We start from the raw sequence: 113,717 nt of genomic DNA, 5'->3' as shown, positions 1-113,717 counted from the left end.
GTTTGATGAAGCGCCGCGTGAAAGCCACGGCGAAACGCTGATTGCGGAACACCTGAACCTGCGCCTGAACAACGCCCCGGCAGACAGCTGGCGTAAAGCGGTCGTGAGCTGGACATGGCGCATCAAAGTGATGCTGCATCTGGAAACCGAGCTGATGGGCACGGTGCGCGAACGCGCAGAAGATGAAGCGATCAACGTGTTTGCCCGTAACCTGCACGATCTGCTGATGGCCGCGCCCGCGGGCATGCGGGCCACCATGGGACTGGACCCGGGCCTGCGCACCGGCGTTAAGGTCGCTGTCGTTGATGCCACCGGCAAGGTTGTCGCGACCGACACCGTCTATCCGCACACCGGTCAGGCCGCGAAAGCCGCCGCCGCCGTTGCGGCCCTCTGCGTTAAGCATCAGGTGGAGCTGGTGGCGATTGGTAACGGCACCGCATCCCGCGAAACCGAGCGCTTTTTCCTCGATCTGCAGAAGCAGTTCCCGCAGGTCACGGCGCAGAAAGTGATTGTCAGTGAGGCGGGCGCGTCCGTCTACTCCGCCTCTGAACTGGCGGCGCAGGAGTTCCCGGATCTGGATGTCTCTCTGCGCGGCGCGGTGTCGATTGCCCGACGTCTGCAGGACCCGCTGGCTGAGCTGGTGAAAATCGATCCGAAATCGATCGGTGTCGGTCAGTATCAGCATGATGTCAGCCAGAGCCAGCTGGCGAAGAAACTCGACGCGGTGGTGGAAGACTGTGTGAACGCCGTGGGCGTGGATCTGAATACCGCCTCGGTGCCGCTGCTGACCCGCGTCGCGGGCCTGACGCGCATGATGGCGCAGAACATTGTCGGCTGGCGGGATGAAAATGGCCGCTTCCGCAACCGCCAGCAGCTGCTGAAAGTGAGTCGCCTGGGACCAAAAGCCTTTGAACAGTGCGCGGGCTTCCTGCGTATCAATCACGGCGATAACCCGCTCGACGCCTCCACGGTCCACCCGGAAGCCTATCCGGTGGTCGAGCGCATTCTGGCCGCTACCGAGCAGGCGCTGAGCGACCTGATGGGTAATGCGGGCAGCCTGCGCAATCTCAGCCCGCGCGATTTCATCGATGACCGTTTTGGTCTGCCGACCGTAACCGACATCATGAAAGAGCTGGAGAAGCCGGGCCGCGATCCGCGTCCTGAGTTTAAGACGGCGCAGTTTGCAGAAGGCGTCGAGACGCTGAGCGACCTGACGCCGGGCCTGATTCTGGAAGGCAGCGTTACCAACGTCACCAACTTCGGGGCGTTTGTGGACATCGGCGTGCATCAGGATGGCCTGGTGCATATCTCCTCGCTCTCTGACCGCTTTGTGGAAGATCCTCATCAGGTGGTAAAAGCGGGCGATATCGTCAAAGTCAAAGTGATGGAAGTCGATCTGCAGCGCAAACGTATTGCCCTGACCATGCGTCTCGATGAGCAGCCAGGCGAAGGCAATGCGCGTGGCGGCGCGAAAAATGGCGCGCCGCGTGACGAGAAACGTCCGGCTGCCGCGAAAGGCCGTCCGCGTCCGGTCAGCGCCTCTGCGGGTAACAGCGCGATGGGTGATGCCCTGGCCGCCGCGTTCGGTAAAAAACGCTAAGCTTATCAGGGGGCCGCACGCTGGCCCCCTGTTCCCGCCACTTTCCCCGGTTGAAAATCCCCGTCATAACGCTACGCTAAAAAGACGCCTGTCATAAAAACAACATCTGCTGTGGCATCCAAATCACGATGGAAACGATCACCGATCTGATTGATAAGATTTATGCCGGCACCTTTCCCCAGGCTACCCTGACGCGCCTGCTGAGTGAGATCGCCACCGCCCGCGACGCCATCAAGCTGCCGCGCAAGGCGCACTGGGACGAGCAGGATGTGGTGCTCATCACCTATGCCGATCAGTTTCGGGAAACCGGCAAGCCCACGCTCACGACCTTTTCCCGCTTCTATCAGCAGCATCTGCAATCCCTCTTTCCGCTGGTTCACCTGCTGCCTTTCTTTCCCTGGTCGTCTGACGACGGCTTTTCTGTCATTGATTACCATCAGGTTGATCCGCTGTGCGGTGACTGGCAGGATGTTGCCCGCCTGCATCAGGAAACCCGCCTGATGTTCGATTTTGTCTGCAACCATATGTCGTCGCGGAGCGCCTGGTTCCGTCACTTTCTGGCGCAGGACCCCGGCTGGGACGATTTCTTTATCAGCATGCCGCCCGCCACTGACCTCAGCGCCGTCACCCGTCCGCGAACCTCGCCGCTGCTGACCCCTTTTCAGATGGCCGATGGCGACACCCGCTTTATCTGGACCACCTTCAGCGCCGATCAGATCGACCTGAACTTTGCCAATCCTGAGGTGCTGCTGCGCATGGTCGGGGTGCTGCTCGACTACCTGATACGCGGCGCGGACTACGTGCGGCTTGATGCGGTCGGCTACATGTGGAAAACGCCCGGCACGCGCTGTATTCACCTGGAAAAAACCCATCAGCTGGTGAAACTGTTTCGCGCGATTGCCGACCAGGTCGCCCCTGGCACGGTGATTATCACGGAGACCAACGTGCCACATCGGGACAACATCAGTTACCTGGGCAACGGCCACGATGAGGCGCAGATGGTTTATCAGTTTTCGCTGCCGCCGCTGGTGCTGCATGCGATTCATACCGGCTCGGCGCGCGCGCTGCGGCAGTGGGCCAGCTCGCTGGATCTCAGCAGCAATGACACCACCTTTTTTAACTTTCTGGCGTCCCACGATGGTATTGGCCTGAATCCGGCGCGCGGAATTTTGTCGGAGGTGGAGATTGTGGCGCTGGTGCGCGACCTGGCGCTGGAGGGTGCGCTGGTCTCCTACAAAAATAATCCGGACGGCACCACCAGCCCGTATGAAATCAACGTCACCTATCTGGATGCGTTAAACCGTGAGGCGGACGACGACGCCACGCGGCTGAAACGTTTTTTACTGGCCCATGCCATTCTGCTGGTGTTCCCTGGCGTGCCGGCCATCTATATCCAGAGCATTGTGGGCGGGCGAAATGATTACGATGGGGTGCGTGCCGCCGGACACAACCGGGCGATTAATCGCCAGAAGTATGATCTGCAGGCGATTGAAGCGGCGCTGGCGGGGGAAGAGTGGCTGCGTCAGCAGATCTATACCCGGCTCGGTCAGCTGATCCAGCTACGCCGTCGCCAGCCTGCTTTTCATCCCGATAATCCGATGACGATCTCAGAGAGCGAAAATGCCCTGCTGGTGCTCAGACGTCATTCGCCGGACAGCGATGAAGGATTGCTCTGCGTGTTTAATCTCAGTGGACGGCCGGTGGAGACACCGCTACCGGAGGCACGTATGTGGCAGGATCTGATAAGCGGAGAGAAGATGGATGGCACCCAGCCGGTTAAGCTGGATGCCTGGCAGTTCATGTGGCTACGCTGATTACTTGTAGACTTCAGCGGTGGCGCTGAATTTACCGTGTTCGCGACCCGCGATCACCAGGTAGTATTTACCGCCTTTCTCGTCAGCAAGCTGAGACAGCACTTTTTTAGCATCCATTGGCGAGGTGGTTTCCGCTGTGGTGTTAACAGTGCCAATCTTCTGCAGGTTCATTGATTTAACTTCTTCTTTGGTGACTTCCTTCGCTGCCATCGCAGAAAATGAAATCGCGCCCATCATCATTGAAGCCACAACCCATTTAAAAACCTTCATTATGTTTACCCTCATTCATGATCCATTGTGAGATGTAAGCAGCCGCTAAACGCGTAAGGCAGTATGGAACGGCATAGTCATTTCCGTGACTAATCACATAAATTTGCAGCGGCCTTGCTCACAGAGAGAAGTATTGCTGCTGCCAGCGATTTTGCCAACTTAAAGCCTCATTATCCCGGCAAATCACTGATAAAGTTAATAATATGCTGACAAAAGATGTCTGGATGGGAAATAAAAGGTGCATGTGCTGCCTTATCGATAACGACTGAAGGCGAGGCTGGCAACATTTCATCAATCTCTGCAGCAATCCGGCGCGGCACCAGCCCATCGAGTGCGCCATAGAGACGCAGGAACGGCAGCCCGATCTGCGGTAACGCGCTGCGCAGATCGACCTGACGCAGAATCTCCAGTCCGCCATCCAGCACCGCCACTTCCGGCATCGGTTGCGACAGCACCACCTCTTTCAGCTGCCGTGCATCGGCGCGCGCCGTTTCGGTGCCCAGCGTCTGCAGCGCCAGAAAGCGCTCCACCGTGCGCTGAAAATCGTTGCTGAGCATCTGCTGAAAGTTCTGCAGCGTCTCGGGTTTAATGCCGGGCCAGTGCTCTGTGGCGGTGAAACAGGGTGACGATGCAACGGTAATCAGTGCAGCCAGCTTTTCTGGCGCGGTCAGCGCCAGCTGTGTCGCCACCAGTCCGCCCAGAGACCACCCCATGACGATCGCCTGTGCGGGCAGCGCAGGCAGCAGCGCCTCTGCCATCTGTGTCAGCGTCAGCGTTCCCGCATCCTGACTGCGGCCATAGCCCGGCAGATCGACCAGATGCAGGCGGTAATGCGGGCTGAGTCGCGGAATAATGCTTTGCCAGACTTCGGCATTCAGCCCCCATCCGTGCAGCAGCACAAGATCGCGTTTTCCTTCTCCGCAGGTGTGCCAGTAGAGCGACGTCATCAGTTACTATCCCGAAAATGATAAGGAGGTCGCTATGCTAGCAATGCCTGCCCTGTGTTGGCTATGCCAGATGCCGTTACAGATCGCCCGTCACGGTCTGTGCAGCTTATGTCTGCGTGAATTACCGCCGCTGCCCCTGCTCTGTCCACGCTGCGGATTGCCCGCCGGGACGACGCGGGTTGCCTGTGGCCGCTGCCAGCGCAAACCGCCCGCCTGGCAGGCGCTGGTCTGCGTCAATGACTATCGCCCGCCGTTCAGTGAGTGGGTTAATCAGCTTAAGTTTTCTCACATAACCGCACTCAGGGTGATGCTGGCGCGGCTGCTTTTGCTAAGCTGGCTGGATGTCTGGCGGCACGGTCGTGTAGTGCGTCCCGACCTGCTGCTGCCGGTGCCGCTGCACTGGCGGCGACGCTGGCGGCGCGGCTACAACCAGAGTGCCCTGCTGGCTGCCCCGCTGGCGCACTGGCTGCAGTGCGAATGGCGTGACGGCCTCTCCCGCCAGCGAAGGGGAGCATTGCAGCATCAGCTCACTGCCCGCCAGCGCCGCACTAACTTACGGGATGCCTTCCGCCTTGAAATGGCGGTGCAGGGTCGCCATATCGCCCTGCTGGATGACGTCATCACCACCGGCAGTACGGTCGACGAAATCAGTCGTCTGTTACTGGCGCAGGGCGCGGCCAGCGTGCAGGTCTGGTGCCTGTGCCGTACCTTGTAGAGCGTCATTGATGGGCGTATTATAACCAACTAAATTAGTCAACTATTGAGCAATCGACATGATCCGAATTACTGACTCTGCCCAGGAACATTTTTCTAAACTGCTATCCAAACAAGAAGATGGCACCCAGATTCGCGTATTCGTGATTAACCCGGGTACGCCAACAGCGGAGTGCGGCGTCTCTTACTGTCCGCCTGATGCCGTTGAAGCGACTGACACCAAGCTGAAGTTCGAAAAGCTCTCTGCGTATGTTGATGAACTGAGCAAACCTTATCTGGAAGATGCGGAAATCGACTTCGTGACCGACAATCTCGGTTCACAGCTGACGCTGAAAGCGCCGAACGCCAAAATGCGGAAGGTGTCTGACGATGCGCCGATGGTGGAGCGCGTGGAGTATCTGCTGCAGGCGCAGATCAACCCACAGCTGGCCGGTCACGGCGGACGCGTGTCACTGATGGAGATCACCGATGACGGTTACGCCATTCTGCAGTTTGGCGGCGGCTGTAACGGCTGTTCGATGATCGACGTCACCCTGAAAGATGGCATCGAGAAAGAGCTGCTGGCTGCCTTCCCGGAACTGAAAGGCGTGCGGGATATTACCGAGCATCAGCGCGGCGAACACTCCTTCTACTGATGTTAACGCGGGGATGAGCAGTAATACGCTGCTCTCTTCGCTGTGAGATTGAGGCGGCTCAGGAAACACGGGCAGATCGGAAAGACGCAAAAGCCGCCATCCATGGCATGCTCTGCCCGCGCCATCCATGGCGCGAGACGCTTTCCTCCTCTGCCCATGTTCCCTTCGTGTTGAGTAGAGACGTTGCTGCCAGCTTTCCTTTGAGTCAGTTTTTAATCAGTCAGAAACGCGGCAGTCAGACTGCCGCGCTCTTGTTACTTCTCTTTCCTGCCTGACTGACGCTGCTGGCTGACCACCTTCAGCAGTGCATTCACTTCCCTGTCGGCAAAGATCGCCTCCAGCGTTTTGCTCAGCTTACGCCGCCAGTTGGGATATTGATCTACCGTGCCCGGCACGTTGACCGGCGTGGTCATGCCGAGCCAGTCCTCCGGTTGCAGCCCCAGCAGCGCACTGTCGGTGTCGGCCAGAAAACGGTGGATTGCCCGGTTCAGTGCAGGCGTCATCGCCAGCTTCTCCGCCTTTTTCTGACTGCGAGCCGGCAAAGCCCCCGCCTGATGCAGGGCATCCAGTAGCGCCTGCTTCTGCGTCGCCCGCTGCTCATGCAGTGCCTTCACCGCGTCGCCCGGATAGAGGCCCAGTTTCTCGCCCAGCGCCAGGTCGCCCTGCTCCCAGAAACCGGTGAGGGTGGGCAGATCGTGCGTGCTGGCGCTGGCAATCGACTGACGCGGATAGTCCTGCGGCGCGCGATAGCGCTGATCTTTCTCCTGCTCGAACCAGAGCACCTTCCATGAAAAGACGCCGCTTTTGCGCAGCAGGCTGACTATCGCCTCCGGCACGGTGCCCAGATCTTCGCCAATCACCATGCAGCGCAGCCGGTGGCTCTCCAGCGCCAGAATCCCCAGCAGATCGTCGACCGGATAGGCGACATAAGCGCCTTTATCCGCCGTCTCTCCGGCGGGCACCCACCACAGACGCAGCAGCGACATCACATGATCGATGCGCAATGCACCGCAGTCACGCATGTTGGCTCGCAGCATGTCGATAAAGGGCTGATAGCCGCGCGCCTGCATCACATGCGGGTCCATTGGCGGCAGGCCCCAGTTCTGCCCCAGCGGACCGAGGCGGTCGGGTGGTGCGCCGACAGAGGCTTTAAGGCGGTAGAGCTCTGGGTCGTGCCAGGTTTCGGCGCTGCCTTCCGCCACGCCAACCGCCAGGTCACGATAGAGACCCACGCTCATGCCCAGCGCCTGGCTGTGCGCCCAGCAGCCTGAGAACTGCTGCTGCGCCAGCCATTGCAGCCACTGCCAGAAGGCGATCTCCTCTTCGTGCTCCTTACACCACTGCTGCACCTCCGGCTGCTGACTGTTGCGCCACCCTTCCGGCCACGCGGGCCAGCCCCACTGTTTTGCATTCTCAGCCCGTCGGGCCTGCTGTATGCCGTCGTAGGCCGCCTGATAACGCAGGCTGTCACCGCCTTCACGCACAAACTCAGCCCAGGATTGCTGCTCGTCGCTGGCGCGGTCACGGGCCTGAAAGTGTGCCCAGGCGTGGCGCAGTGCGGCGAGCTTCAGCGCCATCACCGCTGCGTAATCGACATGCTCCGCCTCGCGGGCTTTAGCCAGCGCCTTCTGCGTTCTGGCACTTTTCCACCACTTCTGTGCCGCCGCGCTTTGCTGAAAATCGGCCACCTGGCTGACATCGATATAGATGATGTTCAGCCAGCGGCGTGATGACGGACTGTAAGGACTGGCGAAATCGGCGCTGGCGGGATAGAGCGCATGCAGCGGATTCAGCCCGACGAAATCGCCTCCGCGTGCGGCCAGCTGCACCAGCAGCTGGTCGAGATCGCCGAAGTCACCGATGCCCCAGTTCTGTTCAGACCGTACGGTATAGAGCTGCACCAGTGCGCCCCAGCGTTTCTCTCCCGCCTCCAGCGCCGGCGGCAGATAGCAGCGGCGTGGGGCAACAATGACCCGCGTCTGCCAGCTTTTCTTCCCTTTGCTGAGCGTCAGCTGGTGATACCCCTGAGCCAGCGGCGTGGGCAACGTAAAGGGTTCGCCCGCGGTTAACTCGCCGCTGAGCAGTCTGCCCTTCTCTGTCTGCAGCTGCCAGCGATAGACGCCACGGCCCTGCGGCGTCAGCTGACGCCTGCCTCTGCCGCTGAAGACGGCGACCGGCGGCAGCGGCGATTTACCCGCCTCCTGCGGATCGCCCATCACCGCCAGCAGCGCACGTTTGGTTTCGTCGCTGATCGCCTCTTTCTCGCCGTTGACGTTGATGTAATCCAGTGAAATACCCGCAGCACGGGCGGCCTGATCAAGTGAATCCTGTTTCATTGCTGCTCCTTAGCGGGGTGCCTGCCAGATACGTTGCTGATAGTCACGAATGGACCGGTCCGAACTGAACATGCCGGTCCGGGCCGTGTTGAGGATGGCGGCGCGGGTCCAGCCTTCCGGGTCGCGCCACAGGGCTTCCACCCGTTGCTGCGCCTCGATGTAAGGCTGGAAATCGGCCAGCACCAGCCAGGGATCGCCGTGTTTCGTCAGGCTCTCCAGCATCAGGTCAAACGCGTGCTTGTCCCCGTCGCTGAATTTGCCCTTCTCCAGCGCTTTCAGTAAATCATCCAGCGCCTTGTTCTGCCTGCGCACCTTTTTCGGGTTGTAGCCTTTGGCCTTCAGCGTTTTCACCTCCTCCACGGTGTGACCGAAGATAAAGATATTCTCCTCGCCCACCTGCTCAGCGATTTCGACATTGGCCCCGTCCAGCGTGCCGATGGTCAGCGCGCCGTTCAGCGCCAGCTTCATGTTGCCGGTGCCCGAGGCTTCATAACCGGCGGTAGAGATCTGCTCAGAGAGGTCGGCCGCCGGGATCATCATTTCGGCGACGGTGATGCGGTAGTCGGGGAGAAAAACCACTTTCAGCCGGTCGCCGATGCGGGGATCGTTGTTCACCACCTCCGCCACCCGGTTTATCGCGTAGATAATGTTTTTCGCCAGGTAGTAACCCGGTGCGGCTTTTGCCCCGAACAGGAAGACCCGCGGCGTGAAGGTGACATCCTCCGGGTTATTACAGAGCTGCTGATAGCAGTAGAGGATATGCAGCAGGCTGAGGTGCTGGCGCTTGTACTCATGCAGTCGCTTGATCTGCACATCGAACAGAGCCGCCGGGTTGACGATAATCCCGGTGTGCCGGGCGATATAGTCGGTCAGCTGCGCTTTGTTCTGCTGCTTGATGCTGCGATAGCGCTGACGAAACGCCGGGTTATCGGCGTAAGGTTCCAGGCCGATCAGCGCGTCGAGATTGCTGGCCCATTCGGTTTTCAGCGTCTCATCAATCAGCCCGGCCAGCGCCGGATTGCACTGCTTCAGCCAGCGGCGCGGGGTAATGCCGTTGGTGACGTTATGGAATTTTTGCGGCCACAGCTGGTGATATTCCGGGAAGAGATCGCTGACCACCAGCCGGGAGTGCAGCGCCGCGACGCCGTTGACCGCAAACCCGCTGACGACGCAGAGATTCGCCATCCGCACCTGACCGTCCGCAATCACCGCCAGCTTATGCCACAGCGCTTTGTCATCCGGCCAGTGCTGCTTCACCACCTTTTTCAGCCGCTGATTGATCGTTTTGATGATCAGCAGATGACGCGGCAGCAGCGCGCGCATCAGCTTTTCATCCCAGCGCTCCAGCGCCTCCGGCATCAGGGTGTGGTTGGTGTAAGCAAACAGCCGGCTGGTGATCTGCCACGCCTCATCCCAGCCGAGCTGGTGCTCATCCAGCAGCACGCGCAGCATCTCCGGGATGGCGATGGTGGGATGGGTATCGTTGAGCTGAATCACTTCGAAGTCGGGCAGGCTGTGAATGCTGCGTCCCGCCTGATGGTGGCGGCGCAGGATATCGGCCACCGCACAGGCGCACTGAAAATATTGCTGCATCAGGCGCAGCCGCTTGCCCGCCTGGTGATTGTCGTTGGGATAGAGCACTTTGGTCAGTTTTGCCGCCTCGATGCCGGGCTGCTCCGCCTGCAGGAAGTGACCGTCGTTAAACGCCGTCAGGTCAAAAGGGTGCGCGCTCACCGCCTGCCACAGACGCAGCGGCAGCGTGACGCCATTGCGGTAGCCGGTGACCGGCAAATCCCAGGCTTCACCGCGCAGCGTAAACCCGGGCTGCCAGCGCACCTCGCCGTTCTCCTGCTTTTCGACCCGACCGCCCATCGCCACCTCCACATCCAGCGCCGCATTGTGGCGGAACCAGGGATAGTGCTCGCGCTGCCAGTCGTCGGGCGCCTCCTTCTGCTGGCCCGCCTGAAAAGACTGGCGGAACAGGCCGTACTGGTAGTTAAGTCCGTGCCCGGTTGCAGACTGACCGACCGTGGCCATCGAATCCATGTAGCAGGCAGCCAGTCGCCCCAGCCCGCCGTTGCCGAGTGCCGGATCGACCTCCTGCTCCAGCAGCGCCGTCAAATCGAACTGCTGCTCTGCCAGCGCCGCCTGCACCTCGTCATACCAGCCGAGATTAAGCAGATTGTTGCCGGTCAGCCGGCCAATCAGAAACTCCATCGAGAGATAGTTAACGTGACGCTGCTGCTGCGCCGGACGCGGGGCCGGTTGCGCGGCCAGCAGTTCCGCCAGGGCCGCACTGACCGCCTGCCACGCCTGGTGCGGGGTCATCTGCTGAGCGGAAGAGAGGCCGAGGTGTTGCCACTGGCGGGTAAAGGCGGCGTTAAAACGGGCTTTATTGAATTTCTGCTGCGGCATATCACTCCCTTCTGTTACGCAATGAGGTGAAGCAAAAATGGCAAGCGCACGGGCTGGCAGGCGGCGCCAGCAATCGTTAAGTAAAGACGGGAGTGGGGAAAAAAGCGACAGCAATCAAATAAAAACGCCAGCCCGGAGGCTGGCGTGGCAGGAATCAGCAGAGTTCGAGGTGCACCTCATGCTGCTCAATCACCTTCATGACGCTGGCGGGCGGCATCTTGTCGGTGTAGATGTAATCCAGCAGACTCATATTGCCGAGGTTAACCATGGCGTTGCGGCCAAACTTCGAGTGGTCCACGACCAGCAGCGCACAGCGGGAGTTTTCAATAATCGCGCGCTTGGTCCGCACTTCGTGATAGTCAAACTCCAGCAGCGAGCCATCCATATCGATGCCGCTGATGCCGAGAATGCCGTAATCCAGCCGGAACTGCGAAATGAAGTCGAGCGTCGCCTCTCCCATTACCGCCCCATCGCGGGTGCGCACTTCGCCCCCGGCAATAATCACCCGAAAATCGGGCTTGCCCATCAGCAGCATCGCCACGTTGAGGTTGTTCGTTACCACACGCAGATCGCTGTGGTTGAGCAGCGCATGCGCCACCGCTTCCGGCGTGGTGCCGATGTCGATAAACAGCGTGGCCCCATCCGGGATCTGGCTGGCGACCCGCTGAGCAATGCGCGCTTTTTCCGCCGACCACATCATTTTACGATCGTGCCAGGCGGTGTTCTCAGAGCTGGAGGGGAGCGCCGCGCCGCCGTGGTGGCGCTGAATTTTGTTCTGATCGGCCAGATCGTTGAGATCGCGACGGATGGTCTGCGGGCTGACCTCAAAATGATCCACCAGCTCCTCAGTACTGACATATCCCTGACGACGGACCAAATCGATAATCGCGTCATGACGTTGCGTCTGCTTCACATTCCTCTCCTGTTAACCCGCAAAATCTCTTTACCGACGCGTAACGTTACGCGTATCCACCAGCGCCATCGCCAGCCCGACCAGCAGACCGGCGACGTGCGCTGCGTTGGCAATGGCCAGGCCAAAGACGCCGAACCAGCCAATCACCAGCCAGACCAGCGCAAAACCGATCAGGCCACGTTCAAGATAGACGCCGCTGTCGGGATCGCGCTCGCCGCGCAGCCAGCAGTAGCCCATCAGGGCATACACTACGCCCGACAGGCCGCCAAACCAGATGCCGCTGAATTTCGCCTGCAGCCAGCCGCTGAGCAGCGCGGAAATCAGCATAATGACAAAGAGTTTGCCGCTGCCGAGCCGCTTCTCAACCGCCCCACCCAGATACCACCACCACATCAGGTTAAACAGAATGTGCAGCAGCGAGAAGTGCAGCAGCGCATGGCTGAACCAGCGCCAGACCTGAAAATGCTGGTCATCGTCCGGCCAGGCGAGCCAGGCCATCACGGTCTGATCGCCCATTACCTGCATCAGGATAAAGACGGCGATACAGAGCACCATCACCGTCATCGTCAGCGGCCCGGCGCGCTCACGAATGTTTGCCCAGATGTTACTGCGCTCATAGCGCAGCCCGCTGTCGGTTTTGCCGCTGTGCCAGCTGGCCGCCTGATAGCGTGGGTGATTAGGGTCATGCAGAAACTGCTGAAGTTCGTTTTCGACCACGGAAAACTGGCTCTCATCATCCAGCATGATGACATAGTGCTGGTCATGCTCAATACGCAGCGTCACGCCGCGCGTTGCCATGTAGTCCACAAACGCCTGCGCCATGCGCGGCTGATTAAATTGGGTAATGCGCATCAGTAACTCTCCGTGTGACAGGCGGCCACTTACTCACTGCCCAAGGCAACCTGCTGCGGAAAGGCCGCGCGCCAGGCATCGAAACCGCCATCAATACTGTAGGCCGCACTGAAGCCCTGCCCCAGCAGATATTGTGCTGCACTTTTACTGCTGTTGCCGTGATAGCACATTACCAGCACCGGCAGGCTGTGGTCTGCACGACTGATAAAGTCGCTGAGGTTGGTGTTGGTCAGATGCAGCGCACCCGCCGCATGGCCCATCGCAAAGCTTTGCGGATCGCGGATATCGACCAGCAGTGCCCCCTGCGCCAGACGCGCCTGCGCCTGCTGCACATCAATACATTCGAACGTTTCCATGGGATCTCTCAAAGTCGTCACAATAGCGCGTAGTGTAACCCGAGAAGCCACGCCGATAACCTGACAATCGTTACGGGTATCTGTTTTTTTGGTGGACATAATGTTAGCTATATCACGCAAAAATGTTTTTAGCGGGTTAAAAGCTGGCGCTAATGTTGGTTTGCGACTATGATAATGCTCGAAAACGAACATTAGTGAACTATTCCGAACATCGGAGGAGATGACGTGGAAACCAAAGACCTGATCGTGATCGGCGGCGGCATCAACGGTGCCGGCATTGCAGCAGACGCTGCAGGACGCGGACTGTCGGTGTTAATGCTGGAGGCGCGGGATCTGGCTTGCGCGACCTCCTCTGCCAGCTCGAAACTGATTCACGGCGGCCTGCGCTACCTTGAACATTATGAATTCCGTCTGGTCAGCGAAGCGCTGGCTGAGCGTGAAGTCCTGCTGAAGATGGCACCGCACCTGGCCTTCCCGATGCGCTTCCGTCTGCCGCACCGTCCACACCTGCGTCCGGCGTGGATGATCCGCACCGGCCTGTTTATGTATGACCATCTGGGCAAACGCACCAGCCTGCCAGGCAGTAAAAGCCTGCGCTTTGGCGCGGATTCGGCCCTGAAGCCGGAGATCACGCGCGGATTCGAATATTCTGACTGCTGGGTTGATGACGCCCGTATGGTCGTGCTCAACGCGCAGGAAGTGGTGAAGCGTGGCGGCGAAGTGCGGACCCGCACCCGCGTGACCCGTGCCTGGCGTGAAGGCGGTCTGTGGAAGGTGGAAGCGGAAGATGTCGACAGCGGCAAAACCTACACCTGGCAGGCGAAAGGCCTGGTCAACGCTGCAGGCCCGTGGGTCAAGCAGCTGTTTGACGACAGCCTGAAGCTCAAATCCCCTTACGGTATCCGCCTGATCAAAGGCAGCCACATCGTGGTGCCGCGCGTGCATACCGAAAAGCAGGCTTATATCCTGCAGAACGAAGATAATCGCATCGTGTTTGTGATTCCGTGGATGGATGAGTTCTCCATCATCGGCACCACCGACGTGGAGTACAAAGGCGATCCGAAAAACGTCAACATTGATGACAGCGAAACCGACTACCTGCTGAAAGTGTTCAACGCCCACTTCAAAAAGCAGCTGACCGCTGACGACATCGTCTGGTCTTACTCCGGTGTGCGTCCTCTGTGTGATGATGAATCGGACTCACCGCAAGCGATCACCCGCGATTACACGCTGGATGTCCGTGATGACAACGGCCAGGCGCCGCTGCTGTCGGTGTTTGGCGGCAAGCTGACAACCTATCGCAAGCTGGCCGAGCACGCGCTGGAAAAACTGGCGAAGTACTATCCGAACGCCGGTCCGGCCTGGACGAAGAACTGCGTGTTACCGGGCGGGAACATCTCCGGCACCCGTGAAGATTATGCGGCCAGCCTGCGTCGTCGCTATCCGTTCATCAGTGAAAACATGGCGCGTCACTTCTCACGCACCTACGGCAGCAGCACCGAAACCCTGTTAGCCGGGGCGAAAAGCCTGAACGATCTGGGTGAGAACTTCGGTCACGAGTTTTACGAGGCGGAGCTGCGCTACCTGGTGCAGCATGAGTGGGTTCGCGAGCTGGATGATGCTATCTGGCGTCGTACCAAACAGGGTATGTGGCTGACGAAAGAGCAGCAGGCCCGCGTGGCAGAGTGGCTGGCCGCGAAAGCAAAACCGGCACTCTCGCTGGCCTCTTAAGCAGGCCGCAGAAAGCAGAAAGCAGGCTCCGGCCTGCTTTTTTTATGGGTGGCTGACCACGAACTGAACCGGTTAAACCGTGCCGCAGCCCTTTCCCCTCGCACGCTCTTCCCCTGTCACCCTGCCGTTTCCCCCTCCCCGCCTGCCTGCAGCGCCTCGGGTTTCGCCTGCCGCCAGGCCGCTCACCATCGTTACCTTAAATCTAACGTTTCACTTTTTTGCTTAATTGAACGCCGTATGCAGAACGCGCAGACTTTCTTCAGCAAAAACGTCAGTACCGCGATTCTAATCAGGAGGTTGAAATGAACACAGGCCAAACGCCTGCCCGGGAGTGGAACACACGCCGCAGTGAAAAAGCGCGTCGTATGGCCGCCTTCCCCCTCGATGGCAAAGTCATTCCTGTTGAACGAGCCACAGAAGCCCTCGAACACTTAATTGCCCCAGGCGATCGCGTGGTGCTGGAGGGGAATAACCAGAAACAGGCTGACTTCTTATCCCGCACCCTGGCGCAGGTGAATCCGGCAAAGATTCACGACCTGCACATGATTATGCCCAGCGTCGGCCGCAGTGAGCATCTCGATATTTTTGAAAAAGGCATTGCCCGCAAACTCGACTTCTCTTTTTCCGGTCCGCAGAGTCTGCGCATGTCGCAACTGCTGCAGGATGGCCAGCTGGAAATCGGCGCTATCCACACCTATATCGAACTCTACTCCCGCCTCTATGTTGACCTCTGCCCGAATGTGGCGCTGATTGCCGGTTACAAAGCTGACCGCAAAGGTAACCTCTACACCGGCCCGAGCACCGAAGATACCCCGGCGCTGGTGGAAGCCGCCGCGTTCCGTGACGGTATCGTGATAGCCCAGGTCAATGAACTGGTCGATGACGAAACCGACCTGCCGCGCGTCGATATTCCCGGCTCCTGGATCGACTACATTGTCGTTGCTGACAAACCGTTCTTTATCGAACCGCTGTTTACCCGCGATCCGCGCCTGATTAAGCAGGAACATATCCTGATGGCGATGATGGCGATTAAAGGCATCTACGCCGAACACCAGGTGCAGTCACTCAACCACGGCATCGGATTTAACACCGCCGCGATTGAGCTGCTGCTGCCCACCTACGGCGAACAGCTCGGCCTGAAAGGCAAAATCTGTAAACACTGGGCGCTGAACCCGCATCCGACGCTGATCCCGGCAATTGAGAGTGGCTGGGTGGAGAGCGTGCACTGCTTCGGCGGCGAGCTGGGGATGGAAGAGTATATCCGCGCCCGTCCCGACATCTTCTTTACCGGCAGCGACGGCTCGATGCGCTCTAACCGCGCCTTCTGTCAGCTGGCCGGCCAGTACGCAGTCGACATGTTTATCGGGGCCACCCTGCAGGTTGACGGGCTGGCCAACTCCTCGACCGTGACCCGTGGCCGCCTCTCCGGCTTTGGTGGCGCCCCGAATATGGGCCACGATCCGCACGGCCGCCGCCACGCAACCCCCGCCTGGCTGAACATGATCACCGAGCCAGACCCGATGCAGCGCGGGAAAAAACTGGTGGTGCAGATGGTCGAGACCTTCCAGGCCGGCGCAAAACCCACCTTCGTTGAAACCCTTGATGCGGTTGACGTCGCTAAATCCGCCGGGATGCCGCTGGCTCCGGTGATGATCTACGGCGATGACGTCACCCACGTGCTGACCGAGGAGGGCATCGCCTATCTCTATCGCGCAGAGAGCCTGGAAGAGCGTCGCGCCATGGTCGCCGCCGTGGCGGGCATTACCGACATCGGTCTGGGTGTGGATGCGGCGCGCGTCGCGGCCCTGCGTAAAAGCGGCAAAGTGGTCTACCCGGAAGATATGGGCATCCGCCGTTCCGACGCCACCCGTTCACTGCTGGCTGCGGGCAGCGTGGCTGAACTGGTCGAATGGTCCGGTGGTCTGTACAACCCGCCTGCTAAATTCCGGAGCTGGTAAATGAAACTCCTGTCCCAGACTCAAGCCGAGGCGCAGTCCAGCCTGCTGGCGACGATGGCGCGCGATTGCCTGATCGATGAAGCACGTCTGAGCCCCAAGCCGGGTCTGGTCGACAGTCGCGGAAACGGCGCGCATCACGATTTAACCCTGGCGCTGATGGAGCGCTCCGCTCACAGCCTGGCACCGACCTTTCTGGCGCTGGCCCGTCACAGCTGGCTGCGTCCCGCTGATATCGCCCTGCGCGAGACGGTCGGGCGTCTGGGCCGTGACGGCGAGCAGCAGATGATGGCGGCCACCGGTGGCGTGAATACCCATCGGGGAGCGATCTGGGCGCTGGGCTTACTGGTGAGTGCCGCCGCCATGCATGGCGGTGCTGCCAGTGCCGATCAGCTGACCCGCACCGCCGCCACCCTGGCCAGCCTGCCCGACCGGGCAGCACCGAAACTGTTCAGCAAAGGGTTAAAAGCGACGCACCGCTATCGGGTGCCCGGCGCACGCGAAGAGGCGCAACAGGCGTTTCCTCACGTGATGAAGCTGGCGCTGCCGCAGCTGCTGATCAGCCGGGCGGTGGGAGCCAGTGAAAGCGAAGCCCGCCTGGATGCGCTGATGGCGATCATGACTTCACTCAGCGATACCTGCGTGCTGTCACGGGCAGGGATGGCGGGGCTGACGGCGATGCAGCACGGGGCACAGGCCGTACTGCTGGCGGGCGGCTGCCGCACCGCAGGCGGAAAGCTGGCGCTGGCGCAGCTTGATCGCCGGATGCTGGCGCTCAACGCCTCGCCGGGCGGGGCCGCCGATTTGCTCGCGGCGACGCTGTTTATCGATCGGGTCTGTTCGCCTGAACACACATATTTTTAGAGGCCATTATGGAACACATCACATTATCTTTACCCGCTAACCGCCTGCTCAGTGGCAGAGCGCTGGCCGGAGTCGTGGGTTCCGGTGATATGGAAGTACTGTACACCGCAACCCAGGGCGACACGCTGAACGTTGATATCACCACCTCACTCGATAACAGCGACGCCCGCTGGAAGGCGCTGTTTGACCGCCTGAATTTGATCAACGGCCTGCCGGCCGGCGAACTGATTATCCACGATTTCGGTGCCACACCCGGTGTGGCACGTATCCGTCTTGAACAGGTTTTTGAAGAGGTGAGCCATGCGTAACGACGCCAGTTTTATTGAATTACGGGCGCGTGAACGCGCCCGTACGCTGCTGGATGCCGGTAGCTATCGCGAACTGCTGGATCCCTTTGAGGGCATTATGTCGCCGTGGCTGGCCCCGCAGGGCGTGGTGCCGCAGTCCGATGACGGCATGGTCGTGGCACGCGGCACGCTGAACGGTCAGCCTGCGGTGGTTATCGCCATCGAAGGCACCTTCCAGGGCGGCAGCATGGGCGAAGTCTCCGGGGCGAAAATGGCGGCGGCGCTGGAGCTGGCGGCGGAAGACAACCGCAACGGCATTCCGACGCAGGCGGTGCTCTGCCTGGAAACCGGTGGCGTGCGCTTACAGGAAGCGAATCTTGGCCTGGCAGCGATTGCCGATATTCATGCGGCGATTGTCGATCTGCGTCGCTACACCCCGGTGATCGGCATCATCAGCGGCACCGTTGGCTGCTTCGGCGGAATGTCGATTGCCGCCGCGCTCTGCAGCTACCTGATCGTGACACGGGAAGCGCGCCTGGGCCTGAACGGCCCGCAGGTCATTGAGCAGGAGGCGGGCATTGAAGAGTATGACTCGCGCGATCGGCCCTTTATCTGGAGCATGACCGGAGGCGAAATCCGCTACGCCAGTGGACTGGTGGATGCGCTGGTGGATGACGGCATCAACGCGGTAAAAACCGCGATGCATGACTTCATTGCCAGAGGCGTACCGGCGCAGCACCGCAGCGACAATTATGCCGACTTCCTGTCACGTCTGACGCAGTTCGACACCCGCCAGCAGGCGGACACCGCCCACATCAAACAGCTTTTCGCCCGGGAGGAGAAATAATGACCCAGACAAGCAGCCGCGGTGCAACCTGGCTGGAAAAACTCGCACCTCATGCACAGCGTCTCAGTGGCCTGTGCGCCTCTGTTCAGGTGGCTGACGGCCAGCTGAATGGCGAAAACGTCCGCTTCATCGCCGTGGTGCCCGATGCTCAGAACCACTATCCGCGCGCCGCGCAGGGGGAAGTGGGTCTGCTGGAGGGCTGGACGCTGGCGAAAGTGGTGAATGAAACGCGGGAAGAGGATAAAAACAGCGCCGTGAAACGCCCGATTGTGGCGGTCATCGACGTGCCGAGTCAGGCCTATGGTCGTCGTGAAGAGGCATTTGGTATTCATCAGGCGCTGGCGGGCGCAGCGGGTGCTTATGCTAACGCGCGCCTGGCCGGCCATCCGGTCATCGGGCTGATTGTCGGCAAGGCGATGTCCGGTGCGTTCCTGGCACACGGCTATCAGGCTAACCGCCTGATTGCGCTTAACGATCAGGGCGTGCTGGTTCACGCCATGGGCAAAGCGTCGGCGGCACGTATCACGCTGCGTTCGGTGGAGTCGCTGGAGAAACTGGCCGCCACCATCCCCCCCATGGCCTATGACGTGAGCAACTTCGCCACGCTGGGTCTGCTCTCCGATCTGCTGAACGTGGGCAATCCCGATGCGCCGTCTGACGCCGACGTGGCGATGGTGGAAATCGCGCTGCACAAGGCGATCGGCGATGCCCGCCAGGACCCGAGCCTGAAAAACCGTCTGGGTGCCTCCAACCGTCACAGCTCTTCCCTGGTGCGCGAGCGTATGCGCGCGACCTGGTAAACCGATAAAAAAATAAACCTGCCGAATCCGGTCTGACGGGGCGTGTCACAGCGCCCCGGCGCAGTGGCCGTGTTCAGAATTATAAACATCGCTGTTTTTTGGAAATTTCTTTCTTAATAACAGGTGATTTATGATTTATATAATTGTGCATGCCCTTGCGCCTATCTTTGTCATTATGCTGCTGGGTTTCTGGGCCGGTAAGTGCGGAATGGTCAATAACAAAGACGTTTCGCTGCTGAATATTTTCGTGATGGATTTTGCGCTGCCCGCCGCGCTGTTCAGCGCCACGGTGCAGACACCCTGGGCCGGGATTGTGGCGCAGTCGCCGCTGATTGTGGTCCTGACCGGGGCGATGTGGATCACCTATGCGGCGATCTATTTCCTGGCCACCGGCGTATTTAAAAAGTCGCCACAGGATGCGGCGGTGCTGACGCTGACCGTCGCCTTACCCAATTACGCGGCGCTGGGCCTGCCGATTCTGGGCAGCGTGCTGGGCGAAGGCTCATCCACCTCGCTCTCGGTCGCTGTCTCTATCGCCTGCGGTTCGGTGCTGATGACGCCCTTCTGCCTGCTGATTCTGGAGCGGGAAAAAGCGCGCAGTGCGGGTGAGAATGTGGGGTCGACGCTGACCATGCTGCCGGTGCTCATGTGGCGCTCCGTTAAAAAACCGATCGTCTGGGGTCCGCTGCTGGGCGTGGTGCTTTCTGCGCTGGGCGTCAGAATGCCGGAGCTGGTGCTTTCGGCTATTAAGCCGCTGGGCCTGGCCGCCACCGCGGCGGCGCTGTTCCTGACCGGTGTGATCCTTTCTGCCCGTCAGCTGAAACTCAACGCCGTCGTGGGCGTCGGCACGGTGGCGAAACTGCTGATTCAGCCCGTGATTGCCTGGGGTCTGGTGCTGGCGCTGGGGCTGAACGGCTCAGTGGCGATCACCGCGATCCTGATGATTGCGCTGTCGGCCGGTTTCTTTGGTGTAGTGTTCGGCAACCGCTTTGGCGTTCAGTCGCCGGATGCTGAAGCCGTGCTGCTGTTAAGTTCGGTGCTCTCTATTCTGTCGTTGCCCCTGTTCATTACGCTGACATCAGGAATGTAATATGACCGCGCCCTGCCCCCATGATCTGCTCTGGCTGCGTGACCGCAGCGCATTAGCCACGATTTCAGCGTGCTGGGTCGGAACGTTCTGGCATCCCGGCCTGCCGGTGGTGGTGCGGCGCGATCATCGCGAATCCGGCCTGATCCCGATTGGAGTGCGCGGTGAACGGCGGGAGCAGCGTGCCGCCGGATGGGTTCATCCGGACGATATTGTCCGGGTGATAACGCCGGAGAGGCTGGCCGATCGCCCCCTGCTGCAGGCTTCCCCTTTCAGCGCCTTTGCCCCGGTTCGCGCGGCGATCGTGCTGAGTGAGGCGGAGTGGCCGTGGCGCTGGGGGATCACCGGCAGCACCGGTTATGCGCTGGCGACGCAGCAGCCCACGCTGCACGCCGCCAGCGATCTCGATCTGGTGATTCGCGCCCCGCAGCCTCTGGACCGGGCTGCGCTGCAACGGTGGCAGAATCAGACCGACGCGCTGGCGTGCCGGGTGGATACCCAGGTGGAAACGCCTGCCGGTGCATTTGCCCTCAACGAGTGGCTGCGCGAGGGACAGGTGCTGCTGAAAACCGACACCGGCCCCCTGCTGACCGCTTCACCCTGGAGCAGAGAAACCTCATGAAAATACTCTTTACCTTTCCCGGCCAGGGCACCCAGCGAGCCGGCATGCTGCAGCATCTGCCTGACGGCGAGGCGCTGTTAGCCCGCGTGCGGGCGGTACTGGGCGACGAAACTGACAGGCTCGACAGCGACGAGGCGCTGCAGCACACCCGCGCTGTCCAGCTCAGCCTGCTGATCAGTGGGGTCGCGTGGGCGCACGAGCTGATACGTCGCGGGGTGAAGCCGGATATCGTCAGCGGTCTGTCGATTGGCGCATTTCCGGCGGCAGTGGTGTCAGGTGCGCTCGATTTCAGCGACGCCCTGCGGCTGGTGGCATTGCGCGGCGACCTGATGGAGCAGGCTTATCCGCAGGGATATGGCCTGACGGCGATCACCGGCCTGACGCTGACGCATCTGGAAACGCTGCTGCCTGGCAGCCACACTTACATTGCCAATCTGAATGCCGAAACGCAGATAGTGATTGCCGGTCGTGATGAGGATATGGCACGGGTGGCGCAGAGAGCGCTGGAGGCAGGCGCCAGTAAGGCGATCAGGCTGGCGGTGAGCGTGCCGTCGCACTGCGCGCTGCTGGACAAACCGGCGGCAGAACTGGCGCGTGCGTTTGAATCCGTGCGCCTCTCCCGTCCCGATTGTGCTTACCTCAGCGGCTCAACCGCACGGGTGATCCACGACCCGGAGAAGATCGCGGAGGATCTGGCGTTCAATATGGCGCGGACCGTGCAGTGGTATGACACCATGGTCTCGGCTAACCAGCGCGATGCCCGTCTGGCGATTGAGATGCCGCCAGGCAATGTGCTGACCGGCCTGACCCTGCAGGCGGGCTGGCAGGGCGATGCAATCAGCCTGGAACGCAACGGCGTCGATGTGGCAGGTCATCTGGCTAAACGGCTGGAACGGTAAGGTTACGGGCATACATGCGCCCTTCTGCCGCCAGGGCCAGCAGGTCATTGTCGCGTTCGCGGCGATGCGAATAGACAATCGCAACCTGCTGCCGCATCTGGTAAGGCGCCGCGAGCGTCAGCAGCTGGATATTGTTTTCATAGACTTTCCGCATCCTTCCTGGAATCAGCGCCAGGCCAACGCCCGCCTGCACCAGACTGATCATGGAGAAGATGTCATTCACCTTCGTCACCATGCGTGGTTCAAATCCCGCGATCTGAAACGCCTCCTGCGAACCGGCATAGGTGGCAAATCCCTCGGCCAGTGAGACAAAATCGCGGTCGGCATAGTCACGCAGATCGACCGGTGCGTCGCCGCTGCCCGTTTCGCCAGCCGGCGCCGCCAGACAGATCGTGTCCTCGAACAGCGGGATCACATCAAACCGGGCCTCGCTGAGTTCGCCCTCATGGGTGGCAATCAGGATCGCGTCCAGCGCATCATCTTCCAGCATATTCAGCAGCATCTGGTTAGAGCCCATGGTCAGATCCAGCTCCAGCGTCGGCCGGCGCAGTTTCATGCCCATAATCAGCCGGGGAATGGTTTCAAGCGTCAGCGAGTAGAGTGTGCCAAGCCGCAGCCGTCCTCCACCGATACCCGCCACTTTGCGGGCCTCCTCAATGCCTTTGCCCATCAGGGCCGTGACGTCGCGACAATAGTCCAGCAGCGTCCAGGCGGCGGGCAGCGGCACCAGATTGCGCCCTTTGTGGATAAACAGCGGGCAGTCGATGCCCTCTTCCAGCGTGTGCAGCGCGCGGTGCACGCTGACGCTGCTCAGCTCCAGCGCTTCCGCCGTGCGGGCGATATTGCCTTTCGTCATAAACATCATGAAGACGCTGAGCTTCCGGAAGGTAATTTCCTGATTGATATTGTCACTCATGGGCTGCTGTTGCCTGTAAGGTCATTTTGCTTTTCCGCATAGTAGCGATTCTCCGCCAGCCTGTAATGATCTGGCTCGCAGCCGGATGATTTACTGCGGCTGAAGGCGGAATCTGCGGAGGTCAGGGAGGAGCGGAACGGGCAGAAAAAAGTGCGGCCGGTTTCCCGGCCGCAGAGCAGATGGATTGACGGCGCGCGCCTTACAGCCTTATCGGTGAAATGTTCCAGATCTCATCGGCATACTCCTGAATCGTCCGGTCAGACGAGAAGTAACCCATGCCGGCGATATTTTTCGCCGCACGGCGCTGCCACTCTTCCGGCTTACGGTAGAGCGCATCCACCTTGTCCTGCGTATCCACATAGCTGCGATAATCGGCCAGTAACTGGTAGTGGTCGCCGAAGTTCACCAGCGAATCGAACAGGTTGCGGTAGCGACCCGGATCCTGCGGGCTGAAGACGCCCGACGCGATCTGCGTCAGCACCTGATGCAGCTCTTCATCACCTTCGTAATAGTCACGTGGGTTGTAGCCGCCCTGACGCAGGGCTTCTACCTGCGGCGTGGTATTGCCGAAGATGAAGATGTTCTCTTCGCCGACGTGATCCAGCATCTCCACGTTGGCACCATCCAGCGTACCGATCGTCAGCGCGCCATTCAGGGCAAACTTCATGTTACTGGTGCCGGACGCTTCCGTTCCGGCGGTCGAGATCTGCTCAGAGAGATCGGCGGCCGGAATGATGATCTGTGCCAGACTCACGCTGTAGTTCGGGATGAAGACCACTTTCAGTTTGTTCTTCACCTGCGGATCGTTGTTGATGATGTTGGCGACATCGTTGATCAGATGGATAATGTGTTTGGCAACGTAGTAGGCGGAGGCCGCTTTACCGGCAAAGATATTGACGCGCGGCACCCAGTCCGCCTGCGGATCGGCCTTGATACGGTTGTATCGGGTGATCACATGCAGCACGTTGAGCAGCTGACGCTTGTACTCGTGAATACGCTTGATCTGCACATCAAACAGCGCATTCGGGTCGAGCACCACGTCCAGGTTTTTTGCCACCCACTCGGCCAGCCGGCGCTTGTTCTGATGCTTGGCAATCGCCACTTTCTCGATAAACGCCGGGTAGTCGATCTGCGCTTTCAGCTCATCCAGCTGGCTGAGATCGGTGCGCCAGTTGCGGCCAATCTCCTCATCCAGCACCTCTGACAGCGCCGGGTTAGCCAGCGCCAGCCAGCGACGCGGAGTGACGCCGTTGGTTTTGTTGCAGAAGCGGCCCGGGAACAGGCGGGAGAAGTCTGCAAACAGCGACTGCACCATCAGGTTGGAGTGCAGCTCTGAGACGCCATTCACTTTATGGCTGACCACCACCGCCAGCCAGGCCATGCGTACCCGGCGACCGTCGTTCTCGTCGATGATCGAAATGCGCGACAGCAGATCCAGATCGTCAGGATAGTGATCCTGAATCGTCTTGAGGAAGAAGTCGTTAATTTCAAAAATAATGCTGAGATGACGCGGCAGGATCTTGCCGATCATATCCACCGGCCAGGTCTCCAGCGCTTCGGTCATCAGCGTATGGTTGGTATAGGAGAAGACCTGACAGCAGACGTCAAAGGCGCTGTCCCAGCTGAATTTATGCTCGTCGATCAGCAGGCGCATCAGTTCGGGGATCGCCAGCACCGGGTGCGTGTCATTCAGGTGGATGGCGATCTTATCCGCCAGGTTGTCCCAGGTCTGATGCATGCGCCAGTGACGATTCAGAATGTCCTGCACCGTGGCAGATACCAGGAAGTACTCCTGACGCAGACGCAACTCGCGCCCGGAATAGGTGGAGTCATCGGGATAGAGGACGCGTGAGACGTTTTCGGAGTGGTTTTTATCTTCCACCGCCGCAAAGTAGTCGCCCTGGTTGAACTTACCGAGGTTGATTTCGTTACTGGCCTGCGCGCCCCAGAGGCGCAGCGTGTTGGTGGCGTCGGTGTCGAAGCCCGGGATGATCTGGTCATAGGCCATCGCCAGGATCTCTTCGGTCTCCAGCCAGCGCACTTTCGCCCCTTCGTGCTGGACGCGGCCGCCGAAACGCACCTTGTAGCGGGTGTTGAATCGCTGAAATTCCCACGGATTGCCATACTCAAGCCAGTAATCGGGCGACTCTTTCTGCTCACCTTCCACAATGTTCTGTTTGAACATGCCGTAATCGTAACGGATGCCATAGCCGCGGCCCGGCATACCCAGCGTCGCCAGCGAATCGAGGAAACAGGCCGCCAGACGGCCCAGACCGCCGTTGCCTAAGCCCGGATCGTTCTCCTCCTCCATCAGCTCGGCCAGATCCAGCCCCATCTCGTCGAGGGCCTGGTTGAGATCGTCATAGATCCCCATCGCCAGCAGCGCATTCCCCAGGGTGCGCCCCATCAGGAACTCCATCGACAGGTAGTAAACCTGCCGCACATCCTGCGACAGCTGAGCGCGGCTGGAGCGCAGCCAGCGCTCCACCATCCGATCGCGAACCGCCAGCAGCGCGGCGTTCAGCCACTCATGCTTGTTGGCAATAGAGGGGTCTTTGCCGATGGTAAACATCAGTTTGTACGCAATCGAATGCTTTAAAGCATCCACCGTCAGCGTGGGTGAAGCGTAAGTGAAAGGTGCATTCATATCCGGTTTTCCCCATCCGTTACATCAGACGCTGGTAGAGATCGCGGTAGGCCTGTGCGGCCACCTGCCAGCTGAAATCCATGCCCATCGCCTGTCGCTGAACATAACGCCACAGTGAAGGGCGAGACCACAACACAAACGCGCGGCGAATCGCCCGCAACAGCGACCAGGCGTTAGCATCTTCAAAGCTGAAGCCACTGGCAATCCCATCCGCCAGGTTTTCCAGTGAGCTGTCGTTAACCGTATCCGCCAGTCCGCCGGTGCGGCGCACCAGCGGCAGCGTGCCATATTTCAGGCCATACAGCTGCGTCAGGCCGCAGGGCTCAAAGCGGCTCGGCACCACGATCACATCGGCACCACCGACGATGCGGTGTGAAAACGCCTCGTGATAGCCAATCTGCACACCCACGCTGCCCGGATGCTCTGCTGCCGCGGCCAGGAAGCCCTGCTGCAGTTCGGCATCGCCCTGTCCCAGCAGCACCAGCTGACCGCCCTGCGCCAGCAGGCCCGGGAGCGCCTCCAGCACCAGGTCCAGGCCTTTCTGTTTGGTCAGGCGGCTGATCACGCAGAACACCGGCGCTTTGTCATCAACCTTCAGCCCCATCGCCACCTGCAGCTGCCGTTTGTTTTCCGCTTTGGCTTCCAGCGTGTCGCGGTTGTAGCGCGCGCTGAGCAGCAGGTCGTGGGCCGGGTCCCAGATGGTCGGGTCGACACCGTTGAGGATCCCGCTCAGCCGCCCTTCCCGCATCCGCTGCGCCAGCAGCGTTTCCATGCCGTAACCAAACTCCGCAGAGGTAATCTCATGGGCGTAGGTCGGGCTGACCGCCGTCACGTGATCGGCGTAGAAGAGTCCCGCCTTCAGGAAGGAGATCTGCCCGTAAAACTCCAGCCCATGCATGTTAAAGAACGACCACGGCAGGCCAATCTGATCCATGTGGTGCGCCGAGAACAGCCCCTGATAGGCCAGGTTGTGCACGGTAAACACCGATTTGGCTGGCCGGCCGCGCGCTTCCAGATAGGCGCAGGTAAGGCCCGCGTGCCAGTCATGGGCATGGACGATATCGGGACGCCACATCGAATCCATCCCGCACGCCAGTTCGCAGCCGACCCAGCCCAGCAGCGCGAAGCGCAGGTAGTTATCGACATAGGCAAACTGCGACTCGTCATGATAAGGGCTACCGGGACGGTCGTAGAGGTCAGGGGCATCGATCAGATAGATGCCCACACCGTTAAATTCACCATATAACAGACGTATATGACCGGCAAATGTCTCTCGCTCTGTCACCATCTGGAGATCAGGTATGCCTTTGCGCAATGCAGGAAACGCTGGCAGCAGCACCCGCGTGTCTGTGCCGCCCGCAATCTGCGCCTGAGGTAATGCCCCGACTACATCAGCCAGTCCGCCCGTTTTAAGCAGCGGGAAAAGTTCTGAACAGACATGTAAAACCTGCATCCTCGACCTCATTAAGTTATCCGGCACGCTCCGCGTGCCGATTGCGTAAGTTCCGCTTATCGCTTACAGCCCCGCTTTGGCCAGCCTGGCCAGCATGGCGCGGGTGACCAGTACGATCCCTTCATCCGAACGGTGAAACCGGCGACTGTCTTCATCCGGATTTTCACCAATCACCATGCCTTCCGGTAACTCACAGGCGCGATCAATCACGCAGCGGCGCAGACGACATGAGCGACCCACCACCACATCCGGCAGCAGAACGGTTGAATCAATATTGCAAAACGAGTTAACCCGAACCCGGGGGAACAGCACCGAGTTGACCACGACCGAACCGGAGATAATGCAGCCGCCCGACACCAGCGAGTTCATCGTCATCCCGTGACTGCCGGAACGATCCTGAACAAATTTCGCGGGGGGCAGCGGCTCCATGTGGGTACGGATAGGCCAGGTGACGTCATACATATCCAGCTCAGGCATCACTGAGGCCAGATCGAGATTAGCGCGCCAGTAGGCTTCCAGCGTCCCGACGTCGCGCCAGTAAGGCGGCGCGTTGTCATCGTTCTGGACGCAGGAGAGCGCAAAGGAGTGCGCATAACCTTCGCCGCTTGCCACCACTTTCGGCAGGATATCTTTGCCGAAGTCGTGGTTAGAGCCTGGCGTCTGCAGATCCGCTTCCAGCAGTTCATAGAGATAATCCGCGTTGAAGACGTAGATCCCCATGCTGGCGAGCGACTGCGTGTCATCACCTGGCATGGTAGGCGGTTTCGCGGGTTTCTCCACGAAGTCGATCACCATGTTCTCCTCATTCACCGCCATCACGCCAAATGCCGTGGCTTCATGCACCGGAACCGGTAAACAGGCGATGGTACATTTCGCCTCGTTCACCACGTGGTCCAGCAGCATGCGTGAATAATCCATCTTATAAATGTGGTCCCCGGCAAGGATCACGATGTACTGCGCCTGATAGCGGCGAATCACATCAAGGTTCTGCGTCACGGCATCGGCCGTGCCGCGATACCACTGTTCGGTCGAAAAGCGCTGCTGCGCTGGCAGCAAATCGACAAACTCATTCATCTCTTCATTGAAGATTGACCAGCCACGCTGGATATGCTGAGTCAGGGTATGGGACTGATACTGCGTAATGACGCCAATCCGCCGGATACCGGAGTTGACGCAGTTGGAGAGGGCAAAGTCGATAATGCGGAACTTGCCGCCGAAATGCACCGCCGGTTTGGCACGTTTGGCCGTTAAATCGACCAGCCGCGTGCCGCGTCCGCCGGCGAGGATCAGAGCAACCGTCTGTGTAGGGAGCTGGCGGGCCAGCATCAGGTGTTCTGTTCTATCTAACTTAACCATGTCTGACTCCTTATGATTGCTTTTGGAACACGCACACACCGTGTGCGGGACCATGCCAGACAGTTAGCAGGATGGGGTTGTCGTCCCCGGCGAAAGGAGGAAGGGCACGCCATTCTCCGTCTGGTAACACGATGTCATTCACCGTATCCGTGGCGTTTATTGTTATTAACCAGCGGCCAGACAGCAGGATCTGCAATCTGTGCAGCCCCTGTGCCCATTCATCGTGCTGCAGTGGCTGGCCACCGGCATTGAGCCACTGCACATTGCCATCACCCTCCTGCCACCAGCGATCCGCGGTCAGCGCCGGTATGCGCTGGCGCAGACGAATCAGTGCGGCGGTGAATCCGACCAATCCCTTCTCATCCGCCTGCCAGTCAAGCCAGCTGAGGGCGTTATCCTGACAGTAAGCATTATTATTGCCGCGCTGCGTGTGGCCACGCTCATCGCCCGCCAGCAGCATCGGCGTGCCCTGTGACAGCAGCAGCGTGGTGAGCAGTGCCCGCACGCTGCGGCGGCGGCGTTCCGTTACGTCAAAACTGACGTTCAGCCCCTCTTTGCCGTGATTGTGGCTGTAGTTATCGCCGTGACCGTCACGGTTATCTTCCCCGTTGGCTTCGTTGTGTTTGCGTTCGAAGCTCACCACGTCCCACAGCGTAAAGCCGTCATGCGCGGTGATCAGGTTAACCGTGGCGTGGGGCGGCCGGTCGTCGTGCTGGTAGAGATCGCTGGAGGCGGCAAAGCGACGGACAAACTCGCCGTTGCTGAGTGCGCCATGCAGCCAGTAGCGACGCGCGGTGTCGCGAAACTGATCGTTCCATTCGGCAAAGGGTGGCGGAAAACGGCCAACCTGATAGCCGTCAGGGCCGATATCCCAGGGTTCCGCAATCAGCTTGACCTGAGAGAGCAGCGGACAGGCGCGTATTGCATCGAAAAAAGGGGCATCACGCCGGTAATCGGGCGTGCGGCCCAGCACCGGCGCAAGGTCAAAGCGGAAGCCATCAACGTGACAGACCCGCACCCAGTAGCGCAGCGCCTCCAGGGTCCACGCCATCACCTGCGGATGGTGGATATTCAGCGTATTGCCGCAGCCGGTCCAGTTCTGATAGTCGCCCTGCTCATTCAGCCAGTAGTAGCTGGCGTTGTCGATGCCGCGCATCGAGATCGTCGGGCCGATCTCATCCAGTTCGGCGGTGTGGTTGAAGACCACATCCAGCAGCACTTCGATACCGGCGGCGTGCAGGTTTTTTACCGCCTGCTGAAACTCCTGCAGTGGCGTGACGCCTGGCTGACCAGAGGCGTAACGCGGATCGACCGCCCAGAGCGCAAAGGGGTTGTAGCCCCAGTAGTTACTCAGGCCGAGCTGGAGCAGGCGCGGCTCGCTGGCAAAATGGGCCACCGGCAGTAGCTCCAGCGCCGTGATGCCGAGATCGCGCAGGTAGTTCACCATAACAGGATGACCCAGCGCCGCGTAAGTCCCGCGCAGCGTTTCCGGAATTTCCGGATGCTGCTTCGTCAGCCCGCGAACGTGCGCTTCGTAAATCACCGTGTTACCCCACGGCGTGCGCGGGGCGACATCGTCCTGCCAGTCGAAATCTTCCGCCACCACCCGTGACTTCGGCGCGATGGCCGCGTTGTCATGCGGATCGGGCTGCGCCTCGCCGCCCTGAAACAGCGGGTCATCCGGGACGTCGCCCTCAACCGCGCGGGCGCAGGGATCGACCAGCAGCTTCGCCGGATTAAAGCGGTGTCCCTGCTGCGGCGCCCAGGGGCCATGCACCCGGTAGCCGTAACGCTGCCCCGGCTTCAGCGCCGGAACATAACCATGCCAGATATCCCCGCTGCGGCCAGGCAGATCAAGACGCTGTTCACGCCCCTCGTCATCAAACAGGCAGAGCTCGACGCGCCCGGCATGCTGAGAAAACAGGGTGAAATTGACGCCTTTACCATCGTAACTGGCACCCAGCGGTTCGGGATCCCCGGCAGTAATGGTCATTCCCCCTCCCGCACCAGCCATACCGTTGCCAGCGGTGGCAGATTGAGGCTCAGCGACTGTGGTCGTCCGTGACTCTCCTGCTCATCGGTATGCACCCGGTGATTGCGCACATCACTGCCGTGATACTCATGCTGGTCGGTGTTCAGCACTTCGCGCCAGGTGCCTGGCTGATTGACCCCAAAGCGGTAGCCCGGACGCGGCACCGGCGTAAAGTTACTGACGACGATGATTTCGTTACCTTCGCGGTCACGACGTACAAACGCGAAGACCGAATGTTCCGCATCGTTGACCACCAGCCACTCAAAACCTGCCGGATCGAAGTCGAGCTGATGCAGCGGCGTGTAGTACTGATAGGTGTGGTTGAGATCGCGCACCAGACGCTGCACGCCGTGATGCCAGTTATCGCCGCCTTCCAGCAGATGCCAGTCCAGGCTGACATCGTGGTTCCACTCGCGGCCCTGAGCAAACTCGTTGCCCATAAACAGCAGTTTCTTGCCGGGGAAGCCCCACATCCAGCCGTAATAGGCGCGCAGATTGGCGAACTTCTGCCAGGCATCGCCCGGCATGCGGTCGAGAATGGAGCGCTTGCCGTGCACCACTTCGTCGTGTGACAGCGGCAGCACAAAGTTTTCGGTGTAGTTGTACATCATGCCGAAGCTCATCAGGTTGTGATGATGCTTGCGGTAGATAGGATCGACCTGCATGTAGTCGAGCGTGTCGTGCATCCAGCCCAGGTTCCATTTGAACCAGAAGCCCAGCCCGCCGCCCTCTGTCGGACGCGTTACGCCAGGGTAGTCCGTCGACTCTTCCGCCATCGTGACCGCGCCGGAGGCCACGGTACCGAGCGTGCGGTTGGTGTGTTGCAGGAACTCAATCGCCTCAAGGTTCTCGCGGCCACCATACTGATTCGGCACCCACTGCCCTTCGACGCGGCTGTAGTCGCGGTAGATCATGGAGGCGACGGCATCCACGCGCAGGCCATCAATGCCAAAGCGTTCTGTCCAGTAGAGCGCATTGCCCGACAGGTAGTTACTCACTTCCCGGCGGCCAAAGTTGTAGATCAGGGTGTTCCAGTCCTGATGGTAGCCTTCTCGCGGGTCGCTGTGCTCATAGAGCTCGGTGCCGTCAAAGCGGGCCAGCCCGAAGTCATCGTTGGGGAAGTGACCCGGTACCCAGTCGAGCAGGACGCTGAGGCCGGCAGCATGGGCGCTGTCGATAAAGGCGCGGAAGTCGTCACGGGTTCCGAAACGGCGGGTCGGTGCATACATGCCCAGCGGCTGATAGCCCCAGCTGCCGTCAAACGGATGTTCGTTAATCGGCAGCAGTTCGATATGGGTAAAGCCCATCTCTTTGACGTAGGGCACCAGCTGTTCAGCCAGCTCTTTGTAGCTCAGCCAGAAATTGTTGTCGGTATGACGACGCCAGGAGCCCAGATGCACTTCATAGATGGAGATCGGCGCATCGAAACCGTTGGCGGCCTTGCGCTCCGCTTTCATCTCAACGGGCGCAGGCAGGCCGCAGATCATCGAGGCGCTTTCCGGGCGCATCTGCGCTTCGAAGGCGTAAGGGTCCGCTTTGATACGCAGATCGCCATTGGCGTCGATGATTTCATATTTGTAGAGCTGACCGTTGACCGCACCCGGCACAAACAGCTCCCAGATGCCCAGCTCCTGGCGCAGACGCATCGGATGACGGCGGCCATCCCAGAAATTAAAATCGCCGACGACGGAAACACGACGGGCGTTGGGCGCCCAGACGCAGAAGCGGGTACCGGTCACGCCATCAATCACGTCACCATGCGCGCCCAGGGTTTCATACGGACGCAGGTGGGTGCCTTCCGCCAGCAGCCACAGATCCATCTCCTGCAGCAGCGGGCCAAAGCGATAGGCATCGTCGACCAGGTTTTGCTGGCCGTGCCAGTTCACCGCCAGCTGATAGCGGAACGGATTTTTGCGGCGGGGGATCACGCCGCTGAAGAAGCCGCGTGCGTCTTCACACGCCAGTTGAGCCAGCTTGCGCCCGGTAGAGGTCTCAATGACCCACACCTCAAGCGCTTCGGGGAGCAACGCCCTGACTTCAAGGCCTTGTGGCGTTCGGTGCATCCCTAGTAACGAAAAAGGATCGGCATAATTACCCGCAAACAGGGCATTGATCGCCTCGCGATCGGGAAGCTCTGACATGACTTTCTTCCTGTGATAACTGGCAGCCGAGATGCTCGCGACACGGCCTGTCGCGCGTCATCTGCGCTGCTCTTCATTGAGCCATACGTACGACGGCAAAAAAGTGTCAGGCCATTCCATGGAAAAAGTGTTTTGCCGTGTACCACAACCATTTAATCCGGAAAGCAAAAGCGAAACCTGTGGCACATCATGGTTAAATCATAGCTTGGTCGCAGCAGTTGCCATGGCTGAAAGCAAAATATTCTTTGCCGGCCGCCAAAAAGGGGAAGCTGATCACTGAGTAAGCGAACCGGCAGGTTGTTTCACGTACTGCAAAGCAAAAAAAAGGCCGGATAAATCCGGCCTTTGGCGATATTTTTCTTAGTCGATTAACAACCGCAGCATGCGACGCAGCGGTTCGGCTGCGCCCCATAACAGCTGGTCGCCTACCGTGAAGGCGGAGAGATACTCCGGCCCCATATTCAGTTTGCGCAGACGGCCAACCGGCGTGGTCAGCGTACCGGTCACGGCCGCGGGGGTCAGTTCACGCATCGTCAGCTCGCGGTCATTCGGCACCACTTTGACCCACTCGTTATGAGAGGCCAGCAGCTGTTCAATTTCAGACAGCGGCAGATCGCGTTTCAGCTTCAGGGTAAACGCCTGGCTGTGGCAGCGCAGTGCACCCACACGCACGCACAAGCCATCAACCGGAATGACGTTGCGGGTCGCGAGGATCTTGTTGGTCTCTGCCTGGCCTTTCCACTCTTCGCGGCTCTGGCCATTCTCCAGCTGTTTGTCGATCCACGGAATCAGACTGCCCGCCAGCGGCACGCCGAAGTTATCGGTCGGCAGGGTGCCGGAACGGGTGAAGTCGGTCACGCTGCGCTCGATGTCGAGAATTGCTGAGGCAGGATTCTGCAGCGCAGGCGCAACGTGGTCGTGCAGCATGCCCATCTGGGTCAGCAGTTCACGCATGTGGCGCGCGCCGCCGCCTGACGCCGCCTGATAGGTGGCGACAGAGGCCCACTCCACCAGGTCCTGCGCGAACAGGCCGCCCAGCGACATCAGCATCAGACTGACGGTGCAGTTACCGCCGACGAAGGTTTTGATGCCCTGATCGATACCCTGACGGATCACCGCGTGGTTGACCGGATCGAGGATGATGATGGCATCGTCCTGCATGCGCAGCGTCGAGGCCGCATCGATCCAGTAGCCCTGCCAGCCGCTGGCGCGCAGCTTAGGATAGACATCGCTGGTGTAGTCGCCGCCCTGACAGGTGATAATGATGTCCAGCGCACGCAGCGCCTCAAGATCAAAGGCATCCTGCAGTGCGCCCTGCTGCTTGCCCGCAAACGACGGAGCCGCCTGACCATGCTGCGACGTCGAGAAGAAGACCGGATTGATTGCATCAAAATCGCGCTCTTCGCTCATGCGGGACATCAGCACGGAGCCGACCATACCGCGCCAACCAACAAAACCTACATTCTTCATGTCGTGTCCGTCTCAGGCAGATTTCACCTGCTTTCATTTCAGTGGAGAGAGCGGCGTGCTATGTTCACGCCGCTCTGCGTAATAATAGGATTTACCTCTGTCTGCTCACTCTACAAAATGCAGGCCTGGTGGCAAGTGAATTAATTCGATTACGCTAACTTTTTCAGCAGCGTAACTAATAACTCCGCTTTCTGGCGGACGGGATGGCGTTAAACCAATGACTGAAATGATTTCGGCGACAATATTATTGTTGTTAATTATGGATCCGCTGGGCAATCTGCCGATTTTTATGTCGGTTTTAAAGCATCTGGAGCCGAAACGGCGGCGGGTGGTGCTGATCCGCGAAATGCTGATCGCTCTGATTATCATGCTGCTGTTTCTGTTTACCGGCGAGCGCATTCTGGCCTTTTTAAATCTGCGCACCGAGACGGTGTCGATTTCCGGCGGCGTCATCCTGTTTCTTATCGCCATCAAGATGATTTTCCCGTCGGCCGAGAGCAGCAGCTCTGGTTTACCGGCAGGGGAAGAGCCGTTCCTGGTGCCGCTGGCGATTCCGCTGGTCGCCGGGCCGTCGCTGCTGGCGACGCTGATGCTGCTGTCGCATCAGTATCCACATCAGATGTCCCACCTGGTGGGCGCGCTGTTGATCGCCTGGGGCGTGACGGTCAGCATTCTGCTGATGTCAGGTCTGTTCCTGCGTCTGCTGGGTGATAAAGGGGTCAACGCGCTGGAGCGTCTGATGGGGTTGATACTGATTATGCTGGCGACCCAGATGTTCCTGGACGGCATCCGCGCGTATCTGAAGTTGTAAGCGCACCGTTATCCTTTACCCCGACAGGCCGACCATGCAGCCTGTTCAGGCAGCGATTCCGGTCGGTCGTTAAGGCCATTCAGATGCCCGCTTTGTGGTGTCTGAGAGCGATAAAGGTGACGCGATCGCCACCAGAAAGTACGATGCAAAAAGTAAACAGGGGTGAGGGTGCCTGGAAAAAAGCTGCCGCAGCGGATGCAGCATCTGAAAACCCGGAGGGAAATATCATGAGGTTGTTATTACAATTTTTTTTCGGCGCGCTCTATCTGATAACGGGTTACGTCTCTTTTCAGGCTGTTCTGCACTATGCCAGCTGCGGCCATTCAGGGGTGATCACAGAGATGCGCAGTTATCTGGTTGCCCCGCTACTCTGCGCGCTGTTCTGGCTGCTGTTTTATCTGGTCGCCTGGTGGAGCTTCAGGAAAATTGCCTTGCTGTCCGTGGCTAAAGAAACCGCCTTTCAGTTGCTATTCTTTCTGGCAAATAACGTTTGCTTAGCTGGCCTGACCTTATTCTCTGTCCCGGGCAGGAAAGCGGCGTTAAATACTGTGCAGTTGATGAAGATTGACGTCACTGATTTTGCCTGGATTTACCTGGCTTCCGCCGCCATCACGCTGGTTGTTTTTGCTCTGATAAGAAGAAGGTGGGCATGAACCCGGTCTAATCCCGCTGCTGCTGTTTATTTTGCCGGTTTTTTCCTGCGCGGTGAGGAGAATAAATGACGCTGGCTATTCACGCGGCGTCATTCTCCTTCTGCTGGTGGCGCCTTATCTGCTGTTCCCGTTTTTACTCTTCCCCTGCTCGCGGGAAAAAACCTGACGGGCAGAGAGCCCGTCAGGCTGGTCAGGAAAGCAGTGCGAAAGCAATCATACCGACGATAGCCCCGGTCGTGCCGAGAATCGTCTCCATCAGCGTCCATGTCTTCAGCGTTTCCGCTTCGCTGGCCCCGGTAAAGCGGCCAAACAGCCAGAAACCGGCATCGTTCACATGACTGATGATGATGGAACCGCCGCCGATACAGATCGAGAGCGCCGCCAGCTGCGCGCCGCTGTAGTGCAGCGGTTCAATCACCGGCATGATCAGCCCGACCGTGGTCAGACAGGCAACCGTTGCGGATCCCTGAATGACCCGTACCGCACCTGACAGGATAAAACAGGCCAGCGCAATCGGCAGGCCCGCGCCGGTCAGCGCGTTGCCCAGCACCGGGCCCACACCGGAGTCCACCAGCACCTGCTTGAACACGCCGCCCGCGCCAATCACCAGCAGGATAATCCCCGCCGGTTGCAGCGCGCTGCCGCACACCTGCATCACCCGCTCTTTATCCATGCCCTGACGATAAGCCAGACCATAAATCGCCACCAGCAGCGCCAGCAGGATCGCGGTGAAAGGATGGCCGATAAATTCCAGCCACGCATACAGCGAGGTGCCTTCGGTGGTGAAGCGGGCGCCAATGGTTTTCAGGCCGACCAGCACCAGCGGAAACAGGATCAGAGAGAGGCTGAAGCCAAATGAGGGCAGCTGGTTCTCATCGACATCCGGCTGATGATCTTCCGGCGGGGCGCTGAAGGAGACGTGCTTCGCAATGAAATTGCCAAACAGCGGCCCGGCAATCAGCATCCCGGGGATCGCCGCACACAGCCCCAGCAGGATCATCCAGCCAAAGTCAGCGTGCATCTGTGAAGCCAGCAGCATCGGAGCCGGCCCCGGCAGCAGAAACGCGGCGGCAGCAGCCACCCCGGCAAAGAGCGGGATAACCAGCTTCACCAGATTGCCCCCGGTTCGCCGCGCCACGGCAAAAGCGATGCTGATCAACAGTACGACAGCCACCTCAAAGAAGAGCGGCAGCGCGCAGATCAGACCGGCAATCCCCATGGCGTAGTGGGCACGGCTCTGACCAAAGGTTTTCAGCATCCGGACAGCAATCTGATCCACGGCCCCGGTTTCATGCAGGATTTTGCCGAACATCGCGCCCAGCGCCACCACGATAGCGAGGAAGCCGAGCGTGCCGCCCATCCCCTTCTGCATGGTGTCCGCAATCTTATCCAGAGGCATGCCGGAGAACAGTCCGGCACCGATTGACACTAACATGAGTGCGACAAAGGCGTGCATACGCGCCTTCATCACCAGAAAAAGCAGCAGCAGGACGGAGCCTGCTGCGGTCAAAACGAGTGTTGCGGTATTCATCTCTAACCCTGGCTGATAGCGTCCCGGATAGTCGCAACCGTAGCCGCCACAACCTCATCCAGTGAATGCGTGATATCCACTTCCAGTACATCCGGCTCGTCGCTGCCTGGCGCTTCCAGCGTTGCGAACTGCGTCACCAGCATCTGCGGCTTGAAGAAGTGCCCTTTGCGCGCTTTCAGGCGGGCTTCAATGGTGTCGAAGTCCCCTTTCAGATAGATGAAACGCAGGTTGTCATTTCCCTGACGCAGAATGTCGCGATAACGCTTCTTCAGGGCCGAACAGACAATGATAGAGATCGCCTGGGTGCGCTGCATGGCAAAAGCGGCATCGTTCAGGGCCTGTAACCACGGCTGACGATCGTTGTCATCCAGCGGGTGACCATCGGCCATCTTCAGAATGTTGGCACGGGGGTGGAGAAAATCGCCGTCAAGAAAGGCTGTATTCAGCTGGTGAGAGACCTGATTGGCGACGGCAGACTTTCCGCTGCCTGAAACGCCCATCAGGATAAAAACGTGATGCGACGGGGATTGCGTTGTCATTTTTCTGCTCCGGCAGGTGAGAATTTGCCAATGTTACCGATAACAATGTCGTTTCTCATTCTCCTGGCCGCTTAACAGCGTGGCAACCTTTTTACCCGGAAAAGCCTCAAAGTGTGAGCTGACTCATAAAAACGCCACAATCAGATGCTGCCGCCTTCACTGATCGCAAAACCGGTGTCCAGCATGCGCGTTTCGCGGCTTTCCCCGGCGATGCGCGCCAGCAGCAGCGCTGCGGCTTCGCGCCCGATGCGATCACGCGGCGTCAGCACCGTAGCCAGCTGAGGCGTCACCACCTGACTGATATCGTGACCATGAAAACCGGCAATCGCCATCTGATCGGGCACCCGTAATCCCTGGCGCTGGCACTCAAACATCGCGCCGACCGCCAGGTCGTCGTTGGTACAGAAGAGGCTGTCGGTTTCAGGATAGAGACGCTGCGCCTCGCGCAGCAGATCGCCACCGGCACTGAATGAAGAGGCATCTTCCATCATGACGCTGCGCGGCGTCAGCCCGGCTTCGCGCATCGCGATTTCGTAACCACGCTGTTTCTGCAGGGTACGCTCATCCAGGCGTGCGCCAAGATAAACGGTGTAGCGATGTCCTTTGCCGAGGATCGCCTGGGTCATCTGCCGGGCCGCTTCGACGTTATCAAAGCCGACCGCCATATCCAGGCAGGGCGTAACGCTGTCCATCATCTCGATGACCGGGATGCCCGCCACTTCCAGCATGCGCAGCGTGCCCGGGGTATGGGTGCGTTCGGTGAGGATCACCCCATCAATGTTCCAGCCCAGCAGCGAGCGCAGTTGCAGCTCCTCTTTTTGTGGGTTGTAACCAAAGTGGGCGACGAGCGTCTGGTAGTTCGCTTCATCCGTGACGGCTTCAATGCCGCGCAGAACGTCAGCAAAGACCTGGTTGGTCAGTGACGGCAGCAGCACGCCAATCGCACGGCTGGTGGCGTTCGAGAGCATATCGGGGGCGCGATTAGGGATATAACCCAGCTCATCCAGTGCCACCGCGATCTTATCCCGCAGGGCAACAGAAACCTGCTCAGGATTGCGCAGGTAGCGGCTGACAGTCATTTTGGTAATGCCGACGCGATCGGCAACGTCCTGTAATACCGGTCTTTTCTTCTTCATCGTAGCGCCTGGGATCGCCCTGAAAGCTAAAGTACGATGAGTCTATCACTTTTCTGTCACAAAATTGCCAGCGGGGCGCACCGGGGTGCGCCCGTCAGTTTTCTCAGACCGGTGGCAGATCAAACAGCAGAACTTCTGCGGCCGTGCTGGCTTCCAGCGTAAGCGCGCTTTCATCCCAGATGGCGAGGGCATCGCTGGTAGTCACCGCGTTACCGTTTACGCTCACGTTGCCTTTGACGACCTGGATCCAGATGCGACGACCGGGCTCAATCGCCACGTTATCCTGTTCACCGGCACCCAGTACCCAGCGCGACAGAGTCATGTCCTGATAGACTTTCAGCGACCCTTCACGGGCATCCGGGCTGAGCACCAGCTGACGTCCCTGCACATCCGGGAAGCGGCGCTGATCGTAGCGCGGCTCAATGCCGGTACGCTCAGGAATGATCCAGATCTGATAGAGGTGCAACGGTTCGCTTTCGCTGGCGTTGTACTCCGAGTGACGCACGCCAGTACCGGCGCTCATGATCTGGAACTCCCCTGCCGGGATCTGCTCTTTGTTGCCCATGCTGTCCTGATGCTCAACCGTACCGGAGAGCACGTAGGTCAGGATTTCCATATCTTTATGCGGGTGAGTACCAAACCCCTGACCGCCGTCGATCACGTCTTCATTAATTACCCGCAGCGCGGAGAAGCCCATGAAGTTCGCGTCGTAATAGTTGGCGAATGAGAAGGTGTGCCAGCTATCGAGCCAGCCGTGGTTTGCGTGACCGCGTTCTTCAGCTTTGCGTACATAAATCATTTTCAGATCTCCTCAATGTTTTTTCATAGTCTGTGCCTGAGACGATCTGATTGATAGCTGAAAAACTTCACTCCTCTGTTCAAAATAGTTGAACAAGGGTTGCGCAGTGGCTGAAAAAGGCTGAAGGAGAGCGGGCAAAAAAAAAAGCCAGCGCCCTGGCTGGCTAAATAATACTGGAAGCAATGTGAGCAATGTCGTGCTTTCTCAGGCTGTCGGGCGACCTCCCGGGAACGCATGACAATAATAATCATTATCATTCGCGTCTGTAAAGCGGTTTTCGCACTTTTTCACTTGATTAACGGATTGAATACCTTGATGTTTAAAAGGTTTTTAACGGCGAAAGGAGCGACCATGAGTGAAATCGTTGTCCGGCACGTTATACCCGAAGATGCCGCTGCACTGCACCGGATTTACAGCCAGCCCGATACCCAGGCCGGCACCCTCCACCTGCCCCATTCATCCCTACAGGGGTGGCATACGCGCCTCGCCACGCCTCCGCCCCATTCATACCTGCTGGCTGCCTGCATTGATGATGAGGTTGTCGGGCAAAGCGCGTTAAAGGTGGAAGAGCGTCCCAGACGCCGTCACGCCGCTTCACTGGGAATGGGGGTGGATGCGCGTTACCGGCAGCGTGGCGTCGGCAGCGCACTGATGCGTGAAATGGTCGCCATGTGCGATAACTGGCTTCAGGTGAGCCGAATGGAGCTGACGGTGTTCGTCGACAACGCGCCGGCCATCGCCCTTTATCAGCGATTTGGTTTTGAGATTGAGGGAACGGCGCGCGGGTTCGCTATACGGGACGGTGAACTCATTGATACGTACTATATGGCGCGGATTAAACCCTGACCTGTGATGATGAAAAAGGGCACCTGCTGGTGCCCTTTGTGCTGAAAACCCTGGCACGTTTCGCTGTCAGTCAGCGCCTGCACAGGAAACGGGGTCAGATCGGAAAGACGCAAAAGCCGTCATCCATGACACGCTCGGCCCGCGCCGTCCTGGCGCGGGACGCTTTCCTCTTCTGACCCCGTTCCCTGCGCGTTAAGCTTATTTATTGCTGTCAGATTCACCGGGGTCAGGTTTGTATCAGTAACCCGCACTTAAATCATCGATGCTGCGCGGGTCAGACGCGCCATACAGCATGCCATCCGGCCCAATCATGATGCTCTGGGTACTGCCCATCGCAGGCAGCACCTTCACATGCTGACCTCTGGCTTCCAGCAGACGCAGTGTGTCCGGACTGAAGCCCTTCTCTACCCGCAACTGGTCCGGCAGCCACTGATGGTGGAACCGCGGTGCGTTAGTCGCTTCCGCCACGTTCATGCCAAAATCGATGCTGTTAACCACCATCTGCAGCACGGTGGTGATAATGCGGCTGCCGCCCGGGCTGCCGGTCACCAGCCAGGTTTTGCCCCCTTTGGCCACGATAGTCGGCGACATCGACGACAGCGGGCGTTTCGCTGGCTGCACCGCATTCGCTTCACCGCCCACCAGCCCATAGACATTAGGCGTTCCGGGTTTAGCAGAGAAATCATCCATCTCGTTGTTCATCAGAATGCCGCTCTTGCCTGCCACAATGCCGCTGCCGAAATAGGTGTTCAGCGTATAGGTCACCGCAACCGCATTCCCCTGCTTATCCACCACCGAGAAGTGGGTGGTCTGGTTGCTTTCATAAGGGTCGAGTTTACCCGGCTTGATCTCGCTGGAGGGGCGCGCTTTCGCCACATCGATCTGCTGCGCCAGCGTCTTAGCGTAGGCTTTACTGGTCAGCGCCTGCCACGGCACCTTCACGAAATCGGGATCGCCGAGATACTCTGAGCGGTCGGCGTAGGCATATTTTTCCGCTTCCGCCATCACCTGCATGGCATCCGCACTGTCAAAGCCCATCTTCGCCAGATCGAAATTCTCCAGAATATTGAGGATCTGCACGATGTGAATGCCCCCGGATGACGGCGGTGGCATCGAGAAGACCTCATAGCCACGGTAAGTGCCGCTAATCGGCTTGCGCTCGACGGCACGATAGGCCGCCAGGTCCGCTTTGGTGATCAGCCCGCCGTGCTGTGCCATCTCTCCGGCGATCTCATCCGCAATTTCGCCTTTATAAAAGGCATCCGGCCCCTGACGGGCGATCAGTTGCAGGCTGTGAGCGAGATTTTTCTGCACCAGCCGATCGCCCTTCTGCCACGGTGTGCCGTCTGGTTTGTAGAAGATCGCCTTGCTGTTGGGATGGGTGATCAGCACCTCTTTGCCGTAGGTTTTCAGGTCATCGGCCAGCGCATCGTTAACCGGAATGCCGTCCCGCGCCAGCCGGATGGCCGGAGCCAGCAGGGTGCTCAGCGGCAGAGTGCCATATTTGTGTGCGGCCAGCGCCAGACCCGCTACGGTGCCGGGGGTACCGGACGCGAGATGTGAGGTCAGCGACAGCTTGCTGTCGGCATTGCCCTGCTTATCCAGAAACATATCGCGCGATGCCCGACCCGGTGCCATTTCACGGAAATCGATGGCGGTGGCACGGCCCGAGGCGGTGCGCAGCAGCATAAAGCCGCCTCCGCCAAGGTTGCCCGCCTGCGGGTGGGTGACCGCCAGCGCAAAACCCACGGCGACGGCGGCGTCAACGGCATTACCGCCCTGACGCAGGATCTCTACGCCGACCTGGGTTGCCATCGCGTCTACCGACGCCACCATCCCGTGCTGCGCTTTAACCGGGTGAAACGTGTCGCTGTCCACGCCATAGGAGACGGGCGGCGCCTGCGTCGGCGCGGCATTAGCGCCCGCCACAACGGTAAAACTCATCACCAGCGACCAGCTAAGCTGACGCACCGTTTGCTGCATTTTCATCCTGTCACCATCCCGTGTTGTTATTTACATTTTTTTATCATTTCTGCAAGTGCTTACAAATACAGCAAAAGTGTCAGGGTTAAGTCAAATCAGGAATACATCTGAAAGTCAGGTCTGTGATATCGGGTAAACTTATGGATGCGACCCAGAAGCCGGTGTGCGCCGTTGTGCACCCATAACCCTGTCGCGTTCAGAAAGGAGGAGTGATGAAAAAGTGGATGATTGTTTTAGCCGCCCTGCTGCCTTTCGCCAGTCAGGCGAACACGCTGAACAGCACTAATGACCCGAACCGGCCGGGCTATAATCCCAGCCAGCAGCGGATGCAGTCACAGATGCAGACCCAGCAGCAGCAGCAACAGCTGAAGCTGCGCCAGGATCAGCAGCGTCAGACTCAGGATATGCAGCGTAAAATGCAGGAACAGCGCGACAGCGCCCGGCAGCGGGTAATCACCACGCAGCCGGGGCAGCAGAATCAGAATTCAAATCAGAACTAACCGAAGTCGGGGCCGATGATGTCGATCGCGTCGGTACAGATGGCATCGACGCCCCATTTCAGTAACTCCCGCGCCCGATCCGGACTGTTCACGGTGTAGACCAGAATCTTCAGGTCCGCGCTTTTCAGCTCGGCAACCCGCTCCGCGGTCAGCACTTTATGGTTGAGGTGGATGGAGACGCACGCCAGCGCCGTGGTCTTTTCCCGCCACTGCGGGTCCCAGCTGTGAGACAGCAGCCCTCGCGGCAGCTGCGGCTCTGCCTGCATGGCGGCTTCCAGCGCCTCAAAAGAGAACGACGAGAGCAGCGGCGCGGTCTGATCCTGCCACAGCATCGCCGCGGCCTGCGCCACGGCACGGCCGGTTTCGGTCTCGCTGCCGGTGGTGGGTTTGATTTCGATGTTGGCCATCATCTGATGCTGACGGCAGCGCGCCGCCACCTCATCCAGCCGCGCCAGCTTTTCGCCCGAGAAGGCGTTGCCAAACCAGCCGCCCGCATCAAGCTGCGATAACTTTTCCCACGGCAGCTGACCCGCCACGCCCCAGCCGTTACTGGTGCGATCCAGCGTGTCGTCGTGCAGCAGAAAAATCTGCGCATCGGCCGAGAGTTTGACATCAAATTCAATCATCTGATGACCAAACTTCGCGCCAGTGTCGATGGCTGCCAGGGTATTTTCCGGTGCCAGTTTACCGCCGCCGCGGTGGGCGACGATGCGGGGATAGGGCCAGTGTTGTGTGCTCATTCCAGACGCTTTCCATGGGTTGAATCGAAGAAGTGTAACGCATCTGACGGCAGATGCAGCCACAGCGTCGTGCCGGGTTCCGGCCGTTCACTGTGGGCTAAGCGTACCACCAGCGGCGTGTCGCCGATGCGGCCATGGGCCAGATTATCGGCACCCAGCATCTCCAGCGTGTCCACCCGCAGCGGGATGCCGCCCTGCTCGCGGCTGCTTTGCCGGATATGCTCTGGCCGGATGCCCAGCACCACTGGCCGGCCGGCCCATTTCGCCTTGCTCTCGCTCAGCGGCAGCGCGTGCGAGGCGTCGAGGTTAAAGCGCGACCCGTCGCTGCTGAACTGCCCCTTCAGCAGGTTCATGGCGGGAGCGCCGATAAACGCGGCGACGAACTGGCTGGCGGGACGCTCATAGATCTCCACCGGGGTGCCAAGCTGCTCGACCACCCCTTTATTCATCACCATCACCCGCTGCGCCAGCGTCATCGCCTCAACCTGGTCGTGCGTCACATAGAGGCTGGTGGTCTGCAGGCGGCGATGCAGCTGCTGCAACTCCAGCCGCATCTGCACCCGCAGACGGGCGTCGAGATTCGACAGCGGCTCATCAAACAGAAAGACCGCCGGTTCGCGCACGATAGCGCGGCCCATCGCCACGCGCTGACGCTGTCCGCCGGAGAGCTCCCGCGGCCGCCGCGTCAGCAAATGATCCAGCTCCAGACTGCGCGCCGCGTCGAGCACCCGCTGACGAATCTGCTCTTTGCCCATGCCGCGAATTTTGAGGCCATACGCCATGTTCTCCTCTACCGACATGTGGGGATAGAGCGCATAGTTCTGGAACACCATCGCGATGCCGCGATCTTTCGGCTCCTCCTGGGTGACGCGCCGGTTATCGATGTAGATATCGCCGGAGGTGACCCGCTCCAGACCGGCCACCATGCGCAGCAGGGTCGATTTTCCGCAGCCGGAAGGGCCGACCATCACCATAAATTCGCCGTCATGGATGGTGACGTTCAGCGGCTGAATGATCTGATTTTTACCGTCATAGGATTTGGTCACTGCCTGTAGGGTTACGCCTGCCATCTTATTTCTCACTCTCAACCAGACCGCGCACAAAGGCACGCTGCATGACCAATACCACCACCAGTGGTGGGATCAGGGTTAATAACATTGCTGCCATCACTTCGTTCCACTGGGTCGGCGAACCGCTGCTGGAGATCATGCTTTTAATCCCCGCCACCGCCGTGCCGAGGCTGGCGTCATTGATAATCAGCAGCGGCCAGAGATACTGGTTCCAGCCGTAGATAAAGGTGATCACGAATAGCGCCGCCAGATTGGTTCTGGAGAGCGGCAGCACGATGTCGATAAAGAAGCGCATCGCGCTGGCCCCATCAATGCGCGCCGCTTCGACCAGCTCATCCGGCAGCGACATAAAAAACTGACGAAACAGGAAGGTGGCGGTTGCTGAAGCCATCAGTGGCAGCGTCAGCCCGCTGTAGCTGTCGAGCAGATTGAGATCGGCAATCACCTGCACCGTCGGGAAAATACGCACCTCCACTGGCAGCATCAGGGTGATAAAGATCAGCCAGAAGAAGAGCGTGCGCAGCGGAAAGCGAAACCAGACCAGCGCAAACGCCGACAGCATCGACACGGTGATTTTGCCGAAGGTAATGCCGAGCGCCATGATCATGCTGTTAAGCAGCATCAGACCAAATGCCGGGCCGCTGCCGTTGACGCCGTGAGTCCAGATGCGTGAGACGTTCTCCCAGAGATGGGTGCCGGGCACCAGCGTCATCGGCACCTGATAGACCGCCTCGTTATCCAGCGTTGCGGCGACAAAGGCGACGTAGAGCGGAAACAGGATGGTGAGCACGCCCAGTACCAGCACGAGGTGGCTGAAGAGATCCAGCCCGCGTCGATTCTCAATCATTGGTATTGCACCTTACGTTCAACAAAGCGGAACTGGATGACCGTCAGCCCGATGACCAGCAGCATCAGCACCACCGACTGCGCCGCCGACGAGGAGAGGTCCAGACCGGTGAAGCCTTCGCGGTAGATTTTGTAGATCAGCGTGGTGGTCGCCTGCACCGGCCCGCCGCCGGTAGCCGCGTCGATCACCGGGAAGGTGTCGAAGAAGGCATAGATCAGATTCACCACCAGCAGAAAGAAGCTCACCGGCGCAATCAGCGGCAGGGAGAGGTTGAAGAAGCGTCGCACCGGCCCGGCACCGTCAATCGCGGCGGCTTCCACCAGCGATTTCGGGATCGACTGCAGAGCAGCGAAGAAGAACAGGAAGTTGTAGCTCATCTGCTGCCAGATCGACGCCAGAACAATCAGGAACATCGCCTGACCGCTGTTCTGCGCATAGTTCCACTCATAGCCGATGTGGTGCAGCAGGTAGCTGAAGAGGCCCAGACCGGGATTGAACAGAAACATCCACAGTACCGCGGCCACCACCGGCGCAACGGCGTAGGGCAGCAGCAGCAGGGTCTGATAGAGGCGGCGCAGTCGCACCACATAATCGACCAGCGCCGCCAGCAGCAGCGAAAACAGCATGCCGAACCCCGTGACCATGCCGCTGAATGTCAGAGTGGTCCAGAACGAATCGAGATAGTAGGGATCGGCAAACAGGCGTCTGAAATTTTCCAGTCCGACAAAGCGGCTGGAGAGGCCAAAGGGATCGAGGCTTTGCAGCGAGTACCACAGCGCTTCACCGGCAGGCCAGAGAAAGAAGACCGCAGTGATGAGTAGCTGCGGCAGCACCAGCAGATAAGGCAGCAGGCTGGTGCGAAAAACCGGGCGAGAAGAAGACATAGCGCACTCTGATTCAGAAAGAGAGAGGGCCAGCCTGCACTGGCCCTGTCGGGCAGATTACTTCACCTGCTGCTGGAAGCGACGCAGCAGTTCGTTGCCGCGTTTGACCGCGTTATCCAGCGCGCTTTGCGGCGACTGTTTACCGGTCCAGACGCTCTCCAGCTCTTCGTCAATCACGGCACGGATCTGCGGCATATTGCCCAGACGTATGCCTTTGGTGAACGGCAGCGGCGGCTTGTTCATCATCTGACGGGTGGCGATATCTGCACCCGGATTTTTGTCGTAGAAGCCCTGCTGTTTCGTCAGCTCATAGGCGGCCGTGGTAATCGGCAGGTAGCCGGTTTTCTGGTGCCATTCCGCCGCGATTTCCGGTTTCGCGAGGAACTGCATGAACTCCGCGACGCCTTTATACGTTGCCGCATCTTTGCCTTTCATCACCCACAGGCTGGCTCCGCCGATCAGGGCGTTCTGCGGCGCACCTTTTACGGTGTCGTCATACGGCATCATGCCAACGCCAAAGTTGAATTTTGCGTAGTGGCGGATATCGGCCAGCGAACCGGAGGAGGCGGTAGTGATGCCGCAGTCGCCGTTGTAGAACTTCGCCGTCGGCTCATCTTTGCGGCCAAAGTAGGTGAAGTCCCCTTTTTTGTTCATCGCTTCCAGCATTTCGATGTGACGCACCTGCACTGGTTTGTTGAACTCCAGCACCGCATCCAGGCCGTCAAAGCCGTTATTTTCCGTGGCGACGGGCAGCGCATGCCAGGCGCTGAAGTTTTCGATCTGAATCCAGCCCTGCCAGCCGCTGGCGTAGCCGCAGCTCATGCCCGACTTGCGCAGCGCGGCGGCATCCGTGGCCAGCTCCTGCCAGGTTTTCGGGGGCTGATCGGGATTCAGACCCGCTTTCTTAAAGGCATCTTTGTTGTAGTAGAGCACCGGGGTAGAGCTGTTGAACGGCTGAGAGATCAGCTGGCCTTTGCTGTCGCTGTAGTAGCCCGCGACCGTTGGCACGAACTGCTTTTCATTAAAGGGGATACCGGCATCTTTGAAGACCTGATGCACCGGCACAATCGCCTGTGAAGCCATCATGGTGGCCGTGCCCACTTCATAAACCTGCAGCACCGCAGGCGCTTTGCCGCTGCGCACTGCCGCGATCCCGGCCGCCAGGCTCTGCTCGTAGTTACCTTTGTAGGTCGGAACGATTTTGTAATCGGGATGGGTCTGGTTAAAGCGCTGAGCCAGCGAATCGACTTCTTTGCCTAACTCGCCTTCCATGGAGTGCCAGAAAGGGATCTCGGTGGCGGCGATGGCATGGCCGCTAAGGGTCAGACCGAGCAGCGCGCTCATCAGGCTACGGCGAAAGGTAACGACGGACATAGAATTTTCCTGTGCAGGTAAATACGCGTGAAATCACGGATTTCTGGTTCGCGGAGTAACATGACACGGGAAAATGACGGATTAATAACAGGCAGATGACAGGCGGGTGACAGGCGAAAGGGAAGAAAGGCGGAGCAGCTAACGACTTTGTTGACACAATCTGGCCAGGTTGCTGTAAGACTGAGCATGCACAAGGAACAAGGTCAGATCGGAAAGACGCTAAATCTGTCATCCATGACACGCTCGGCCCGCGCCGTCCATGGCGCGGGACGCTTTCCTCTTCTGACCATGTTCCCTGCGCGTTGAGTTTATTTGTTGCGGCCAGATTCACACTGATTTAGGTTTGTCAGCAGTCTGAGCAGCTATAACATCATTACTACGTCGGATTGATTACCATAAGCTGAAACGGCCTCTGGCAAAGGCCATCGGAACTACCCTTCACACCAGTGCTCCAGGCCGTCGGCGGCGCAGGCAGGTTGCGGGCGGACAGCGCGCAGCCACCGGAGCGTACACGTAGTACGTGAGGATGGCGAGCACTGCCCAACCGGAACCTGGCAAGCAAGCCAGGCCGTGCCCCATCAGGCACCTAAGTAAGCGCTGCGGACGGCTTCGTTGGAGAGTAATGCTGCACCAGTGTCTTCCAGCACCACATGCCCGTTCTCCAGCACATAGCCCCGGTCCGCCAGCTTCAGCGCCTGATTGGCATTCTGCTCCACCAGGAAGATGGTCATCCCCTCGCTGCGCAGCTGCTCAATGGTGTCGAAGATCTGCTGAATAATGATCGGTGCCAGTCCCAGCGACGGCTCATCCAGCAGCAGCAGGCGCGGCTGGCTCATCAGCGCACGGCCAATGGCCAGCATCTGCTGCTCACCACCGGACATGGTGCCGGCGCGCTGGATTTTACGCTCCGCCAGACGCGGGAAGAGTTCATACACGCGCTTAATCCGCGACAGGTAGTCCGGACGACTGGCAAAAAAGCCGCCCATCGCCAGATTCTCCTCCACCGTCATGCGCGAAAAGACCCGCCGCCCCTCTGGCACGATGGCAATTGCCTCACGCATGATGCGCGCCGTCTGCCAGTCGGTGATGGTTTTGCCATCAAAGGTAATGGTGCCCTGGGTCGCGCGCGGTTCGCCACACAGCGTGCCGAGCAGCGTGGTTTTCCCGGCGCCGTTGGCACCAATCAGGGTGACGATTTCGCCCTGATTGATGTAAAGACTGACGTTGTGCAGCGCCTGAATTTTGCCGTAATGCGCACTGACGTTCTCAATGGTTAACATCGCATTTGCCATCTCAGGCCTCTCCTAAATAGGCGCGAATGACATCCGGGTTATTACGAATCTCTTCCGGCGTTCCGTTAGCCAGCGGCGTTCCCTGATTGACCACGTAAATGCGGTCAGAGATGCCCATTACCAGCTTCATATCATGTTCAATCAGCAGCACCGAAACCTTGTGTTCGCCACGCAGTTCCGCAATCAGCGCATCCAGCTCGTGGGTCTCTTTGGGGTTGAGGCCCGCTGCCGGCTCATCCAGCATCAGGATCTCCGGGCGCGTCACCATGCAGCGCGCGATCTCCAGCCGGCGCTGCTGACCATAGGCCAGATTGCCCGCCTGACGGTTAGCCAGGTCGAGTAAGCCGACCCGCTCCAGCCAGGTCGCCGCGCGATCCAGCGCTTCGCTCTCACTGCGGCGAAACGCGGGCGTTTTCAGCAGGCCGGAAAACAGGCCGCTCTTCAGGTGCTGATGCTGTGCCACCAGCAGGTTCTCAATCACCGTCATCTCACGGAACAGGCGTACATGCTGGAAGGTTCGCACAATGCCCATGCGCGCAATCTTCTGACCCGGCAGGCCTTCCAGATGCTGGTCACGCAATGTAATGCTGCCGCCGGTTGGCTTGTAAAAGCCGGTCAGGCAGTTGAACACCGTGGTTTTCCCGGCACCGTTAGGGCCAATCAGCGAAACGATCTCCTGCGGACGCAGCTCCAGCGCCACATTGTTTACGGCTAACAGACCGCCGAAGCGCATCATCAGGCCTTCAACGGCTAATAAAGGCTGACTCATGCCTCTTCTCCTTGTTTACCGGTTCTGAGCTTCAGATGCGGACGCTTCATCGGCAGCAGGCCCTGCGGACGCCAGATCATCATCAGCACCATCAGGCCACCCAGCACCAGCATGCTGTACTCATTGAGATCGCGCATCAGCTCGCGGGAAACCACCAGCAGAATGGCAGCCAGGATCACCGCGAACTGCGATCCCATGCCACCCAGTACCACAATCGCCAGCACAAAGGCGGACTCGACAAAGGTAAAGGATTCCGGGCTGACAAAGCCCTGGCGCGCCGCGAACAGGCTGCCGGCGAATCCGGCAAAGGCGGCACTGATAGTAAAGGCGGTCAGCTTGATGCGGGTCGGGCTGAGGCCCAGAGAGCGACAGGCGATCTCATCTTCACGCAGGGCTTCCCAGGCGCGGCCCAGCGGCATCCGCAGCAGCCGGTTGATCACGAACAGCGTCACCACCACCAGCAGCAGCGCCACCAGATAGAGGAAGATGATACGGTCGCTGGGGTCGTACTTCAGGCCAAAGAAGTTGTGGAAGGTATCCCAGCCGCCTTCGCGCGGGGTACGCCCGAACTCCAGGCCAAACAGGGTCGGTTTAGGGATCTGGCTGATGCCGTTGGGTCCGCCGGTCAGCGCGGTATTGTTCAGCAGCAGGATACGCACAATCTCACCGAAGCCCAGCGTCACAATGGCCAGATAATCGCCGCGCAGTCGCAGCACCGGGAAGCCCAGCAGCAGCCCAAACAGCGCAGCCACGATGCCGGAGAGCGGCAGACACTGCCAGAAGCCAAGGCCGTAGTAGTGGTTCAGCAGCGCAAAGGTGTAAGCACCGATGGCGTAGAAGCCACCGTAGCCCAGCACCAGCAGGCCAGAGAGTCCGACCACCACGTTCAGGCCCAGGCCGAGCATCACGTAGATCAGCGTCATCGTGGCGATATCCACGGTGCCGCGTGACACCAGGAAAGGCCAGGCGACGGCAGCGATAATCAGCACCGCCATCACCAGCTTCTGCTTCGGCGTTGAGCCATCAAAGCCCGGCAACACCAGCGACGGACCGGAGACTTTCTTCAGGCTGCTCTGCCAGACCGGACGCAGCAGCTGGAACAGAAACACCACCGCACAGCCTGCGGCGATCCAGTTCCAGCGCACGCTGCCCGCGTTCTGCACCACCAGATTTGTGCCATCCAGCGTCAGGCGCAGTCCCATAAAGAAGGTGGCCAGCACCAGCAGCATTACCGAGGCGATCAGGGCGTTGATAAACGAGGTCTTCATACTTTCTCAACCTCCGGACGACCCAGAATCCCGGTCGGCATCACCAGCAGCACCACAATCAGCAGGGCAAACGAAACCACATCTTTATATTCCGTGCTGAGATAGGCTGACGTCAGCGCTTCAGCGATACCCAGCACCAGTCCGCCAATCATCGCGCCCGGAATACTGCCGATCCCGCCCAGCACGGCGGCGGTAAACGCTTTCATCCCTGCCATAAAGCCGATGAAGGGGTTGATCGAGCCGTAGAACTGGCCCAACAGCACGCCTGCTACCGCGGCCATCGCGGCCCCGATCACGAAGGTCAGCGAGATCACGCGGTCGGTGTTAATGCCCAGCAGGCTGGCCATTTTCAGATCTTCAGCGCAGGCGCGACAGGCGCGGCCCATGCGGGAGTAGCGGATAAAGGTGGTCAGCGCCAGCATCGCCAGGAAGGTCACCACCCAGATAACAATCTGCATGGTTGAGATGGTGGCGGCAAACCCGTTGCTCTCCCCCACCGTCCACTGTCCGGTGATCAGGCTCGGCAGCGCCAGGTCGCGTGAGCCCTGGGTCAGGCTGACGTAGTTTTGCAGGAAGATCGACATCCCGATGGCGGAGATGAGCGCAATCAGGCGCTTAGAGGAACGTACGGGCCGGTAGGCCACGCGTTCAATGCTCCAGCCGTAGGCGCTGGAGATAATGACTGCCATCACAAAGCCAGCCGCAATCATCAGCCAGGTGGTGTCGATGCCCATCATCATCAGGGCGGCAATCACGATAAAGGAGACATAGCTACCGATCATGTACACCTCGCCGTGGGCGAAGTTGATCATGCCGATAATGCCGTAAACCATGGTGTAACCGATGGCGATCAGCGCGTAGGTGCTCCCGAGGGTGACACCGTTAAACATCTGCTGAATAAAATAGAGGAACTGCTCGGACATACCTTAACCCTTACTTATCCGATCGCAGGCGATCGGGGTACAAAAAACGCCTGGCAGCGGCGTGCCAGGCGTTCGTGTCGCCGGTGAGTGGAGACCGCTTAGCTGGCCTCCGGCTCACCAGAAAACCGCCTGGTTTACTTCACTGCGGTCGAGGTACCATCGGCATGCCATTTGAAGATGCCGAATTCAAAGCCCTTAAGATCGCCCTTTTCATCCCAGTTCAGGTTGCCCATGACGGTTGGCACCGCTGCCCCTTCTTTGAGGTTCTTCACGATAGCGTCCGGCTCTTCGCTCTTGCTACGTTCCATGCCGGTGGTCAGCGATTGCAGCGCGGCATAGGTGGTCCAGACGAACGGACCGGTCGGATCAAGTTTCTTCGCCTTCAGCGCGTCAACGATCGGTTTGTTGGTTTCAACCTGATCGTAGCGTTTCGGCAGCGTGACCAGCATGCCCTCAGACGCCGCACCGGCAATGTTCGACAGGGAGGCATTGCCCACCCCTTCTGGTCCCATAAACTGCGTTTTCAGACCGGCCGCCCGCGCCTGACGCAGGATCTGGCCCATTTCCGGGTAGTAGCCGCCGAAATAGACGAAATCGACGTTCTCTTTCTTAAAGCGCGCCACCAGCGTAGAGAAATCTTTGTCGCCTGCGGTGATCCCTTCAAACATGACGATGTTCGCGCCCTGCTTTTTCAGGCTCTCCTGTACGGAACGCGCCAGGCCTTCACCATATTGCTGTTTGTCGTGCACCACGGCGATACGCTGCGGCTTCAGCTCGCTCATAATGTATTTGGCTGCGGTCGGCCCCTGGTCAGAGTCCAGACCGGTGGTGCGCATAATCAGTTTATAGCCGCGGGAAGTCAGGTCAGGTGCGGTCGCCGCCGGGGTAATCATCAGCACGCCTTCATCTTCATAGATGTCAGACGCAGGCTGGGTCGAGGAGGAGCAGAGATGGCCGATAACATAACGGATACCGTCGTTAATCACTTTGTTCGCGACCGCAACGGCCTGTTTCGGGTCACAGGCGTCATCATATTTCACCGCAACCAGTTTGTTGCCGTTAACGCCGCCTTTGGCGTTAATATCTTCAATCGCCTGAGTAGCGCCCGCGAACTGCATGTCGCCGTACTGCGCCACCGGACCTGACATTGCGCCAACAATCGCCACTTTAATATCTTCAGCCAGCGCCGCATGGCTCATCGCCAGTGCTACACATCCCGCCAGTAATGCGCGACCTTTCATTTTCATCCTGACTACCCCATCTGTTTTGTCGTGTATGTTGTGAGTGCGTGCATTGCCAGATAAAGTCGAAAACTGGTTGATCATGAAGGAGTTAGCGTACTTTTCTGGCATTTTTTAGTAATAAGGCTTTATTTTTCAGGTTATTAAACAGGATGTTTCTTCTGTAAATCAACTGACATATTCAGAATTTACTGAGTGAAACAGCATAATACACTGGAGGCAATGGCCGGTTTTTCACCACTTTGCCAGCGCATTATGCTGGGTTGATCGCAGGCTTAACCTGTTTACACCTATTATCCTGGCACCCAGGCCATCTTTTGACCTGTTTTATTGATGAAAATGTGGTGGCGCTCTGGTTGTATACTTTCGCTGCACTTTCCCCTTTTTTAGAGGTTTTTGTTATGAAGCTGACTATCCAGCGTTTAACCACGCTGACGCCGCAGGACCGCATCGATCTGGGCAAGGTCTGGCCCGATCTGAACATTCAGGAACTGGAACAGCGGCTGGATGAGCGCCATCGTCTCTATGCGGCGCGCTTTAACGATCGGCTGCTGGCGGGGTTACAGCTGGAAATCTCCGGTACGCACGGCAAGATCCACCGGCTGGCGGTGCGTGACGTGACGCGGCGACGCGGTGTGGGCCACTATCTGCTGGAAGAGACGATTGCGCAGAACGGATCGATAGCGGACTGGTGGATTGCCGATGATGGCAGTGACGATCAGCAGGTGCGGGCGGCGTTTATGCAGGCGTGCGGCTTCCGGGCGCAGAGTGACGGCTGGATACGGGCAACAGATGACGCAGAGGGGATGGCGGAAGAGGCGTGACAGTCCGGGGCGACAGAAAGCAACAGGGGCGACATGCTGTCGCCCCTGTGGATATTACGCTTCGATCGCCATACGCAGTTTTTTCATGGCGTTCTTCTCCAGCTGCCGGACTCGTTCAGCTGAGACGCCATACTGATCGGCCAGCTCCTGCAGCGTGGTTTTGTTATCTTCGTCCAGCCAGCGGGCGCGGATGATGTGCTGACTGCGCTCATCCAGGCCTTCCATCGCATAGCTCAGCTTGTCAGCGGCGTGTGCGTCCCAGTTATCCTCTTCAATGCCATCAGCAAAGTCAGAGGTCTTATCCTGGAGATAGAGCACCGGGGCCATTGAGCGGCCTTCACTGCTCTCATCGTCGGCAGACATATCAAAGGTCATATCCTGCGCAGCCATACGCGATTCCATTTCACGTACGTCTTTGCTGCTTACGCCCAGCTCACGCGCAACCATCTCAACTTCGTCCTGATTGAACCAGCCCAGACGCTGCTTGGTTTTACGCAGGTTAAAGAACAGCTTACGCTGTGCTTTGGTGGTCGCGACTTTCACGATACGCCAGTTACGCAACACGTACTCGTGAATCTCGGCTTTAATCCAGTGCACGGCGAATGAAACCAGGCGCACGCCAACTTCCGGGTTGAAGCGGCGCACCGCTTTCATCAGGCCGATGTTACCTTCCTGAACCAGGTCAGCCTGTGGCAAGCCGTAACCGGAGTAATTACGAGCGATATGAACTACAAAGCGTAGGTGTGACAGGATCAGCGTCTTAGCTGCCTCCAGATCGCCCTGGTAATGCAGCCGTTCAGCTAACGCTTTTTCCTCTTCTGCCGACAGCATCGGCCAGGTGTTGGCAGCCCGGACGTAAGAATCCAGGGTACCCGGAGAAGCAATAGCTAAAGTTTGCATTTCTTTGGTCATTCAAACCCTCACAAATTCAATGGAATTGCCGCACATTTCCCTGCGCAGACGATACAGTAAGTCAACGTCGCGCGAAATCCGAAAGCAATCTGTGCTACTTAGAGTGTGAAAGTTATCCACAAGTTCAATTATAGCAGTGAATATTTTACACACAGATGACAGGAAGGGAAGAGGGGAAAAGGTCCTCTGCATACACTGTCGGTAGCAGAGGACCATTATAACAAAAAAATGTTGCAGGCGTTTACTGTGGCGTAAATCGGCGTAAATGTTGTACCGTGGCCAGCCAGGCCGCCACCCAGCCGATGATCGCCGCAATCAGCAGCAGCAGCAGCGCTTCATCCCAGGAGAAGCCTTCCAGCGAGAAGGTGGTGCCGAAGACGGTCGCCACGCTGGCAACCACCGACTGCAGGCGCAGCACCAGCACTTCCGACAGCAGCAGCGACAGCACCGCGCCGCTGAAGCCCAGCAGCGCCCCGCCATAGAGGAAAGGCCGCAGGATGAAGCCATCCGTCGCGCCGATCAGCTTCTGAACGTTAATGGTGTCACGCCGGGCGAAGATGCTGAGCCGGACGCTGTTGCCGATCACCAGGAACACCGCCACGATCATCAGTACGCCAATCATTGACGCGATCTGCCCCACCAGCCCGGTCAGCGCGGCCAGTCGTGCAAACCAGCTGTCATCCATCCGGACTTCATCCACGCCCTGCACTTTCGTCACGCGGTCGCGCAGGCTTTGCATGGTGTCGGAGTTCTGGAAATTGAGCTTCGGCGTAATGATCGCAACGGCGGGCAGCGGATTCTGCTCCAGCATATCCATCGCGCCGCCAAAGCCTGACCAGTTACGGAACTCGTTCAGCGCCTCTTCGCGCGTCAGGTAGTTGACGTTATCCACTCCTTCCACCTGTTTGAGCTGCGCCACCACATTCTCGGCCGCGCTGTCATCCAGGGTCTTGGAGAGATAGACGGTTAACTGCGGTGCCGGATACCACTGGGTCGCCGCCTGGCTGACGTTTTTCCACACCATGTAGCAGACGCTGGGCAGCGTCAGGGAGATGGCGATCACCATCACCGTCAGCAGCGTAGCCAGCGGCTGACGCCACATATCAGAGAGGGTGCCGCGCAGCGCATAGCGCCACTGCTCCTGCCAGCCGCCCTTCAGCGCTTTACTCTTCGACGGCTGCTTTGCTTTCGGTGCCGCCGGACGTTTAATGCGTTTATTGACCATCGTGGCCTCCGTGCAGGCGTCCCTGATTCAGCGTCATCATCCGATAGTTGCGTCGGGCGATCAGGCCGCTGTCATGCGTTGCCATCAGGACGGTGACGCCAACGCGGTTAAACTCTTCGAACAGGCGCAGAATATCTTCTGACAGCGCGTCGTCGAGGTTACCGGTCGGTTCATCCGCCAGCAGCACCGACGGTTTGTTCACTACCGCACGGGCGATGCCGACACGCTGCTGTTCACCACCAGAAAGCTGAATCGGATAACTTTTCGCTTTGTCGAGCAGACCCACTTTATCCAGCGCGGCCGACACGCGACGACGGATATCTTCGCCACTGGCGCCCGAGATAATCAGCGGGATCGCCACGTTGTCATAGACCGAGCGATCCATCAGCAGGTGGTGGTCCTGGAAGATCATGCCGATCTGACGACGCAGAAACGGCACTTCACTGTTCCGCAGACGGGAAATGTCATGGCCACTGAACCAGATTTTTCCGGCACTCGGGCGCTCAATGCCACAAATCAGCTTCAGCAGGGTACTCTTACCGGCACCGGAGTGGCCGGTGAGAAACGCCATTTCGCCGGGGCGCAGATGGAAATCTACCCCCTGCAGCGCCTGACGTCCGCCGAGATATGCCTTACTGACCTCTTCAAAGCGAATCATCCTAATTAGTCCTCTCGGGCAAACAGTGCCTCAATAAAATCGTCCGCCTTAAACGGTCGTAAATCTTCAATGCCTTCACCGACACCAATGTAGCGAATCGGAATACCGAACTGATCGGCCACCGAGAAGATCACGCCGCCTTTAGCGGTGCCATCCAGTTTGGTGAGCGCAATACCAGTCAGGCCGACCGCTTCGTTAAACAGCCGGGCCTGGCTGACTGCATTCTGTCCGGTGCTGGCGTCCAGCGTCAGCATCACTTCGTGAGGCGCGGACTCATCCAGCTTTTTCATCACGCGGGTGATTTTTTTCAGCTCTTCCATCAGGTGCGATTTGTTCTGCAGACGCCCGGCGGTGTCAGCAATCAGCACATCCACGCCGCGCGATTTCGCCGCCTGAATCGCATCGAAAATCACCGAGGCGGAATCTGCGCCGGTGTGCTGGGCAATCACCGGAATGTTGTTGCGCTGGCCCCACACCTGCAGCTGCTCAACCGCCGCCGCACGGAAGGTATCGCCCGCAGCTAACATCACGGATTTGCCTTCGGCCTGATACTGGCGCGCCAGCTTACCGATGGTGGTAGTTTTCCCCACACCATTGACGCCCACCATCAGGATCACAAACGGTGTTTTGCCTGAAACGTCCAGCGGCGCGTCGACTTTGGCGAGAATCGACGCCATCTCCGCCTTCAGCAGGCCATAGAGCGCTTCCGCGTCGCGCAGCTGCTTGCGGTTTGCCTGCTGGGTCAGATGCGTAATGATGCGGCGCGTGGTATCCACACCCACATCCGCAATCAGCAGCTGCTCTTCCAGCTCATCAAACAGATCGTCATCAATCTTTTTGCCCCGGAACAGGCTGATAAAACCGGAACCGAGGTTCTGACGGGTTTTCACCAGGCTGCGTTTCAGGCGGGCAAAGAAGCCCTCTTTGGCGGGACGCTCCTGCTCCTGGGCGATGAATGGCGCAGCAGCCAGCGGCAGATCGCTGACGGTATCAGCAGTGCTCTCGTCCGCGGGTTCCTCAGCGATCACCTCTGCGTCGGCCAGCGCCAGCGCGGTCAGCTCTTTCTCGCTCAGCGGCGCGTCGGCCTCGCCGGGCTGAGTTTCCGTATCTGTATCGTCCTCTGCCCGTGCGGCAGAATCCTGCTCGCTGTGCGGGGCATCCGCGTCGCTGTGCGGCGTGTCGATAATCTCTGCGTCACCCAGCGCCAGCGCGGTCAGCTCCGCTTCGCTCAGCGGAGCCACGGCGTCATCCGGTGTCGTTTCAACGACGGCGGCATCGCCCAGTGCCAGCGCCGTCAGCTCCTCGTCACTTAACGGTGCGTCTGAGGGGACGGCATCCTCAACCGGCATGACCACGGCGTCGGCGTCAATGACCGGCGCGTCGTCATGTTCAGGTGCAGCAGATTCAGTAATAGCGTCAGATTCGGTAACGACAGATTCAGCGTCTTCCAGCGCCGCCGGTGCCGCTTCAGATGGCGCGGCCGCGGTTACGTCCGCTCCATGCTGCTCGCTGGCTACCGTTTCGGTAATGGCAACCGTCTCTTCCGCCTGTGCTTCTGCCTGACTTAAAGCCGGGGCTTCCTGTTCTGGCTGCTGCTGAGCGGGTTCTGCGACCTGTTGTGTCTGCTCTTCCGCTGCAGGTTGTTTCTCTTCCTCTTTGCCAAATCCCAGCCAGGAAAAAAAGCCACGTTTTTTCTCTTTTGCCATTGTGTGACTACACTCCTCGATGGCTTTGTCCCGGTCGCGCACGGTTTCCAGGGGTAAATCAATGAAAGTTGGTCATCGCCAGACCGGCGTAAACCGCAGAATAATGCATGACTTCAGCAACTCAGTAGTCTAACACTTTCCAGCCAGCTCACCACAGCACCCTTTTTTAACGTTTCTTCTCACCGATTCGCCCGTTAAACTACGCAACAAATTATGACGAGTTGTGAGCAAGATGAATAAAAACCCCCGCAGTACAGGCGGAACCGGGCAGATCCGCATCATTGGCGGCCAGTGGCGCGGACGTAAATTGCCGGTGCCGGACAGTGCCGGACTGCGCCCCACGACCGACCGGGTGCGAGAGACGCTGTTTAACTGGCTGGCCCCGGTGCTGCCCGAGGCGCGTTGCCTCGACTGCTTTGCCGGAAGCGGCGCATTAGGGCTGGAAGCGCTGTCGCGCTATGCAGGATCGGCGACCCTGCTGGAGCTGGAACGTCCGGTGGCGCAGCAGCTGACAAAAAATCTGCAGACCCTGCGCGCCAGTAACGGCACCGTCATCCAGACCAATACGCTAAACTGGCTGGCGCAGCCGGGCGAACCCTTCGATGTGGTGTTTATCGACCCGCCGTTTCGTCAGGGATTGCTGGCGCAGACGCTGCAGTTGCTGGAGCAGAATCACTGGCTGGCCGATCAGGCGCTGATTTATGTCGAGAGCGAAGTGGAAAATGGCGCACCGCCGGTGCCGCCAGCGTGGGATCTTTATCGCGAGAAAATAGCCGGACAGGTGGCTTATCGTTTGTATCAACGTCAACAGGAGACGCAGGATGTTACTTAATTTGGGGCGTCTGTTGATGCTTTGCGTGTGGGGATTTTTACTGGCTAACGTGGTTCATCCCTACCCGAAACCGCTGACTTACTTTATCAACGTGGCGCTGTTCTTCATGATCATGATGCACGGTCTGCAGCTGGTATTGCTGCGCGCCACGCAGACTAAAGATGCGCCGCCTATCGATCGCGTCACCCAGATCAAAGTCTTTCTGTTCGGGGTTTTCGAGCTGGTCGCCTGGCAGAAGAAACATTTCCCGCGCAAAAAATAGTGCCGGGCGGGCGTCACGCCCGCCAGTTACTGCACGGGCGTGAAGCTGATAAAGCGCGTGCCCTGCATCTTCAGTTCGCCCCTCGCCCCTTTATCCAGCTGATGGTACTCCGCCTCTTTAATCTGCACCTTAATATCGCTGGCCCCGTTCAGCGGATGAAACAGGGCCTCATACCGCATCTCTTCGCCGGCGATCACTTCCCGCTGCCGTGAACGGCGATTGGGCGCCGGAAATTCCCGTTTGGTTCTGACTTCAGCCTGCAACGCCCGCACCGGAGACGCGTCATTGACCGCGCCTTCACGGCGTTGCTTGATGAACTGACGCGTGGCCAGCACGGCGATAACCGCCAGGACGATAATAAAAATCAGCGGGGGTTTACTCATGGTGAATCTGTGCCTGAGGAGATGATGAAACAGGGAGCAAAGGATACAACCAGAGTTGCCTGATTGTCACATCTCTGAGGCGTAACCTAAACTGGAAGGGATATTTTGGGATCTTTCATCATTCTGAATAAAAAAGGGAGAAACAATGCTCTGGTCTTTCCTCGCTGTCCTTTTCTCCGGCTGGCTCTATGTCGATGCCACCTATCGCGGCCCGCAGTGGCAACGCTGGCTATTTAAACCGGTCACCCTGCTGCTGCTGGTGGGTCTGGCCTGGCAGGCACCGGTGCTGCAGACCACGGACTACCTGATTCTGGCGGGGCTGATCGCAACCCTGATCGGTGATGCGTTGACGCTGCTGCCGCGTCAGCAGATGCTCTACGCCGTAGGAGCCTTTTTCCTGTCGCATCTGCTCTATACGCTCTGCTTCGCCGCCAGCATGACCATGACCTTCTTCTGGCCGATCCCGCTGACGCTGCTGATCATCGGTGTCGCCCTGATAGGCGTGCTGTGGAGCCGACTGGAAGATCTGCGCTGGCCTGTCTGCACCTTCATCGGCATGACCCTGGTCATGACCTGGATCGCCACCGAGCAGTACTTCTTCCGTCCGACGGATTACAGCTTCTCCATCATGGTGGGTTCAGCGCTGCTGCTGCTGGCAAACATCATCTGGTTTGTCTCTCACTACCGTCGTCGCTTCACCGCCGACAGCGCCATCGTCGCCGCCTGCTATTTTGCCGGTCACTTTATGATCGTGCGCTCGTTGTGGGTGGTGTGATAAAAGCGGCTTGACTCTGGAGTCCACTCCAGAGTGTAGGATAAGGGATGAGCTGCATGGCTCATCCCGCTCTTCTTACGCTCCGGAGGTCATATGCACCAACATCACGCCTGTGGCTGTGGCAAACCTCGTGCCAGTCACGCTGCAGCAAAACCGCTGTGCCAGGTTCGCCAGGCCCGCCCCCTCTCCCTTTCTGTTCATGCTGCGACACCCGTAACGGCTGATACGGCAGGCTGCTGCTGTGAAAGCAACAGCAGCCCTGGCACGGAGGCCGACGCCGCAGAGGAAAGCGACCGGCGAGACGCCGGTTACCCCTTTAGCTGGCAGGTCAGCGGGATGGATTGCCCCGGCTGCGCCCGCTCCATTGAGACGGCCGTGCGCAAGGTAAGCGGCGTCACCGACGCCCGCGTACTGTTTAGCAGCGAGAAGCTCGTCGTCAGCGCCAGCCAGGATGTCCGGAACGCCGTTGAACAGGCGGTCAGAAAAGCCGGATTTGAGCTGGCGGCCTCATCAGCCACCTCAGTTCCCCCCGACGCCCGTCCTGGCTGGCAGCAAAACCGGATGCTGCTTTTACTGGCGCTGCTGGTGCTGCTCAGCAGCGTTCTCGGCCAGTTCGCGCCGGCCTGGGGCGATCGGCTGTTTGTGCTGACCACGCTCATCGGGCTGGCCCCGGTGGCACGCGGCGCCTGGCAGCGCCTGCGCAGCGGTTCGCCGTTTACCATCGAAACATTAATGACGCTGGCGTCGGCGGGCGCGCTGATCATTGGCGCCCACGCCGAAGCGGCGATGGTGCTGCTGCTGTTTCAGCTGGGTGAACAGCTGGAAGGCTATGCCGCCGCCAGAGCGCGCAGCGGGGTGACCCGCCTGATGGCGTTACGGCCTGAATCTGCGATCCGCCTGCAACAGGGTCAGCGCACGGAAGTTCCCCTCACGGCGCTGCGTCCCGGCGATCGGATTGAAGTGGCGGCGGGCAGCCGACTACCGGTCGACGGCCGGTTAATCAGCCCGCTCGCCAGCTTCGATGAGAGTGCGCTGACCGGTGAGTCACTGCCGGTCACGCGAGCCAGCGGCGAAACGATTCCCGCCGGTGCCACCAGCGTGGATCGCCAGGTGGAGCTGGAAGTGGTGTCGGAACCGGGTGAAAGCGCTATTGACCGTATCCTGCAGCTGATTGAAGAGGCGGAGACACACCGTGCTCCGGTCGAGCGCTTTATCGACCAGTTCAGCCGTCTCTATACGCCGCTGGTGATGCTGCTGTCGCTGCTGGTGATGGTGGTGCCGCCCCTGCTCGGCGCAGGCGACTGGCAGCCGTGGATCTACAAAGGCCTGACCCTGCTGCTGATCGGCTGTCCCTGTGCGCTGGTGATCTCCACCCCTGCGGCCATTACCTCCGGGCTGGCGGCGGCGGCACGGCAGGGTGCACTGATCAAAGGCGGCGCGGCGCTGGAGCGGCTGAGTTCGCTGCGCAGAGTCGCGTTTGATAAAACCGGTACCCTGACGCCGGGCAAACCGCAGCTGACGCAGATCCTGCGGTTTGGCGCGGCCAGTGAAGCGGAGATGCTGGCGCTGAGCGCCGCAGCCGAACAGGGGGCGACCCATCCGCTGGCCAGCGCCATTGTGGCGGCCGCCCAGGCGCGTCATCTGGCGATGCCGGATGCACGGGATCAGCAGGTTCTGGCCGGACGCGGCATCCGGGCCCGGGTAGCAGAGCAGCAGATTGAACTGCTGACGCCCGCTCATGCGCCAGGGCTGACCGCACAGCAGCGCAGGCAGATTGCGCAGCAGGAGGAGGAAGGTAACACCCTGGTGGTGCTGATGCGCGACGGTGAGGCGCTGGGTGCGCTGGCATTGCGCGATCGGCTGCGCAGCGATGCAGTGGCGGCCATTCAGGGGCTGAACCGGCTCGGCATTGAGAGCCTGATGCTGACCGGCGATAACCCGCGCGCCGCCGCGACGCTCGCCCGCGAGCTGGGGATCGATTATCGCGCCAGCCTGCTGCCCGCCGATAAAGTGGCCGCTATCCGTGAGCTGAGTCAGCAGCAGCCGCTGGCGATGGTCGGGGATGGCATCAATGATGCACCGGCAATGAAAGCAGCAACGCTGGGCATTGCCATGGGCAGCGGCACCGATGTGGCACTGGAAGCGGCCGATGCAGCGCTGACGCGGAATCAGCTCACGCAACTGGCCCCGATGATTGCGCTGGCGCGCCGGACACGCCGCATTATCCGTCAGAATATCGGCATTGCGCTGGGGCTGAAGGCGATTTTTCTGGTCACGACCCTGCTGGGGCTGACCGGACTCTGGCTGGCGGTGCTGGCGGATTCCGGTGCGACCGCGCTGGTAACGGCCAACGCGCTGCGCCTGCTGCGCCACCGTGACTGAGCGCGCAGCGCTGGCCAGGGGCCGGGGATAACAGCGGCCGGTGCGGCTGGGGTTATCCCGCCATCCCTTTGCGGATCAGAAACTGATAGGGCAGCGTCTCCGTCTGCTGCGCCAGCAGACCATGTTCCATAAAGCGGCAAAAGCCGGGAATATCGCGGGTTGTGGCGGGATCGTCGGCGATGATCAGCAAGGTCTCACCCTCCTGCAGGCCACGTACGGTTTTGCGCACCATCATCACCGGCTCCGGGCAACGCAGGCCGCGGGCATCCAGCTGATGGTCGGCAGAGGAAAAAAGATCGCTCATATTCAACTCGCTTCAGGTCAGGGGCGCTCATTCTAGCGCGTGCTGACCGTGACGCAAGGCGATAACGATTGCGCTAAAATTAACCATTGCATAAAAAGCACAACGCGGTAATATGCCGCCGCTTTTTGCTCATAAAACTGCCTGGCACCGCCCGAACGGTGTCCCGCAATGGGTTCCCTCACCCCAACATTAAAAAGGTTGACTATGCTCGCATTTTCTTCGCGTCAGCGCATGCATGCGCTTTTCTGGTTGTCGCTGTTTCACCTGCTGGTGATCACATCGAGCAACTACCTGGTTCAGCTGCCTGTTTCTGTCTTTGGCTTCCACACCACCTGGGGCGCGTTCAGCTTCCCGTTTATCTTCCTGGCGACCGATCTCACCGTGCGTATTTTTGGCGCACCGCTGGCCCGTCGTATTATCCTGGCGGTGATGATCCCGGCGCTGTTTATCTCGTACGGCGTTTCGTCGCTGTTTTATCAGGGAGAGTGGCAGGGCTGGCAGGCACTGAAAGAGATGAACCTGTTCGTGGCCCGCATCGCCTGCGCCAGCTTTATGGCCTACGCGCTGGGCCAGATCCTCGACGTTCACGTCTTCAACCGGCTGCGCCGCCTGCCGCAGTGGTGGGTCGCACCGGGCTGTGCCATGTTCCTGGGGAATATCAGCGATACGCTGGCCTTCTTCTTTATCGCCTTCTATAAAAGTCCCGATGCGTTTATGGCGCAGCACTGGGTGGAGATTGCGCTGGTGGATTACAGCTTCAAGGTGCTGATCTGCATGGTCTTCTTCCTGCCCGCTTACGGTGTGCTGCTTAACGCCGCGCTGAAACGTCTGGCTGAACGCCAGACTGCCCGCCAGGTAAATTTCGGCTAATCCGCCATACATTTTTCCGCCATTACCCGCTAAGATCTTCTGACAATCATCAGGTTGCGTTTGCAGCCTGATTCCTGTTGTACTGATGCCTGACCGGAAATTTAAAAAGGGATTCTGATGCGTAACCTGGTGAAATATGTAGGAATGGGCTTACTGGTTCTGGGCTTAGCAGCCTGCGATCAGAAGAAAGATGACGCGGCGAATGACAACGGCGTCAGCGCCAGTCAGTCGGCGCAAACCGTGACGCTGATGGATGGCAAACTGAGCTTCTCACTGCCGCCAGGCATGTCAGACAAAAGCGGCAAACTGGGTTCGCAGACAACCAATATGCATGTCTATGCGGATGAAACCGGTGCCCGCGCCATCATCGTGATTGCCGGTGAGCCGACCAGCGAAGCGCTGGATGTGCTGTCGCAGCGTATGGAGCAGCAGCAGCGTAACCGCGACCCGCAGCTGCAGGTGGTGTCGAACAAAGCGGTAACGCTGAAAGATCAGCCTGCTCAGCAGCTGGATACGGTGATCTCTGCCAACAACCAGACCTCCTGGTCTTCGGTGGTGCTGGCGAAGGTCGACGGCAAGTTGGTGACGCTGCAGATTACGCTGCCAGGCGATAATCAGCAGCAGGCGCAGAGCGATGCTGACAACATCGTGAAGAGCATCTCGCTGAAATAAGCCGATCGCTGGCCTCTCTGCATTGCAGGGAGGCCAGCATTCTCAGAGCTGTTTATAACCCCGCATTCTCACGAATATATTTTCGCGCTTTGACCGCATATTCAAATGGATTGGCCAGTGCCGGATCCTGCTCCGCTTCCACGACCATCCAGCCCTGATAGCCATACTCATCCAGAATTTTAAACACCGGCTTAAAGTCGATTACGCCATCGCCCGGAACGGTGAACGTGCCCTTTTTCACCCCCTCCAGGAAGGAGAGATGATTCTCGCGAACCGCCGCGACCACCTCATCACGTACATCCTTGAGATGAACATGGAAGATGCGCGGCAGATAGTTCTCCAGCACCGCCAGCATCTGCTGCTGTGACCCCTCGGAGTAGTAGATGTGGCCGGTGTCATAGAGCAATCCGACCCGATCGTCAGTCATGGCCATAAAGCGGTCAATCTCTTCGGTGGTCTGAATGCCGGTGCCCATATGGTGATGCAGCGTGACGCGCATCCCCTTCTCTGCCGCCAGGCGTGCCAGTTCGTTGTAGCCGTCGGCCGTTAACTGCCACTCCTCATCACTGAAAATGGGTTTCTGCTCAAACACCGCCAGCGGGGTGCCCTGAATACTTTTGCTCTGCTCAGAGCAGCCAATCACCCGCGCCCCCATTGCATGGAGAAAGTTCATGTGATTGATGAACTCATCGATGGTTTTTGCTTTATCGCCGTTGGCGAAGAAGGTACTGAACCAGGCGTTGCAGATTTCGATGCCGCGGATATCGAGCATCGGTTTCAGGATCGCCGGATCGCGCGGGTATTTGCTGCCCACTTCGCTGCCGGTAAAGCCTGCCAGCGCCATCTCACTGACGGTCTGCTGAAAGGTGTTTTCATGGCCGAGATCTGGCATGTCATCGTTGGTCCAGCCAATCGGCGCGATCGCCAGTTTTACTTTTTCTTTGTTCATCATCTTATTCCCGGACGGAGCGCGGCGAGGCCGCATACAGGGCTGAATCAGCGATAGAAATCAGGACGCGGCGGCATCTCTACCGGCTCAATCGCCCCGCTGTTCTGCGCTTTGATGCAGGCATCGGCGGCTACCGAGGCGGCAAAACCATCCCAGGCCGAAGGACCGGTCAGCTGGCCCGCTCTGATATCATTAATAAAGGCCTGCAGCTCCACGTCATACGCCTCGATAAAACGATCTTTCCAGTCGACCAGGATCGTGTTCGACAGGCGCGCCTCTTTGCGCAGCTGCACGGAGGAGGGTTCGGGCAGACGCGCAATGCCCTCCTCCCCCACCACTTCACACTGGATGTCGTAGCCGTAGGCGCAGTTCACAAAAATCTCGACGTCGATGCGCACCCCTTTCCGGGTTTCGAACAGAACAATCTGTGGATCTTTCAGCTGCCCATGCGTCTTCGATGTGACGCGCGGGAAGACCACCTGCACCGTTTTGTAGTCATCATTTGTCAGCCAGCGCAGCACATCCAGCTCATGGATTAGGGTGTTGGTGATCGCCATCGGCGTGGTGTAGTTCTCCGGCACCGTTGGGTTGCGGTGCGCGCAGTGCAGCATCAGCGGCTCACCAATATCGCCATCGGTGATCACTTTTTTCAGCGCGCGGTAGCCCGCATCGTAAGGCCGCATAAAGCCGACCTGCACCAGCCGTTTTCCCGCCTTCATCTCCGCCTCCACCACCCGGCGGCAGCCTTCGGCACTCATCGCCAGCGGCTTCTCGCAGAACACCGGCTTTCCGGCGGCAATCGCCGCCAGGGTGAACTCTTCATGGGTGGGGTCCCATGAGGTGACCAGCAGCGCCTCGACATCCGGTGACTGAATCACGTCGTGACCGTTCTGGAAAACCTCCGCTTCAATGTTCAGGCGCTGCAGGGCGGCACGCGCACCCTCGACATTAATGTCAGAGACCGCCACCACCTGTGCCCCCTGCAGCACGTGGCTGCAGCGACGAATATGTTCCTGACCGATTGCACCTGTACCGATGACGCCAAGTTTCAAAGTCATAATTACACCTGTGTAGGGTTCGTACGGAGAAGAGGAAAACGGGCCGCGATACGGCCCTGAAATTAATATTTTCGCGCCTGGCCGAGATGCGTGTTGAGCTTGTCCGCTACCGCCTGGGCGCGTTCGGTCTGCGAAGCCTGCGCTACCCCGACATGCCACCAGCTGAAATATTTGTGGATCATGGTTTTTGGCAGCACTTTGATGTCGATAAGGGTAGAAACCGTCTGGGTGCGGGCATCTTCCAGCGCCGCCCTGAGCTCTTCAAGCGTGGTAACCCGGTAGGTTTTACAGCCATAGCCTGCGGCAATCGCGGCGAAATCGACCGGGATAAAGCCGCCATCGAGCCTGCCCCCTTCCGGGTTGCGGAAGCGGAACTCGGTGGTGAAGCTGTCCATGCCATGTTCCATCTGCAGGTTATTGATGCAGCCGTTGGTCATGTTATCCAGCAGCACCACGTTGATCTTCGCCCCCTCCTGAATGGAGGTAACCAGTTCGGAGTGCAACATCATGAAGGAGCCATCCCCGACCAGCGCATAGACCTCACGCTGCGGCTGAGCGAGCTTCACGCCCAGCGCGGCATTGACTTCATAGCCCATGCAGGAGTAGCCATATTCGACGTGGTAGGCGTTGTAATCTTTGGTGCGCCAGACGCGCTGCAGGTCACCCGGCAGGCTGCCCGCCGCCGCTACCACCACCGCCTCTTTGGGCAGCTGTTCATTCAGGGTGCCAAGCACGCTGCTCTGCGTCAGCCAGGAGTGGGTCAGCTGGTTAAACTCAGCAAACACCGCGTCGCGGTCGAGATGATCCGCAATCTCCGGCACAAAGTCGCCATCATGCCAGGCCACCTGATAGACGCGCTGCGTCTCTTTCAGCAGCTGGCTCTGCGCCTCTTCAATCTGGCTGCCCCAGTCGTTACTGTAGTGCTGTGATGCCAGCCCGGCGGTGAGCGCCGTCAGCCCCTCACGGGCATCGGCCAGCAGCTGCACGCCATCCAGCTTGTAGCTGTCGAAGTTGCTGACGTTGATGTTCAGGAAGCTGACATCAGGATGACGGAAAATCCATTTGGAGGCGGTAGTGAAGTCGGTATAGCGAGTGCCGATGCCGATCACTAAATCGGCCTCTTTCGCCAGCAGGTTAGCGGCCAGCGAGCCGGTTTCACCGACGCCGCCGACATTCAGCGGATGGTCAGAAACCAGCGTGCCCTTGCCCGCCTGGGTTTCCGCAAAGGGGATCTGATAGCGCTCGGCAAACTGGCGCAGCGCCTCACCCGCTTCAGAATATTTCACCCCGCCGCCGCAGATAATGAGCGGTTTACGCTTGCGGGAAATCAGGGTCAGCGCATCCGCCAGCTGCGCGGCGACGGGCAGGCGGCGATCGAGCCGGTGCACCCGTTTCTGGAAGAAGTAGTCGGGGTAATCCCAGGCTTCGCCCTGCACATCCTGCGGCAGCGACAGGGTAACCGCACCGGTTTCAGCGGGATCGGTCAGCACCCGCATGGCGTTGATACAGGCGGACATCAGCTGCTCCGGGCGGCTGACGCGGTCCCAGTATTTGCTGACCGCGCGGAACGCATCGTTGGTGCTGATGCTGAGGTCGTAGCTCTGTTCAATCTGTTGCAGCACCGGATCGGGCTGGCGCGTGGCGAAGACGTCGCCGGGCAGCAGCAGCAGCGGAATGCGGTTGGCCGTCGCGGTGCCCGCAGCGGTGATCATGTTGGCTGCACCCGGTCCCACTGACGAACTGCAGGCGATAATCTGCCGGCGCAGCGACTGACGGGCAAAGCCCGTAGCGGCATGGGCCATCCCCTGCTCATTACGCCCCTGCCAGACCACCAGATCGCCGCTATCCTGTTCCAGCGCCTGGCCCAGCCCCAGCACGTTGCCATGACCGAAGATGGCGAAGATGCCTTTGACGAATTTCGTCTCAGTGCCATCAACATCGATGAACTGGTTATCCAGAAATTTAACCAGCGCCTGTGCCGTGGTCAGTCTGATTGTGCCCATATGCTTTTCCTTTACATGCTGGCGGACCCCGACTCCCGTAACACCGCGCCAGGCGCTGTCATCGGCGGAAAAGGCGACCGGAATAACTGAAACGTGAGGCGATTATAAACAAATATATTTTTCATAAAACACGCTTACAGAAGAAACATTTCATTTTGCGAGTGAGATCAAATTTAGCCGCTGCGTCAGCCCTGGCAGGCTGTCGCGAGGGTGAAAAGCGGAACGTTTAGCCATGAGCCGGGTACGATAAAAAAATTCATTCCGTTGCCATCGCCTGGCTGAACGGCACGCCAGCAGGTGCGTTCGCCTTCACGCCCCCGCTGCAGCGGGCATCATCCTCTCAGCACCCAGGCGGAGAGAGGAGATTAAGGATTTTTACCTGGTTCACAAATTTGCGATGGATATTTCATTTCACATTGAATGTGGAATTTTTATTCCTCATACTGCCCTCATCGCCAGTCAGGCTCTTACAGACCCGAACGCAGCGCGCATCTGACGTCGCGCGTTTTGCCCGCCGGCTCTGCCAGTCACAGAAGGAAACCACAGGTATGAATGCACAACAGAAGCCGCTTGATGTGATTTGTATCGGGCGTATTGCCGTTGATTTTTATGGTCAGCAGATTGGAGCACGGCTGGAAGATGTCACCTCCTTTGCGAAGTATCTGGGCGGATCGTCAGGCAACGTCGCCTATGGCACCGCGATTCAGGGGCTGAAATCGGCCATGCTGGCGCGGGTCGGGGATGAGCACAATGGCCGCTTTCTGCGTGAAGAACTGCAGCGCGTCGGCTGTAACACGGATGCGCTGATTACCGATCCGCGGCGCCTGACCGCGCTGGTGATCCTCGGCATCAAAGATGAAGAGACTTTTCCGCTGATTTTCTACCGCGATAACTGCGCGGATATGGGCCTGGTGCCGGATGACGTGGATGAGGCTTTCATTACCTCAGCCCGCGCCGTGGCGGTGACCGGTACCCACCTCTCCCATCCGCAGACCCGTGAAGCGGTGCTGAAAGCGCTGCAGATTGCCCGCCAGAACGGCCTTCGCACCGCGCTGGATATCGATTACCGCCCGGTATTGTGGGGGCTGACCTCGCCGGGTGACGGTGAAACGCGTTTCATTGAATCCTCCCAGGTGACGCAGCAGTTGCAGGAAGTGGTGCACTATTTCGATCTGATCGTGGGTACCGAAGAGGAGTTTCACATCGCCGGTGGCAGCACGGAGACCCTGACCGCGCTGAAAAATGTGCGTCAGGCGAGTCAGGCGACGCTGGTCTGCAAACGCGGTCCGCTGGGTTGCGTGGTGTTTGAGGGAGCGATCCCGGATAGCTGGGAAGAGACCCGCCTGCACACCGGTGTGCGCGTCGACGTGCTCAACGTGCTGGGTGCAGGTGACGCCTTTATGTCGGGACTGCTGCGCGGCTGGCTGAATGATGAAGGCTGGGAGCAGGCGTGCCGTTACGCCAATGCCTGTGGGGCGCTGGTAGTCTCACGCCACGGTTGTGCACCCGCCATGCCGACCAAAGCCGAACTGGATGATTTCCTGAGCCGCGACGATGCGGTGAAGCGTCCTGATCTCGACAGCCGTCTGAATCATCTGCACCGGGTCACTACCCGCAAACAGCAGTGGCCGGAGCTGAATGTTTTTGCCTTTGACCACCGCAAACAGCTGGCGGAGATGGCACAGGAGGCGGGCGTGGAGGCCAGCCGGATCCCGCCGCTGAAGCTGCTGCTGCTGAAAGCCGCTCAGCAGGCTGCCGAAGAGGCGGGGTTAGAGAATAAAAGCGGGATTCTTGCGGATACCACCTACGGGCAGAAAGCGCTGAATGCGATTACCGGTAAGCAGTGGTGGATTGGCCGTCCGATTGAGCAGCCCGGCTCACGTCCGCTGCGCCTGGAGCATGGCAATATCGGTTCGCAGCTGATCGACTGGCCCGCGGAGCATGTGGTGAAGTGTCTGGTGTTCTACCATCCTCACGACAGTGAAGAACTGCGCAAAGAGCAGGATGATTTGATACTCGACGTCTGGCAGGGCTGTAACAAAAGCGGCCATGAGCTGCTGCTGGAAGTGATCCTGCCTGAGAGCAATCCGGACAGGAATGAAGCCTATTACGTGGACATTCTGCGCCATTTTTACACTCTGGGCATCCAGCCTGACTGGTGGAAACTGCCGCCGCTGTCGGCAGCGTGCTGGGAGGCGATCGGCACGCTGATTGAGCAGCAGGACCCTTACTGTCGCGGCATTCTGTTACTGGGTCTGGATGCGCCCGAAGAGACGCTGAAAGCGGGCTTTGCCGCGGCGGCCAGTGCACCCTGGGTGAAAGGCTTTGCGGTGGGCCGGACTATTTTTGGTCAGCCTTCACGCGAGTGGCTGCAGGGGGAACTGGACGATCAGGCGCTGATTGCGCGCGTCAAAGGAAACTATCTGCGGCTGATTGAATACTGGCGCGCGGCGCGCGCCTGATGCCGTTCTGCTAAAAGCCGCTTTGAGAAAGTGCAGACGCCGGGAACACGGTCAGATCGGAAAGACGCGACACCCGCCATCCATGGCATGCTCGGCCCGCGTCATCCCTGACGCGGGACGCTTTCCTCTTCTGACCGTGTTCCCTGCTCATCTGGCTGATGCGTTGCTGCCAGATAGATCCTGACCGTGGTTTCTCACCCGCCACAGATATTTAACGCCGGTTTTCACCCGCTTATCGCCTGTGAAGAGGCGCATACCGGGCTCTCAAGCCAATCTGTGAACCATTTCATAAAGCCATGAAATAAACCGCGCGATTGACGCAAACAAATGAAATTTTCCATCCATCTGATACTATGGCGCTCATTATACAGCCATTATTCTAATTATTCGGGCAGAAGTGATGAACAATAATCCCACCCAACTTTCTCTGTTGCAGGACGATATTCGTCGCCGCTACGAAACGCTGAGCAAACGTCTTAAACAGGTTGCGCGCTACATTCTTGATAACAGTAACAGTATTGCGTTTGATACCGTCGCCTCGATTGCCCAGCAGGCCGATGTGCCCCCCTCTACCCTGATTCGCTTTGCTAATGCTTTTGGCTTCAGCGGTTTCAACGAAATGAAACAGGTTTTTCGTCAGCACCTGATGGAAGAGACGGTCAACTACACCGAGCGTGCGCGTCTGTTCCGTCAGACATCCACCGATGACAACGCCAGCGCCCCTGAGAGTCCGTCGGAGATCCTCAACGTCTTTACGATGGTAAACAGCCAGGCGCTGCAGCAGCTGGCGATGCAGGTGAATCCTGAACAGCTGAACAAGGCGGTAAAACTGCTGAGCGAGGCAGAGAATATCTATGTGATTGGCCTGCGCCGCTCCTTCAGCGTCGCCTCCTATCTGGTCTACGCGCTGCGTCATCTGGAGCGGCGTGCGTTTTTAATTGATGGCCTGGGCGGGATGTTTACCGAGCAGCTCAGCCTCGTTAATCCTAAAGATGTGGTGATTGCCATCAGCTATTCACCCTATGCGCGTGAAGCGGTCGAAGTGGTGGAGATGGGCGCCCGACGCGGCGCACATCAGATTGCAATTACCGACAGCCAGGTCAGTCCGTTGGCCGCCTTCAGCGATGTCTGCTTTGTGGTGCGTGAAGCCCAGGTGGATGGCTTCCGTTCGCAGGTTGCCTCTCTCTGCCTGGCGCAGACGCTGGCGGTGTCGCTGGCGCTCAACAACGCCAGCACCAGCTGATTTCAGGGCGCAAAAAAGGGCAGCGTGACCCGCTGCCCTTATAGCTGAGAGACTGCTTTTCTGACGCCGCCGTGGGCTAGGTGTTACGCGGATAATTCTCGCTGTTCACCCAGGCGTGATCTTTCTCCCAGGTAAACTTCCACAGCCGCACAGGCCCCGCCATCACGTTCAGATAGTAGTTGTTGTATCCCGCCAGCGTCGCAACCGGATGATAGCCGCGCGGCACCATCACCACATCGCGATTGTAAGGTGCCATACAGGCATCCAGTGAGCGATCGTCGGTATAAACGCGCTGCATGGCGAAGCCGGGTTCCGGATCGAAACGGTGATAGTAGGTCTCTTCCAGAAGGGTTTCGTTTTCACTCTCTTCATCATGCTTGTGGCTGGGGTAAGAGCTGGTATCGCCCTCATTGGTATAAACCTCGACCACCAGCAGGCTGTCAGCCGGTTTGTCATCGGGCAGAATATTGTGCACCAGACGCTGATTGCGCCCTTTGCCGCGATGCTCAACGCCCACGTCTGCGGGCGTAATCAGTCGTGCAGGCAGATGACCGTGACCGGGCGCGCTGCAGACCGCCAGCTCCAGATCGCTGTCCGCGTAAACCACCACCTCATCATCGTGCGGCACATAAACGGAGTAAGGCGGCACGCGCTCAAAGGGCGACATGCGCTGACCAATCCCGGGAAACGCCGCGTGACGGGTTTTCACCGAGGCGAGTCCGGCCACCAGCACCAGACAGAGCTCTTTATCCCCGCTGGTAAGCTGCAGGGTTTCCCCTTTTTTCAGCAGATAAGCATCAAACCCGACATAGCGCCAGCCGGCGCGTTCAGGCGTCACATGCTGAATACGACCCTGCGCATCAGGGGCCTGGGCTTTAGACAGTAAAGACATCCTGATCCTCCTCTCTGTCACGGTTATCGCTGCAGTTGCCGCGCGGGCGTGACGTGCAGCCCGCCTGCGAACAGAAAGACCGGCAGAGTGATCTGCCGGTCGCGCATCCTGCCAGCGTGGAAATAAATCAGCCTAAGGTCGGCATACTGAATTCAGACACGGTCTGCTGACCGGATGGCCAGCGCACGGTGGCGGTTTTCATGCGGGTGTAGAAGCGCACGCCATCCGGCCCGTGCACGTTGAGCGCGCCAAACACCGAGCGCTTCCAGCCGCCAAAGCTGTGGAATGCCATCGGCACCGGAACCGGCACGTTGACGCCCACCATGCCCGCTTCAACGTTCTGCACAAAATCTCGCGCGGTGTGACCGTTGCTGGTGAAAATGGCGCTGCCGTTGCCAAACTCATGGCTGTTAACCAGCTGCAGCGCACTGTCGTAATCCGCCGCGCGCATGATGCTCAGCACCGGACCAAAAATCTCTTCACGCCAGATCACCATGTCAGAGGTGACGTTATCAAACAGCGTGCCGCCGACGTAGTATCCTTCAGCATGCCCTTCGACCTGGACATGACGCCCATCGACCACCAGCTTCGCGCCTTCCTGTTCGCCTTTGTCGATGTAGCCCAGTACCTTCTTCTGGTGCGCCGCTGAAACCACCGGCCCCATCTCATTCTCCAGAGCCCCCTGATTCATACCGGGGCCGATACGCAGTGCCTGCACCAGCGGGGTCAGGCGGGCAATCAGCTTGTCGGCGGTATCATCGCCCACGGCGACCACGACCGGCAGCGCCATGCAGCGTTCACCGGCAGAACCAAAGGCACCGCCCATGATGGCGTTGACGGTGGCATCCAGATCGGCATCCGGCATCACGATAGCGTGGTTCTTCGCCGCGCCAAATGCCTGCACCCGTTTGCCATGCGCGCTGGCGGTTTTGTAGATGTGCTCAGCCACGCCGGAGGAACCGACAAAGCTGACGGCGGCGATACGCGGATCTTTGTAGAGCTGCTCCGCGTCTTCATTTGAGCTGTGCACCACGTTGAAGACCCCATCAGGCAGGCCCGCTTCGGTCAGCAGTTCAGCCATCCGCACAGACGCCGAGGGGTCCAGTGCCGGTGGCTTGAGAACAAAGGTGTTGCCGCAGGCCAGGGCGATCGGGAACATCCAGAGCGGCACCATCGCCGGGAAGTTAAACGGCGTAATGCCCGCCACGACGCCGACCGGCTGCATCAGCGAATAGCTGTCAACGCCGCCGCCGACGTTAGGGGAGTATTCGCCTTTCAGCAGGTGCGGGATGCCGCAGGCAAACTCGATCACTTCAATGCCACGCGTCAGTTCACCCAGCGCATCAGACCAGACTTTGCCATGCTCAGACACAATCAGCGCCGCCAGCTCGTCACGATGCTGCTCCATCAGGGCCTTAAAGTTGAACAGGACACGGGCACGGCGCAGGGGCGAGGTTTTCGACCATTCGGCAAAGGCCGCATGCGCGACACCAATCGCCTGCGCCACTTCATCGGCGGTACTCTGCGTCAGTTCACGTACCACTTTGCCGGTTGCCGGGTCGTAAACAGGAATGGTTTCGTTGCTGGCGCTGAACGTAATTTTGCCGCCAATAAAGTTACCTGTGATTGTCATGATGTTGCCTCTTTAGATGGTTAAGTTCCCTGCAGACGAACCATGCGACCTGCCGCGCTGCCTGACCAGGCAAAGCTGAAAGCGTGCTATGAAGCTATTGCATTGGAATAAATTTTTCAAATAATTCTTTTTGGAAGATTTGCTTTTAGCGGCACAGATCGCATTTTCTCCGTCGGCTTGCGCCTGGCGCGCTCCTGACCTCCGGAGAGCGCCCGTGGCAACAATCCTTAGCCCGGCAGGCGTGGTTTAAGACGATCACGACGCGGTTCTCTGCGGGAGAGCCTCCGCAAGGCAGCACCCGGCTGAAACGAAATATGAAATTAATGCGAGACAGATCCAATAATCTCCATTTCATAATTCACTATTAATGAAATAAATGTTTTCTTTAGTCGCAATCTTCTTCTGTTTTGGGGTAATCACATGGCTATCGATCCGACCCGTTTCTGTATCAACCGCAAAATTGCTCCCCGGCTCTCGCTGGAGGCCTTTTTTCAGCTGGTTCATCGCCTGGGGCTGAGCAAGGTTGAGTTGCGTAATGACATGCCGGGTGGCAGCGTGACAGACGATCTGACGCCCGACCAGCTGCGCGCCCTGACCGACAGATATCAGATTGATATCGTCACCATTAATGCGCTCTATCCGTTTAACCGTATCGATGACGATCTGCTGACCCGCGCAGAGCTGTTGCTGCAGACCGCACAGCAGACGGGTGCGAAGGCGCTGGTGATGTGTCCATTGAATGAGGGGATTGCCCTGTCGCCTCAGGAGACGCAGGCGGCGATGCAGCAGCTGGCGCCGCGCTTTGAACACTATGGCATTCAGGGGCTGGTGGAGCCGCTGGGATTCCCGGTCAGCTCACTGCGCTCGACCGCAGAGGCGCAGCGACTCATCGCCGCCGCCGGCGTACCCTTTAAGCTGGTGCTGGATACCTTCCATCACCATCTCTATGAAAAGGCGGAAGAGGAGTTCCTCACGGGTGTCGACGTGCAACAGATTGGGCTGGTGCACCTGTCGGGCGTGGAAGATCGGCGGCCCACCGCTGAGCTGACCGATGAGGAGCGCATTATGCTGAGTGACAGCGATGTGCTGAACAGCGTCGTGCAGGTTAAACGGCTGGAGATGCTGGGCTATAAGGGGATCTACGCCTTTGAGCCCTTCTCAAGCCAGCTCAACAGCTGGACACCGGATGAAACGGAACGGCAGATCCGCCACAGTATTGAACTGCTGCAGGCCTGAACCCGGTGTTGGCAGGCGCTGAAAAGATGGCTGGCCCGCCCGGGCGCGTTTTACGGCGCAGTCTCGTCGGCTGCCGGTGACAGCGCCTGACGCCGTTGCAGGCGCAGCGTGCAGACAAAAGCAACGCAGACCAGCAGCGCCGTGAGCAGATACACCTGCGACACGCCTGCATAGTTCATGATAAATCCGGCGATCGGCCCGGTAATGCCCAGCGACAGATCCATAAACGCGGTGTAAGTCGCCAGCGCACTGCCCTGATTCTGCTGCGGCACCACCTTCACCGCCACAACTCCCAACGCCGGGAAGACCAGCGAAAAACCGGCGCCGGTCAGAAACGCGCCCGCTTTTGCCATCCAGGGGTCGCCCGCCGCTGCGACCAGAAAGAGTCCGGCAGCTTCCGCCGCCAGACAGAGGCTGGCAACGCGCAGGCCGCCGCGGCGGTTAATCGCGTTCGGGAACAGCAGGCGCGTGCCAACAAAGGCGGCACTGAACAGGGAGAGGGCAAAGGCGGCACCTTCCCAGCCTTTATCCTGATAGAACAGCGTAATAAAGGTGGCGATGACCCCGAACCCCGCCGAGCCCATCGCCAGTATCGCGCCAAAGCCGGCAATTTTTCCCAGCACCGCACGAAACGGCAGCGGCCTGGCCCGGCTGGCTTTGACGGCCGGACGCGGCACGGCGCAGACAATGCCCGCCACGCAGATAGCGACAATGACCAGCGACAGCCAGAGCAGGCCACCCGCCCGGAAGATCACCACGCCGAGCGGCGCGCCAATCGCCATCGCGCCATAGGTGACGATGCCATTCCAGGAGATGACCCGGCCAATATGCAGCGAACCGACCCGCGCAACGCCCCACAACGAAGTGCCGGTGCCGGTAAAGCTCTGGCCCAGACCCAGAATCACCCGCCCCACACAGAGCAGCGTCAGGCTTGTCATCGGCGAGTCGCTCAGCGCCGCCAGCAGAATACAGAGACCGCTGATCAGGCAGCCCACCAGCCCGATCACCACGACCTTCTTTGGCCCCCAGAGGTCGGCGTAACGCCCGGCGTGGGGGCGGCTCAGCAGCGTCGCCACATACTGCAGGCTGATCACCACCCCCGCCCAGAAGGCGCTGAATCCCAGCTGGTCATGTACCCATCCCGGCAGCACCGCCAGCGGCAGACCGATAGTGAGATAGCTGGCAAAGTTATAGGCCACAATAGAGAGGATCAGCAGCGTGAGACGGAGGTTGCCGGTTGGGGTGGCCGGTTCCACTGTGGGCTGTTCAGGCATGAGAGATCCCGCTCGTATCAGGCTGTATGATAAGGTTTATCCGTCGACTATACCCGCTTTCACCGCTGACGTATCGGCGCTGCGCCGTCAACCGGCCGCAGCGTGCCGGACAAAGACCCTGCCGCGAAAGTGGAGTGTGGTGGCGCTGATTAAGACGCCCTTCTGCCGCCGCGCTTTACCGTTTCTCTGATAAATCAGATTGTTAATTTTCTTTCAGCTACACTGTCAACAGCCAATTTACGTCACGGGAGAGGGAATGAGCGAGCTGCAACGGGAAAAGATCGGACAAAATATTCTGATCAAACTGGCAATGCTGGTCATTATCCTCGCCGGGGTGCGGGCAGCGTCCGACATTCTGGTCCCGCTGCTGCTGGCGGCTTTCTTTGCCATTGTACTCAACCCGCTGGTGACGATGCTGATGCGGCGTGGCTTCCGCCGCGGGCTGGCGATCGGGCTGGTGATCACGGTGATCTTCTGCGTCATGGTGCTGCTGGGCGCCATCATCGCCAGCTCAATGAGTGAGTTTTCCGATCTCTACCCGCAGCTGCGCGCCACCATGGAGCAGAAAATGACGGTGCTGCAGCATCTGGCCGCAGGCTTTCATCTCAACATCTCAACCGACGTCCTAATCAAACATTTCGACCCCAACACCATGATGAATCTGGCCACGGTGGCGCTGAGCGGCTTTTCCGGCGCGATGACTAACACCGTGCTGCTGGTGCTGACTGTCGTCTTTATGCTGTTTGAGGTCCATCACCTGCCCTACAAAATGCGTAACGCGCTGGTGAATCCCAAGATTCGCATCGCCGGGCTGCACAAAGCGCTGAAAGGGGTGACCCACTATCTGGCGCTGAAAACCCTGGTGAGCCTGATCACCGGCGTGGCGGTCTGGCTGACGCTCTTTCTGCTGGATGTGAAGTTCGCGCTGCTGTGGGGGGTGGTGGCGTTTATCCTCAATTTCATCCCCAACATCGGCCCGATCATTGCCGGTATCCCACCCTTTCTGCAGGCGCTGCTGCTGAACAGCCTGTTTGATGCTGCGATGGTGGCCGCCCTGTTTACGGCCATTCATATGGTGTTTGGCAATATGCTGGAACCGCGCCTGATGGGCCGGGGTCTGGGCCTGTCGACGCTGGTGGTGTTCCTCTCCCTGGTCTTCTGGGGCTGGCTGCTGGGCCCGGTTGGCATGCTGCTGTCGGTGCCGCTTACCAGCATCACGAAAATCCTGATGGAAACCACGCCCGGCGGCAGCCGTCTGGCCATTCTGCTGGGCACCGGACGACCTAAACGGGTGCGGGGCTTAACCAAGTAAGCGCTGCTGGACGTGCCGCAGATGGTTCTCCATGGCCTGACGGGCAGCCGCCTCATCCCCCGCCACAATCGCGCTGGCAATCTGCTGATGGTCAGCGTTCATCTCCAGCGCAAAGCTGTTATCAGCAAAATGGCGCTCCAGCCGCTCGACATGGGGGCTGTGGCGCTTGTTCCAGAGCTGTTCCAGCAGGTCGCGCAGCACATCATTGCCACTCATCTCGCTGATCAGCAGGTGGAAGCGTTTGTCCTTAGCCAGAAAGGCGGCATCGTTTTCCTGATGCTGCTGCAGCTCAGCGGCCAGCGCCAGCAGGGCCGCCCGCTGTTCCGGCGTACCGTTTCGGGCGGCAAAGCCCGCCAGCATCCCCTCAAAGGCTTCACGGGCCTGCAACAGATCCTGCAGACTGCAGGCCTCACTCTCCTGCGTAACCCCGGCCTGCGGCAGCGGCTGGGCGACAAACACCCCGGTGCCGGTGCGGATATCGACCCAGCCGGTCATCTCCAGCGCAATCAGCGCTTCACGCACGGATGATCGGCTGACGCCCAGCTGTTTTGCCAGCTCGCGCTCCGGCGGCAGCAGCCCGCCAGCGACAAAGTCACCACGCGTGATACCGGCCATAATGGCGTTGGCTATCTGACGGTAGAGCCGCTCCGTTTTAATGGCTGCCAGGGTCATTGTCCTCTCCTCCTGTCCTGCTCAATCGGCCCGCTGGCCGATGCAGTTTATGATGCTGCGATCCGGATCACGGCCTTGTTTTGCACACTATCATACTCTTGGTCCAGCGGCCTGACCACTGGGCCACATCACAGTTAAGGAGCAAACATGGAACATACCTGGCGATGGTACGGCCCGAACGATCCGGTTTCACTGGATGATGCGCGTCAGGCAGGCGCGACCGGCATCGTTACCGCACTGCATCACATTCCCAACGGCGAGATCTGGCCGGTTAAGGAGATCAAAGCCCGGCAGGCCCTGCTGGCGGAAAAAGGGCTGGTCTGGTCAGTCGTGGAGAGCATTCCGGTTCATGAGGCGATTAAAACCCAGCGCGGCGACTACCTGCGCTATATCGCCAATTATCAGCAGTCGATCCGCAATCTGGCCGCCTGCGGCATTGATACCGTCTGCTACAACTTCATGCCGGTGCTGGACTGGACGCGGACCGACCTCGCCTGGACGCTGCCCGACGGCGCTAAAGCGCTGCGCTTCGATGCCGACGCGTTCGCCGCGTTTGAACTCTGCCTGTTAAAACGTCCGGGTGCAGAGCAGGACTACAGCGCGGCCGAGCAGCAGGCGGCCAGAGCGCGCTTTGCCGCGATGAGCGAGGAAGAGAAAAACACGCTGGTGCGCAATATCATCGCGGGCCTGCCCGGCGCCGAAGAGGGGTACACGCTGGAGCAGTTTCAGGCGCAGCTGGCGCAGTATGACGGCATCGACAAAGCAAAACTGCGTGAACATATGGCGACCTTCCTGCGCGCCATCGTGCCGGTGGCGGAAGAGGCTGGCGTAAAACTGGCGGTGCACCCGGACGATCCACCGCGTCCTATCCTGGGCCTGCCGCGCATTATCTCCACGCAGGAAGATATGCAGTGGCTGAAGGAAACCGTCGACAGCCTGCACAACGGATTCTGTTTCTGCACCGGCTCCTACGGCGTGCGGGCCGACAATGCGCTGGTTGAGATGGCGGAAACCTATGCCGACCGCATCAACTTTGTCCATCTGCGCGCCACGAAGCGTGAAGAGAATCCCGCCAGTTTCCATGAGGCGGCGCATCTGGCGGGAGATGTCGATATGGTGGGGGTGATCAGGGTCATTCTGGCCGAAGAGCAGCGCCGTCGTCGGGCAGGCAACCTGCGGGCCATTCCTATGCGCCCCGACCACGGCCATCAGATGCTGGATGACCTGCATAAACGCACCAACCCCGGCTATTCCGCCATTGGCCGCCTGAAAGGACTGGCTGAACTGCGCGGGGTGGAAGTGGCGCTGAAGCAGATCTTTTTTACTGACTAATTCTTCATTCACGCGCCCGCCCTGCGACCGTTCCGTGACGGCGCAGGGTCTTTCGCCCACCGCTGCGCATCGCCCGTTATCCCTCGCGTCCTGCCTGCTGAATTTGTGTCGCTGAATCGCAATAAAGACAAAACAAACGTCACATAAATGACACGCACTGTTCGATAATTGACCTGAGTCAGTCTGATTGATTGCAAAAACGCTAATCTGCTCCGCCCGGAGAGATGTTATTCTGCGCAGCGGATTAGCGCCTCCTGATAACACCAATAATATTCAGAGGATTTTGCGGTGCCGCTACTGAAACGAAAACGCGACTACGCCAGGCTGGTGATTATTATCTCCGGCCTGCTGCCTCTGGTTATTGGCCTGTTTTTTACCGCACTGGATGCGCGCCACACCGTTCAGCAGCAGCAGATGAGCGCGGCAGAAACCCTGCTATCCCAGGCGGAGAGAATGAGCGACAGCGCCTGGAATATGATTACCGAGCTGCGCCAGTTTGATCAGGTGCCCTGCAGCCAGATTGAAAACCAGCTGCAGCGCATCGGCTCGCTTAATCCCTATTTTCGCGCTATCGGTAAAATGGAGCAGGGAAAAATTGCCTGTTCATCGGTGTATGGTTCACGTCCTGCCCCGCTGAAAGCGATGATCCTGCGTGATGCCCCCGTCACCGGTAAAGCCTGGTGGAGCCTGTCGATTGCCGGTACCGCCGGTGTGCCGACGCGTCCCGCCGTGATTTTTGTGCGCGACCTGCCCGACGGCGAAAGTTTCTGGGCGGTGATCGATGGGCAGTATCTGATCGATTTTATGCGCGCCATCAGCAGCACCCATCGCTACCATTTCAGCATGGATTTCAGTGATGGTGCGCCCATCTCCTATGGCGATCCGCAAATTGCCGCCGACAGCTGGTTCAAACCGTCGATTTATCAGGCATCCTCCCAGCGCTATCCGCTGACGGTCACGCTGATAGCCTCGCCCACGGAGCTGATTTCGGCCTGGCGTCAGGTGATGTTTATCATTATGCCGATGGCCGCAATCTTCTCTATTCTGCTGATGATGATAATGGCGAACTGGCTGCAGCGACGTATTTCCTGGCGCGATGAGATCCGGCGCGCTATCGCCAGCGGCCAGTTCAGAGCGCACTATCAGCCGGTCTATGACAACCGGCTGCAGCGCTGCGTCGGTGTTGAGGCGCTGCTGCGCTGGACAACCCCGGACGGCAACGGCGTGCGGCCGGATATTTTTATCGGTGCCGCAGAAGCGGAAGGCATGATTGTGCCGCTGACCCGCCACCTGCTGGCGTTGGTCGCAGAGGATGTCCGGAGCTGGCAGGTAGAGCCCCATTTCCACCTGGGAATTAACGTGGCGGCGGAGCACCTGCAGCATCCTGACTTTGTCGACGATATGCTGCACTTTGCTGAACAGGTCAGGGATAAGCAGTTCCTGATTACGCTGGAGCTGACCGAGCGCAGCCTGATCAAAGAGGGCGCGGCGGCGGCACGCAAACTGGAACACCTGCGTCACTGCGGCATGAAAGTCGCGATTGACGATTTTGGCACGGGTCACTGTTCGCTGAGCTATTTACAGACCTTCACGCTGGATTATCTCAAGATTGATCGGGGCTTTATCAACACCATTGAGTCGCTTGAGGGCAGAACACCCGTTCTGGATGCCATTATCCAGCTCAGTCATGAGCTGGAGCTGGAAGTCCTGGGCGAAGGGGTCGAAACCGCCTTGCAGTTCCGTTATCTGCAACAGCGCGGCGTGGTCTTTATTCAGGGCTACTATTACGCGCGTCCGCTGGACAATGCGGGGCTGATTGCCTGGCTGGCCGAACAGGGCAACCAGCCCGTCGAGCCGGACCTGGCCCTTACGACCTGACCGGCTACCGGCGTCTGACGACAGAACGCCGATAGCCGATTGGCCCGTCGCGGTTCTCCCTTTTGTCAGGATCATCTCCTTCGCGCTCCCTCCCTTCTCCAGCCCGTCATTTCTTCCGTCCGGAAAAGCGTGAGGACCGCCGCTCAAGTGCTGAAAAAAGCGGCGATTGTCACGCAGAGTGATAATTTTTTTGCGGAGAGAAATAGCCTTATCAGTGGCAAAAAGAGGCTACATGTAGCCCAAACATGACAGATATCACACAAAAACGGTATACTCTGTCGCTGTTCGCAATAATCACAACAGTAATTATTGTGTTAACGGGCGCTAAAACAGCGCGTATTTACGGCTATGCTTAAATTTCTCAACGTGGCGGTCTGTACGATTCATCCGGCTCGCGCCGTTGAGAACTTTCGTGTTCCATTACAGGGTAATTCTATGAAATTGCGTAGGAAGCGTGTAAAACCAATTGGGATCAATGATGTCACCATCATTGATGATGCCCGTTTACGTAAAGCCATCACGGCGGCCTCTCTGGGTAACGCGATGGAGTGGTTTGACTTCGGCGTTTACGGCTTTGTGGCCTATGCGCTGGGTAAAGTCTTCTTCCCGGATGCATCGCCAGGCGTTCAGATGATCGCGGCGCTGGGTACCTTTTCTGTGCCCTTCCTGATCCGACCGCTGGGTGGTCTGTTCTTCGGTATGCTGGGCGACAAATATGGTCGTCAGAAAATCCTTTCCATCACCATTATCATCATGTCGGTCAGTACCTTCTGTATCGGCCTGATCCCCTCCTATGCCTCCATCGGCATCTGGGCGCCGATTCTGCTGCTGTTAGCGAAGATGGCACAGGGCTTCTCGGTAGGCGGTGAATATACCGGTGCCTCGATCTTCGTGGCCGAATATTCGCCTGACCGCAAACGCGGCTTCATGGGAAGCTGGCTCGACTTTGGCTCCATTGCCGGCTTCGTACTGGGTGCGGGTCTGGTCGTGCTGATCTCTTCCATTATCGGGGAAGCGAACTTCCTTGAGTGGGGCTGGCGTCTGCCGTTCTTCGTTGCGCTGCCGCTGGGCATCATCGGTCTTTACCTGCGTCATGCGCTGGAAGAGACCCCGGCATTCCAGCAGCACGTGGACAAGCTGGAACAGGGTGACCGCGAAGGTCTGCAGGATGGCCCGAAAGTCTCCTTCAAAGAGATTGCGACCAAACACTGGCGCAGCCTGCTCTCCTGTATCGGTCTGGTCATCGCCACAAACGTCACCTACTACATGTTGCTGACGTATATGCCGAGCTACCTGTCGCATAACCTGCACTACAGCGAAGATCACGGTGTGATGATCATCATCGCCATCATGATCGGGATGCTGTTTGTTCAGCCGATGATCGGCATGATGAGTGACCGTTTTGGCCGCCGCCCGTTTGTTATCATCGGCAGTCTCGCCCTGATGGTCTTCTCGATCCCTGCCTTCATGATGATCAACAGTGGCGTGCTGGGCATGATTTTTGGTGGTCTGCTGCTGATGGCGGTGATCCTCAACTCCTTCACCGGTGTGATGGCTTCGTCACTGCCTGCCATGTTCCCGACCCACATCCGCTACAGTGCGCTGGCCAGTGCCTTTAACATCTCGGTACTGGTTGCCGGTCTGACCCCTACGCTGGCCGCCTGGCTGGTCGAGTCAACCGACAACCTCTACATGCCTGCCTACTATCTGATGGTCGTGGCCGTGATTGGTCTGATTACCGGTCTGTTCATGAAAGAGACCGCGAACAAGCCGCTGAAAGGGGCCACACCCGCCGCGTCGGATATGGAAGAAGCGCGCGAGATTCTGCAGGAGCATCACGATAACATCGAGAATAAAATCGAAGATATCGACGCAGAGATCGCCCGTCTGGAAGCGAAACGTAAAAATCTGGTGCAGCAGCATCCGGATATCAACGAGTAATCGTTCTGCTCTCCCGCCGCCCGGCGGGAGAGCATTTTTCCCCCTCCCTACCGCACACAATCCTTCATGCCCTGCGGGCAAAGGGAGTAAACTGTTGTCACTTTTTTCACCTGCGTAAGAATGAAAATGTCTGATTATTCCCTTATCCAGCGCCCAAGAAGATTGCGCGCCAGCGCGTCAATGCGTGAAATGTTCCAGGAGTCATCCCTGAGCCTGAACGATCTGGCTCTGCCCATTTTTGTTGAAGAAGAGGTCGACGACTACAAACCGATTCAGGCGATGCCTGGCGTGATGCGTATTCCGGAAAAACGTCTCGCTTATGAGATTGAGCGTATCGCCAAAGCCGGTATCCGCTCGGTCATGACCTTTGGTATTTCGCACCACACCGATGCCACCGGCAGCGATGCGTGGAACGAAAACGGTCTGGTGGCCCGCATGTCGCGTATCTGCAAAGAGACCGTGCCGGAGATGATCGTCATGTCTGACACCTGCTTCTGCGAATACACCAGCCACGGCCACTGTGGCGTGCTCTGCGATCACGGTGTCGACAACGATGCCACCCTGGAAAACCTGGGTAAGCAGGCGGTCGTTGCTGCCGCAGCCGGAGCCGATTTTATCGCCCCGTCGGCGGCGATGGATGGGCAGGTTGAGGCGATTCGTCGCGCGCTGGACGCGGCGGGCTTCACCCAGACCGCAATCATGTCCTACTCCACCAAGTTTGCCTCCTCCTTCTACGGCCCGTTCCGTGAAGCCGCGGGCACGGCGCTGAAAGGCGATCGTAAAACGTATCAGATGAACCCGATGAACCGCCGTGAAGCGATTCGTGAATCACTGCTCGACGCGGCTCAGGGCGCAGATTCACTGATGGTGAAACCGGCAGGTGCCTATCTGGATATCCTGCGTGACATCCGTGAGCGCACCGAACTGCCTCTGGCGGCTTATCAGGTGAGTGGCGAATACGCGATGATCAAGTTTGCCGCAGCGGCCGGTGCGATTGACGAGCGTAACGTGGTGCTGGAAAGCCTCGGAGCGATCAAACGTGCCGGTGCAGACCTGATTTTCAGCTATTTCGCTCTTGATCTCGCCGAACAAAAGGTGCTCTGATCCCCTCCTCATAAAGAGCGTGATCGCGATGTCACGCTCTTCTTCTCCGCCAAAAGGCAAACACCAGAACCTGGCTTCGGCTAAACCAACAAAGGTCTCTGTGATGAAAGCACCTGACATTCCTGCCGACGAGGCACAACGCTTATCGCAGCTGCGTGCGCTGAACATCATGAACACCACCGCGGAGGAACGTTTTGATCGTTTAACCCGTCTGGCCCGCCGCCTGTTTGACGTGCCTATCGCGTTAGTCAGCCTGCTGGAAGCTGACCATCAATGGTTTAAATCGGCTCAGGGCTTTGCACCGCCGGGATCGCCGCGCAATATCTCCTTCTGCGGACACGCTATCCTGCAGGATGAGATCATGATTGTTGAAGATGCGCACAAAGATGAGCGTTTTCACGACAACCCGCTCGTCACCGGCGATCCACACATCCGTTTTTATGCCGGCTGTCCGCTGCGTGCACCAGGCGGCGCCAAACTGGGTACGCTCTGCATCATTGGACGCGAACCGCGCCAGTTTGATGAAGAGGATCAGGCGACCATGCGTGACCTGGCCGCGATGGCAGAAGCGGAGCTGGTCGCCTTTCAGACCGCCACCTGCGACGAACTGACGCAGATAACCAATCGCCGCGGCTTTATGACCCTGGGACAGATGGTGCTGAACGAGTGCCGGATGAAAAACCGGCCAGCCTCACTGACGTTTCTCGACCTCGACAAGTTCAAGCAGATCAACGACTCGCTGGGCCATCGCGAAGGCGACCGTGCGCTGATGGACTTTGCCGACGCGATGAAAGTGGTGTTTAAACACTCCGATCTCTTTGCACGACTGGGCGGCGACGAGTTTGTGGTGCTGCTCAATGGCATGTCGCAGCAGCAGAGCGAAGCGCTGTTACAGCAGTTCGCCTGCTATCTGCGTCAGCAGTCGATCAGCCTGAATCGTCGTTACCATCTGCAGTTCTCTTCCGGCATCGTCGAGTTTGATCCGGCGCAGCCGCAGTCGCTGGAACAGCTGCTGCACGACAGCGATGAGCGGATGTACCAGCGTAAAAAGCAGAAGCGTGTCGCGGTGTAACCTCAGCCGCCGCCGCGGCTGAAGGGTCAGGGACGCGCCAGATCGTCGATCAGGGTCTGATTAAACTTTGCAGGCTCTTCCATTTGCGGCGCATGCCCCAGGCCCGGAAACTCAATCAGCCGCGCCCCCGGAATGCGTTTTGCGACCGCTTTACCGAGCACCCTGTAATCGCCCAGCCGCGCTTTCACCGCCGGCGGGGCGATATCGCTGCCGATAGCCGTGGTGTCGGACGTGCCGATCATCAGCGTGGTCGGCACCTTCAGATCGCCGAACTCATAAAACACCGGCTGCGTGAAAATCATGTCGTAGATTAAGGCGGAGTTCCACGCCACCTTCTCATGCCCCGGCCCGCTGTTGAGTCCGGCCAGCATATCGACCCATTTGTCATATTCAGGTTTCCAGCGGCCCGCGTAGTAGGTCTGCTGCTCATACTTCTTAATGCCCTCTGCGCTGAGCCTGAGTTCCCGCTGATACCACTGATCGACGGAACGCCACGGCGCCCCTTTCGCTTTCCAGTCCTCCAGCCCTATCGGATTAACCAGCACCAGCTTCTGCGTCTGCTGCGGGTAGATCAGCGCATAGCGCGTCGCCAGCATCCCGCCGGTGGAGTGACCCACAATTACCGCCTTCTCTACACCCAAACGGGCAAGCAGCTGATGCGTATTGTCAGCCAGCTGCTGAAAGCTGTACTGATAGCGGGCGGGTTTGGTGGCGCTGCAGAAGCCAATCTGATCGGGCGCGATAACGCGGTATCCCTGCTGACTGAGGACGCGGATGGTCTCTTCCCAGGTGGCACCACAGAAGTTTTTACCGTGCATCAGCACCACGGTTTTCCCGTTGGCACGCGCGACGGGTTTCACATCCATATAGCCCATGCTGAGCGACTGCTGCTGCGATAAAAAATCAAAATGGTGCAGAGGATAAGGGTAGTGAAAGCCTTCCAGCTGTTCGCCATAGGTTGTGGCGGCACAGGTGGGGAGAGAGGTCAGCAAGGCCAGCGAGGTCAGCAGCACAGCAAGCGGTTTCTTCAGCAGAAATGTCGGGCCCATCCGGGATTCTCCAGGTTAAAGGTGAGTCGTAAGCCTGGCAGGTCGCGGAAAAAAATCTATTGATGCGCTGTGCGGTGGCGAAGTGCTCATCCGGGCTGGCGCTGCATCCGCGCCGGTTGCCGCCTTATTCCGCCAAAAAAACCAACAGATTAATTACATCTCATCTTATTTATTAATAAGCACCGTTTAAATGAACCTCATGAGAGGTTGCGATTCAAATCCTGAAGAATCTTTACGCAAAGAATAAGCACATTAAGATAAATAATTCAGAATGCCCGCACGTTAAACGGGGGGGGTGCCTATGAACGACAATAAATATAATGAAAGCGTAATTGTCTCCATCACTGAGTGGATTAATCACAATCTCGATCAGCGTTTAAGTATTGATGATATTTCGGAAAAGGCGGGTTATTCCAAATGGTATCTGCAGAAACTTTTTGCCCGCTATCATAATGAAACACTGGCGCGCTATATCCGCAGAAAAAAGCTTAACGCCTGTATTCATGATTTAAAAAACAGCCGTACACCCATTATCAGCCTGGCGCTGAAATACCATTTTGAAAGCCAGCAATCCTTTACCCGCTCTTTCAAACAGATGATGGGCTGCACGCCGAGCGCCTGCCGCAAGCGTCCGCTGAGTAATGGGAGCAGCACAGCGCTGGCAGACGCGCAGAATCCCTGTGCCCTGTGCGGCTACGCGCGGCCCGACGCGGAGATTCAGCCGCGCTGTGCCGTCACGGTGCGCCCTGTTACGCGCCCGGCACGCGGTTATGCGCAGGCCGACACTTTCCGCGATGCCGGTTAATCACTCATCCGGCTGATAATACTGCACACCAATCTGAATCCGCTCACGTCCCTGAGCAACGCGATGACGATTGGTGTCGCGCAGTGAATAGACACAGCCGCAATATTCCTGCTGATAGAAACTTTCGCGCTTGCTGATTTCAATCATGCGGGCCGACCCGCCACCTTTACGCCAGTTAAATTCCCAGTAGAGCAGATCGGGATAAGCGGCCGCTGCACGGACACCGCAGCTGTTAATCTGCTTCATGTCTTTCCAGCGTGAAATCCCCAGACAGCTGGTCATAACGGGAAAGCCATTTTCATGCGCATAGAGCGCGGTTCGCTCAAAGCGCATATCAAAGCACATGGTGCAGCGTTCACCGCGCTCCGGCGACCACTCCAGACCGCGCGCCCGCTCAAACCAGTTATCCCGGTCGTAGTCAGCATCAACAAACGGCACGCCAAATTTTTCAGCAAAACGAATATTCTCCTCTTTGCGCAGCTCATACTCTTTGAGCGGATGAATATTCGGGTTGTAGAAATAGATCGTGTAATCAATGCCGGATGCCAGCATCGCTTCCATCACTTCACCCGAACAGGGGGCGCAGCAGGAGTGCAGCAGGACTTTATTGTGACCGCCCGGCAGAGGCAGCGGCTGACGCTGGAAAGGTTCAGACATAAACACCTTCAATCAATAGCAGGAAAGCGGCAGTGTAATGCCGCCGGTGACGAGTTGCAAAATCTGCGCGGCTTTGTGTAATCGTGCCCCTGCCCCTGTTTTGCCTTCGTCGTCACCCCATTGATATCTCATGCTTTATTTTGCGGCTCTGTCTGACTGAGCGGTAACAGTGGTCGGAAGTGTGATCGGCAACACACTGACGTCGACTATGTTTACATAACATTAACAATGTTGACACTGGACTACCGCAAGGAGACTCGCATGGGCGCGGCAAAAAAATCGGGAAGTACGCAGAACCGCTTTACCTGGTTCGTCTGTTTTATGGCTGCGCTGTCCGGCCTGCTGTTTGGCCTGGATATTGGCGTCATCGCCGGTGCCCTGCCGTTTCTGGCGAAGGATTTGCAGATCACCAACCATCAACAGGAGTGGGTGGTCAGTTCGATGATGTTTGGCGCGGCGCTGGGTGCGCTGGCGGCGGGCTGGATGTCATCAAAGCTGGGTCGCAAGAAAAGTATGCTGGCAGGCGCGACGCTGTTTGTGATTGGCTCGCTCTGGTCAGCCTTCTCACCGGATGTGACCTCGCTGGTCTGCGCGCGCGTGATTCTGGGCCTGGCGGTAGGCATCGCCTCCTACACCGCGCCGCTCTATCTGGCCGAGATTGCGCCTGAGCGTATTCGCGGCTCAATGATCTCCATGTATCAGCTGATGCTGACCACCGGCATCGTGGTGGCCTATCTCTCCGACACGGCTTTCAGCTACAGCGGTAACTGGCGCGGCATGCTCGGGGTCATCGCGATTCCGGCGGTGATCCTGTTTATCGGCGTACTCTTTCTGCCCAACAGCCCGCGCTGGCTGGCGGCGCACGGTCGGTTTAATGAGGCGCAGCGGGTTCTGGACCGCCTGCGTAACAGCAGCGAGCAGGCCCGTGAGGAGCTGGAGGAGATCCGGGAAAGCCTGCAGGTGAAACAGCGCGGCTGGTCACTGTTCCGCTCGAATGGCAATTTCCGCCGCGCGGTGTGGCTCGGCATGCTGCTGCAGGTGATGCAGCAGTTTACCGGCATGAACGTCGTGATGTATTACGCCCCTAAAATCTTCAACATCGCCGGGTTCTCCAGCACCAGTGAGCAGATGTGGGGCACGGTGATTGTCGGGCTGGTCAACATGCTGGCGACGCTGATTGCCATCTTCTTTGTGGATCGCTGGGGCCGCAAACCCATGCTTACCACCAGCTTTCTGGTGATGGCCGTGGGGATGGGGGTGCTGGGCACGCTGCTGCACATCGGCGTTGAGACCGACTTCCGCAAATATTTTGCGGTGGCGATGCTGCTGATGTTTATCGTGGGCTTTGCGATGGCAGCCGGTCCGGTTGTCTGGCTGCTCTGTTCCGAGATCCAGCCGCTGAAAGGGCGTGACTTCGGGATTACCGCCTCCACGACCACCAACTGGGTCGGCAATATGATTGTAGGGGCAACCTTCCTCACCCTGCTCGATCAGTTGGGGAATGCCAACACCTTCTGGTTCTACGGCGCGCTGAATCTGGTGTTTATCGTGCTGACGATGATGCTGGTGCCGGAGACCAAACATGTGACGCTGGAGCACATCGAACGCAATCTGATGAAAGGCAAAGCGCTGCGTGATATCGGGGCGTAACCGCCCCGACGCAGCTTACCACTGCAATGACTGGCCGGCGTAATCGACGTAGTGATGTCCTCCACGACCGCGCCAGTGGGTCAGCTGCCGGACGATACCTTCCGCGCTCTCTTCTGCCGTCAGGGGCGCGCTTTCGCCACCCATGTCGGTTTTTACCCAGCCGGGATGCAGCGTCAGCAGCGTTCCGCCCTGCGCGTCCACAGCAGCGGTCAGGGTGCGGCTTAACATGTTCAGTGCCGCTTTGCTGGCAGCATAAATCGGCATCTGCGCATCCGGGTTTTCATTCAGGCTGCCGAGCTGGGAGGAGGTCAGTGCCAGCACACCACTCGGCTTCAGCAGTGGCAGTAATATTTCTGCGCTGCGTACCGGCGCGATGGCATTGGTCAGGAAGAGCTGCGCCAGTTCCTGATCGTCACTCTGCGACAGGGTCTGGTGCGACGGCCCGGAAATGCCGGCATTAATCAGAATGGCATCGAACCCCTCACCGGTGAGCTGGCCAGCCAGCTCTTCCACCGCTGACGCCTGGGTCATATCCAGCGCGTGCCAGCGGATTTCGGGCCGGTTGCCCTGCGCCGGGATGCCGCTGCGATGGGTGGCCGTGACCTGCCAGCCCTGCCCGGCGAACGCCTGCGCCACCGCCAGGCCGATACCGCGTGAGGCGCCGATAATCAGTACCTTATTTTGCTGAGCCATATTCACTCCTCGTTAGTGGTTTCATCACAAGCTTAACGGCAAATCGGCGCAGAGCGCGGCCCGCCGTGCTTTTTCGCCGGGCCACCGCACGTCAGGTAACTTTTCGCTGCTCGCAGAGGGGGTGAAGGCAGGTATCAGGCGCCTGATGAGCGCGCCTGATGAAGGGATAGGAGCGGGTTTTGATTATCCCTGCGTGTCCCGGCTTTTATCATCCGGACTGTCGCCGTTCTCGTTCCCCTGGCTCTTCTCCACTTCCTGGGGATGGCCCATTGAGAGCGCCGTGGCGCTGGCCGGATCGAACAGTGACAGGCTTTCAATCTGGTCAACCATGATCACCTTACGAAACGACATCGCATCTTTCGGTGTCGAGTCGAGCGTAATGCCATGCTCGGCATACCATTTGCTGTAGTTGTGCTCCACCGCCAGCTTCAGCGTCTTGCTGTCGCGATAGCCGCTCAGCATCGGAATCAGCACAATGTTTTTGGTGCTCTCATATTCGAACGTGGAGGCGTGAACCATGCCGATGTAGATGCGGCGGGACTTCAGCGTGATCCACGCCAGTTCACCCTCTTCCATGCACTGAAACAGCAGTTGCTCCACGCCGTTAGATCGGGAGAGCCGCTGATAGAGATCTTTACGGCCTGAAACGTTCAGCCGTGCGCTGCCCGCCCAGTTAGAGCGGTAGAGACAGAGCAGGATCGCGAAGGCCAGCATAATGACGACCGGTGCCTGGATGCCGAGAAAGCTCCAGTTCATGAACTCCACCTGCCACTTCAGATGGGCGCCCGGTATGACCTGAACAGCATTCGCCAGCGCGGAGATGCCCAGCAGCAGCAGCCAGACAAGGCCGGTGGCAAAGACCCCCTGCAGGACAAAAATACAGCCATACAGCGCGACCAGGAAATAGACGTCCCAGCCTGATGAGCGGCGGATTTTAAAACGGCTGTTGAGATCGCGGCTGGTGTACCAGTAACCACTCACCATCAGGACCATGAATATTGCGGTACCCACCTCAGACTCCCTTTAACGCGTTCACATGGCGGGAAAAATCTTCGTGGACTTCCTCGCTCAGCGTGTTGACCGAGATATTGCCGTTTTCATCAATGATGATGCGTTCACCTTCGGCAATCGAGTCGTTGATATCCTGGCGGGTCATGATCTGCAGAAATTTCTCGGGACTGGCAAAGACCGACTTAATAAACCTGAACATAGCGATCCACTTGTGAGTCAAAAAAAGAAGTATGTGACTGAATCCACACTCTCGCCCAATTAATTTCAGGGGAAATTTCTTAAAATCAGCTAATTAGCGAAGCGGTAAGGCGTTGTTTCCGGCGATTTTTTCCTGAAAACCTCAACGTTACCAGCGGCCTGGCGTCGCAGACGCCTCCTGTTTTGTTGGATTGAGCTGCGGGGACGCGGCGCGCTCTCCCGGCCAGGAAAGACTAAGCTCAAGGGTCATCCGCGTACTCTTACCCTGTCTGAAACGCATCGAGGAAAGTTTGCATGAAACTACGAACACTGGGCCGTACCGGTCAGCGCGTCTCTGAAATTGGCTTTGGCGCCTGGGCTATCGGCGGAACCTGGGGAGAGGTCAGCCTGGAGGATGCCAGAGCCGCACTGCATGCCGCGCTGGATGCGGGCGTCACCTTTATCGATACCGCCGACGTCTATGGCGATGGCCGCTCTGAAAAAATCATTGCCGAGGTGCTGAAACAGCGCGGCGGCGAACGCCCTTTCGTGGCTACCAAGCTGGGGCGGCGCCTCTCTCCCCATGTGGCTGAAGGCTACAATGCGAAAAACCTCAACGATTTCATTGACCGCTCGCGGGATAATCTGCAAACCGACACGCTGGATCTGGTCCAGCTGCACTGCCCGCCAACCGAGGTCTATTACAGCCCGGAGGTTTTTGCGGTGATGGATGAGATGGTGGCCGCCGGAAAAATCCGTCACTACGGCGTATCCGTTGAGAAAGTCGAAGAGGGTCTGAAGGCGCTGGAGTTTCCCAACGTCGCGTCCATTCAGCTGATTTACAACATTTTCCGCCAGCGTCCGGCTGAACGGCTTTTGCATGAGGCGAAAAGCCGTGATGTGGCTATCATCGCCCGTGTGCCGCTGGCATCAGGCCTGCTGACCGGCAAAATGCACGCCGACAGCGTATTTGCCGCTGACGATCACCGCACCTTTAACCGTCATGGCGAAGCGTTCGATAAAGGAGAGACCTTTTCCGGCGTGCCTTATGAGGTGGCGCTGGAGGCGGTTGAGGAGATTCGCCGCTTTGTTCCGGGCGACATCACGATGGCCCTGTTCGCGCTGCGCTGGATCCTGATGAACGACGATGTCAGCGTGGTCATTCCCGGTGCGAAAAATCGCGAGCAGGCGGAAGCAAATGCGCGTGCCAGCGGCGTTGACGCGCTCTCTGCGGAAACGATGACGGCGCTGAAGCAGCTCTATCAGGAGAAGATCGCGCCCCACGTGCATCAGCGCTGGTAAACGGGCGTTACAACGCCTGGGCGCAGGCCCAGGCGGAACTCCAGGCCCACTGGAAGTTATATCCCCCCAGCCAGCCGGTCACGTCCGCCACTTCACCAATAAAGTAGAGTCCCGGCACCGCGCGCGCCTCCATGGTTTTTGAGGAGAGCTGCGTGGTGTCCACGCCGCCCAGCGTCACTTCGGCGGTGCGATACCCCTCGGTGCCGTTTGGCTGGATGCGCCAGGCGTGCAGGGTCTGCGCCAGTTCCGTTTGCTGTCGGCTGTTGAGCTGCTTCAGCGTGACATCCGGCACCACGTTCAGCGCCTGCAGCACTTCCACCAGACGTTTCGGCAGGATTTTGGCCAGACTGTTTTTCAGGCTGAGGTTAGGATGGGCGTCGCGCTGCGCCGTCAGAAACGGTGCCAGCGGGGTGGCGGGCGACAGATCGACCGTCACGAACTCACCCGGCTGCCAGTAGCTAGAGATCTGCAACACCGCCGGGCCGGATAGCCCGCGATGGGTGAAGAGCATCGCCTCTTTAAAGCGGGTACCATCCTCGGCATCGATGGTGGTGTCCAGCGCGACGCCAGAGAGCGTCTGCAACTGCTCCAGCAACGGTTTATGCAGGGTAAAGGGCACCAGTGCGGCCCGCGTCGGGAAGACGCTCAGCCCGAACTGCTCCGCAATTTTGTAGCCAAACGGCGAGGCACCCAGACCCGGCATCGACAGGCCGCCGCTGGCGATCACCAGCTTTTCAGCCTGCACCGTGCTGCCGTTGAGTTGCAGCGTATAACCGTGCTCATCGCGCGTGACGCTGAGCACTTCACTGCGCAGCCGCAGAGTGACATTGCCCCTGTCACACTCGGCCATCAGCAGATCGACAATCTGCTGCGCAGAGTCGTCGCAGAAGAGCTGGCCCAGGGTTTTCTCGTGCCAGGCGATGCCGTGGCGATTAACCAGATCGATGAAATCCCACTGGGTATATCTGGCCAGCGCCGACTTGCAGAAGTGGGGATTGTGCGACAGATAAGCCGCCGGTTCCGTGTAGAGATTGGTGAAGTTGCAGCGCCCGCCGCCAGACATCAGAATTTTGCGGCCCGGCTTCTTGCCATTATCCAGCAGTAATACGCGGCGTCCCCGCTGTCCGGCCTGGGCGGCACAGAACAGGCCTGCGGCCCCGGCACCAATGATGATAACGTCAAACTGTTCCACTGCAGCTCACTCATATAACAGGAAAGGCGCAGATTGTAGTGATCTGCTCACTGAGACGCCAGCGTCAAAAAATTGCCGTAAATGTGTCATAATGTATCTGCTTAATATCTAACCCTTTTTCGCTGACTTACGCGTCAGGCTTACAACGAAAGGTCAAATTAGGGCTATATTTTCCTTTCCCATACAGCACGTTGTCGCGGATAATGCGCCGCGTTCATGTCCTCCAAAAATGGCGTAACGTTTATGCTACATCTGTTTGCTGGTCTAGACCTCAGTACGAGTCTGTTATTGGTTCTTGCCCTGCTGTTTGTATTGTTTTACGAAGCGATCAACGGTTTCCACGACACGGCCAACGCGGTTGCGACGGTCATCTATACCCGTGCCATGCGTGCCCAGCTTGCTGTGGTCATGGCAGGCGTATTCAACTTCCTTGGCGTGCTGCTCGGTGGATTGAGTGTCGCTTACGCTATTGTTCATATGCTTCCCACCGACCTGCTGTTAAATGTGGGATCGGCACACGGTCTCGCCATGGTGTTTTCTATGCTGCTGGCGGCGATTATCTGGAACCTCGGCACCTGGTATCTCGGTCTGCCGGCCTCCAGCTCCCATACGCTGATCGGCGCCATTATCGGTATCGGTCTGACTAACGCCCTGATGAGCGGCACCTCGGTCGTTGATGCCCTCAACATCCCGAAAGTGCTGAATATCTTCCTTTCTCTGATCCTGTCGCCGATCATCGGCCTGGTGATTGCGGGTGGCTTAATCTTTATTCTGCGCCGCTACTGGAGCAGCACCAAAAAGCGTGCGCGTATTCATATGACGCCTGCTGACCGTGAGAAGATCGACGGCAAGAAGAAGCCGCCGTTCTGGACCCGTATTGCCCTGATTGTATCGGCAATCGGTGTCAGCTACTCGCACGGGGCAAACGACGGCCAGAAAGGCATTGGTCTGATCATGCTGGTCCTGATTGGCGTGGCTCCGGCGGGGTTCGTGGTCAACATGAATGCCTCCGGTTACGACATCACGCGCACCCGCGATGCGGTCAATCACCTGGAGCAATATTATCAGCAGCATAGCGCCTCGCTGACGCATATCATCCAGATGGCACCGCCAAAACTGCCGACACCGGAAGAAGTGCCGGCCACCAGCCCGCAGGAGTTCCACTGTGACAGCGCCCGCGCGCTGCAGGCGGTTCAGCGTGCTCAGGGACTGCTGAATAACCTGCAGAGCTACGATCAGCTGACGGTTGAACAGCGCGGTCAGATGCGTCGTCTGCTGCTCTGCATCTCCGACACTGCCGACAAGGCGGCGAAACTGCCGGAGACCACGCCCGATGACAAACGCTTCCTCGGTAAGCTGAAAAGCGACCTGCTCGGCACCATCGAGTATGCGCCGGTCTGGATCATTATGGCTGTGGCACTGGCGCTGGGCACCGGCACCATGATTGGCTGGCGTCGTGTCGCCACCACCATTGGTGAAAAAATCGGTAAAAAAGGCATGACCTACGCGCAGGGCATGTCAGCTCAGGTGACGGCCGCGCTGTCGATTGGCGTCGCCAGCTACACTGGTATGCCGGTTTCGACCACGCACATCCTCTCCTCATCCGTTGCCGGTACCATGCTGGTTGACGGTGGCGGATTGCAGAGCCGGACCATCAAGAACATCGCGATGGCGTGGGTCTTCACCCTGCCGGTCTGTATTGTGCTGTCAGGTTCGCTCTACTGGATTGCGTTAAAACTGGTGTAATGCCAGCTAAAAAGGGCGACTCCGGTCGCCCTTTTTTAATGCCAGATCGCCAGCGCCACCAGGCTGATAATGACCAGTCCGCACAGCGCGCTGGTCAGAATAAACTGCCCCCGCACCCGCTCGCAGCGCCGGATAAATTCATCGTCATGATGGTCGAGATAGCGCTTAGCCCAGATATAGGTCACCAGCCTCACCTGCTTGCTCGGCTGACCGTGAGAGGTAAAAAAGCCCGCGCCGTCGACATACTGATAGAGCAGTGGATCGCACCCCCGTAATACCGCCAGCAGTGCGCGCAGAGATGAAAAATAGCGCGCCATATTCACGATGCATACCACACAAAGCGCCCAGAAAAGCGCAACCGTGCTGATCATATTCTCCCCCTCCCGACTGGCGGCGCAGTCGCTGACCCAGCGATAAATCCCTGAGCAAACCTGCCGTCATCACCAGCCACTGAATCACCGGACTGCGAAAGTTTTCGACCCCCTGAGCGGCTGCGAATCGGACCGCCTTTTTTCAGTGTAGGAGAAATCTTTACGTTTTTTCCAACGATGATTTTCGTTCGGCGCGAGTAAATCCGGCACAGCCTTGATCTTATTCACAAGCCAGACGGCAACCACAGCATTTACGGTGAGAGAAGACTATACTCAGGGCATAACTACATCACCTGCAACGCAGGCAGACACTTTGGTGGCGCTCATCGCCCGCTCGCGCAAGGGATTTCGCTCAGCTGTGACGCGGCAGGAACACCGGATGCCATCCTTAATCTCGCGAAAGGAGTTTTATCATGGCTTATAAACATATCCTGATTGCAGTAGACCTTTCCCCCGAAAGTCAGTTACTGGTGGATAAGGCCGTTTCGCTGGCTCGCCCGTACGATGCCCGCATTTCCCTGATTCACGTCGACGTGAACTACTCCGACCTTTACACCGGTCTGATCGACGTTAACCTGGGGGATATGCAGAAGCGTATCTCGGAAGAGACGCACACTGCCCTGAAAGGGTTATCAGAGGCAGCCGGTTATCCGATCAGTGAAACCCTGAGCGGCAGCGGCGACCTGGGTCAGGTTCTGGTCGATGCCATTAAGAAGTATGACGTTGATCTGGTGGTCTGCGGTCATCATCAGGATTTCTGGAGCAAGCTGATGTCTTCGGCCCGTCAGCTGATTAACACGGTGCATATCGATATGCTGATTGTGCCGCTGCGCGATGCCGACGACGAATAAATCCTTTTCTGAAAGCCGGCGTCAGCCGGCTTTTCTCTGTCGTCTCTTTCAGGTTCTGCCCGGCCCCCCGCATTTATCCGCTTCATTTCGCTTATCTGAACATCATATTAAAACCGGCGTTACATTAATGAATTATTGATTCGCTAATGCGAATCGTTTTATTACATGCAGCGCGCTGTTTATCACAATTTTACTATGGGCAACCTTTTTTCCATTCGCTATCTTTCGCCTGCTCTCTGATCTGTTTGCATCAGAGAGAGCAGGAAAAAAATAAACTGATCTATTCAATCAATAAGGACATTAACAATGAGAGAAATTAACGAGAAAGAAATTGCGGCGGTAAGCGGTGCCGGTCTGCCTGAATTTCTGGGTGACGTGAACAGCGCACTGACGGACGTTTCGGGCTTACTGGACAGCGCCCTGACGTCGCTGAAAGAAAGCACCGGATTCGGAGCGCGAGTGAGTCTGACCTTCAGAGCCCTGGGCCTGAACGTGGCCAAAAGCTTTCTGACCGCCTTTTCCGGCTTTCTGGCGACTATATCGGCCTGATCTCCTTTCATCCTGTTTGTAGAATAACGCAAACAGGAGAGGCTATAGCATGCCTGAAATCTTATCAGGCATGCTTTTTAAACAGCAACGGCATCGCCACTCGCGCTGACATGCGTTATTCGCTGAGCGGGGGATAAATATCAAAGCGATGACTTTTAGTCACTACGGCGGCCTGCGTCACCACATCCGCCAGCGGCGGCGCATAGTCTGGCCGTTTCACCACAATGCGTTTTCTGGCCAGCCGGCGGGCAGGTTCCAGTAACGCATCCGCATCCTCATCCGGCCCCACCAGCGACTGAAAGACCCGCATCTCCTTTTTCACCAGCGCACTTTTCTGGCGATGGGGATACATCGGATCGAGATACACGACGTCAGGCGGTGGCGTAATATCACCCAGTGCCTGGGCACTGGCCGCATGAATCAGCGTCAGCCGCTCGCGCAGCCAGGGACCGATTTCCGCATCCTGATAGCCACGCTGCAGACCATCTTCCAGCAGTGCTGCCACCACCGGATGGCGCTCCAGCATCCGTACCCGGCAGCCCAGCGCCGCCAGCACAAACGCATCGCGTCCCAGACCGGCGGTCGCATCGACCACATCCGGCAGATAACTGCCTTTGATGCCGACCGCTTTGGCGACGGCTTCACCGCGTCCTCCGCCGAAACGACGGCGATGGGCCATGGCGCCGGTGACGAAATCAACAAAAATACCGCCCAGCTTTGGCTCATCCCGCTTACGCAGTTCAAGGTGGGTCGCGGTCTGCACCAGCGCCAGCAGCGCGGTGTCATCCTGCTCCAGCTGCCAGCGCTGCGCTAAACGTGACAAGGCGCCGTCTCCGGCGCCTGATTCATCGAGCAAACAGATTTTCACGAACCGACTTATCCCTGAATGCCGTAATGTTCCAGCATCGCATCGAGCTGCGGCTCACGGCCACGGAAGCGCTTAAACAGCTCCATCGGCTCTTCCGAACCGCCGCGCGTCAGGATGTTATCCAGGAACGACTGGCCGGTTTCGCGGTTGAAGATCCCCTCCTCTTCAAAACGGGAATAGGCATCCGCCGCCAGCACGTCCGCCCACAGATAGCTGTAGTAACCTGCCGCATAGCCGCCCGCAAAGATGTGGCTGAAGGCGTGCGGGAAACGGCCCCATTCCGGACCAGGCACCACCGCCACGCGGCTTTTCACTTCGCGCAGGGTTTCCAGAATCTGCGCGCCTTTTTCCGGGTTGAATTCGGTATGCAGACGGAAATCGAACAGGCCGAACTCCAGCTGACGCAGGATAAACAGCGCGGCCTGATAGTTCTTCGCCGCCAGCATTTTATCCAGCAGGGCTTTCGGCAGCGGTTCGCCGGTCTCATAGTGTCCGGAGATAAATGCCAGCGCATCCGGCTCCCAGCACCAGTTTTCCATAAACTGGCTTGGCAGTTCGACCGCATCCCATGGCACACCGCTGATACCGGACACGCCAGGCGCTTCGATGCGGGTCAGCATGTGGTGCAGACCGTGACCGAACTCATGGAACAGGGTAATCACTTCGTCATGGGTGAAGAGCGCAGGTTTCCCCTTCACCGGACGGTTAAAGTTACAGGTCAGATAGGCGACCGGCTTCTGCAGGGTGCCATCGGCTTTACGCATCTGACCCACGCAGTCATCCATCCAGGCGCCGCCACGTTTGTGTTCGCGGGCATAGAGGTCGAGATAGAAGCTGCCGCGCAGTTCGCCGGTTTCATCGAACAGATCGTAGAACTTCACGTCAGGATGATAGACCTCAACGTCGTTACGCTGCTTCGCACTGATGCCGTAGATGCGTTTGACCACTTCAAACAGGCCAGCGACCGCACGCGCTTCAGGGAAGTAAGGGCGCAGCTGCTCATCGCTGATGGTATAGAGATGCTGCTTCTGCTTTTCCCCGTAATAGGTGAGATCCCACGGGTTCAGCTCTTCAACGCCATGCTCTTTTTTCGCGAAGGCGCGCAGCTGCTCCAGCTCTTTTTCCCCCTGCGGACGGGCGCGTTCGGCCAGGTCATTCAGGAAGTCGATCACCTGAGACGGGCTCTGGGCCATTTTGGTCGCCAGCGATTTGTCGGCGTAAGAGTCAAAGCCCAGCAGCTGTGCCAGCTCGTGACGCAGCGCCAGCTCTTCCGCCATGATCGGGCCGTTATCCCATTTCCCGGCGTTTGGCCCCTGATCGGAGGCGCGTGTCGCATAGGCGCGATACATCTCTTCACGCAGCGCCGCGTTGTCGCAGTAAGTCATCACCGGCAGATAGCTTGGGATATCCAGCGTCAGCAGCCAGCCCTCCTGCTCTTTGGCTTCGGCCTGCGCTTTCGCCGCCGCCAGCGCACTTTCTGGCATACCGGCCAGCTCACTTTCGTCGGTGATCAGTTTGCTCCAGCCCATGGTGGCATCCAGCACATTGTTGCTGTACGCCGAGCCCAGCTCGGAGAGGCGCGCGGCGATTTCGCCATAGCGCTGCTGCTTCTCTTTCGGCAGACCGATACCGGAAAGCTCAAAATCGCGCAGGGCGTTATCTACCGCTTTCTTCTGCGCCAGATCCAGGGTCGCGTACTGATCGCCCTCTTTCAGATCGCGATACGCCTGATACAGTCCCTCATGCTGACCCACCCAGGTGCTGTACTCCGACAGCAGCGGCAGCGTCTGCTCATAGGCTTCGCGCAGCTCCGGGCTGTTCTTCACGGCATTGAGATGGCTGACCGGCGAGAAGATACGGCTCAGGCGGTCATCCGTTTCAGCCAGCGGCTGAACCAGGTTATCCCAGGTGTAAGGCGCGCCGTGCGCCACGACTTTTTCAACTTCTGCGCGACACTGACTGAGCACTTCAGTCACAGCAGGCACCACATGTTCAGGCTGGATGGCAGAAAAAGGGGGAAGCGTAAAAGATGTCAGTAGCGGATTGGTCATAGCGCAGTCCTTTATGGATGTATGGGGCGCAGCGGGTCGCGCAACGCAATCTCAATAACATGCGGCTTAGTGTAGCGAAAATCAATGGCAGGCAGGATGAGGTGAGGAAGAAACCGCCGGATCGCGCGCCCCGATTTGTTGTCACGCTTCTGGCACATCGCCCGCCCATCCCTGATATAATCGCGGATTCTCATGCTTTTCCTGCGTCGGGTGCTGTGCGTCGTTCTGTGGGTAATACGTGAGGTAATAATTGGTACAAATTGATTTCCCATCGATTAAAACCTTATACATTCAACAGGATAAACAATGCTGAGTTATCGCCATAGCTTCCATGCTGGCAACCACGCCGACGTACTGAAGCACACCGTGCTGAGTCTGATCATTACGGCGCTGAAAGAGAAAGAGAAACCGTTCTTCTACCTGGATACTCACGCAGGCGCGGGCCGCTATCAGCTCAGCGGTGAACACGCCGAGCGCACCGGCGAATATCTGGAAGGCATCTCCCGCATCTGGCAGCAGCCCGATGCGCCTGAACTGCTGCAACCCTACTTTGATGCGATTGCTGCGCTGAACCGCAGTGGCACGCTGCGCTACTATCCCGGCTCGCCGCTGATTGCCCGTCACCTGCTGCGTGAAGATGACAAACTGCAGCTTACGGAACTGCACTCCAGCGACTACCCGCTGCTGCGTAACGAGTTCAGCAAAGATAAGCGCGCACGCGTCGATCGTGCCGACGGCTATCAGCAGCTGAAAGCGAAGCTGCCCCCGCTGTCGCGTCGTGGTCTGGTGCTGATCGACCCGCCATACGAGATGAAAAGCGATTATCAGGCGGTGGTGAAAGGCATTCAGGAAGGCCATAAGCGTTTCAGCACCGGTGTTTTTGCGCTGTGGTATCCGGTGGTGTTACGTCAGCAGATCAAACACATGCTGCGCGATCTGGAAGCCACCGGTATCCGCAATATCCTGCAGATTGAACTGGCGACCCGTCCTGACAGCGATCAGCGCGGCATGACCGCTTCCGGCATGATCGTGATTAACCCGCCGTGGAAGCTGGCGCAACAGATGGAAACCCTGCTGCCGTGGCTGCATCAGAAGCTGGTGCCCGCCGGAACCGGCCACGCGGTCGTGAACCAGATCGTACCTGAATAAGTGCGTCCGGCCTGATGTGGCTCCTGCTGGCCGGTGCGCTGGCCGCGCTGCAACCCGCCCGACGGCTGGCTCTCCTGCTGTTAGCGTTCGCCGTCGGAGTGGGGTTCTATCAGCATGTTCTGACGTGGCCGGTGCTGCCGCTGCTGGCCGGCACCGGGGTGCTGGCCGCGCTGCGTCTCTGGCATCCGGCCCCTTCGCGGCAGCACATCCTCAGCGAAGCCCTGCTGGTAGTGATTGCCGTGGGGTTATTTCTCCATCTGTTCCCCGGCTTTGATAATCCCCGCCAGGTTGATGAGGTGCGTGCTGGCGCGCAGAGCGTTCCTTTTAGTTTTTCCTTTAACTTCGATAAAGCCCTGGTTCCGTTTGTGCTGCTGGCCGCACTGCCCACCCTCTTCCGCGCCCCGGGCCATCCGCCGCGCTTTCGCTGGCTCAGTGCGCTGGCGTTATTCGCCGCGGTTCCGCTGCTGCTCGGTAGCGCCGTGCTGCCGGGCGGCCTGGCAATTGAGCCTCACTTTCCGCCGTGGCTGGGGGCGTTTGTGCTGGCGAATCTCTTCTTCGTTTCGCTGGCCGAAGAGGCGCTGTTCCGGGGTTATCTGCAACAGCGGCTGAGAGAGGCGCTGGGGGGGATGCCCGCGCTGCTGCTCAGCGCGCTGCTGTTCGGACTGGCGCACGCCCCCGGCGGCGTGCTGCTGGTGATTTTTGCCACCCTGGCGGGAGGATTGTACGGTCTGGCGTGGCACTGGAGCGGCCGCTTATGGCTGGCGACCCTCCTGCACTTTGCCCTGAACCTTACCCATCTGCTGCTGTTTACCTATCCCGCGCTGCAACACTAGACGGTGAAGACCGCCAGGTCGCTCGCCAGCTCGGTGCGGGGGAAAATCGTCTGGCACTCGGCCAGCAGGCGGCTCATATCCTTTGCCAGATAGCGGGAGCTGAAATGAGTGGCGATCAGCCGTTTTGCCCCGGCGCGCTTCGCCACGTCGGCCGCCTGCAGGGTAGTGGAGTGTCCGCGTCCGTTGGCTTTCTCCTCCATCGCCGCCTCCAGCGTGGTTTCATGCACCATCAGGTCAACATCCGCCGCCAGCTGCAACGCGACATCGGTCGGCGCCGTATCGCCAAAGATGGCCAGCTTTTTGCCCGGCGTCGACGGGCCGAGATAATCCGCGCCATTGACCACCCGCCCATCTTCCAGCGTCACGCATTCCCCCTGTTTCAGCTGCTGAAACCATGGCCCACGCGGAACCCCTTCCGCTTTCAGCCGCGCGGCATCGAGCAGGCCGGGTTTGTCGTGCTGCTCAATGCGATAACCAAAACACGCAACCGGGTGGTTCAGCGGCCAGGCACTGATCCGGAACTCGCCATCATCCAGCATCCAGTCCGCCTCAATCTCAACAATGCTCAGCGGATAGTCGGTGTAGGAGCCGCTGATCGCCAGCGCCGTTTCAACAAAGGTCTTTAAGCCTTTCGGGCCATAGACCGTCATCGGGGTGGTTAACCCGGCCATTGAGCGGCTGGTGAGCAGCCCCGGCAGACCAAAAATATGGTCGCCATGCAGATGGGTGATAAAAATCTTATCCAGCTTGCCCGGTTTCAGGCTGGAGCGCATAAACTGTAACTGCGTGCCCTCGCCGCAGTCGAACAGCCAGGTTTCCCCGCTCAGTGCGCGGGTGAAGGCGATGGCGGTGACGTTGCGTTGCAGGCTGGGCGCACCGCCGCCGGTGCCGAGAAAAGTAAGGTGCATGGTATGCTTCCCTGAAAGCGATGAAAAAACAGAACCCTATTACAATCATAGGCGCAATCTTTGCGTCATTTCGACCGACAGCGTTACACTCAACCCCAAATTTTTATGCAACCGGATGGATACTTCAATGACCCGACATTTCGACTATCTCGCCATTGGCGGCGGCAGCGGCGGCATCGCTTCAATTAACCGTGCGGCCATGTATGGCCAGAAATGTGCCCTGATTGAAGCCAAAGAGCTGGGCGGCACCTGCGTGAACGTAGGTTGTGTGCCGAAGAAAATCATGTGGCACGCCGCGCAAATCGCCGAAGCTATCCATCTGTACGGGCCGGATTATGGCTTCGATACCACCGTGAATCGCTTCGACTGGGCCACGCTGGTCAAAAACCGCAGCGCCTATATCGATCGTATCCACAACTCCTATGACAACGTGCTGGGTAAAAACAAAGTCGAAGTGATCAAAGGCTTTGCCCGGTTTGTCGATGCGCACAGCGTGGAAGTCAACGGCGAGATTATCACAGCCAGCCATATTCTGATCGCCACGGGCGGTCGCCCGGTTCACCCTTCGATTCCGGGTGCGGAGTACGGTATTGATTCTGATGGCTTCTTCGAGCTGGACGCCCTGCCAAAGCGCACCGCGGTGATCGGTGCGGGCTACATCGCGGTGGAGCTGGCCGGTGTGGTGAACGCGCTGGGATCGGAAACCCATCTGTTCGTGCGTAAACACGCGCCGCTGCGCAGCTTTGATCCCCTGCTCAGCGAGACGCTGGTAGAAGTGATGAACAGCGAAGGGCCGATGCTGCATACCGAAGCCGTTCCGAAAGCCGTGATTAAAAACGAAGATGGCAGCCTGACGCTGCAGCTGGAAAACGGCAGCGACTACACCGTGGACTGCCTGGTCTGGGCGATTGGTCGTGAGCCTGAAACGGACAATCTCAATATTCAGGCCGCGGGCGTGGCGCTGGATGAGAAAGGCTACATCCGCGTCGATAAGTTCCAGAACACCAATGTGTCAGGCGTTTACGCCGTGGGTGATAACACTGGTGCGGTTGAACTGACCCCGGTGGCGGTGGCTGCGGGCCGTCGCCTCTCTGAGCGTCTGTTTAACAACAAGCCGGACGAGCATCTCGACTACAGCAATGTCCCGACCGTGGTGTTCAGCCATCCGCCGATTGGCACCGTCGGTCTGACAGAGCCGCAGGCGCGTGAACAGTATGGCGACGATCAGGTGAAGGTCTACAAATCGTCGTTTACGGCGATGTACACCGCCGTGACGCAGCATCGCCAGCCTTGCCGCATGAAGCTGGTCTGTGTGGGTGCCGATGAGAAGATTGTCGGGATTCACGGTATCGGATTCGGCATGGATGAGATGCTGCAGGGCTTCGCCGTGGCGCTGAAAATGGGTGCGACGAAGAAAGACTTCGACAACACCGTGGCGATCCACCCGACCGCAGCGGAAGAGTTTGTGACCATGCGTTAATCTGTGCCCGAAGCCAGAAACAGAACAGGCGACTCTGGTCGCCTGTTTTTGGCCCGGAGTCAGGTCACAGCCTGTCCGGGAAGTGCAGCTACGCACCGCGCCTGTGCAACTCAGCTCACGCGATCCAGCCAGCGCACATAGGCCTGATCCCACAACGCCGCCGGCGTTCCCGCTTTGCCCAGACCAAATCCATGCCCGCCTTTGCTGATCTGAATCAGCTCAACCGGCACACGATTACGCCGACAGGTGTCGCGCATCAGCTCGGTGTTAAACGGGTTGGAGGTGTGATCGTCTTCCGCCTGCGCCAGGAAGGTTGGCGGGTAGCGCCGGGTCACAAAGTTCTGCACTGACCAGTTTGCCTCATCCTGTGGGGTGGCATTTTTGCCGACCATCATCAGATGCGTGCTGGTGTGCTGATAGGGCGCTTCCAGCGTAATGACCGGATAGATCAGGCCCACGCTGTCGACGGCGGGCACCACTTCATCCAGCGGGTCGATGGCCGGATAGGATTCAAAGTCCGGGCGCGCCGCCGCCAGCCCCAGCAGATGGCCACCGGCCGAGAAGCCCAGCACATGCACCTTACGCTCAAAAGATCGCACCAGCCGGATAGCACGCTGCGCATCCTGCAGCGGAGCCAGCCGCCCCGCCTGCCACTTCTCATGCGGCAGCCGGTAGCTGAGCACGTAGGCGGTGTAGCCATTGGCGTTCAGCCAGCGCGCCACCGGCCAGGCTTCGCGCCCCATGCCGATCCAGCGATAGCCGCCGCCTGCGGCGATCAGCACCGCTTCGCCGTTGGGATTTTCCGGTTTGAAACGCTGGATCGCCGGGCTGACGATATTGGACCACGAACCGGTGCTGTTAATGTGCAGCTGGCCCGACGGGCCACCGCCGCCGGGCGGGTCGTCCGGCCAGAGGGGAATAATGTCATCGCGGGCAAATAATTTGCCGGTGGTCATGGAGAGCCCAAGCGCTCCCGTGCCGAGAATAAAGCGTCGACGCGTAATCATAGTGCCTGTTAAGTGATGCCAGTAAGAGAGCAGACCGTTGCGGTGTGCTGCAAAAGAATCAACAGATGCAAGTCTGGTGCCAGACGCTGGCGATTATGTACGCAATGCCGGGTGAAAAGCCATAAAAAAACGCGCCCCGCAGGCGCGTTTTATACCGTGCGGCCCGGTTAATCTTCCTGCTGGAACTGCGCCATCACAGCCTGCTCACACTGCTGTTCGTTAACGCGTAGTTTGGCGCGTTCATCGTCACCCAGCTGCAGCCAGGCACTGGCAACTTCCCGCGCCGATTCTTCATCAAATTCGGGCTGATTCATCGCCGATGAGGATTTACTGCGCGCCACGTCAGATTTCATCTGCTCCACATATTGATCCGCGCTGGCGACCTTTTTTTCACTGCTGACGATGTGACACAGCTGACTGGCGTAGACATTCTGTTCGGTGTCAGCGTCGTCCGCCGCCAGCGCGCTGCCGGAGGCGAGCAGGCTCAGCAGGATAATCTGGGTTACTTTCATTCTTCACTCCTGTTTGTTCGGATTAAACTTTGCGCTGAAGGGCTTCGATGCGCTTCTGACGCCAGTTCAGCAGCGGCGACACGGTGGTGCCGTGGACAACCACGCTACAGACCACCAGCGTTAACGCCATATTCGTCATGATTTCCATCTGCGGGCCTTCCATGCCGTGCGTCCAGGCATAGGCAATATAGTTCAGGCTGCCGATTCCGCGGATGCCCAGCCAGCCAATCAGCAGACGCTGACCCAGCGGCAGCCCGGCGCGCAGCGTGACCAGCCAGACGGCCAGCGGACGCACCACCACAAACAGCACCAGGCCCAGCAGCACACCGTAGATATTCCAGTGCTGTGCCAGCGTCACGCCCAGCACCACCATCATGCCAGCCGCCAGCAGACGTTCAATAGTATCGCCAAAAGAGAGGGCGTCGCCTACTACAAACCCAATCGACTTCACCATATTGTTATTGCCCTGGTGCGCCAGCCGCTTATTGGGATTGACCAGCGCCTCAGAGGGGAGAACCCGTTCATCATCAGAGAGATCCTCCGGCTGATGACGGCGAAACACCCCCAGCTCGGCACGGCGTAGCCCCAGTCCGGCGGCAAAGGCGGCCAGGAAGCCGGAGGCGCCCAGCCACTCCACCAGCGAATAACTCAGCGCGATCAGCGCCAGTGCGAGGAAATCATTGGGGGCCACATCGCCGTTGGCATTGCGCAGCCGGGTCGTCAGCACACCGATCATCTGCCCCATGACAAAGCCGATAAGCAGCCCGGCGCCAATCGCCCAGATCACCTCGACCGCGCCCCAGTGAGCCAGCATCCCGCCGCTCAGGCTCTCGCCATTGAACAGCAGCAGCGCCAGCACCAGCAGCGGCAGCGCGGAGCCGTCGTTCATGCCCGCTTCGCTGGAGATTGCCACCCGCAACGAGTCATCATCCTGCGCATCGTTTACCGAGATGAGGCTGGCCAGCACCGGATCTGTCGGCGCGACAATGGCACCAAACGCCAGCGCAACCGGCCAGTCTAATCCCACCAGGAAATGGGCCAGCAGGGTCATTGCCGCCACGGTCAGCAGCATGGCGGGAAAGGCGAGTTTCAGCCCGGTGTGCCAGCAGTTATTCTGTAACGGCAGACGCAGCTTGAGTCCGGTGATAAACAGCGAGGCGGCCATGGTGATTTCGGTAATGTGGGCCACGGCTTCGGAATGGGTGACGATATCGATGTGGACCACATCAAACGCCCACGGGCCGCACAGTATGCCCGCGATAAGAAACAGACCAAATGAGGTGACTGGCCCCCGGTGAATCCAACCGGAAGCCAGCGACATCAGCAGCAGAAGGCCGCCCGTCGCTGCTGTCCAGGCTAAAAAGTTCATAATGCTCCAGCTTATTTCGGGTTTATCAATAAGCCTGGCACATTTTTTGAAGGGCGAGACGATCAGTTTTTCAGGTGGCGACTGGCGAAGCGCACCGCCAGCGCGGCCGCCCCGGCTAAGGTAGAGAGCGCAACCACCCCATTCCAGCCCCAGTGCGCCAGCGCCAGGCTGCCCAGTGCCGCCCCGCTGGCCATACCGATAAACACCACGGTGAACAGCAGCGCATTGAGGCGACTGCGTGCTTCAGGTGCCAGGCCATAGACCAGCGTCTGGTGCGCGACCAGCGTGGCCTGCACGCCCAGATCAAAGCCAATGGTACAGATAACAATCAGCGCCAGCTGCGCCGGGACAGGCAGCACGGGCAGCAGGAACATCAGCGCAAAAGAGAGCGTCACCAGGGCGGCACCGGCCTGGGTGACCCGCGCCGGGCCGATGCGATCGGCAAAGCTGCCCGCCAGCGGGGCCGCCATCGCCCCCGCCGCCCCGGCTAAGCCAAAGGCCCCGGCCACGGCGCTGTCCAGATGAAAGCGATCGCTGAGCATTAACGCCAGCGTCGACCAGAAGGCGCTGAAGCCTACCGACAGCAGTCCCTGAGCCAGAGCGGCACGGCGCAGCGTCTGGTGGTGACGCCACAGATGCACCAGCGACAGCAACAGGCGCGGATAGCTTACGGTGGTGCCCGGCGTAAAGCGTGGCAGCACCCGCCTGAGCGTCAGCGTAATCAGCAGCACCGACAGCGCCGCAATCAGATACATAGTGCGCCAGCCGAAATACTCCGCCACCACGCCACTGACGACCCGCGACAGCAGAATCCCCACCAGCAGGCCGGTCATCACCGTGCCGACCGTTTTACCCCGGCTGCGTTCCGGAGCCAGCGCCGCCGACGCCGGGACAATATCCTGCGCCACGGTGGCGGTCAGGCCGGTCACAAAGCTGGCGATCAGCAGCGCGCTGAGCCCCGCGGAAAAGCCACACAGCAGCAGTGCGGCGACCAGCAGCAGGCCCTTGATAAAGATAATCGTGCGCCGGTCATGGCGATCGCCCAGCGGGGCCAGCAGCAGGATGCCCAGCGCATAGCCCGCCTGCGTCAGCATCGGCACCATGCCGACCGCGCCGATGCCCGCACTGAACTGTTTACTGATGATATCCAGCATCGGCTGACTGTAGTAAATCGACGCCACGCTGAGCCCGGCCCCGGCGGCCAGGGTGAAGACCAGCGGAGCGGAGAGCGGTTCGTTTCGGGTTGGGTTTTCTATTGCTGACATGGTGTCATCCTCATCATTTCGTGCCGCTATTTAAGCGCATTGCGGTTATACGCGGTAGACTGACGTCAGGCAAAACCGTTATGCGTGGAGCGTATGAATTATTCCAGTGGCAGCGACCGCATCGAACTGATGCAGACTTTTATCCGTATTGTTGAGAGCGGCAGCCTCTCCGCCGCTGCGGCACAGCTCGGCACCACCCAGCCTACCGTCAGCCGGCGGCTGCAAATCCTGGAGCAGCGGCTCGGGCTGAAGCTCATTCTGCGCACGACCCATGCGCTGAAGCTCACCGATGATGGCGAACGCTGCTACGCCCAGGCGCGCCAGCTGCTGGCCACGTGGCATGCGCTGGAAGATGAGCTGACCGGGGCCAGTGACGATCCCATCGGCACGCTGCGGGTTCGCGCCCCGCACGCCTTTGGTCAGGATCAGCTGATCGATCCCCTGGTGGACTATCTGCACCGATTTCCCCGACTCAATATAGAGTGGATGCTGAATGACCGCACACCCGACTTCATCGCGGAGAATGTGGACTGTGCCATTCAGGTCGGCGCGCCCAGCGATCCGTCGGTCGTGGCGGTTCTGCTGGCAGAAGTGCCGCGTTTCGTGGTGGCGGCGCCGCGCCTGCTGGACCAGTTTCCGCCGATTGAGCGGGTGGAACAGCTGGGCGATCTGCCGTGGCTGGCGCTCACCAGCTTCTACCGTAATGAAGTGGCGTTGCAGAAAATAGATGACGGCCAGCCGCTGAACCTGCCGATTATGCCGCGGCTGAGCAGCGACAGCCTTTACGCCGTGCGTAAAGCGGCACTGGCCGGCATGGGGGCGGCGATTGTCTCATCGTGGGCGGTGCAGGAGGATCTGGCGGAGGGCAAACTGATTCAGCTGATGCCCGCGTGGCAGGCCCCGCCGCTGCCGGTGTGGCTGACCTATCCGTGGGCGAGTTACTACCCGGCCAGGCTGCAACACTTCTTTGCCATGATCAAAGAGGTGATGCCGCAGCTGACCGGCACCCGTCCGGCCTCACAACCGGCCCGCTCAGACAGGGCGGTGTAACGGCGGAGACAGCTAGCGGATTTGGGCAGGGAGACGCGGGAGGAGGAGGCAGAGCAGGCGCCCGCATCAGCGGCGCGCCGGAAGGGGAATGCGTTACTTTTTATCGTAGCGTGACAGCTTATCGAGCCAGCCCATGACAAAGGCGGAGAGCACGAAGGTCAGGTGGATAATCACGTACCACATCAGCTTATCATTATCGACGTTGCGCGCTTCCATAAACACCCGCAGCAGGTGAATTGAAGAGATGGCGACAATAGAGGCGGCCACTTTGTTCTTCAGTGAGCCGGAGTCCATCTTGCCCAGCCAGCTCAGCTTCTCTTTGTCTTCGTCGATATCGAGCTTCGAGATAAAGTTCTCATAGCCTGACAGCATCACCATCACCAGCAGACCGCCAACCAGCGTCATATCGACCAGCGACAGCAGCAGCAGGATCAGATCGTTTTCCGCAATGCTGAAAATGTTGGGCAGCAGGTGGACTATTTCCTGGAAAAATTTAATCGTCAGCGCCAGCAATCCCAGCGAAAGTCCAATGTAAACCGGGGCCAGCAACCAGCGCGATGCATACATCAGGTTTTCGGTAAAACGTTCCATACAATCCCACACGTAATCAGACAGGTCCGGGAGTATAACCGATTCACTGTGAAGTTATTTCAGCTCGTCGTCAGAAATTTCCGGAACCGGCGGCAGGGGAAGCGAGAGACGAAAGGCCGCGCCGCCTTCGGTCCGATTCTCCGCCCAGATCTGGCCGCCGTGGCTCTCAATGATGGTTTTACATATCGCCAGCCCCAGCCCGACGCCCGGTACGGCAGACTCCTTATCACCGCGCGAAAACTTATCGAATATCCGGCTTAAGTCCCCTTCAGCGATGCCCGGCCCGCCATCCCAGACCGAGATCTCCAGCCGGTTTGCGGCACGCCACGCCCGGATGCCGCGCGGCGCACAGTTACCGGCATACTTCAGGCTGTTTTCAATCAGGTTAGTGAAGACCCGCTCCAGCAGTGTGCTGTCGCCTTTGATCAGCACGATATCGTCCGGCAGGTCGAGCTGCACCTCATGCCCTTTCAGCGACGGCGCCATGCTGCTCAGCGCCCCGCCAATCACCTCCTCCAGCGCCAGCCACTCTTCACGCAGATTGAGGCCGCCCGACTGAATGCGCGCCATATCCAGCATATTGCTGACCAGCCGGATGGTACTCAGCGTCTGCTCGCGGATCTGGCTGGCCTGCGGCACATATTTTGAGTTGTCGCTGGCCAGGTCGAGCATCAGCATTTCCGCCTGACCAAACAGCACGGTCAGCGGGGTGCGCAGATCGTGTGACAGGGCGGACAGCAGCGCATTACGCAGCTGTTCCCGCTCCGCCGAGAGCCGCGATGCCGCCTCGCTGTGCGACAGCGCCATCCGCTCCAGCGCGTTAGCAATCAGCACCGTGAAGGTTTCCACCAGCCGCTGCTGTTCAGGGATCATCAGCTGACGCAGATTCTGCGGCTCCACCACCAGCAGGCCCCGGCAGTGCCCGCCGCTTTTCAGCGGCAGGATCTGATAAGGCACCGCCGGTAACGTATCGGTGCCCGCCCCCGCCGGCTGGCCTTTGCTGTAGCTCCACTTCGCGATAGCGCGGTCCGGTTCGCTGGCCGGTAACGCCTCACCGACCGGCTGCAGTTCGCCCTGCTCATCCGGCAGCAGCAGCAGGCAGCGCGCCTGCAGGGTGGCATCCAGCACCCGCTGGCTGGTCGCCGCGATATCCTGCGGCGTTAAGGCGCTGCCCAGCGATTTCGCCATCTCATAGAGCTGTCGCGCACGCTGTTCGCGGTAGCGTGCCACCCGCGCCTGATAGCGGACGCCCGCCGTGAGATTGCCGACGATGACCCCGACCGCCAGCATCACACCAAAGGTGACCAGATATTGCAGGTCGGAGACCGCCACCGTGCCGGTGGGGGCCACAAAGAAGAGGTCGAAGGCGACGATATTCATCACCGTGGCGATCACCGACGGCCAGCGCCCGTAGCGCAGCGCCACGATCACCACCGCCAGCAGGTAGATCATCACGCAGTTGGCGGGATCGAAGTTGATCAGCACCGACTGCCCGGCGGCGGTAACGGCGATGCAGAGCACCAGCGCCATCATCACGCCACGCAGCTGAA

103 protein-coding genes (2 of these 103 cut by a window edge) are annotated in these 113,717 nt (G+C 58.9%); 44 read left to right on the top strand and 59 right to left on the bottom strand.

Annotation, left to right across the window (positions count from 1 at the left end):
- Together CKF42_RS07295 and CKF42_RS07290 are read left to right on the top strand one after the other, a co-directional pair.
- Nucleotides 1–1,600: the 3' portion of a Tex family protein gene (locus CKF42_RS07295; protein ID WP_111207881.1), read on the top strand. Its footprint begins 728 nt before the window's first position; only the last 1,600 of its 2,328 coding nucleotides appear in the window; the start codon falls outside the window, past its left edge; the stop codon is at nt 1,598–1,600.
- Between the two features lie 128 nt (nt 1,601–1,728).
- Nucleotides 1,729–3,414: an alpha-amylase family glycosyl hydrolase gene (locus tag CKF42_RS07290; RefSeq protein WP_111207880.1), complete on the top strand. Its 1,686-nt coding sequence runs from the start codon at nt 1,729–1,731 to the stop codon at nt 3,412–3,414.
- Here the strand turns inward: CKF42_RS07290 and CKF42_RS07285 are convergent, their stop codons facing one another.
- Both CKF42_RS07285 and bioH read right to left on the bottom strand, forming a co-directional pair.
- A complete protein-coding gene (locus tag CKF42_RS07285; protein WP_009087712.1) occupies nt 3,415–3,684 on the bottom strand; it encodes a YdgH/BhsA/McbA-like domain containing protein in 270 nt (89 codons plus the stop codon).
- Between the two features lie 170 nt (nt 3,685–3,854).
- Nucleotides 3,855–4,631, bottom strand: a complete 777-nt coding sequence (bioH, locus tag CKF42_RS07280; protein WP_111207879.1) for a pimeloyl-ACP methyl ester esterase BioH — start codon at nt 4,629–4,631, stop codon at nt 3,855–3,857.
- A gap of 34 nt (nt 4,632–4,665) precedes the next feature.
- Here bioH and gntX point away from each other — a divergent pair, with 34 nt between their 5' ends.
- Nucleotides 4,666–5,346: a DNA utilization protein GntX gene (gene gntX, locus CKF42_RS07275; RefSeq protein WP_111207878.1), complete on the top strand. Its 681-nt coding sequence runs from the start codon at nt 4,666–4,668 to the stop codon at nt 5,344–5,346.
- 58 nt (nt 5,347–5,404) lie between these two features.
- On the top strand, nt 5,405–5,980 hold the full coding sequence (gene nfuA / locus CKF42_RS07270; RefSeq protein ID WP_111207877.1) for a Fe-S biogenesis protein NfuA: 576 nt from the start codon (nt 5,405–5,407) through the stop codon (nt 5,978–5,980).
- A gap of 254 nt (nt 5,981–6,234) precedes the next feature.
- Here nfuA and malQ read toward each other — a convergent pair whose 3' ends face one another.
- The 5 genes from malQ to glpE all read right to left on the bottom strand — a co-directional run bounded on the left by malQ (nt 6,235) and on the right by glpE (nt 12,852).
- Nucleotides 6,235–8,316, bottom strand: a complete 2,082-nt coding sequence (gene malQ, locus CKF42_RS07265; RefSeq protein ID WP_111207876.1) for a 4-alpha-glucanotransferase — start codon at nt 8,314–8,316, stop codon at nt 6,235–6,237.
- Nucleotides 8,317–8,325: 9 nt separating this feature from the next.
- Nucleotides 8,326–10,731 carry a maltodextrin phosphorylase gene (gene malP / locus CKF42_RS07260; RefSeq protein WP_111207875.1) on the bottom strand — a complete coding sequence of 802 codons (2,406 nt, stop codon included), beginning with the start codon at nt 10,729–10,731 and terminating at the stop codon, nt 8,326–8,328.
- 154 nt (nt 10,732–10,885) lie between these two features.
- On the bottom strand, nt 10,886–11,644 hold the full coding sequence (locus tag CKF42_RS07255; RefSeq protein ID WP_009087722.1) for a DeoR/GlpR family transcriptional regulator: 759 nt from the start codon (nt 11,642–11,644) through the stop codon (nt 10,886–10,888).
- Nucleotides 11,645–11,674: 30 nt separating this feature from the next.
- On the bottom strand, nt 11,675–12,496 hold the full coding sequence (glpG, locus tag CKF42_RS07250; RefSeq protein ID WP_009087724.1) for a rhomboid family intramembrane serine protease GlpG: 822 nt from the start codon (nt 12,494–12,496) through the stop codon (nt 11,675–11,677).
- 29 nt (nt 12,497–12,525) lie between these two features.
- On the bottom strand, nt 12,526–12,852 hold the full coding sequence (gene glpE / locus CKF42_RS07245) for a thiosulfate sulfurtransferase GlpE (protein WP_009087726.1): 327 nt from the start codon (nt 12,850–12,852) through the stop codon (nt 12,526–12,528).
- Between the two features lie 225 nt (nt 12,853–13,077).
- Between glpE and glpD the strand changes: the two genes are divergently transcribed.
- From glpD to mdcH, 9 genes are all read left to right on the top strand, one after another.
- Nucleotides 13,078–14,583 (top strand): glycerol-3-phosphate dehydrogenase, encoded by a 1,506-nt coding sequence (gene glpD, locus CKF42_RS07240; protein ID WP_009087728.1) that lies wholly within the window; start codon nt 13,078–13,080, stop codon nt 14,581–14,583.
- Between the two features lie 302 nt (nt 14,584–14,885).
- Complete coding sequence (gene mdcA, locus CKF42_RS07235; protein ID WP_111207874.1) at nt 14,886–16,541, top strand: malonate decarboxylase subunit alpha; 1,656 nt, start codon at nt 14,886–14,888, stop codon at nt 16,539–16,541.
- On the top strand, nt 16,542–17,402 hold the full coding sequence (locus CKF42_RS07230) for a triphosphoribosyl-dephospho-CoA synthase (RefSeq protein WP_111207873.1): 861 nt from the start codon (nt 16,542–16,544) through the stop codon (nt 17,400–17,402). It begins immediately after the preceding gene.
- 8 nt (nt 17,403–17,410) lie between these two features.
- Nucleotides 17,411–17,710, top strand: coding sequence for a malonate decarboxylase acyl carrier protein (gene mdcC, locus CKF42_RS07225; protein ID WP_009087734.1), 300 nt, complete (start codon nt 17,411–17,413; stop codon nt 17,708–17,710).
- Nucleotides 17,703–18,536, top strand: coding sequence for a biotin-independent malonate decarboxylase subunit beta (locus CKF42_RS07220; protein ID WP_111207872.1), 834 nt, complete (start codon nt 17,703–17,705; stop codon nt 18,534–18,536). Before mdcC ends, CKF42_RS07220 begins: the two co-directional genes overlap by 8 nt.
- The gene (mdcE, locus tag CKF42_RS07215; RefSeq protein WP_009087737.1) at nt 18,536–19,336 is read left to right on the top strand and encodes a biotin-independent malonate decarboxylase subunit gamma; all 801 of its coding nucleotides are present in this window, start codon (nt 18,536–18,538) and stop codon (nt 19,334–19,336) included. The genes CKF42_RS07220 and mdcE overlap by 1 nt, the downstream gene beginning before the upstream one ends.
- A 130-nt stretch (nt 19,337–19,466) precedes the next feature.
- The gene (locus CKF42_RS07210; protein WP_111207871.1) at nt 19,467–20,426 is read left to right on the top strand and encodes an AEC family transporter; all 960 of its coding nucleotides are present in this window, start codon (nt 19,467–19,469) and stop codon (nt 20,424–20,426) included.
- A gap of 1 nt (nt 20,427) precedes the next feature.
- Nucleotides 20,428–21,045 (top strand): malonate decarboxylase holo-ACP synthase, encoded by a 618-nt coding sequence (locus CKF42_RS07205; protein WP_111207870.1) that lies wholly within the window; start codon nt 20,428–20,430, stop codon nt 21,043–21,045.
- Nucleotides 21,042–21,944 (top strand): malonate decarboxylase subunit epsilon, encoded by a 903-nt coding sequence (gene mdcH / locus CKF42_RS07200; RefSeq protein ID WP_111207869.1) that lies wholly within the window; start codon nt 21,042–21,044, stop codon nt 21,942–21,944. The genes CKF42_RS07205 and mdcH overlap by 4 nt, the downstream gene beginning before the upstream one ends.
- Here mdcH and CKF42_RS07195 read toward each other — a convergent pair.
- The 6 genes from CKF42_RS07195 to glgB form a co-directional block, all read right to left on the bottom strand.
- Nucleotides 21,925–22,860: a LysR family transcriptional regulator gene (locus tag CKF42_RS07195; RefSeq protein ID WP_009087744.1), complete on the bottom strand. Its 936-nt coding sequence runs from the start codon at nt 22,858–22,860 to the stop codon at nt 21,925–21,927. The two genes, mdcH and CKF42_RS07195, sit on opposite strands and share 20 nt — an antisense overlap.
- A 199-nt stretch (nt 22,861–23,059) precedes the next feature.
- Nucleotides 23,060–25,507 (bottom strand): glycogen phosphorylase, encoded by a 2,448-nt coding sequence (glgP, locus tag CKF42_RS07190; RefSeq protein WP_009087747.1) that lies wholly within the window; start codon nt 25,505–25,507, stop codon nt 23,060–23,062.
- 19 nt (nt 25,508–25,526) lie between these two features.
- A complete protein-coding gene (gene glgA / locus CKF42_RS07185) occupies nt 25,527–26,960 on the bottom strand; it encodes a glycogen synthase GlgA (RefSeq protein ID WP_009087749.1) in 1,434 nt (477 codons plus the stop codon).
- Between the two features lie 63 nt (nt 26,961–27,023).
- Nucleotides 27,024–28,316 carry a glucose-1-phosphate adenylyltransferase gene (gene glgC, locus CKF42_RS07180; RefSeq protein ID WP_009087751.1) on the bottom strand — a complete coding sequence of 431 codons (1,293 nt, stop codon included), beginning with the start codon at nt 28,314–28,316 and terminating at the stop codon, nt 27,024–27,026.
- A 10-nt stretch (nt 28,317–28,326) separates the two neighbouring features.
- Nucleotides 28,327–30,309 (bottom strand): glycogen debranching protein GlgX, encoded by a 1,983-nt coding sequence (gene glgX, locus CKF42_RS07175; protein WP_111207868.1) that lies wholly within the window; start codon nt 30,307–30,309, stop codon nt 28,327–28,329.
- Nucleotides 30,306–32,489, bottom strand: a complete 2,184-nt coding sequence (gene glgB / locus CKF42_RS07170) for a 1,4-alpha-glucan branching enzyme (RefSeq protein ID WP_046100744.1) — start codon at nt 32,487–32,489, stop codon at nt 30,306–30,308. The genes glgX and glgB overlap by 4 nt, the downstream gene beginning before the upstream one ends.
- Nucleotides 32,490–32,607: 118 nt before the next feature.
- On the opposite strand from glgB, the gene CKF42_RS21165 reads away from it, so the two are divergent.
- Nucleotides 32,608–32,769 carry a hypothetical protein gene (locus CKF42_RS21165; RefSeq protein ID WP_158000247.1) on the top strand — a complete coding sequence of 54 codons (162 nt, stop codon included), beginning with the start codon at nt 32,608–32,610 and terminating at the stop codon, nt 32,767–32,769.
- Nucleotides 32,770–32,849: 80 nt separating this feature from the next.
- Here the strand turns inward: CKF42_RS21165 and asd are convergent, their stop codons facing one another.
- Nucleotides 32,850–33,959, bottom strand: a complete 1,110-nt coding sequence (asd, locus tag CKF42_RS07165; RefSeq protein WP_009087755.1) for an aspartate-semialdehyde dehydrogenase — start codon at nt 33,957–33,959, stop codon at nt 32,850–32,852.
- A 217-nt stretch (nt 33,960–34,176) separates the two neighbouring features.
- Here asd and CKF42_RS07160 point away from each other — a divergent pair, with 217 nt between their 5' ends.
- Nucleotides 34,177–34,770: a YhgN family NAAT transporter gene (locus CKF42_RS07160; RefSeq protein WP_111207867.1), complete on the top strand. Its 594-nt coding sequence runs from the start codon at nt 34,177–34,179 to the stop codon at nt 34,768–34,770.
- 143 nt (nt 34,771–34,913) lie between these two features.
- Nucleotides 34,914–35,423, top strand: coding sequence for a hypothetical protein (locus CKF42_RS07155; RefSeq protein ID WP_233501032.1), 510 nt, complete (start codon nt 34,914–34,916; stop codon nt 35,421–35,423).
- 190 nt (nt 35,424–35,613) lie between these two features.
- Here the strand turns inward: CKF42_RS07155 and gntU are convergent, their stop codons facing one another.
- From gntU to CKF42_RS07130, 4 genes are all read right to left on the bottom strand, one after another.
- On the bottom strand, nt 35,614–36,954 hold the full coding sequence (gntU, locus tag CKF42_RS07145) for a gluconate transporter (RefSeq protein WP_046100745.1): 1,341 nt from the start codon (nt 36,952–36,954) through the stop codon (nt 35,614–35,616).
- A gap of 2 nt (nt 36,955–36,956) precedes the next feature.
- On the bottom strand, nt 36,957–37,493 hold the full coding sequence (gene gntK / locus CKF42_RS07140) for a gluconokinase (protein WP_009087761.1): 537 nt from the start codon (nt 37,491–37,493) through the stop codon (nt 36,957–36,959).
- A 140-nt stretch (nt 37,494–37,633) separates the two neighbouring features.
- A complete protein-coding gene (gntR, locus tag CKF42_RS07135) occupies nt 37,634–38,629 on the bottom strand; it encodes a gluconate operon transcriptional repressor GntR (RefSeq protein ID WP_111207866.1) in 996 nt (331 codons plus the stop codon).
- 103 nt (nt 38,630–38,732) lie between these two features.
- Nucleotides 38,733–39,428 (bottom strand): pirin family protein, encoded by a 696-nt coding sequence (locus CKF42_RS07130; protein WP_009087765.1) that lies wholly within the window; start codon nt 39,426–39,428, stop codon nt 38,733–38,735.
- 351 nt (nt 39,429–39,779) lie between these two features.
- Here CKF42_RS07130 and CKF42_RS07125 point away from each other — a divergent pair, with 351 nt between their 5' ends.
- The gene (locus tag CKF42_RS07125) at nt 39,780–40,274 is read left to right on the top strand and encodes a GNAT family N-acetyltransferase (RefSeq protein ID WP_111207904.1); all 495 of its coding nucleotides are present in this window, start codon (nt 39,780–39,782) and stop codon (nt 40,272–40,274) included.
- Nucleotides 40,275–40,511: 237 nt separating this feature from the next.
- On the opposite strand, the gene ggt is transcribed toward CKF42_RS07125, so the two are convergent.
- On the bottom strand, nt 40,512–42,263 hold the full coding sequence (ggt, locus tag CKF42_RS07120) for a gamma-glutamyltransferase (protein ID WP_111207865.1): 1,752 nt from the start codon (nt 42,261–42,263) through the stop codon (nt 40,512–40,514).
- 206 nt (nt 42,264–42,469) lie between these two features.
- On the opposite strand from ggt, the gene CKF42_RS07115 reads away from it, so the two are divergent.
- A complete protein-coding gene (locus CKF42_RS07115) occupies nt 42,470–42,757 on the top strand; it encodes a DUF2756 domain-containing protein (protein ID WP_009087771.1) in 288 nt (95 codons plus the stop codon).
- Here CKF42_RS07115 and ugpQ read toward each other — a convergent pair.
- From ugpQ to CKF42_RS07060, 10 genes are all read right to left on the bottom strand, one after another.
- Nucleotides 42,754–43,497, bottom strand: a complete 744-nt coding sequence (ugpQ, locus tag CKF42_RS07110; protein ID WP_058956966.1) for a glycerophosphodiester phosphodiesterase — start codon at nt 43,495–43,497, stop codon at nt 42,754–42,756. The genes CKF42_RS07115 and ugpQ overlap by 4 nt on opposite strands.
- Entirely contained in the window at nt 43,494–44,567 is a 1,074-nt protein-coding gene (locus CKF42_RS07105) for a sn-glycerol-3-phosphate import ATP-binding protein UgpC (RefSeq protein WP_111207864.1), read from the bottom strand. Before CKF42_RS07105 ends, ugpQ begins: the two co-directional genes overlap by 4 nt.
- 1 nt (nt 44,568) lies before the next feature.
- Nucleotides 44,569–45,414 (bottom strand): sn-glycerol-3-phosphate ABC transporter permease UgpE, encoded by an 846-nt coding sequence (ugpE, locus tag CKF42_RS07100; RefSeq protein ID WP_046100748.1) that lies wholly within the window; start codon nt 45,412–45,414, stop codon nt 44,569–44,571.
- On the bottom strand, nt 45,411–46,298 hold the full coding sequence (gene ugpA / locus CKF42_RS07095; protein ID WP_009087778.1) for a sn-glycerol-3-phosphate ABC transporter permease UgpA: 888 nt from the start codon (nt 46,296–46,298) through the stop codon (nt 45,411–45,413). Before ugpA ends, ugpE begins: the two co-directional genes overlap by 4 nt.
- A gap of 57 nt (nt 46,299–46,355) precedes the next feature.
- A complete protein-coding gene (gene ugpB, locus CKF42_RS07090) occupies nt 46,356–47,672 on the bottom strand; it encodes a sn-glycerol-3-phosphate ABC transporter substrate-binding protein UgpB (RefSeq protein WP_111207863.1) in 1,317 nt (438 codons plus the stop codon).
- 578 nt (nt 47,673–48,250) lie between these two features.
- Nucleotides 48,251–48,964 (bottom strand): high-affinity branched-chain amino acid ABC transporter ATP-binding protein LivF, encoded by a 714-nt coding sequence (gene livF, locus CKF42_RS07080; RefSeq protein ID WP_033736083.1) that lies wholly within the window; start codon nt 48,962–48,964, stop codon nt 48,251–48,253.
- Between the two features lies 1 nt (nt 48,965).
- Entirely contained in the window at nt 48,966–49,733 is a 768-nt protein-coding gene (gene livG, locus CKF42_RS07075; protein ID WP_009087785.1) for a high-affinity branched-chain amino acid ABC transporter ATP-binding protein LivG, read from the bottom strand.
- Complete coding sequence (locus CKF42_RS07070; RefSeq protein WP_009087787.1) at nt 49,730–51,001, bottom strand: high-affinity branched-chain amino acid ABC transporter permease LivM; 1,272 nt, start codon at nt 50,999–51,001, stop codon at nt 49,730–49,732. Before CKF42_RS07070 ends, livG begins: the two co-directional genes overlap by 4 nt.
- Entirely contained in the window at nt 50,998–51,924 is a 927-nt protein-coding gene (gene livH, locus CKF42_RS07065; protein WP_009087789.1) for a high-affinity branched-chain amino acid ABC transporter permease LivH, read from the bottom strand. Before livH ends, CKF42_RS07070 begins: the two co-directional genes overlap by 4 nt.
- A gap of 134 nt (nt 51,925–52,058) precedes the next feature.
- Nucleotides 52,059–53,171, bottom strand: a complete 1,113-nt coding sequence (locus CKF42_RS07060; RefSeq protein WP_009087791.1) for a branched-chain amino acid ABC transporter substrate-binding protein — start codon at nt 53,169–53,171, stop codon at nt 52,059–52,061.
- A 395-nt stretch (nt 53,172–53,566) separates the two neighbouring features.
- Between CKF42_RS07060 and panM the strand changes: the two genes are divergently transcribed.
- Nucleotides 53,567–53,989: an aspartate 1-decarboxylase autocleavage activator PanM gene (panM, locus tag CKF42_RS07055; protein WP_111207902.1), complete on the top strand. Its 423-nt coding sequence runs from the start codon at nt 53,567–53,569 to the stop codon at nt 53,987–53,989.
- A 54-nt stretch (nt 53,990–54,043) separates the two neighbouring features.
- Here panM and rpoH read toward each other — a convergent pair whose 3' ends face one another.
- The 4 genes from rpoH to ftsY form a co-directional block, all read right to left on the bottom strand.
- Nucleotides 54,044–54,901, bottom strand: coding sequence for an RNA polymerase sigma factor RpoH (rpoH, locus tag CKF42_RS07050; protein WP_111207862.1), 858 nt, complete (start codon nt 54,899–54,901; stop codon nt 54,044–54,046).
- A 241-nt stretch (nt 54,902–55,142) separates the two neighbouring features.
- A complete protein-coding gene (ftsX, locus tag CKF42_RS07045; protein ID WP_009087796.1) occupies nt 55,143–56,126 on the bottom strand; it encodes a permease-like cell division protein FtsX in 984 nt (327 codons plus the stop codon).
- Nucleotides 56,116–56,784, bottom strand: coding sequence for a cell division ATP-binding protein FtsE (gene ftsE, locus CKF42_RS07040; protein WP_009087798.1), 669 nt, complete (start codon nt 56,782–56,784; stop codon nt 56,116–56,118). Before ftsE ends, ftsX begins: the two co-directional genes overlap by 11 nt.
- A 5-nt stretch (nt 56,785–56,789) precedes the next feature.
- Entirely contained in the window at nt 56,790–58,490 is a 1,701-nt protein-coding gene (ftsY, locus tag CKF42_RS07035; RefSeq protein ID WP_111207861.1) for a signal recognition particle-docking protein FtsY, read from the bottom strand.
- Nucleotides 58,491–58,722: 232 nt separating this feature from the next.
- On the opposite strand from ftsY, the gene rsmD reads away from it, so the two are divergent.
- Nucleotides 58,723–59,322 carry a 16S rRNA (guanine(966)-N(2))-methyltransferase gene (gene rsmD / locus CKF42_RS07030; protein ID WP_009087801.1) on the top strand — a complete coding sequence of 200 codons (600 nt, stop codon included), beginning with the start codon at nt 58,723–58,725 and terminating at the stop codon, nt 59,320–59,322.
- Nucleotides 59,312–59,584: a DUF1145 family protein gene (locus tag CKF42_RS07025; RefSeq protein WP_009087803.1), complete on the top strand. Its 273-nt coding sequence runs from the start codon at nt 59,312–59,314 to the stop codon at nt 59,582–59,584. The genes rsmD and CKF42_RS07025 overlap by 11 nt, the downstream gene beginning before the upstream one ends.
- 26 nt (nt 59,585–59,610) lie before the next feature.
- On the opposite strand, the gene CKF42_RS07020 is transcribed toward CKF42_RS07025, so the two are convergent.
- Complete coding sequence (locus CKF42_RS07020; RefSeq protein WP_009087805.1) at nt 59,611–59,967, bottom strand: DUF2500 domain-containing protein; 357 nt, start codon at nt 59,965–59,967, stop codon at nt 59,611–59,613.
- Between the two features lie 145 nt (nt 59,968–60,112).
- On the opposite strand from CKF42_RS07020, the gene CKF42_RS07015 reads away from it, so the two are divergent.
- On the top strand, nt 60,113–60,742 hold the full coding sequence (locus CKF42_RS07015) for a lysoplasmalogenase (RefSeq protein WP_009087807.1): 630 nt from the start codon (nt 60,113–60,115) through the stop codon (nt 60,740–60,742).
- Nucleotides 60,743–60,835: 93 nt separating this feature from the next.
- The gene (locus CKF42_RS07010; RefSeq protein WP_111207860.1) at nt 60,836–63,124 is read left to right on the top strand and encodes a zinc/cadmium/mercury/lead-transporting ATPase; all 2,289 of its coding nucleotides are present in this window, start codon (nt 60,836–60,838) and stop codon (nt 63,122–63,124) included.
- Nucleotides 63,125–63,176: 52 nt separating this feature from the next.
- On the opposite strand, the gene tusA is transcribed toward CKF42_RS07010, so the two are convergent.
- Nucleotides 63,177–63,428, bottom strand: coding sequence for a sulfurtransferase TusA (gene tusA / locus CKF42_RS07005; RefSeq protein WP_009087811.1), 252 nt, complete (start codon nt 63,426–63,428; stop codon nt 63,177–63,179).
- A 204-nt stretch (nt 63,429–63,632) separates the two neighbouring features.
- On the opposite strand from tusA, the gene CKF42_RS07000 reads away from it, so the two are divergent.
- Nucleotides 63,633–64,298 (top strand): 7-cyano-7-deazaguanine/7-aminomethyl-7-deazaguanine transporter, encoded by a 666-nt coding sequence (locus CKF42_RS07000; protein ID WP_111207859.1) that lies wholly within the window; start codon nt 63,633–63,635, stop codon nt 64,296–64,298.
- Between the two features lie 117 nt (nt 64,299–64,415).
- Nucleotides 64,416–64,970, top strand: coding sequence for a DcrB family lipoprotein (locus tag CKF42_RS06995; RefSeq protein ID WP_009087815.1), 555 nt, complete (start codon nt 64,416–64,418; stop codon nt 64,968–64,970).
- Nucleotides 64,971–65,022: 52 nt separating this feature from the next.
- On the opposite strand, the gene iolE is transcribed toward CKF42_RS06995, so the two are convergent.
- The 3 genes from iolE to iolD form a co-directional block, all read right to left on the bottom strand.
- Nucleotides 65,023–65,919, bottom strand: a complete 897-nt coding sequence (gene iolE, locus CKF42_RS06990; RefSeq protein WP_111207901.1) for a myo-inosose-2 dehydratase — start codon at nt 65,917–65,919, stop codon at nt 65,023–65,025.
- Between the two features lie 47 nt (nt 65,920–65,966).
- The gene (locus CKF42_RS06985) at nt 65,967–66,977 is read right to left on the bottom strand and encodes a Gfo/Idh/MocA family protein (RefSeq protein WP_111207858.1); all 1,011 of its coding nucleotides are present in this window, start codon (nt 66,975–66,977) and stop codon (nt 65,967–65,969) included.
- 62 nt (nt 66,978–67,039) lie between these two features.
- Nucleotides 67,040–68,980, bottom strand: coding sequence for a 3D-(3,5/4)-trihydroxycyclohexane-1,2-dione acylhydrolase (decyclizing) (gene iolD, locus CKF42_RS06980; protein WP_058956959.1), 1,941 nt, complete (start codon nt 68,978–68,980; stop codon nt 67,040–67,042).
- A 548-nt stretch (nt 68,981–69,528) separates the two neighbouring features.
- On the opposite strand from iolD, the gene iolC reads away from it, so the two are divergent.
- Nucleotides 69,529–71,442 carry a 5-dehydro-2-deoxygluconokinase gene (iolC, locus tag CKF42_RS06975; protein ID WP_111207857.1) on the top strand — a complete coding sequence of 638 codons (1,914 nt, stop codon included), beginning with the start codon at nt 69,529–69,531 and terminating at the stop codon, nt 71,440–71,442.
- A gap of 400 nt (nt 71,443–71,842) precedes the next feature.
- On the top strand, nt 71,843–72,685 hold the full coding sequence (locus CKF42_RS06970; protein ID WP_046100758.1) for a MurR/RpiR family transcriptional regulator: 843 nt from the start codon (nt 71,843–71,845) through the stop codon (nt 72,683–72,685).
- Nucleotides 72,686–72,761: 76 nt separating this feature from the next.
- Here CKF42_RS06970 and iolB read toward each other — a convergent pair whose 3' ends face one another.
- Nucleotides 72,762–73,577 carry a 5-deoxy-glucuronate isomerase gene (gene iolB / locus CKF42_RS06965; protein WP_111207856.1) on the bottom strand — a complete coding sequence of 272 codons (816 nt, stop codon included), beginning with the start codon at nt 73,575–73,577 and terminating at the stop codon, nt 72,762–72,764.
- A gap of 127 nt (nt 73,578–73,704) precedes the next feature.
- The gene (locus CKF42_RS06960) at nt 73,705–75,210 is read right to left on the bottom strand and encodes a CoA-acylating methylmalonate-semialdehyde dehydrogenase (protein ID WP_009087827.1); all 1,506 of its coding nucleotides are present in this window, start codon (nt 75,208–75,210) and stop codon (nt 73,705–73,707) included.
- A 420-nt stretch (nt 75,211–75,630) separates the two neighbouring features.
- On the opposite strand from CKF42_RS06960, the gene CKF42_RS06955 reads away from it, so the two are divergent.
- Complete coding sequence (locus CKF42_RS06955) at nt 75,631–76,446, top strand: TIM barrel protein (protein ID WP_111207855.1); 816 nt, start codon at nt 75,631–75,633, stop codon at nt 76,444–76,446.
- A 50-nt stretch (nt 76,447–76,496) separates the two neighbouring features.
- Here CKF42_RS06955 and CKF42_RS06950 read toward each other — a convergent pair whose 3' ends face one another.
- The gene (locus tag CKF42_RS06950; protein WP_111207854.1) at nt 76,497–77,720 is read right to left on the bottom strand and encodes an MFS transporter; all 1,224 of its coding nucleotides are present in this window, start codon (nt 77,718–77,720) and stop codon (nt 76,497–76,499) included.
- Between the two features lie 256 nt (nt 77,721–77,976).
- On the opposite strand from CKF42_RS06950, the gene CKF42_RS06945 reads away from it, so the two are divergent.
- Nucleotides 77,977–79,032, top strand: a complete 1,056-nt coding sequence (locus CKF42_RS06945) for an AI-2E family transporter (protein WP_009087834.1) — start codon at nt 77,977–77,979, stop codon at nt 79,030–79,032.
- Here the strand turns inward: CKF42_RS06945 and CKF42_RS06940 are convergent.
- A complete protein-coding gene (locus tag CKF42_RS06940) occupies nt 79,021–79,704 on the bottom strand; it encodes a FadR/GntR family transcriptional regulator (protein WP_111207853.1) in 684 nt (227 codons plus the stop codon). The genes CKF42_RS06945 and CKF42_RS06940 overlap by 12 nt on opposite strands.
- A 147-nt stretch (nt 79,705–79,851) precedes the next feature.
- On the opposite strand from CKF42_RS06940, the gene uxuA reads away from it, so the two are divergent.
- The 5 genes from uxuA to CKF42_RS06915 all read left to right on the top strand — a co-directional run bounded on the left by uxuA (nt 79,852) and on the right by CKF42_RS06915 (nt 87,031).
- Entirely contained in the window at nt 79,852–81,036 is a 1,185-nt protein-coding gene (gene uxuA / locus CKF42_RS06935) for a mannonate dehydratase (protein ID WP_111207852.1), read from the top strand.
- Nucleotides 81,037–81,324: 288 nt separating this feature from the next.
- On the top strand, nt 81,325–82,914 hold the full coding sequence (locus CKF42_RS06930) for an EAL domain-containing protein (protein ID WP_111207851.1): 1,590 nt from the start codon (nt 81,325–81,327) through the stop codon (nt 82,912–82,914).
- Between the two features lie 435 nt (nt 82,915–83,349).
- Complete coding sequence (proP, locus tag CKF42_RS06925; protein ID WP_009087842.1) at nt 83,350–84,855, top strand: glycine betaine/L-proline transporter ProP; 1,506 nt, start codon at nt 83,350–83,352, stop codon at nt 84,853–84,855.
- Nucleotides 84,856–84,981: 126 nt separating this feature from the next.
- The gene (gene hemB / locus CKF42_RS06920; protein WP_009087843.1) at nt 84,982–85,959 is read left to right on the top strand and encodes a porphobilinogen synthase; all 978 of its coding nucleotides are present in this window, start codon (nt 84,982–84,984) and stop codon (nt 85,957–85,959) included.
- A 103-nt stretch (nt 85,960–86,062) separates the two neighbouring features.
- The gene (locus CKF42_RS06915; RefSeq protein ID WP_009087845.1) at nt 86,063–87,031 is read left to right on the top strand and encodes a diguanylate cyclase; all 969 of its coding nucleotides are present in this window, start codon (nt 86,063–86,065) and stop codon (nt 87,029–87,031) included.
- A gap of 26 nt (nt 87,032–87,057) precedes the next feature.
- On the opposite strand, the gene CKF42_RS06910 is transcribed toward CKF42_RS06915, so the two are convergent.
- Entirely contained in the window at nt 87,058–88,080 is a 1,023-nt protein-coding gene (locus CKF42_RS06910) for an alpha/beta fold hydrolase (protein WP_111207850.1), read from the bottom strand.
- Between the two features lie 301 nt (nt 88,081–88,381).
- On the opposite strand from CKF42_RS06910, the gene CKF42_RS06905 reads away from it, so the two are divergent.
- A complete protein-coding gene (locus tag CKF42_RS06905; RefSeq protein ID WP_111207849.1) occupies nt 88,382–88,885 on the top strand; it encodes a helix-turn-helix domain-containing protein in 504 nt (167 codons plus the stop codon).
- Here the strand turns inward: CKF42_RS06905 and CKF42_RS06900 are convergent, their stop codons facing one another.
- Nucleotides 88,886–89,542 (bottom strand): epoxyqueuosine reductase QueH, encoded by a 657-nt coding sequence (locus CKF42_RS06900; RefSeq protein ID WP_009087852.1) that lies wholly within the window; start codon nt 89,540–89,542, stop codon nt 88,886–88,888.
- Between the two features lie 261 nt (nt 89,543–89,803).
- Here CKF42_RS06900 and CKF42_RS06895 point away from each other — a divergent pair, with 261 nt between their 5' ends.
- Nucleotides 89,804–91,192 carry a sugar porter family MFS transporter gene (locus tag CKF42_RS06895; RefSeq protein ID WP_046100768.1) on the top strand — a complete coding sequence of 463 codons (1,389 nt, stop codon included), beginning with the start codon at nt 89,804–89,806 and terminating at the stop codon, nt 91,190–91,192.
- Between the two features lie 15 nt (nt 91,193–91,207).
- Here CKF42_RS06895 and CKF42_RS06890 read toward each other — a convergent pair whose 3' ends face one another.
- The 3 genes from CKF42_RS06890 to CKF42_RS06880 form a co-directional block, all read right to left on the bottom strand.
- Complete coding sequence (locus tag CKF42_RS06890; protein ID WP_111207848.1) at nt 91,208–91,885, bottom strand: SDR family oxidoreductase; 678 nt, start codon at nt 91,883–91,885, stop codon at nt 91,208–91,210.
- A 183-nt stretch (nt 91,886–92,068) separates the two neighbouring features.
- On the bottom strand, nt 92,069–92,896 hold the full coding sequence (locus CKF42_RS06885; RefSeq protein ID WP_033736088.1) for a hypothetical protein: 828 nt from the start codon (nt 92,894–92,896) through the stop codon (nt 92,069–92,071).
- Between the two features lies 1 nt (nt 92,897).
- Nucleotides 92,898–93,095: a hypothetical protein gene (locus CKF42_RS06880; RefSeq protein WP_033736089.1), complete on the bottom strand. Its 198-nt coding sequence runs from the start codon at nt 93,093–93,095 to the stop codon at nt 92,898–92,900.
- A gap of 293 nt (nt 93,096–93,388) precedes the next feature.
- Here CKF42_RS06880 and CKF42_RS06875 point away from each other — a divergent pair, with 293 nt between their 5' ends.
- Nucleotides 93,389–94,375, top strand: coding sequence for an aldo/keto reductase (locus tag CKF42_RS06875; RefSeq protein ID WP_111207847.1), 987 nt, complete (start codon nt 93,389–93,391; stop codon nt 94,373–94,375).
- Nucleotides 94,376–94,382: 7 nt separating this feature from the next.
- Here the strand turns inward: CKF42_RS06875 and CKF42_RS06870 are convergent, their stop codons facing one another.
- Complete coding sequence (locus CKF42_RS06870; RefSeq protein WP_111207846.1) at nt 94,383–95,567, bottom strand: NAD(P)/FAD-dependent oxidoreductase; 1,185 nt, start codon at nt 95,565–95,567, stop codon at nt 94,383–94,385.
- Nucleotides 95,568–95,810: 243 nt separating this feature from the next.
- Between CKF42_RS06870 and pitA the strand changes: the two genes are divergently transcribed.
- Nucleotides 95,811–97,313 carry an inorganic phosphate transporter PitA gene (gene pitA, locus CKF42_RS06865; RefSeq protein ID WP_146239924.1) on the top strand — a complete coding sequence of 501 codons (1,503 nt, stop codon included), beginning with the start codon at nt 95,811–95,813 and terminating at the stop codon, nt 97,311–97,313.
- 35 nt (nt 97,314–97,348) lie between these two features.
- On the opposite strand, the gene uspB is transcribed toward pitA, so the two are convergent.
- Nucleotides 97,349–97,684, bottom strand: a complete 336-nt coding sequence (uspB, locus tag CKF42_RS06860) for a universal stress protein UspB (RefSeq protein ID WP_009087864.1) — start codon at nt 97,682–97,684, stop codon at nt 97,349–97,351.
- Between the two features lie 413 nt (nt 97,685–98,097).
- Between uspB and uspA the strand changes: the two genes are divergently transcribed.
- Both uspA and CKF42_RS06850 read left to right on the top strand, forming a co-directional pair.
- Nucleotides 98,098–98,535 (top strand): universal stress protein UspA, encoded by a 438-nt coding sequence (gene uspA / locus CKF42_RS06855; RefSeq protein ID WP_009087866.1) that lies wholly within the window; start codon nt 98,098–98,100, stop codon nt 98,533–98,535.
- Between the two features lie 306 nt (nt 98,536–98,841).
- Complete coding sequence (locus CKF42_RS06850; protein ID WP_111207845.1) at nt 98,842–99,084, top strand: hypothetical protein; 243 nt, start codon at nt 98,842–98,844, stop codon at nt 99,082–99,084.
- Nucleotides 99,085–99,199: 115 nt separating this feature from the next.
- Here CKF42_RS06850 and rsmJ read toward each other — a convergent pair whose 3' ends face one another.
- From rsmJ to CKF42_RS06835, 3 genes are read right to left on the bottom strand one after another with little or no spacing between them, the layout of a single operon-like run.
- A complete protein-coding gene (gene rsmJ, locus CKF42_RS06845) occupies nt 99,200–99,952 on the bottom strand; it encodes a 16S rRNA (guanine(1516)-N(2))-methyltransferase RsmJ (RefSeq protein WP_111207844.1) in 753 nt (250 codons plus the stop codon).
- 8 nt (nt 99,953–99,960) lie between these two features.
- Nucleotides 99,961–102,003 carry an oligopeptidase A gene (gene prlC / locus CKF42_RS06840; protein ID WP_111207843.1) on the bottom strand — a complete coding sequence of 681 codons (2,043 nt, stop codon included), beginning with the start codon at nt 102,001–102,003 and terminating at the stop codon, nt 99,961–99,963.
- An 11-nt stretch (nt 102,004–102,014) separates the two neighbouring features.
- Nucleotides 102,015–102,197, bottom strand: coding sequence for a hypothetical protein (locus CKF42_RS06835; protein WP_058956941.1), 183 nt, complete (start codon nt 102,195–102,197; stop codon nt 102,015–102,017).
- 112 nt (nt 102,198–102,309) lie between these two features.
- Here CKF42_RS06835 and CKF42_RS06830 point away from each other — a divergent pair, with 112 nt between their 5' ends.
- Together CKF42_RS06830 and CKF42_RS06825 are read left to right on the top strand one after the other, a co-directional pair.
- A complete protein-coding gene (locus tag CKF42_RS06830; RefSeq protein ID WP_009087873.1) occupies nt 102,310–103,152 on the top strand; it encodes a 23S rRNA (adenine(2030)-N(6))-methyltransferase RlmJ in 843 nt (280 codons plus the stop codon).
- A 14-nt stretch (nt 103,153–103,166) separates the two neighbouring features.
- Nucleotides 103,167–103,985: a CPBP family intramembrane glutamic endopeptidase gene (locus tag CKF42_RS06825; RefSeq protein WP_111207842.1), complete on the top strand. Its 819-nt coding sequence runs from the start codon at nt 103,167–103,169 to the stop codon at nt 103,983–103,985.
- Here the strand turns inward: CKF42_RS06825 and rnz are convergent.
- Complete coding sequence (gene rnz, locus CKF42_RS06820) at nt 103,982–104,893, bottom strand: ribonuclease Z (RefSeq protein ID WP_111207841.1); 912 nt, start codon at nt 104,891–104,893, stop codon at nt 103,982–103,984. The genes CKF42_RS06825 and rnz overlap by 4 nt on opposite strands.
- Before the next feature lie 127 nt (nt 104,894–105,020).
- Here rnz and gorA point away from each other — a divergent pair, with 127 nt between their 5' ends.
- Nucleotides 105,021–106,373: a glutathione-disulfide reductase gene (gene gorA, locus CKF42_RS06815; RefSeq protein WP_009087879.1), complete on the top strand. Its 1,353-nt coding sequence runs from the start codon at nt 105,021–105,023 to the stop codon at nt 106,371–106,373.
- Between the two features lie 110 nt (nt 106,374–106,483).
- On the opposite strand, the gene CKF42_RS06810 is transcribed toward gorA, so the two are convergent.
- From CKF42_RS06810 to CKF42_RS06795, 4 genes are all read right to left on the bottom strand, one after another.
- Entirely contained in the window at nt 106,484–107,380 is an 897-nt protein-coding gene (locus CKF42_RS06810) for an alpha/beta hydrolase (RefSeq protein WP_111207840.1), read from the bottom strand.
- A gap of 167 nt (nt 107,381–107,547) precedes the next feature.
- Entirely contained in the window at nt 107,548–107,892 is a 345-nt protein-coding gene (locus tag CKF42_RS06805; RefSeq protein WP_009087900.1) for a hypothetical protein, read from the bottom strand.
- A gap of 22 nt (nt 107,893–107,914) precedes the next feature.
- Complete coding sequence (locus CKF42_RS06800; protein WP_009087902.1) at nt 107,915–109,261, bottom strand: sodium:proton antiporter; 1,347 nt, start codon at nt 109,259–109,261, stop codon at nt 107,915–107,917.
- A gap of 62 nt (nt 109,262–109,323) precedes the next feature.
- Complete coding sequence (locus CKF42_RS06795) at nt 109,324–110,526, bottom strand: MFS transporter (protein WP_009087904.1); 1,203 nt, start codon at nt 110,524–110,526, stop codon at nt 109,324–109,326.
- A gap of 93 nt (nt 110,527–110,619) precedes the next feature.
- Here CKF42_RS06795 and CKF42_RS06790 point away from each other — a divergent pair, with 93 nt between their 5' ends.
- On the top strand, nt 110,620–111,576 hold the full coding sequence (locus tag CKF42_RS06790) for a LysR family transcriptional regulator (RefSeq protein WP_111207839.1): 957 nt from the start codon (nt 110,620–110,622) through the stop codon (nt 111,574–111,576).
- A 93-nt stretch (nt 111,577–111,669) separates the two neighbouring features.
- On the opposite strand, the gene CKF42_RS06785 is transcribed toward CKF42_RS06790, so the two are convergent.
- Nucleotides 111,670–112,167: a TIGR00645 family protein gene (locus CKF42_RS06785; RefSeq protein WP_009087908.1), complete on the bottom strand. Its 498-nt coding sequence runs from the start codon at nt 112,165–112,167 to the stop codon at nt 111,670–111,672.
- Nucleotides 112,168–112,221: 54 nt separating this feature from the next.
- Nucleotides 112,222–113,717, bottom strand: the 3' portion of a protein-coding gene (gene kdpD / locus CKF42_RS06780) for a two-component system sensor histidine kinase KdpD (protein WP_111207838.1). The gene runs 1,180 nt beyond the window's last position; 1,496 of the gene's 2,676 nt are visible here — the last part of the coding sequence; its start codon lies off the right edge, out of view — the gene reads right to left on this strand; its stop codon occupies nt 112,222–112,224.

This window comes from Pantoea sp. ARC270, from assembly GCF_003236725.1.
Classification (GTDB): domain Bacteria; phylum Pseudomonadota; class Gammaproteobacteria; order Enterobacterales; family Enterobacteriaceae; genus Pantoea; species Pantoea anthophila.
This window is presented reverse-complemented; position numbering and strand designations above follow the sequence as displayed.

Excerpts from the sequence above, each read along its gene's own strand:
- CKF42_RS07290 (WP_111207880.1), top strand. The coding sequence starts at position 1,729 with ATGGAAACGATCACCGATCTGATTGATAAGATTTATGCCGGCACCTTT.
- CKF42_RS07285 (WP_009087712.1), bottom strand. The coding sequence starts at position 3,684 with ATGAAGGTTTTTAAATGGGTTGTGGCTTCAATGATGATGGGCGCGATT.
- bioH (WP_111207879.1), bottom strand. The coding sequence starts at position 4,631 with ATGACGTCGCTCTACTGGCACACCTGCGGAGAAGGAAAACGCGATCTT.
- gntX (WP_111207878.1), top strand. The coding sequence starts at position 4,666 with ATGCTAGCAATGCCTGCCCTGTGTTGGCTATGCCAGATGCCGTTACAG.
- nfuA (WP_111207877.1), top strand. The coding sequence starts at position 5,405 with ATGATCCGAATTACTGACTCTGCCCAGGAACATTTTTCTAAACTGCTA.
- malQ (WP_111207876.1), bottom strand. The coding sequence starts at position 8,316 with ATGAAACAGGATTCACTTGATCAGGCCGCCCGTGCTGCGGGTATTTCA.
- malP (WP_111207875.1), bottom strand. The coding sequence starts at position 10,731 with ATGCCGCAGCAGAAATTCAATAAAGCCCGTTTTAACGCCGCCTTTACC.
- glpG (WP_009087724.1), bottom strand. The coding sequence starts at position 12,496 with ATGCGCATTACCCAATTTAATCAGCCGCGCATGGCGCAGGCGTTTGTG.
- glpE (WP_009087726.1), bottom strand. The coding sequence starts at position 12,852 with ATGGAAACGTTCGAATGTATTGATGTGCAGCAGGCGCAGGCGCGTCTG.
- mdcA (WP_111207874.1), top strand. The coding sequence starts at position 14,886 with ATGAACACAGGCCAAACGCCTGCCCGGGAGTGGAACACACGCCGCAGT.
- CKF42_RS07230 (WP_111207873.1), top strand. The coding sequence starts at position 16,542 with ATGAAACTCCTGTCCCAGACTCAAGCCGAGGCGCAGTCCAGCCTGCTG.
- mdcC (WP_009087734.1), top strand. The coding sequence starts at position 17,411 with ATGGAACACATCACATTATCTTTACCCGCTAACCGCCTGCTCAGTGGC.
- CKF42_RS07220 (WP_111207872.1), top strand. The coding sequence starts at position 17,703 with ATGCGTAACGACGCCAGTTTTATTGAATTACGGGCGCGTGAACGCGCC.
- mdcE (WP_009087737.1), top strand. The coding sequence starts at position 18,536 with ATGACCCAGACAAGCAGCCGCGGTGCAACCTGGCTGGAAAAACTCGCA.
- CKF42_RS07210 (WP_111207871.1), top strand. The coding sequence starts at position 19,467 with ATGATTTATATAATTGTGCATGCCCTTGCGCCTATCTTTGTCATTATG.
- CKF42_RS07205 (WP_111207870.1), top strand. The coding sequence starts at position 20,428 with ATGACCGCGCCCTGCCCCCATGATCTGCTCTGGCTGCGTGACCGCAGC.
- mdcH (WP_111207869.1), top strand. The coding sequence starts at position 21,042 with ATGAAAATACTCTTTACCTTTCCCGGCCAGGGCACCCAGCGAGCCGGC.
- CKF42_RS07195 (WP_009087744.1), bottom strand. The coding sequence starts at position 22,860 with ATGAGTGACAATATCAATCAGGAAATTACCTTCCGGAAGCTCAGCGTC.
- glgP (WP_009087747.1), bottom strand. The coding sequence starts at position 25,507 with ATGAATGCACCTTTCACTTACGCTTCACCCACGCTGACGGTGGATGCT.
- glgA (WP_009087749.1), bottom strand. The coding sequence starts at position 26,960 with ATGCAGGTTTTACATGTCTGTTCAGAACTTTTCCCGCTGCTTAAAACG.
- glgC (WP_009087751.1), bottom strand. The coding sequence starts at position 28,316 with ATGGTTAAGTTAGATAGAACAGAACACCTGATGCTGGCCCGCCAGCTC.
- glgX (WP_111207868.1), bottom strand. The coding sequence starts at position 30,309 with ATGACCATTACTGCCGGGGATCCCGAACCGCTGGGTGCCAGTTACGAT.
- glgB (WP_046100744.1), bottom strand. The coding sequence starts at position 32,489 with ATGTCAGAGCTTCCCGATCGCGAGGCGATCAATGCCCTGTTTGCGGGT.
- CKF42_RS21165 (WP_158000247.1), top strand. The coding sequence starts at position 32,608 with ATGGAAAAAGTGTTTTGCCGTGTACCACAACCATTTAATCCGGAAAGC.
- asd (WP_009087755.1), bottom strand. The coding sequence starts at position 33,959 with ATGAAGAATGTAGGTTTTGTTGGTTGGCGCGGTATGGTCGGCTCCGTG.
- CKF42_RS07160 (WP_111207867.1), top strand. The coding sequence starts at position 34,177 with ATGACTGAAATGATTTCGGCGACAATATTATTGTTGTTAATTATGGAT.
- CKF42_RS07155 (WP_233501032.1), top strand. The coding sequence starts at position 34,914 with ATGCAAAAAGTAAACAGGGGTGAGGGTGCCTGGAAAAAAGCTGCCGCA.
- gntU (WP_046100745.1), bottom strand. The coding sequence starts at position 36,954 with ATGAATACCGCAACACTCGTTTTGACCGCAGCAGGCTCCGTCCTGCTG.
- gntK (WP_009087761.1), bottom strand. The coding sequence starts at position 37,493 with ATGACAACGCAATCCCCGTCGCATCACGTTTTTATCCTGATGGGCGTT.
- gntR (WP_111207866.1), bottom strand. The coding sequence starts at position 38,629 with ATGAAGAAGAAAAGACCGGTATTACAGGACGTTGCCGATCGCGTCGGC.
- CKF42_RS07130 (WP_009087765.1), bottom strand. The coding sequence starts at position 39,428 with ATGATTTATGTACGCAAAGCTGAAGAACGCGGTCACGCAAACCACGGC.
- CKF42_RS07125 (WP_111207904.1), top strand. The coding sequence starts at position 39,780 with ATGAGTGAAATCGTTGTCCGGCACGTTATACCCGAAGATGCCGCTGCA.
- ggt (WP_111207865.1), bottom strand. The coding sequence starts at position 42,263 with ATGAAAATGCAGCAAACGGTGCGTCAGCTTAGCTGGTCGCTGGTGATG.
- CKF42_RS07115 (WP_009087771.1), top strand. The coding sequence starts at position 42,470 with ATGAAAAAGTGGATGATTGTTTTAGCCGCCCTGCTGCCTTTCGCCAGT.
- ugpQ (WP_058956966.1), bottom strand. The coding sequence starts at position 43,497 with ATGAGCACACAACACTGGCCCTATCCCCGCATCGTCGCCCACCGCGGC.
- CKF42_RS07105 (WP_111207864.1), bottom strand. The coding sequence starts at position 44,567 with ATGGCAGGCGTAACCCTACAGGCAGTGACCAAATCCTATGACGGTAAA.
- ugpE (WP_046100748.1), bottom strand. The coding sequence starts at position 45,414 with ATGATTGAGAATCGACGCGGGCTGGATCTCTTCAGCCACCTCGTGCTG.
- ugpA (WP_009087778.1), bottom strand. The coding sequence starts at position 46,298 with ATGTCTTCTTCTCGCCCGGTTTTTCGCACCAGCCTGCTGCCTTATCTG.
- ugpB (WP_111207863.1), bottom strand. The coding sequence starts at position 47,672 with ATGTCCGTCGTTACCTTTCGCCGTAGCCTGATGAGCGCGCTGCTCGGT.
- livF (WP_033736083.1), bottom strand. The coding sequence starts at position 48,964 with ATGGCAAATGCGATGTTAACCATTGAGAACGTCAGTGCGCATTACGGC.
- livG (WP_009087785.1), bottom strand. The coding sequence starts at position 49,733 with ATGAGTCAGCCTTTATTAGCCGTTGAAGGCCTGATGATGCGCTTCGGC.
- CKF42_RS07070 (WP_009087787.1), bottom strand. The coding sequence starts at position 51,001 with ATGAAGACCTCGTTTATCAACGCCCTGATCGCCTCGGTAATGCTGCTG.
- livH (WP_009087789.1), bottom strand. The coding sequence starts at position 51,924 with ATGTCCGAGCAGTTCCTCTATTTTATTCAGCAGATGTTTAACGGTGTC.
- CKF42_RS07060 (WP_009087791.1), bottom strand. The coding sequence starts at position 53,171 with ATGAAAATGAAAGGTCGCGCATTACTGGCGGGATGTGTAGCACTGGCG.
- panM (WP_111207902.1), top strand. The coding sequence starts at position 53,567 with ATGAAGCTGACTATCCAGCGTTTAACCACGCTGACGCCGCAGGACCGC.
- rpoH (WP_111207862.1), bottom strand. The coding sequence starts at position 54,901 with ATGACCAAAGAAATGCAAACTTTAGCTATTGCTTCTCCGGGTACCCTG.
- ftsX (WP_009087796.1), bottom strand. The coding sequence starts at position 56,126 with ATGGTCAATAAACGCATTAAACGTCCGGCGGCACCGAAAGCAAAGCAG.
- ftsE (WP_009087798.1), bottom strand. The coding sequence starts at position 56,784 with ATGATTCGCTTTGAAGAGGTCAGTAAGGCATATCTCGGCGGACGTCAG.
- ftsY (WP_111207861.1), bottom strand. The coding sequence starts at position 58,490 with ATGGCAAAAGAGAAAAAACGTGGCTTTTTTTCCTGGCTGGGATTTGGC.
- rsmD (WP_009087801.1), top strand. The coding sequence starts at position 58,723 with ATGAATAAAAACCCCCGCAGTACAGGCGGAACCGGGCAGATCCGCATC.
- CKF42_RS07025 (WP_009087803.1), top strand. The coding sequence starts at position 59,312 with ATGTTACTTAATTTGGGGCGTCTGTTGATGCTTTGCGTGTGGGGATTT.
- CKF42_RS07020 (WP_009087805.1), bottom strand. The coding sequence starts at position 59,967 with ATGAGTAAACCCCCGCTGATTTTTATTATCGTCCTGGCGGTTATCGCC.
- CKF42_RS07015 (WP_009087807.1), top strand. The coding sequence starts at position 60,113 with ATGCTCTGGTCTTTCCTCGCTGTCCTTTTCTCCGGCTGGCTCTATGTC.
- CKF42_RS07010 (WP_111207860.1), top strand. The coding sequence starts at position 60,836 with ATGCACCAACATCACGCCTGTGGCTGTGGCAAACCTCGTGCCAGTCAC.
- tusA (WP_009087811.1), bottom strand. The coding sequence starts at position 63,428 with ATGAGCGATCTTTTTTCCTCTGCCGACCATCAGCTGGATGCCCGCGGC.
- CKF42_RS07000 (WP_111207859.1), top strand. The coding sequence starts at position 63,633 with ATGCTCGCATTTTCTTCGCGTCAGCGCATGCATGCGCTTTTCTGGTTG.
- CKF42_RS06995 (WP_009087815.1), top strand. The coding sequence starts at position 64,416 with ATGCGTAACCTGGTGAAATATGTAGGAATGGGCTTACTGGTTCTGGGC.
- iolE (WP_111207901.1), bottom strand. The coding sequence starts at position 65,919 with ATGAACAAAGAAAAAGTAAAACTGGCGATCGCGCCGATTGGCTGGACC.
- CKF42_RS06985 (WP_111207858.1), bottom strand. The coding sequence starts at position 66,977 with ATGACTTTGAAACTTGGCGTCATCGGTACAGGTGCAATCGGTCAGGAA.
- iolD (WP_058956959.1), bottom strand. The coding sequence starts at position 68,980 with ATGGGCACAATCAGACTGACCACGGCACAGGCGCTGGTTAAATTTCTG.
- iolC (WP_111207857.1), top strand. The coding sequence starts at position 69,529 with ATGAATGCACAACAGAAGCCGCTTGATGTGATTTGTATCGGGCGTATT.
- CKF42_RS06970 (WP_046100758.1), top strand. The coding sequence starts at position 71,843 with ATGAACAATAATCCCACCCAACTTTCTCTGTTGCAGGACGATATTCGT.
- iolB (WP_111207856.1), bottom strand. The coding sequence starts at position 73,577 with ATGTCTTTACTGTCTAAAGCCCAGGCCCCTGATGCGCAGGGTCGTATT.
- CKF42_RS06960 (WP_009087827.1), bottom strand. The coding sequence starts at position 75,210 with ATGACAATCACAGGTAACTTTATTGGCGGCAAAATTACGTTCAGCGCC.
- CKF42_RS06955 (WP_111207855.1), top strand. The coding sequence starts at position 75,631 with ATGGCTATCGATCCGACCCGTTTCTGTATCAACCGCAAAATTGCTCCC.
- CKF42_RS06950 (WP_111207854.1), bottom strand. The coding sequence starts at position 77,720 with ATGCCTGAACAGCCCACAGTGGAACCGGCCACCCCAACCGGCAACCTC.
- CKF42_RS06945 (WP_009087834.1), top strand. The coding sequence starts at position 77,977 with ATGAGCGAGCTGCAACGGGAAAAGATCGGACAAAATATTCTGATCAAA.
- CKF42_RS06940 (WP_111207853.1), bottom strand. The coding sequence starts at position 79,704 with ATGACCCTGGCAGCCATTAAAACGGAGCGGCTCTACCGTCAGATAGCC.
- uxuA (WP_111207852.1), top strand. The coding sequence starts at position 79,852 with ATGGAACATACCTGGCGATGGTACGGCCCGAACGATCCGGTTTCACTG.
- proP (WP_009087842.1), top strand. The coding sequence starts at position 83,350 with ATGAAATTGCGTAGGAAGCGTGTAAAACCAATTGGGATCAATGATGTC.
- hemB (WP_009087843.1), top strand. The coding sequence starts at position 84,982 with ATGTCTGATTATTCCCTTATCCAGCGCCCAAGAAGATTGCGCGCCAGC.
- CKF42_RS06915 (WP_009087845.1), top strand. The coding sequence starts at position 86,063 with ATGAAAGCACCTGACATTCCTGCCGACGAGGCACAACGCTTATCGCAG.
- CKF42_RS06910 (WP_111207850.1), bottom strand. The coding sequence starts at position 88,080 with ATGGGCCCGACATTTCTGCTGAAGAAACCGCTTGCTGTGCTGCTGACC.
- CKF42_RS06905 (WP_111207849.1), top strand. The coding sequence starts at position 88,382 with ATGAACGACAATAAATATAATGAAAGCGTAATTGTCTCCATCACTGAG.
- CKF42_RS06900 (WP_009087852.1), bottom strand. The coding sequence starts at position 89,542 with ATGTCTGAACCTTTCCAGCGTCAGCCGCTGCCTCTGCCGGGCGGTCAC.
- CKF42_RS06895 (WP_046100768.1), top strand. The coding sequence starts at position 89,804 with ATGGGCGCGGCAAAAAAATCGGGAAGTACGCAGAACCGCTTTACCTGG.
- CKF42_RS06890 (WP_111207848.1), bottom strand. The coding sequence starts at position 91,885 with ATGGCTCAGCAAAATAAGGTACTGATTATCGGCGCCTCACGCGGTATC.
- CKF42_RS06880 (WP_033736089.1), bottom strand. The coding sequence starts at position 93,095 with ATGTTCAGGTTTATTAAGTCGGTCTTTGCCAGTCCCGAGAAATTTCTG.
- CKF42_RS06875 (WP_111207847.1), top strand. The coding sequence starts at position 93,389 with ATGAAACTACGAACACTGGGCCGTACCGGTCAGCGCGTCTCTGAAATT.
- pitA (WP_146239924.1), top strand. The coding sequence starts at position 95,811 with ATGCTACATCTGTTTGCTGGTCTAGACCTCAGTACGAGTCTGTTATTG.
- uspB (WP_009087864.1), bottom strand. The coding sequence starts at position 97,684 with ATGATCAGCACGGTTGCGCTTTTCTGGGCGCTTTGTGTGGTATGCATC.
- uspA (WP_009087866.1), top strand. The coding sequence starts at position 98,098 with ATGGCTTATAAACATATCCTGATTGCAGTAGACCTTTCCCCCGAAAGT.
- CKF42_RS06850 (WP_111207845.1), top strand. The coding sequence starts at position 98,842 with ATGAGAGAAATTAACGAGAAAGAAATTGCGGCGGTAAGCGGTGCCGGT.
- prlC (WP_111207843.1), bottom strand. The coding sequence starts at position 102,003 with ATGACCAATCCGCTACTGACATCTTTTACGCTTCCCCCTTTTTCTGCC.
- CKF42_RS06835 (WP_058956941.1), bottom strand. The coding sequence starts at position 102,197 with ATGAGAATCCGCGATTATATCAGGGATGGGCGGGCGATGTGCCAGAAG.
- CKF42_RS06830 (WP_009087873.1), top strand. The coding sequence starts at position 102,310 with ATGCTGAGTTATCGCCATAGCTTCCATGCTGGCAACCACGCCGACGTA.
- CKF42_RS06825 (WP_111207842.1), top strand. The coding sequence starts at position 103,167 with ATGTGGCTCCTGCTGGCCGGTGCGCTGGCCGCGCTGCAACCCGCCCGA.
- rnz (WP_111207841.1), bottom strand. The coding sequence starts at position 104,893 with ATGCACCTTACTTTTCTCGGCACCGGCGGCGGTGCGCCCAGCCTGCAA.
- gorA (WP_009087879.1), top strand. The coding sequence starts at position 105,021 with ATGACCCGACATTTCGACTATCTCGCCATTGGCGGCGGCAGCGGCGGC.
- CKF42_RS06810 (WP_111207840.1), bottom strand. The coding sequence starts at position 107,380 with ATGATTACGCGTCGACGCTTTATTCTCGGCACGGGAGCGCTTGGGCTC.
- CKF42_RS06805 (WP_009087900.1), bottom strand. The coding sequence starts at position 107,892 with ATGAAAGTAACCCAGATTATCCTGCTGAGCCTGCTCGCCTCCGGCAGC.
- CKF42_RS06800 (WP_009087902.1), bottom strand. The coding sequence starts at position 109,261 with ATGAACTTTTTAGCCTGGACAGCAGCGACGGGCGGCCTTCTGCTGCTG.
- CKF42_RS06795 (WP_009087904.1), bottom strand. The coding sequence starts at position 110,526 with ATGTCAGCAATAGAAAACCCAACCCGAAACGAACCGCTCTCCGCTCCG.
- CKF42_RS06790 (WP_111207839.1), top strand. The coding sequence starts at position 110,620 with ATGAATTATTCCAGTGGCAGCGACCGCATCGAACTGATGCAGACTTTT.
- CKF42_RS06785 (WP_009087908.1), bottom strand. The coding sequence starts at position 112,167 with ATGGAACGTTTTACCGAAAACCTGATGTATGCATCGCGCTGGTTGCTG.